This is a genomic window from Legionella sp. km535, from assembly GCF_003990085.1.
Lineage (GTDB): Bacteria > Pseudomonadota > Gammaproteobacteria > Legionellales > Legionellaceae > Legionella > Legionella moravica.
Map to the genome: position 1 here is coordinate 1 of NZ_RZGU01000007.1, position 115343 is coordinate 115343.

A 115343-nucleotide genomic window follows, 5' to 3' on the forward strand; every position below is an offset into this window, starting at 1 on the left:
TATAACAGCCACAGATTACATTCATATTTGGGATATTTAAGCCCAAATCAATTTGAAAAACAGAGCGATTTATTAATGAAAGTTGCTTAACTGGGGTGTAACATTTTGGTTGACCACGTCAGAAGGCGATGGAAGCCTCAAAGTCTACGTGTGGCTAAAAGAATATGACTATATTGCCATAATGAAAAAAACTAAAAATGGGCAACTGATTTTAATCACAGCCTATTGGATAGAATATGAAAATGTAAAAAGAAAGCTCATGAAAAAATACAACACCAGAAATAAAGAAGCCAACGCATAACGTTGGCTCAACTCCTTCTGCCTTGGGCAGATGAGATATTCATATTATGGACGATTTCTCAGAAAAAAACAATGCGTTTAATTTGAACAACTTTAAAAAGTACCGCATGCCCTACCATAATCAGCCTTTAGTCATAGAGTGAATCAAATTAACATTTTCTTTTTTCGAAGTCGGGGATGATTTTTTTACTTCGGGAGTAAACTTTACAAAAACATCATTTCGTTGAATTTTATGATCATATAAACTTGAGCTCGCAACACTTTTTTTATTTATACTTTCATAGACTTGATTAATTTTGTCGTCATTCTTCATGGTTTTCTCCTTGCTCTTGAATATCTTCAACTTGAGTTGAAATAAAGTCAAAGCAATTTTCTCTGTCTTTAAGTATAGCACTTACCAAATACCTGCCATAATCAGAGATAGTACGAAGCTCTCCAGTTAAATTTAATACATTATTAAATAATCCTCGAGTTTCCTCTCTATCGATAACAAAGCCATGAGATGGATAATCTGATATTAAGGCATTAAGTTTATTATCTTTTAAGTTACCATTATCTAGTCTAATACCATATTCTTGAGCTATACGAAGAGATCTATCAACCTCAGCAACTCTTAGTGGGTCTATTTGGCCAAAAATAGGGGAAAATAAACCTGTAGTAATATCAGTCGATATTTGTGCTGCCATTTTTGTGGAAAAATTCATTCCAGACAATTTTAGAGACGTGAAAGTTCGTCTAAACATTCTTTCTGCCTCACCCTCCAAAAATTTTACTGCTTGAATGGGGGTTAACCCAGACGTACGCTCACTAATCTCATCTTCTTTTAAAAGTTGTATATCGAGAGGACCTAGCTCACCATTACCAGACATAACTAACTCATCTGCACCTAAACACAACAAGGTACCCGCACTTTTACACACACCATCAATTACTACAGTAAACTTTCCTCTGTCATTACTCTCATTCTCGAAACCTTTTTTTCGTGTTTTATAAGCCTGTTGAAAGCAACGAGAAATGATATATGCGGCATTTGGATCTCCACCATGCGTATTCAACAATAGGATAATATTCTTTCTTAATTTTCTGGTACGGCATGTGTCTATTATATAATTGGTAAGATCTCTTGAGATATTCCCAAAGTAACATGCTATATCGGCATCTTGCTCTCGGGCATAACTATCAATCGTTTCTTGTATTTCATTAGACATGTTTACAGTTCTCTTGATTTTATTTTTAAGATTATAGCAGTTAGCCACTATCTAGATTTAGAAAGCTGTAATTGTTAATTATTGCATTATTGTTGTAGATTATTGGTGCGTGTTATTTTCAAGTGCCCCACTAGTGCCCCTTGAAATTACCAAATTTTATTAACTGCTCTGTAACCTATTGATTTAATTGGTGCCCGGGGCCGGAATCGAACCGGCATGGTGTTACCACCGAGGGATTTTAAGTCCCTTGCGTCTACCTGTTTCGCCACCTGGGCATTCTATGCATTGTGGAGGCTGAGGCCGGAATCGAACCGGCGTACACGGCTTTGCAGGCCGCTGCATGACCACTCTGCCACACAGCCCCATCAGTATCTCTATTGCTCTAAAAAAAAAGCGACTTTGTCGTCGCTTTAATTTGGAGCGGGAAACGAGACTCGAACTCGCGACCCCAACCTTGGCAAGGTTGTGCTCTACCAACTGAGCTATTCCCGCGTCTCTACGGGGAGTGATTTTACCGAATTTTCACACCCTGTCAACTACAAAATTAATTTTTTTTCATTAAGTCTGGCCATGCAATAACCAAGTAAACAACCATAGACCAAATAGTCAAAATTGCGGACACATACAGCAGAATAAATCCGAGACTTCCCCACCAGGAATTAACAGGATTAAATGCCAGCAGTAAAATCAATGCGATCATTTGAAACATAGTTTTGACTTTACCTATATAACCCACTGTCACGCTTGCACGTCGTCCGATTTCAGCCATCCATTCCCTTAACCCTGAAATAACGATCTCACGACCAACAATGACTATGGCTGGAATAGTGATGTAATTAATGTCTTTCGCACCCACTAACAACAGTAAACTGGTTGATACTAATAACTTATCAGCAACGGGATCCAAAAAAGCACCAAAAGGTGACATCATTTTCAATTTGCGCGCCAGATATCCATCAAGCCAATCGGTGCACGATGCTGCAGCAAAAATTCCCGCGGCAACTGCATTGGCACATTTGAAAGGTAAATAAAATACAATAATAAATACCGGGACAAGTATTATACGCAACAAAGTTAATAAATTAGGCAAACTGGTTAAAGTACTCATTTGGTTCCTACTCCCTATTCCATATTTGGCAACTTTAAATAGTCTGCCAAGAGCTTATAATCATCAAATACTGCCAAGGCGCCGGCCGTTTTAAGGGCGTCCTCCTGTTGATGGTAAAAATCCACCCCAATAGCAGCAACATTGATACTGGTTGCCATTTCCATATCTATAGCGGAGTCGCCTATCATTAACGTTGTAGATGCATCTCTGCCAAACTCGTCCATAATTTCTTCTAACATTTGCGGACAAGGCTTGGCTGGAACCTGTCCTGCGGAACGTGTCACCTTAAAATAATCATCAAGTCCTGATGCTTGCAGTGCTCTGAGCAACGATTGATGACCTTTATTGGTTGCAATAGCGATGTCAACTTGTGCCTGCTTCAATTTCTGAATAAATTCCAGCGCTCCCGGAAGCAAACACACTTCAGTTGGCCGGGTAATCATGGCATGCTGCACCGCTTGAATCAGTTGTTCCTGTTGTTCGCTTGATAAATGTGGAAATAATTTTTTTAAGGCATTTGTTAAACCCAAATCCACATATTTTCTGGCCTGGTAGGGATCAATCTCTCCAAAACCAAGTATGTTGGCTTCATGAGCTACTGTGTGGAGTATCAGCCCCAAGGTATCTGAAACAGTACCTTCCCAGTCAAAAACGACCAATTGATATGGATTACTCATTGCTCACTAAGCTCCTTGCACGCAAATTTTTTAGTGTATTAGCAAACCGATCATCTACATTAGCCTGAAAAAGCTGCTTGGTACCATTCAAATTAAATTGAATGGATCGTGCATGTAAATAAAGACGATTGTGTTGATTATCTATTCCTTCGACCTCGCCTGCAAGTGATCCGTACTTTTCATCGCCTACAATAACATGTCCCAAATAAGCACTATGCACCCGGATCTGATGAGTACGTCCTGTTTTGGGGCTGGCTTCAACCCAACAGGCCTGTTTGTAATTTTCCAGTAATTTAAAATCCGTTTCAGAAGCCTTTCCATCATCTTTAACCAGAACCATCCTCTCACCCGATTTTAAGGTATTTTTTTCAAGTGCTGCATTTACAGTAATTTTCTTGCTCCCTTCCCAGGGGTGGGTTAACAAAGCCCAATAGGTTTTTTGAATTTCACGTGCTTCAAGTAAAGCCTGAATGGATCGCAACGTACTTCTTTTTTTTGCCAGCAAAAGACAGCCTGATGTATCCTTATCCAGTCGATGGACTAACTCCAGATAGGGCAAATCGGGTCTGGTTTTTCGCAATGCTTCGATTACCCCAAGGCTCAACCCGCTTCCCCCATGCACGGCAATACCCGCTGGTTTGTTAAGAACCAGAAGACATGGATCTTCAAAAATAATGCATTCATTGAGTCGTTTTGCCAGAGCATCGCCAACGAACACCTCTTTGGAGTCCGATGTTCGTATTGGAGGAATTCGTATGATATCTCCTGCATGCAATCGAGAACTGGCCTGAGATCTTTTTTTATTGATTCGAACTTCACCACCTCTGATAATTCGATAAATATGACTTTTCGGAACACCTTTTAAAATGCGAATTAAGTAATTATCTAAACGCTGCCCCTCTTCTTCATTGCCTATTTCTTTATAGCTAACTTCACTCATTGTCAATAAACCTGTTTGCTGGGCGTGAATTTTTTGATATGATTATATATCGCATGGGAACATTCCCTAGCGACCGAATTATAACGCATAAACAGAAAAAAAGTTTAATAGTCGATTAATAATCGACAAAGATTTGTAATTAACTCACTAAAATACATGTAATCACCTAAATTTTTTATCATCATAGCATAAAAAATCTACTGATTATTATTGTTTTAGTTAATTTGATAACAAATCCAACACACGAAGTATCGATCCAGATGAACTAAATGGCTTGAATTTTAATTGTAACTTAAACCAAAAGTCTTAAAATCAGGTTAATTTACTCATTGATGATGAGAAGATTGATGCTTAAGGAACAACAAGATGCGCTTCCATTTAAGTCGAAGATATAAGGAAGCGACCCAATACCAGAGCTAAATTGATTAATATTTCGACAGATACCTGCGCATGCCAGACATGCTTTATACCCAATACGAATTATTTCCGGGCTTCCTCACGCCTCATAAAAAGGCTTCTTTTTTCAACCCACTTAATAAGTAAACGGTATATTTCACAGTGTGCACCTTTGATTATCCAGGTAGCATGCGTACGGTCTGTCCACAAGGTCATGGGTCAGCTTAAAGATCATGCCATTGATTGTTCGCAAAGAGTGTTTTTATACGCTCCTATGGACTATTTGGCTAGGAACTGTTGGCAATTCAAAGGGATGAAGCCAGGATATTGATTTTCGAATCCCGCAGCATGACATGCAACAAAGCATGAGGCCTGCGGAACACTGAACATCAACATCATAGCCCATTCTGGAAGAAATGAAACCAGTTCGAAACAGAGCCTTACACTATCTCAACTTAAATGCCTGCGCCCTAAATATGGGGTTACAGATGGAAAAAATGCTAATCAACGCGATGCAAACTGAAGAGGTTCGTGTTGCACTTATAAAAAACAATCATTTATTTGACCTGGATATAGAATGTCCTGGCGAAGTAAAGAAAAAAGGGAATATATACAAAGCAATCGTCACCAGAAGAGAGCCAAGTCTCGATGCGGTGTTTGTCGAATACGGTTCAAAACGCCAGGGCTTTCTTCCTTTAAAAGAAATTGCACCTGAGTATTTGAGCAGAAACCCGGATGATTTTGGTGATGATAAACCACCCATTACCACATTAATTCGCGAAGGCCAGGAACTCCTGATTCAGGTGGATAAAGAAGAGCGAGGAAATAAAGGCGCTGCTCTTACTACATTCATCACTCTTGCCGGCTGTTATCTTGTTCTAATGCCCAACAATCCTCGTTCTGGTGGAATTTCACGACGGATAGAAGGCGATGAACGCGACGAATTGCGTGAAACATTAAACGCTTTAACCCTTCCTGAAGATATGGGATTGATAATCCGTACAGCAGGTGTTGGCAAAAGCCAGGAAGAGCTGCAAGACGATTTGAACATGCTCTGCAATCAATGGCAATCCATAAAGCAAGCCTATAATTCCGAGCTGGCTCCTTGCCTGATTCATCAGGAAGGTGATGTGATTATTCGTTCCATTCGCGATAACTTACGAAAATCAATCAGTGAAATCATCATTGATGATCAAATTTCCTATATCAAAGCAAAACAATACATTGAGCGTGTAAAACCAGAATTCCTGCCCAATTTGAAACTCTATAACAGCAGCATTCCTTTGTTTAATTTTTATCAGATTGAAAGCCAGATTGAAACAGCATATCAACGTCAGGTAATGTTGCCTTCAGGCGGTGCCTTAGTCATTGATAGAACTGAAGCACTGGTTTCTATTGATATTAACTCTGCCAAGGCTACGGGCGGCTCAGATATTGAGGCAACAGCGCTAAACACTAACCTTGAAGCAGCAGATGAAATCGCTCGCCAATTACGCCTGCGCGATTTGGGTGGCCTGGTAGTTATTGATTTCATCGATATGAGTTCAAGCAAAAACCAGCGCGATGTTGAAAACCGTTTGAAAGAAGCGCTACAAGCTGACAGAGCACGCATCCAGGTCGGTAGAATATCACGCTTTGGCCTGCTGGAAATGTCACGTCAACGCTTGAGATTGTCTCTGGGAGAAACCGCTCAGGAAATTTGTCCGCGTTGTGAAGGCCGTGGCACTGTTCGAAATATTCAATCACACGGATTATCGATCACTCGCTTGATTGAAGAAGAAGCCTTAAAAGAAAAGACTGCTGAAATTCAAGTACAGCTCCCTGCTGAAATGGCTACCTTCATTATGAATGAGAAACGTGATTTCATCAGAGATATTGAAAAAAGACACAGCGTCAGCGTCGTGATTATTGCTAATCCCTACTTACACTCCCCACAATATTCTATAACTCGCTTAAAAGAAGATAATGTGGGTAAGTCCAAGAAGCCAAGTTATACTCTAATCCAACAGCCTGAATTGCAAATTTCCAGTAGCGATAAAGAAGCCGCCGTGCATGATGAACCAGCGGTTAAATCCTTTACTGAACATCAAACAAGAAAACACCCACAAAACAGTTTTATCAAACGTTTATGGACCAGCTTGTTTGGTGGACATACTGAGTCAGCTCCAACCACGTCTGATCAATCTAAAAAGACCCCTGGCCGTCACCACAATCAATCCCGACAAGTAGCCAAGGGACAAGGTGGCGAACGTCGTCAACAAAATAATCCGAACCGCAGACGTCGTCCAGGTGGCAATCAGCAACAAAGAACCAACACTGCAAATCCAGGTGGAACGACCAATCCGAATCAGCAACGGAAGCGAACCAACCCGAATCAGCAATCTCAAGGAGGCCAACAAGGTAACCGAGGTGGTGCTGCAAAAAATGATGGAAATAAAAAACGTGAAGCAGTTTTAGCGAAAGAACCATCTGAAAAATAGTTATTTCAATAATGAGCATAAGAGCTGATACGCTCTTATGCCCTTTCCTGACCTGAATAATTTCTTACACCAAAAATTGATGCTTCATTGTATTGAGGTAGGTTCTATTCAATTTTTAGCAGTTTACTAAAGACTCTGTAGCTGGTTTATATTTTTCTAGTAGGCCTATTACTAAGGAATCCCGGGACTAGAGGAGAACCGGGTTTTATAAGATGTTGGGTAGATTTAGAGCCTGAGTGAGGCCACAAGTAGTGAGGGCCATTGTCAATAAGCCCTCACTATAAACTAATGAGTACTTACCGTGGGCGATGTATATTCCACCGTAGCAATACCCTGTTGTTGTTTGTGCGAAAAGATGCCTTGTCCATGAGATCCCCGCCCTTTTGGCTTTTTAGGTTCAACGTTCTCAGCATCCGGTTGAACTCCAATTTGCTCCAGACGGGAAATATGACCTTCTTGCACAGCTAGTAATTGATTGTATTGTTGTTGTGTATCACTTAATTTACCTGTCAGCTCAGCAAGTTTTGTCTCAGCGTCACAGATTCGATTTGCAATATTATGAAAACCTTCCTTCCTGCCCGAAAGGAATTCATCCAATTGTTTCTGAAAATGAGCTCTCTTTTCTTCATCTTGAACCAGAGTACCTGCCATAGTTTCTACTGCTCCCTGAAGAGTTGTAGACACGAGAGTAGCCTGTTGAATTTGTTTGTCCATGGCATTTTTAACTGCCAGTAACTCGGCAATTTTATCGTTCAATTGCTGCTCATTTTTTTTGTAATCTTCTTTCACTTGATCGAGTAATTCCTGATTTTTAGCCAATAATTCCGTTTGCACTTCAACACTGCTTTTTAGTTTTTCAGCAGATTGCTCAAGGTCATTGCGAGTTTCGCGCAACAAACTCTGAGTTTTTACAAATAATTCCACCTGAGTGGTTAAAGAGGTGACTTCAGATTTTAAATCACTCACACTGTCAGCAAGTTTTCCATTCTCAACGATGAATTTTTCAATTTCGACTTTTAAAGAAACAACAATTTGTTCCAGAGCATTAATCGTAATCTGCAACAAATCTGCCAAACTGAAAATTCCTTCTTTTAATTTCCTTGCAATATCTTCTGTGTGGACGTGATGATCATCGAGAATCATACCGCTGGCAGTGTAAGCCAGTCCATTCACTGCACCTATAACCATTAATACACCAACATGAGCGAATAGCCCAGCAGCTAAAACAGGGCCGGAAACAATAACTCCGCCAAGAATTTTTTGCCAAAGAGGTAACTCACCCCAATATTTGGAAGCCTGGTTGATTATACTTGGATTGCTGGCCATGGTATCAATAATAGAACTTAGGGTCTGTTTTACTTTTAACAGGTCATTTTTAGCGGTAGTGATCTTTTGCAAGCTTTCAATTTCAATTTTTGGCGTTTCAAGACTTGTCAGATCGTCGAGGGTTTCAGGAAGATCTGTAGTAGGTTGCAGAGGATGTGATTCAGTAGGTTCCGGTTCAGAATTAATGGGTTTAGTGACTACTTTGCTGTCTTGTGCCTGAAGCTCTTTATCTTGATCACCCATGATTGCGCTCCTTACAATTAAAAACCATCCTTAGATGTCCATTTTTAATCAAAAATTACTAATAAGACAAGAGTTATCTAATATATTTTTAGATTTTAAATAAATAATAAGAGTAAAATGAAACAAATTCAGTGAAGTACCCAACATTTTGGGTACTTCTCTTAATCATTTATTTATTAGTTGACTTGAGTCAGACGCTGCATCATCCGATTGACTTAGAACCTTTGGTTGAGCAAACGAAGAGGCACTCATTCCAGCACTATCTGCTCCTTTCCTTGAATAGGGACATAACGTTTTAAGTACCTCAGGAGCGTACTGGCCTAATACATCCTTATTCATGGCTTGAGGATCTCCTAACATTTTTTGACCTATCATCATATTGATTTGATGTTTTCTTAAAAAATCAATTAAAGATTCTTTGCTGACTGTCGCAATCTGTTCAGGCAACATTTCTACACAAATGATGTGGGAGCTTCCTTTTTCTGCATCCTCCAATCCATGTCGTTGATACAAATCAAGAAAATATTGCTTCTCTATTAAATTTTCTCTAGGTCCATGAGAGCTCACAATAAGCACACGACTTGAATCAAGCTGAATTTTATATCTGGAAATCCATTGATCAATGGTCTGATGCATTCCGCTTAATTGCAATCGTGTGGCACTACCAGCATATGTTTCATTGATTGATTTCATTTCCTTAAGATACTGAACGTGAATCAATTGAATCTCTGTCAAATTTTTAGCATTCATCAGGTGATCACTGTACAGTACTATTCTGTCAATTACCTCAGATTCAGGAGCAATGCGTTCGTGACTCACTTGCTGTAACTCCTTTAGTCTGTTCTTAATATTCTGTATGTCTTCTTCATGATGTATCTGAAATTGCTGATCATTAATAATGGACTGAATTATCAAATGCAACCAGACACTGCAATGAGAGATGGATTTAATTAAGTTATACTGTAATTCAAGAGCAGGAGTTCGTTCAGACTCAATTTCATAAAGTCGATTATTAAACTGCTTACTCCACAGACATAAACGGCCATTAAGATAAATGATCACATGCTCAATGCCAGTTAAAGGCTCCAGCTTGGCATAACGGCTATGACTGTCAAGAAATTGATGTTTAATAAGTTCAGAAAGATCAGTAATGGATTGTTCAGATGATTTGGAATGGAAAAATCTTAAGCTGGGATTATAACTGGTGCGACTGGATTCTAAAAAGATACCCCCGTTCCTGAGTCGATCTGATACTGCTCTTCAAAAGCCTTCGGGCTGCGACGCGTGTCAACATATGCATTCCCCTATATTAATTAACAATTAAAAAAAACTACAATTCATCATACAAGGTTCATGAAACACGTGTCAACAAATTGCCCACGATGATCATTATGTATCTTATTAAACTGATTCAATTCACGCTTAAGCAACAAAAAAGATAAACATGGGAAAATAATGTCTATTGTTATGAAAATTGATACAATCCGCAGATTATATTTTTAAACAAAGAAACAGTAGATGCTCTTGAAGACAGAGCACTGCTGAAACTCATTTCAAGATAGGAAGTTGCTTTTTATGACCTTTACCATTGGCCAACGCTGGATAAGTAATACTGAATCACAACTCGGTTTGGGAATTATCACTGAATTACAAGGCAGGAATGTAAGCATTAGCTTTCCCGCTGCAGAAGAAGACCGAATTTATGCTATAGACAACGCTCCTCTTAGCCGGATCATTTATAAGATTGGTGAGGAAATCAGCACTAATGATGGCAAAACATTACAAGTTACCGAAATTCATGATCTGAAAGGACTTATTATTTATACAGCACAGGACGCAGATGGAAATGAACATCAGATTAATGAACTGGCTCTAAATTGTTTTATCACATTGAGCACGCCCCAACAAAGGCTATTTAGTGGCTTGCTGGATAAACTCAACGCATTCAAATTACGAATAGACACCCTAAATCATACCAGCCGATTGCAACAATCCAGGGTAAGAGGTCTCCTGGGATCCCGAACCAATCATCTGCCCCATCAAGTATTCATAGCCAGTGAAGTCGCGCAACGCTATGCGCCCCGCGTTCTGCTTGCAGACGAAGTGGGTCTTGGTAAAACCATTGAAGCAGGCATGATTTTGCACTATCAACTGCACACTGGACGAGCCAGTCGGGTACTCATCATAGTACCAGACTCCCTTATCCACCAGTGGTTGGTTGAGATGATTCGACGATTTAATCTCTATTTCTCAATCTTTGATAAAAATCGTTTTGAATTAATGAATAAAGATGAAGAAAATGAAGATTTAGACTGTTGTGATCCAAAGTCTGAAAGTAATTTTTTTGAAATGGAACAACTGGTTCTGTGTAGTCTGGATTTCCTCATGAGTAATGAAGAGGCACGAAAACAGGCCCTCGAAGCACAATGGGATCTTTTGATAGTAGATGAAGCGCATCATTTGCTTTGGTCAGAAGAATCGCCAAGTCCAGAATATCAATTCATTGAACAATTATCCGCTAAAAGCAAAGGGTTGCTCTTACTGACTGCAACACCCGAACAAGTTGGTATTCAAAGCCACTTCGCTCGGCTTCGTCTTCTCGATCCATCCCGCTTTTATGATCTCAATCTGTTTAAACAAGAGGAAGAAGGCTACCAGAAAGTCAATTCTTTAGTTCAGAATTTAATCGCTTACAAAGAAAAGGAACAAACTGATGAACTCAATAGCGATTTAAAATCCCAATTAATCGAATATCTTGGTAACGATCTCAGTCCGAGTATTAGCACTAACATCAAGAATTTATTAGACCGACATGGCACTGGGCGAGTCTTGTTTCGCAATACACGCGCAGCGATTAAAGGCTTTCCAGAACGGAATGTAAACAGTTATCCTCTACCCAATCCACCCCTTTATGCCGCATTGAATGCCATTGAGAACACCGTTAATTTGTACCCGGAGACCCAATTGGGTAATGATATCTGGGTCTTGAGTGATCCGCGTGTTCAGTGGCTTGCTTCCAAAATTAATGAACTGCATCCTCAAAAAGTACTGGTTATCTGTGCCAAAGCAAAAACAGCCCTTGCTCTGGAGCAGTATTTAAAAATAAATGCAGGAATACGCACTACAGCATTTCATGAGGGTTTAACCATCATTGAGCGCGATCGCGCAGCAGCTTATTTCGCTGAACAAGAACAAGGTGCTCAAACCTTGATTTGCTCTGAAATTGGCAGCGAAGGCAGAAATTTTCAATTTGCCCATCATCTTGTTCTGTTTGATTTGCCTCTGAATCCTGATTTACTGGAACAACGTATCGGACGATTGGACCGTATCGGGCAAAAAAACACCATTGAAATTCATGTTCCTTATCTGGTTAATACGGCTCAAGAAATACTGTTTCGTTGGTATCATGAAGGGATCAATTTATTGAAACAAAGTTGCTCTGTAGGGTTCTCAATTTATGAGCAATTTCAAGACCAACTGATGCCAATTCTTCAAGCCAATAACATCCAATCAGATTCCGAACCTCTGAATCGACTTATTGATGAAACAAAAAAATACACTGAGCAAATAAATAAAATGGTTCATGAGGGTCGCGACCGCTTGTTGGAATTGAACTCATGCAATCCTGTTGTCGCTCAAGAGATTATTGCTGAGATAGAGGCTGAAGAAAGCAGTATCGAACTGGAAAACTATATGGCCAAGGTTTTTCATGAATTTGGTATCGATCATGAATATCATTCTGAGCTTGCCGAAATCCTGAGACCCACAGATCACATGAAAACAACTCACTTTCCAGGCTTAAAGGAAGATGGAGTTACGGTTACTTATTCCAGAAGCAAAGCCCTGATCAGAGAAGATATGGAGTTTTTGAGTTGGGAACACCCAATGGTTCATGAGTCTATGGAGATGATACTGAACTCAGAAATAGGGAACGCAACCCTGACCACCATATCGGTGAAAAGCATTGCCCCAGGAACCTTATTCCTGGAAACATTCTACACAATTAATTGTGCTGCACCCAAGCATCTTCAACTGGATAGATTCTTACCCTTTATCCCTATTCGAATTCTAATGGATCTGTCAGGAAAAAATCTGAGCAAAATATTAGACTTCAATCAACTTAATGCAATGTGTGAGCCAGTTAAACGCCATTTGGGTTACCCCATCATAAAACAAGTCACTGGAGATATTGAAATCATTTTAAAAAATTGTAATCGAATTGCCGAGCAACACATGTTGGATGTTATTGAACAAGCAAAAATCCGCATGATTCAATCCATAAGTGACGAAGTCAGTCGGCTTGAATCCTTACAAAAAATTAATCCCACAATCAGAAATGAAGAAATTGAATACTTTAAGCAACAAATCGTTGAGTGCGAGCACTATATTAATTCAGCTGCATTAAATCTCCAGGCACTGAGGGTGGTAATTAATAAATAAGCGAATCACTCATATCGTACTAACATTCGTTCCAGCTCCTTTAGTGAAGAAACCTCGAAATGAGGAGTTATTCCTTCTGGAGCTGCTTTGTTCTGAGTATTAAGCCAACAGGTATGAAGTCCGGCATTTAACCCTCCAAGAATATCTGAATCCGGATTATCTCCCACCATCAATACCTGGTCTCGAGAGGGGTTACCCATTCTGTACAGTGTATGCTCAAAAATTTGGGGATGAGGCTTTGCGTGCCCCACTTCTTCTGAAATCACTATCAATTCAAAGTGATCTTTAAAACCGGTTCGGTCTAAACGAGCTTGTTGTAATTCTGTAAATCCATTGGTTATGATGCCTAATTGATACTGGCCTTTAACCGCATTCAACAAACTTACAGCACCGTCAAGAGGGGTACAAATTTCAGCCATTACAGCCATATAAGTACTGTTTAAATGCTGAGCACTAACCTCCAATTTATCCGCCCAGGGTGCAAAACGTCTATGTTGCAGTTGTTGGGCATTAATGGCGCCATTTTGATAATCTACCCATAATGGTTTATTAATCCGCTCATATTCCTCATAATCCTGCCGAGTAAAGGTCATACCAAACCCTGAAAACATGAGTCCTAATCCTTTAAATGCATCAAAATGAAACAAGGTTTCATCTGCATCAAATAATATCCAGGAATAATCGCCCAATATCTTCTCCTCCAGAATGTTTCTATGATCCATTATATGTATTTAACTACTGCTAAATGAATAAAAATAAAACGAATTATAGGGTGAAGTTCATAAAATAGATACAACTTACAACTAACATGAGTGACAACGGTATCGCGTTTAAATAAATTTCTTTTAATTTTTGTGAGTTCAGGGATGTCATATAGCGTTTCAATCTGTAGCTACAGGATTGACACCGATATTAGGATTGACCCCACAATCATCAAGAATCTTTAATAAATTATTGCCCTTACGGGTCAAACGTTTGATGCAATATTCATCCAGATAACTCTTCAGAACATAGTAATAGTCTGGCAAGGTTAATATATTCAGTATTTTCTCAGCCCTGTCTAAATGCTGCTTGTTTTTATGATCGCAGGCCTGAAAAAGAACGCCTCCTAACATGGCAGCAATGCTCGCCTTTCGCTCCGGGCTGGCTATATAAAAGCGTTGGATGCATTCATCCAGGGCTCGGTCTTTATCCCACTCAACCCATTCATCATATAAAAACATCGATATTTCGGGATTAAATGCTTCTGCTGTCCTCAATTCCTGCATTGCATAAGCCACAGGCACTACCGCCTGGACGTTGGCCCAGGAGCAATTACCGCTTATTTGAGCACTGACCGGCATCTGAGCTATAGGCAATAAACCCAGTTGTTGATTAATTACATGATGAAAATAACGTCTGTTTTGTTTTTTATATAAAAAATCCTGAATAAAATGAACGGTAAATGCCTCTGGTCTTGTTATTCTGTAAATATTGACGCTTCCCTCTTTTTGACTGTTTTCGCCTCTGTCTATCTTGGCCCACCATTGGTGAAAACGCACAAAACAAAGCGCATGCCCTCTGCTTGCTGCGGGAAGAATTAAGATGGGTGATTTTAATAATTCATTGATTCGCTTCAAATGCGCATCAGTGAGTCTGGGTTGATGTTGAAACTGCAACAGTTCTCCTGCATCACTAAAAGCATCCATAATCTTGTGAATAGAGGAAAAATGATCGCGCAAGTGCCGCGTAGAATAGCTGCTGATAAATCGACGTAAGGAATCTTTCACCACCGCCACAGTAAATTCAAGAATAAACCCCTCATAATCCAGCTCTATGAATTCACCTTTGGCATTAACAATGTCAACATCGCCCTGTAATTCAAATCGATGCCCCAATAATTTGGCATGAATAAAATCAAGAGCAAAATCCAGTTTGGCACCATGGTGGTATAACAATTGTTTTAAGGGATCCTGCCCCCGAAGCACAGGATAAACCAATACTGAAAGGCCATTTCGGGTATAAGCATTCGGATCGGCACCATAGTGTAATAACAATCGAGCCATTTCCAGATCATTATTATCTATGGCCCAATGCAAAGGGGTACGACCAGTGACATCGGGCTTGTTGACATCCACTTTTCGAGCGATTAACTGCTCAGCAATTTTGGTTTGGCGGGTAATGGCACATTCAATTAATGGAGTAAAACCGTACTCATCAATATCATCCAAAGATTCGCCTTCCCGAAGATACGCTTCAAACTCAGGCATACGATGACTGATTATATCGTTCGCAATAGTCATTTAGGGCCCCCGTGGGGTGGGAGCGGTTGTGAATTTAGGCATATTACCCAAACGCAATTGTTTTTCTTGCTCCTGTTCTCTTTTTTCATTATCAAATTCACGACGAGCCTCGGTATTTAAAGGCGGCTCAGGGTTGAGATTAGGATCAATACCATCAAATCGCTGACTATCCAATACTGGATGCTGCAAAATACTGTTCTGTAATTCACCCTCAGGGCCGGGCTGAGGTTCAACATCAGAATGTTCGCGAGCTTTGACCGGGGCAATTTGCCGCTCACCCTGCTGTTCAGCAAGTCGTCTTTTTCGCTCCATAGCCTTGGTTTCTGCTACCAAAAAAGAGCCATCTCCGCCCGCTTTGGGTAAGCGTCTGGGTAACTCAGCTTTCTTTTTAAGGAGAACATAAACAGCCCCAGAGCCACCATCTTTAGGCTTCGCGCTGTGAAACGCCATCACTTCGTTAATCTGGGGTAACCAACGATTGATCAGATTTTTTAATAACGGAGGAGCCTTTTTAGGACTGTCAGTACCATGTATTATAAGAAGACACTGTTTGCGATTTTGTAGCTGAGTCCGAATAAATTGTGTTAAAGCTTCGCGGGCGGCTTCTGTTTTTAACCCACGCAAATCAAGTTGTGCCTCCCAATGGATTGTTCCATTTTTTAACTCGCGGAAACGTTGCTCAGAAACACCGGATGTTGCATAAGATAAAGTGGTATCTGAAAAAACTGCGTCTTCGATATCATCAGATAAATAATATTCATCAGCCATTTTTTTTCAAAATCTAAATAGTTATGATCAAAGTATAACTTAGGTTAGAAAAAGTAGTGCTTTTTTTCTCTCGTTGTATTCAAGATAATTGCCCTGTTGGTATTTATACCATAATTTTCAATACGCTCTAATGATTTATCGGATTAACCTGCGCTGCTTCAATCAATCCCCAAAAATCATCACCCCGAACTCAATAGAGGGTCTCCAGATTCAGGCAAAGCACTACCCTAAGAAAGAGCCCTTATTACATTCGGGATGAGGTATCCCGGTATTACTGAGCGGTTATACGAACTCAGCCTTAATACCTACACATATTCTCTTTGCAGAATTTCTGCAATTTGCACTGCATTGGTTGCTGCACCTTTTCGAATATTATCCGCAACCACCCATAAATTTAATCCGCAGGGGTGGGATATATCTTGCCGTATACGGCCAACAAAGACCTCATCATGACCCACTGCATTTTTTATCACTGTTGGGTAACTGGCTTTAGCAGGGTTATCAACAACTTTAATTCCGGGGGCTTTGGAAAGAAGGGTACGCGCCTGATCAGCAGTCATTGGTTTTTTTAACTCCACATGAATTGCTTCAGAATGACCGTACAATACGGGAACCCTGACCGCGGTAGGATTGACCATAATACTCTCATCTTCCAATATCTTGCGGGTTTCCCAAACCATTTTCATTTCTTCGCGGGTATACCCATTATCTTCAAACTGATCGATATGAGGAAGAGCATTAAATGCAATCTGCTCAGAATAAACAGCACATTTTGCAGGTCGACCATTTAAAAGATCACCTACCTGCGCAACCAGTTCTGAAATAGCTTTCTTTCCAGTACCCGATACGGATTGATAAGTTGCTACATTAATTCGGGTAATCCCCGCCTCATCATATAAAGGTTTCAGGGCAACAACCATCTGAATGGTAGAACAATTAGGGTTAGCAATAATGCCTCTCTTGGTGTACTCAGCAATACGATGAGCATTCACTTCAGGAACCACCAGAGGAATATCCTCTTCATAACGAAAACAGGATGTATTATCAACAACGATACAACCAGCTGCAACCGCCTTGGGAGCATACTCTTTAGAAACAGAGCCTCCTGCAGAAAAAAGGGCGATATCCGCTTTACTAAAATCAAATTCGGCTAAATCAAGCACGTCCAATTGCTGATTTTTAAAAGTAACCGTTTTACCAACTGAGCGAGAACTGGCCAAAGGATAAAGAGTCTTTATTGGAAATTTTCTTTCTTCCAATACGGTTAAAAAAGTTTCTCCCACAGCACCTGTGGCGCCTACTATGGCGATATTTAATTGTCTGCTCATTATTATTGCCTCTTTATTTCATGTAGCTGTTGTAAAAATAAATTCTGTCTTTCTGATACTCTAACTGAGCACTTTAACTTAGGTACATTGAGCCTTATGCCGTAAATAATGATCCATCAGCACTAATGCCATCATGGCCTCAGCGATCGGTACTGCTCGAATACCGACACACGGATCGTGCCTGCCTTTTGTTACAACACTAACTTCCTCACCCAATAAATTAACCGTCTTGCCAGGGGTAGTAATACTGGAGGTTGGCTTTAACGCCATACTGACCTCAAGGTTCTGACCCGTAGAAATCCCTCCCAAAATCCCACCGGCATGGTTACTCAAAAATCCTTGTTGCGACATTTGATCCCGATGTGCACTCCCCAGCTGTTCTACTGCTGCAAAACCGGCACCGATTTCCACACCTTTGACTGCATTTATCGACATCATGGCATAAGCCAAGGTTGCATCCAACTTGTCAAAAACAGGATCTCCAAGGCCAACTGGAACTCCTCTGGCGATTACATTGACTCGCGCGCCAACAGAATCCCCCTGTCTGCGCAGTTTCGCAATATACTCTGACAGTTCGTGAATTTGCCGATTATTAGGACAGAAAAAAGGATTTTTATTGATTTCAGTTTCATCTTCAAAAGATAAAACCAAATTACCCATTTGTTGCAGATAGCCTACTATCTCCAAATTTAAAGTCCGGTGTAAATACAATCGGGCAATAGCGCCAGCTGCAACCCGAGCCGCAGTTTCCCTGGCAGAAGAACGACCTCCGCCACGATAGTCGCGATGACCGTATTTATGCTGATAGGTATAATCCGCGTGACCTGGACGAAATAAATCTTTTATCTCATCATAATCACTCGAACGCTGATCCGTGTTTTGAATCAGCAGAGCAATGGGAACACCTGTGGTAATCCCTTCAAATACTCCAGAAAGAATCTGTACCTTATCGTCTTCACGTCGTTGTGTCGTGTATTTGGATTGACCCGGTTTGCGCTTATCCAAAAAGGGCTGAATATCCTCTTCAGTAAGTGGCATGCCTGGAGGACAACCATCAACAACACAACCGATAGCAGGTCCATGACTCTCGCCAAAGGTTGTCACTGAAAATAATGTTCCAAAAGTATTACCAGACATGCGGTACTCACTTAGTTAAAAAATTCATCCAACTGCTGTTTTGTTAATAAAAATATTCCCTGACCACCATGACTCATTTCAAGCCAGGTGAATGGGACTTCAGGATAGACTTCACACAGTAACTCTTCGCTATTCCCTACTTCTACGACCAGTATTCCATGATCACTTAAATAAGCATGGGCGCTTTTGAGAATTTTTTCAACAATAGCCAGGCCATTATTGCTTGTTTCCAAAGCCAATACGGGTTCATGTCGGTATTCATCAGGTAAAGTCTGCATTTCTTCCTTACCCACATAAGGAGGATTGCTTACAATCAGATCGTATTTAATTTGAGGAACCCTGGCAAAGCAATCGGACTCAATCAAAGTCAATTGATCTTCCACCTCAAACCGCTCACGATTGATAGTAGCGACAGCAAGCGCCTCCGAGGAAATATCAACTGCATCGACCTGTGCCTCTGGAAAGGCATAACAACAAGCGATTGCAATACAACCACTGCCAGTGCATAAATCCAGAATGTGATGAACCTCATCTGCCTCTATCCAGGGCGAAAACTGGTTATTAATCAATTCAGCTATAGGCGAACGAGGAATAAGAACTCGCTCATCGACATAAAAAGGCATATCACAAAAATAGGCTTCCTTAATCAGGTAAGGCACAGGAACTCGTTGATTAATACGCTTATCCAACTGTTGGCACAAGTGTTTTTTCTCAGTAGTTGTTAATCGTGCATTAAGCAAGACGGGATCACTATCGTAAGGTAGAGACAAACTTCTTAAAATGAGTGAACGCATATCATCCCAGGCATTATCAGTTCCATGGCCATAATACAAGTTCGCGTCAATGGCACATGACAGACTAAAACGTAAAAAATCAAGAATACTGACCAACTCTTGTGTTTCTTTTATGATGTAACTACTCATTAGTGCTTCGTTCCTTAACATTCTATAACGATAGAAAAGGAACAAATTGTACTCTATGTTGGAATATATGTCATAACCTAAGTTATACTTTGTTTATAATCAACAATCTCCTGCAAAAATATGGCTGATGATTTAATGTCCGAAGAGGACAAGGCCCTGTTTCGTGAACACATGCGTTCCGTTAAGCCATTAAATGAAAAAACAAAGAGGGTAAGCAATCCAGCATCCATGCCGGCACCTCGTCTAATTAAGAAAAAAACGGCTACACAACCCGAGAACAGCACTTATCATTTATCGGACTTCATCAGTGAGACTGTTCAATCCAATTCTGTTTTATCCTATGCTCATCCCAGCATCACAGGATCACGATTACGCAGCTTAAAAAATGGTTTAATTCCCTGGGAAGCCCGACTGGATTTACATGGCTTAAAAACTGAAACAGCCCGAGAGGCGCTCTGCAGGTTCATTCAAGCACAAGCACAACAAAACAAACGTTGTCTATTAATTATACATGGCAAGGGAGGTCACCTGGGCGCTCCTCCTGTCATTAAAAATTTAATTAATCGATGGTTGCCCCAGTTTCATGAAGTACTCGCTTTTCATAGTGCATTGGCTAAAGACGGTGGTCATGGAGCCGTTTATGTTTTATTAAAAAAAAATAATCAGGAAGATTACTACTCTAAAAGCCTACATGACTTGCGTTAGACAACTAATCTGAGGATAATTCGCCAATTATAAAAATATTTTGGGTACGTTATGGAACATTTAGGACAGTTTATTGCAAATCACTGGCAACTTTGGTTAGCCCTTATTGCTATATTGTTTTTAATATTAATCAATGAATTTATATCACAAAAAAAGAAAGCAAAAGAACTCACTCCTCAATCTGCAGTAGATCTGATCAACAATGAAAATGCGGTAGTATTTGATTTGCGCGATAAAGAATCGTTTAAAAACGGTCATATTATCGATTCAATCAATTGCACATTGGACGATTTTGAACAACAAAAAATGAATAAATACAAAAACAAGAAAATAATTCTGGTTTGCGCGCGTGGCTTGCAATCTCCGACTGTGGCTGCCAAAATCAGCACCCAGGGTTACCAGCCTATGGTACTCGGCGGTGGTATACTGTCTTGGCAAAACGCTGACCTTCCATTAGTTAAAGGCAAAGGTTAGACCTATGTCCGAAGTAATCATGTACAGTACAGCTTATTGCCCCTACTGTATCAAGGCCAAAGAGTTATTAAACCAAAAAGGCATCAGCTTCACTGAGATTCGAGTGGATACACATCCGGAACTACGGGAAGAAATGATAATTAAAAGCGGCAGACGTACGGTGCCGCAAATTTTCATTAATGGCCAAGCTGTTGGTGGCTGCGATGATTTATATGCCCTGGAAGCCCAGGGAACATTGAACCAACTTTTAAAAGGATAGGAATATCATGACTGAACAACCCAATAATCCACAAAACAATGACGAAGCTCAATTCATGATTCAAAGAATCTATGTTAAAGACTTATCCTATGAAACCCCCAATACGCCAGCTGTATTCCAACAACAATGGGAACCAGAACTCAATTTAGATCTCAACACCTCCAATACTCAATTGGATAATGGCATTTATGAAGTCGTTTTAACCGTAACTGCAACCGTCGTTAACCAAAAAGCCACCGCATTTCTTGTTGAAGTTAAACAAGCCGGCATATTCACTATTCAAGGCGCTGTAGATAATCAGCTGGATCATTTATTAAATAGCTTCTGCCCAAGCATCTTGTTCCCCTATGCCAGAGAAGCCATTACTTCTCAAGTGATTCGTGGAAGTTTCCCTCAACTCGTTTTAGCACCCATTAACTTCGATGCTCTGTACATGCAACAACTTGCAGAAAAACAAAAAGAAGGCGGTGTTAAAGAAGCAATGTCGCACTAAGCAATGAAGACCAAAACCATTGCCATGCTCGGTGCCGGTTCATGGGGCACCGCAGTAGCAATACATTTAGCCAAAACCGGACATCGCGTTCTGCTGTGGGGTCATAACCCACAGCATGTGGCTCTTATGGAATCGCAACGCGCCAATCCTGATTATCTTCCCGGCATCACCTTTCCTGACCTACTGATTCCAACGGTCAATTTACACCAATGCCTTCATGAAGCGGACTACGTTATTATCGCGGTTCCCTCACATGCTTTTGCAGAACTTCTAAACAAAATTGATCATGTGCCACAAGGCTTAACCTGGTTAACCAAAGGAGTTGATCCCTTAAGCCATAGCTTATTAAGTGATTTAGTTGCTCATCGTTTTGGCTCTGATTATCCTGTTGCTGTAGTTTCTGGCCCTTCTTTTGCTAAAGAAGTAGCAAGGTTCTTACCAACAGTACTCACTTTGGCATGTAATAACACAGACTATCAAAAAAAGATTCATAAATTATTCCATCATGACAATATTCGTGTATATTTAAGTGAAGATTTGATAGGTGTACAGTTATGTGGTGCTGTTAAAAATGTTTTAGCTATTGCCTGTGGCATTAGTGATGGCTTGGGTTACGGTTCCAATGCCAAAGCCGCACTAATTACCCGAGGTTTGGCTGAGATGAGTCGTTTAGGCCTTAGTCTGGGAGCAAAACAGGATACTTTTATAGGTTTGGCTGGTGTGGGAGACCTGGTATTAACCTGTACTGACGATCAATCCAGAAATCGACGTTTTGGATTATTATTGGGAAATAATGTTGCCATTGACGAAGCCGAAAAACAAATAGGACAGGTGGTTGAAGGCAAAAATAATGCTGCGCAAATTTGCGCCATAGCTAAAAATCATCAAATTGAAATGCCTATTTGTGAACAAATAAACGACCTGTTACAAAATAAAATAGACGCACAACAAGCTGTAGTTAATTTAATGAGCCGTCCAGCTAAGGAAGAATAATTGATCGGATGATCAATTGGGGCATGATTCAGAGGTGTTTTACATGAAGAATCTAATCACTGAAAATTACGTTATATGGCTCAATAGATACAAAAATGCCAACGAACAAAATCCCAAAGGTAAATTGGCATCAGACTTAATTATCCGTATTAAAAATGCAGATACTCTTGATCATTTAATATCAGTGTTTTCGGATTACCCCATCCCTACTCCCGATGAATCAGGACACGTTCATGGTCCAGTGAATTTTCATGAACAAATTGCTGGCTGGAAAAAACATCTCGAATCCATTCAATCAGCGCTACCAGCATCACGATCTCTTTTAGAAGAAATGCTCACAGAACTTAAGAGACACTCTAACCAAAGCAATGTTGCTGAACTGAATACCGAGAGGGATGCGGGCGAAACAATACAGGCCAGTGACAGCGCAAAAAAAAGCGCCTCTTTAATTCGGTATCTTCTGGAACTAATCAATCTGCCTAAAGCGGCATTGCATATTCGAATGTTCAGCCTGTTAGAAAAAACGAGACACCCTGATTTTTCCCGTTTAATCGCTTTTCTTGCAGATTTAGACGAAGCACCGTACCCCACGAATCCAAGAAAAGGTGAGTTTGCCGCAGTATTACCACGCAGTGGCGATCATAAATGTTGTCTGCATATGCTCAATAATCTTGTGGCATTAAACAACAGCTCGGATCCACTGTGTGATCTGGGAAATGGCTTGTTACAGCAATCACTGATTATTGATGAGGATTTATCTTTCGAAGAAATCAGTCTGGATGATGAAATCCCCTCTCAGCCAAATCAAGGCTGGTGCAGGCTCATGTAATCGAGCATCCTCCTGATTACGCACTCTCAATCATGCCGTTCACTATAATTTCCGAGTGCAATGATTGACTTCAAATAAGAAGGATACTCTGCCCGCGCAGGATATCCTTCATTGCGTTAAGGATGATGACAATCACAAGGAAATCAAGAAGTTACCTCGCGTCAACCAGTTCTATATCCTCGAGCTTTAACTGTTCGCCTAAAAAGATTTCACCCACTTTCTGAAATCGGCTCACTGAGTCCGTCACTAAATAATGTACTCTGGATGATGCCGCCACAGGATCATCATTAAGCAAATTCTGATTGCTCAATAGACTGTGTAGTGAACGTGCTGTTGCCTGAGCTGAATCAACTACAGTTACATTATCAGGCAGCAAGCTGGAGAGTAAGGGCCTAAACACGGGAAAATGCGTACAGCCCAATAGCACAGCATCCTCATCAGTCACTTTATCCAAATAATGTTTTAAGGCTTCCCTGGCCACCGCATTATCAACCATGCCTTCTTCAGCCAATGCAACCAATACACTGCAAGCACGCGTGTTGATGACCGCTTGTGGCAATTTTATTGCTATAAGCTCTTGGTAGGCTTTAGAAGCTATAGTCGTTTCCGTAGCAAGAACCAGGATACGTTGATTTCGGGTGGCTTCCACAGCCGCTGAGGCGCCTGGAGCAACCACACCAAGAACAGGTATATCAGTCAACATGCTTTGCAGATGGGGCAACGCTGCGGTAGTTGCCGTGTTACAGGCAATAACTAATGCCTTAATGCGCCGTTCTACCAATAGTTTTGCCATTTGCATGGCGTATTGCTTTACCGTATCAGGACTTTTTGTCCCATAGGGTAAACGGGCAGTATCCCCCAAATAAACGAATGACTCTTGCGGTAAACTGGCTCGTAACGCTTTTAATACGGTCAATCCCCCCATACCCGAATCAAATACACCAATAGCCAATTGTTTAGAGTTCAATTCAATGCTCCTTTTTTATTATTCTATAAGACACTATGAATTTTTTAGGCCAGTATCTCTTTTCTCCTCAGGGCCCTCTGCATTTCTTGTAGTTCTGGCCTCTCTCAGGAACACACTGAGTCCGTCTTTAAGTGATTTTGCAGCATTAGTAGCCTGTGAGTCGACTTTTGGACGCTCTTTCTCACTGCTCTTTTTATCCGCGCTCATTTGTTTAACTGCGTCTACAGTCTGTTCAACTGAATCCTTGACTAGCGAATTTTTAAAAAGTTGATATAAGGAATTGCTGTGAAAACCCGTGCTAATACCCAGAAAAGAACCTTTTTCCTGAGCAGGATCAAACTGGTTTTCACCGAAACGATCCAGCTTGATTGCGTCAGCAGTAATCTTCATGTGAGGATTTTTTTCGCCCAGAATAATCAGAGCAGTCCATAAATAACGCATTTGCTCTTCATTATCACCATACAATCTTAATGGTTTTTCTTTAGTGGGAGGCGAATCCAGATTGGCAATAGCGTCAGCAGCAAGAGCCAGGGAGAATTCCATTTTAGCTTGGATCAGCCGAAAATCTTCATCTGAACCTTTGGCAGGAACAGGCAAGGTTTGCCTTGGAAATTCCTGTATCTCAAACTTGCCGCCAGAGGCCCTGGTTACTTTATCCCCTTTTAGTGTCATGCTACCAGGTGGAGATAAATCTACGGTATACCGGCCAACGACTTCATAATTTTTATTTACATTATCTTGTTTATATGCAGTTTTAACATAGTCAACAACAGCAATTTTTCCTTCAGGGATAGACTGTCCTAACTCGAGTTTTCGTCCACCAGCAGTATCACTCGGTGTTTCAATCCCATTTTTATGTTTTTGTGACGAATAAGTTAAACCCTCAATGTGATCACGAGACTCTATCCTGCGAGTGATATAGTCCGCATGGAACATATAGCTTTTTTTATGATCAGCGGCTTCATCAAGTACTTGCAGAATCCCAGCATCACAGGATAATTTTTGCTGAATTGTTTCATAAAATTGTAAATTCGATTTAATGGTGTCCAGTTCTTCTCTGAGTTGTTGAAACACTATTAATATACGCTTATCCAGCTCCTCCGACACCATATTTCCAGGATTCTCATTCTGGCTTAAAATCGCTTCAATTGTTTTTTGATCTCGTCTTAATTGCTCCACAATAAGATCACAATCATTTGATAGCTGCTGATATTGGCCTTTCATTTGTTTAGCACTTAATTGTGCTTCACCTCTGAACGATGGATTGTATAAATGATGTGGTTTTATTCCTTCAATAAATTTAAAATGTTCCCTGGATTTGTTTAATGCATCCAGATGCTGGTTTATTGATGTTGCAATCTTTTTCAAATCGGTTACCGCATCGATGACAACTAACGGATTGGCATCAATCAGCTTATTTCTTAGTGCAGCATTTTTTAATTCATAAAAAATACTACTGGATAATTGAGTGTATAACTGGGTTTTCAGATCTGAATTTCCTTGGGGTATAACACGTTCAATAAATTCATTATACGTCCGGGATCTATTAAATTGTTTGACAATATCTACTGGGGCAATCGGTGCATTTTTATTCAGCGTTAAAAAAATGCCAAGCAACTGTTTTTCCAGTGATTTATTACTTTTATCCTCAGGAGAAATTAAAGCATATGCTCTGAGCAATTCTTGATTGTGCTTGTTTTGAGCTTTAATTTGATCTCTTACTTCAGAGGGTTCTTTGAAAGCCAAGCCGTCGTTACTCAAGCCAAAATCCTGATAAAAACGTCCTTCATTAACGTCAGCTCCACAGTGTACTTTAATGTTATCAATTATGCCCTTGTATAGAGCCGGATTATTAAAATCTTGCCCATTATTTCTAGCCGTTGCCGCATCCAAATCCCTATTTAAGGCATCAACTTGCACAGCGCTTAACTTAATGGCAGGTTGAAAAGCAGACAAAATGCGTGCTACAGCTGCATTATGAATGAGCTGAAAAACCGCTAGAGTTTTATTTTCTTCAGCAAGTTCGGCAAGACCTGCAACATCCGCTCCCAAATGAACAGCCAATTGCTCTACATCATTTGCTTTTAGCACCTGATAGAGCGGAGGAGTTTTTTTAAGCAATGCTTGTTGTTTCGCTACAGGCAAATCGCTAAATACCTTAAGTAATTGAGGATGTGGGGCTATTCCCAATTGCGGCACTTTTTTTATTTCATCCTCAAATAACACAGATCGAGCCGATTGTTTTATATCTTTTAAATATGTGTCTATAATCCAGTCGACAGGAGTTACCCCTGCATCAAGGAATACCTTCTGACATTGTTTCAAATCGACAGCTTCATTCAGAGCCTTTAATTTTTGAAGATCCAGCCTGGGAATAAATTTCTTCAACATGGCATTCTTGATAACACCGAGATTATCTTCAACTGCCAAATCAATATAATCATGTTGGCCAAATGTCTCTTTTAATTTTGCCTTGAACTCTTCCTCAGAATTTGTTTTAAGAAGCGGCAATAAATCAATTTCTAACTGGTCTACAGCGACCTTAAGATAGCTTACTCCGAGAACGCTTTTAGCCCAATCCATATCTTCTGCAGTTAATTTATTCTTAATTGGTTGAGGTATGCTTTCTAAAAAATCATCATTGTTTTTTTCCAAATTTTCAACTTGCCTCAAAGTCTCATCCGATGAGAGATCCGCCACATATTGTTGAAATTCAGTCTTTCCAGCTGCCTGATTCAGCACCTGCAAACGATTTTGAAGAGCATTTTGAATTGGCTCGCTCAAAGGATATGATAAAGTAGCATTGGCAGATTGAGGGTAATTCAAGTTTTTTGCAGCATTATCAACAGAACCTTTATCCCGTGCAGTGAGTAACTGTTCTATGTGATTGCGATCTTTGGATTGCGCAATCAAGCGTAATAATAAAAGATCGCGCGCGTGATGGCGTATCTCACGAATGGCATCTGCGGTTAAAATATTATCGGATTTATTTCGTGCTGGTGGAACCGGGGCAGGAGGTTGTGCAGCGACAGCAGGTTCATTTTTTTTCCAGCCATGAACTTGATTTTCGACTCCGAATTTTCCCAAAACGGGTTTTGATGCCAGATATGCCCTGCATTCCTCTTCATTATGGGTGAGAATACCAATCAAAACATCATCATCAACATCCTTTAAGCCTAATGTAACACGTTGCTGGGCGGCCATTTGGCGAATTACCTCTACGCCCGGAGGTCCCACAAGGGTTAATAAATTGTCATTATCCTCGTAAAATTTATGACCATCAGCTTCTTTTAAACCCGGAAAATGCTCCCAAAATCCTTTGTTAATGATAATTGCGAGCCTTAATGACTTCAGATCCGCAGGATCAGCTTTTAAAAGATCATCTAATGCTCTGTTGCGAACAGCAGAATCTATCCCGGCCAGTGCCGCGTTATTGGTAATTGCATTGCTGATCGCACCATTCTTCGCCATAAACTTACTCCGTAGACTGATATGTCTTTATTTTAAGCTTATTTTATTAATTTAACCTTAAATTTATTGTCATTTTGCTCAACGTGCTTGAATAGATCCAAACTTAAGCTAATTTTATAAATAGAAGTATAGCAAGTTTAAGGGCAAATAAATGAGAATAAAAATAATACTGGCTGGAATGATTCTGGTTCATGTTGCTCATGCTCAAGGATGCATTCAAGGTGGGCAGCCCTCTCAACCACGCTATGTTTGTTTTGATGGCAGAACTCTGGAGCCCACGGAAAGCGGGCTTGTCTGGAACGCAAAACGAGGTTGTTTTATCAGTTCAGTGCCCTGTTGCGCGTATAATGCAACTCATTATGCCTTTTATCCGAATCCGGCGAAGATTGGAGCGGCTTACGCCCGATGCCGTCATGATTACCCCTTCCATCTTGGTGAGATGCAGACGCATTAGACCAATAAAAAGCGAAAGTTCTTCTGGATTTCATTTAAATCAAATTGATTTAAATAAAGCGAAAAGCTCATCCAGGCGCTTAACGCGGCTAAATCCTGAAAAGGTGGCGGCAAATAAACAGGAGCCGTTAAAATTCCACGTTCTTTTAACTCACCCAATAAAGGCAAATCATCGAGAATCAATTTACCAGTAAACAACAAGGGAATGGAGTCCACTCTCTTTTGACTGATTGCAAAGCGAATGTAGTTATAAATCAAGACAAAACCCTTGGCATAGGATAAATCTTTAGTAAAGGGACCACCGGTTGGTGTACTGCCTCTAAAAATCCGTACAGTTTGGTTATAACTGTCTTCATCTGTCAATCCACACTCTATAAAGTAACGGTAGATATCCAGAAAATCAGCGCCTTTGGTTACCTTATCTAACGCAATCACCCTGTTGGTAATTTTCAACATACGTCCAGGATAAGAGGAAAAAGTAACAACTTCAGTGATTACGGCCAAGCCTTCCTGAATCACAGAGCTTGAAGGAGAACCTTTGGAAAGGAAAAAGCAATTAGGCTGCATTGCACCATTCAATGTGGTGCCCACATGAACCCAACCTTCATGCACTTCCAAATAACGCAAATCACGATCACTAAACATTGCCTGCTGACTTAGCTTAATGCTATCAGCACCAGCTGAGGCATCAGCAACCATATCATCGCTTACCATGACCGTTACTTTCCCCGGGTGTTTGGAAAAGAAATGTCCTAGTCGTGCCTGCAGCATTTCCTGGGCCTGTTGCGGTGTATGACGTTTTACATCCGCTTCAGATTGCAGTTGAACATCAAGATTGGTTAACACATCAAACAGCAATGTACCCATTTGGGACATGCGGGGACCGCCTGCATAAAAAACGTCATCAGGACTGCCATACAATTCCATGGCCAATTCACTAAACGATGGAGTTCCCCGGGCTGCCAACATTTGTGTGGCTCGGCTGTATTCTTCACACTGGCGCCTGATTAACCGGGTCAAGGTCGAGTACTGACCCAACTGATTCTGAGCATCACGCAGAATCAGTCGAAACTCTTCCTGTTTTTCTCGCACATCAAAAGGCAAGGGTTTATTATCATAATAGGCTTTATCAACACTCGGTAATTTATTTCCCTTGGCTTTAAAAAATTCCTTTTTTACCGAGTCATCCCATTTAATACTATCAAGAATCCTGATTTTGCGTTGCGCTTCCACAATGCGCTTGGATAACTCCTGTACAATATGCAACTCCCCTGATTCTGATGGTGTCATAGTCAACCCTTATGAATTAATAATATCTTCCCCTGGCGGCGCAATACTGACTTGCGCGTCCTGATTTTGAGAGGGTAAATCATAAAAATTACTGATGTTCGCATTGGTCAATGGAGGTGGGACTACTATTTTCGTTCCATTATGACTGTGTAAATAAACATTCTCTCCATTACTGGAATAACGAGAATTACAGGCTGACAGCGCCAATATAGCAAGAACAATAAAACTCAATTTTTTCACAACTATCCCCAATTAAATCAACTCCAGATTTTTTAGTACTTTTTCCAATGCCTGGTGGTGCGTTTCTGATAATTCAGTAAGAGGCAGTCTGATCTCCCCGCCAATTAAGCCCATTTTATTCAACGCCCATTTCACAGGAATTGGATTCGCTTCCACAAACATCAACTCATGCAAAGGCATTAATTGCTCCTGTAGACGAAGACAAGCCGCATGATCACCATCCAGTGCCAAATCACACAGTTTAGCCATCAATTTAGCCGCAGCATTGGCAGTAACCGATATCACTCCTTTTGCTCCAGCCAGCATCCATTGTGCCGCGGTTAAATCATCACCGCTGTAGACATCGATTCGACCTTCAGAAAGACGAAGAATTTGTTGTAACCGGGTCATCTGGCCTGTTGCTTCTTTAATTCCGACGATATTGGATATTTTCGCCAGTCGTGCAACAGTTTCAGGTAATAAATCACAAGCGGTTCGACCAGGAACATTATACAGAATGATAGGCATTGCTACCGCCTCAGCGATGTGTTGGTAATGTAGATACAACCCTTCCTGAGTAGGTTTAATATAGGCTGGAGTCATAATTAACGCTGCGTGAGCACCATACTCCATAGCCTGCTGGGTCAACTCAATGCACTCTTTGGTAGCGTTCATTGCTGTTCCAGCGATTACAGGCACCCTCTCCTTAGCCTGGTCTATAACTGTTTTAATGACCAATAATTTTTCTTCATGCGATAAAGTACCAGCCTCACCAGTAGTACCTGCAGCTACAAGTCCATGAGTTCCCATTTCTATGTGAAATTCAACCAGCTCTCGCAGATGATGCACATCCACTTCATCATTCTGCATGGGTGTAACCAAGGCTACTATACTTCCTCTAAACATGGTGCCCTCTATTTTTATTATGAGTTACCCTTTATATTACTGGAAAACCGGGGTCAGAGTAAATTTATATATAAGCTCCGGGAAAAAACCCAATTACCAGCCCTCCAAATTTCCTTAACTCTGCATCAAAAACACGTCCCTATGAACAGCAAGACCACAAGGAGCAGAAACATCCTGCTCATCTGCTCCCCCCTTATTATTTGAATAATATTTCTACATATTTTATCATTTATGTACTATTATTTTCTATGAAGGACAATTATAAGAGGAAGTCAACTATGAAAAAGATAATTGCAACGTCAATTCTATTAGGCGCATCAAGTTTAATGCTGATCAGTTGCACCAATGAACAAGTTGGTACAGCAGGTGGGGCAGCTTTGGGTGCCGGATTAGGATATGCAGTATCTGGTGGTTCAGGCTTGGGAACGGCTATTGGTGCAGGAGCTGGCGCTCTGGTAGGTAATGCTGTCGGAAGAGAACAGGATAGACGTGAATATTATTATTACGGTCGTCCTTATTATTACTAATTCCGATGCAACACGTTATCATTCCTGTTTCAGATTCAATTGTGCCTGATTACCCTGATTCTTGGTTGATCTAGAGAATCAGGGTAAGGTGTTTTATTAAAATTTCTTGTCAAATCATACGGCATTATAAAATTTCATTGCTATACTTTTGAATAAAATAATAAATTACAAGGATCGTTACCATGAGACTTAAAAATAAGGTCGCCGTAATTACCGGGGCTGCCAGTGGTATAGGCAAAGAAATTGCCTTGGTTTATGCCCAGGAAGGCGCAAAAATAGCGATTGCCGATCTTAATCCAGAGCAGGCAAAGAGCACTGCAGAAGAGATCAAATCGCTTGGCGGTCAAGCCATGGCAGTGGCCATGAACGTTACTGATGAGAATCAAGTTAATCAGGGAATGGATGCTGTTGCCGAGCAATTTGGCGGCATTGATGTTTTAGTCAGTAATGCGGGTATTCAAATCATTGAATCAGTGGATAAATTAGCTTTTGCTGATTGGAAAAAATTACTTGCCATTCATCTTGATGGCGCATTTTTAACAACCCGTGCAGCATTAAAGCATATGTATGCGTCCAAAAAAGGCGGAAGCATCATCTATATGGGTTCAGTTCATTCCAAGGAAGCCTCGTTGCTAAAAGCCCCCTATGTTACTGCTAAACACGGTTTGCTGGGTTTATGCAAAGTGGTTGCCAAAGAAGGAGCGGCCCATAATGTAAGAGCGAATGTCATATGTCCAGGTTTCGTGCGTACCCCCTTAGTGGAAAAACAAATTCCTGAACAAGCGAAAGAGCTAGGCATCAGTGAAGAAGAAGTGATCAAAAAAGTAATGCTGAAAGAAACCGTTGATGGTGAATTCACTACTACAGATGATGTCGCTCAAACAGCATTATTTTTCGCTTCTTTTGAATCGAATGCACTTACAGGTCAATCGCTTGTTGTCAGTCATGGATGGTTTATGGAGTAAACCATGGTTCAAACCAAAGGCAACAAATTCAAGGCACTCTTCAAAAGCATAGCCTGTACTTTTCAGGGAGGCGGCGCTTTAGGTGCGTATCAGGCAGGCGTTCTTCGCGCTTTAGATGAAGAAGGATATTTCCCTGACTGGTATATAGGTACCTCAATAGGAGCAATTAATGCCGCGATAGCAGCAGGCAATCCCGAAAACATACGTATTGAAAAGTTGTATCAATTCTGGGAGTCCATCGCCACGCCCACCAATATAAACGACACTTTATTACCCAATGATCCGGACAGTCGGAAAATCCATCATTTATTAGCCGCTCATTCAGCCTTTCTTTTGGGACAACCTGGTTTTTTTACACCTCGATTTCCGCCACCAAATTGGGGATGGCATAAAAACCCGGATAAAATCAGTTACTACGATACTTCGCCTCTGCGCAGTACCCTTGAACGATATATTGATTTCGATCGAATTAACAATAAAAAAGTCACTCGATTGTGTGTTGGGGCAGTAGAAATCAGTTCGGGTACAATGATCTATTTTGACTCGCTCAATCAAAAAATTGGTCCCGAGCATATTATGGCCAGTGGCGCCCTACCCCCTGGATTCCCTGCTGTTGAAATCGAAGGAAAATTTTATTGGGATGGAGGTATCTCCAATAACACGCCTATAAGTTATTTTTTATCCAGTGAACAGCGTAAAAATGTATTGTGCTTTATGGTGCATTTATTCGATTCCTTTGGGTTAAATCCTACGACGCTTGATGAGGTGTTAAAACGCAAAAAGGATATTGAATATTCCAGTCGGTTTACTAAAACCGTTCAACTTTATAAACAAATTCACACCCTGAAAAACACCATCCATATGTTGTCCCATTTCGTGCCCAAAGAGAAAAAATCAGATCCTAAAATCAAACTCTGTGTTTCCAGAGGACATCAGTCCACAATATCTTTGGTTCGCTTCTTATACAGACATGACGAAACCGAATTGTCTACAAAAGATACTGAATTTTCATATAAATCAGTCCATGAGCGTTTGGCTAATGGATACCATGATGGAACAAAAGCAATACAAAAATCGCCCTGGCTCAAGCCAGTTCCTGCGACTGAAGGAATTGCATTATACGATATGTCGGATTTAAGAACCTTAGAGGAGAAGCATGATGAATGAAGCTGAAGTGGTAAAAAAAGCGTTTGCAATGCCCTTTACCTGTCCATCTTATCCACGAGGTCCTTATCGTTTTATCAACAGAGAATACTTCATTATCACTTATGAAACAGATATGGATTTGCTGCGTGAAATCGTTCCAGCTCCTTTGGAAGTAACCGAACCATTAGTCAAATTCGAGTTCATCAGAATGCCTGACTCTACAGGCTTTGGTAATTACACCGAATCAGGCCAGGTCATTCCGGTAAGGTATCAAGGTAAAACAGGCGCTTACACCCATGCTATGTATCTTGACGATCAACCTCCAATAGCCGGTGGTCGTGAAATTTGGGGGTTCCCTAAAAAACTGGCTCAACCCAAACTGCAAGTTGTCAACGAAACATTGCTGGGGACTTTAGAATATGGACCTTGTCGGATTGCAACGGCAACCATGGGTTATAAATACGAATCCCTTGATGTAAAAAAAGTTGAGGAATCAATGGCGTCTTCAAATTATTTACTAAAAATCATTCCTCATGTAGACGGCACCACCAGAATTTGCGAATTGGTTGAATACCATCTGATTGATATTACTGTTAAGGGCGCCTGGCAAGGACCAGCACAAATTGAACTAGCGCATCATGCTCTGGCCCCGGTAGCCAGCCTTCCAGTGCGTAAAATAATAAACGCCGTTCATATACTATCGGATTTGACGTTACCCTATGGAACAGTTGTTCATGATTATTTAACCAGATAATCCTTTACTAGTCAGGCCAATCGTAGCGAAAAACTTTAAAATAAGTGCTCTGATGGCTTGGAGTAGATTGAACGGCTTATATCAGGATACTATATAACGAAACGTTTCAGGATGATAAAAGATGCTAATAATTTTGGGATATATTGTCATATTGCTTTGTGTGTTTGGTGGATTCGCTCTTGCAGGAGGCCATTTAGCTGCAGTATTTCAACCGCTGGAACTGCTTATCATTGGAGGAGCAGCAGTCGGTGCATTTATAGTTGGCAATAATAGTTCAGTAATTAAAGCCGTTCTTAAATCACTGCCAGGTATTTTTCGGGGCCAGAAAACATCAAAAGCGGTTTTTATCGATTTACTGGCACTCCTGTACAATCTATTAAACAAAGCACGACAACAAGGCTTGATGTCTCTTGAAAACGATATTGATGAGCCAGAAAACAGTCCCATTTTCAGTGGTTACCCCTTATTAATGGCAAATCATCATATTATCGAATTTATTTGCGATTATTTACGATTAATCATCACGTCTAATATGCAACCCTTTCAACTGGAAGCTCTAATGGATATGGAAATTGAATCGCATCATGAAGAAGAAATGATTCCAGCTAACTCCATTACCAAGCTTGCAGATGCTATGCCTGCTTTTGGTATTGTAGCGGCGGTACTGGGTGTAGTTCACACTATGGAATCGATCAGTTTACCGCCTTCAGAACTTGGAGTTTTAATTGCTCATGCCCTGGTCGGTACCTTTTTAGGTATTTTATTAGGTTATGGCTTCATAGGCCCTATTGCCACAGCAATGGAACAACGTGCAAACCAAACTCAACTCATGCTCCAATGCATTAAAGTAACCATTTTAGCAAGTTTACACAATAATCCGCCAATTATTGCGGTGGAATTTGGCCGAAAAGTACTGTTCTCATCACAACGACCTTCCTTTAATCAATTAAACGAAGAAATCAAAAATGGAAAGTCGTCTGCGGCTGCCGCCACTTCTACTGAAACTACTGAACCAACTCCAAGCTAGAGCCTGACTATGACTGACATAAATGATATTAGTGATCCAACCAATGACGATCTTGGCGATAAAAAGGAGAAAAAGGAAAAAAAAGAGAAACATTCTACTCAGCCGATCATCCGAAAAATAAGCAAACACAAACACCAACATCATGGGGGATCCTGGAAAATCGCTTATGCTGACTTTGTTACCGCAATGATGGCGTTTTTCTTGTTAATGTGGTTAGTTTCTTCTTTAAATAAAGCGCAAAAAGCCGGAATTTCAGAATATTTCAAGCAGCCAATGAAAGTCGCCTTATTTGGTGGAGAAAGTTTAGGCAACCGTCAAATTAACGTTAAAGGAGGCGGTCCCAACATCGAACAAAGTGATGGGCAGGTTTCTGCCAATAATAAACCACTTAATAATCAAAAAACGAGTCAAAATAAAGATGTTATTGACTTGAATAAAGCGGAATTGAAAAAACTTGAAGAACTCAAATCAGAAATTAATCTGAGTATTGAACATGATCCTGCTCTTGCTGGATTAAAAAAACAATTGTTAATGGATGTCGTTTCAGATGGCTTGAGGATCCAGCTTATTGATAATCAAAAAAGACCCATGTTTGATGTGGGATCTGATAAAATTAATCCTGAAATTGAACCTATTCTTGCCAACATAGTGAAATTAATCAATTCAGTCCCTAATAAAATAACCATTCAAGGGCATACCGATGCAAGCCCGTACCATAATCCTGATGAGCTGGAATACACCAACTGGGAATTATCCGCTCAAAGAGCAAATGCAGCACGACGAGCACTGATTAAAGCAGGGATGAACGAAGATAAAGTAATGACCGTTTCCGGATTCTCCTCTACGGTTCTTTTAGATAAAACCAATCCATTAAATCCTGAAAATCGACGAATCAGTATTATCGTAATGAAAAAAGGGGCTGAAGATAAAATTAAGACCAATAAATAAAGGCATCATTACGAATGCAATGAGGGATCTCCTGAAACCAGCACTGGGCGAATTTTGAGGATGGATCCCATTTTTTGCAAGGATGTCTTATAAAAATAATCATCGTTCAGAAAAGCAAACATTAACAAACCATCAAAACGCTAAAGCACTCCCAATTCACTATGCGACAAAGCGATGGATGCCAGACTCATCTCTTTTTTATCGAGACTTAATATCTTCAACTGACCAGAAACATTGACCCAGGAAAATATATCATAAGGTGCATCTGCGGCTGCTCGATAAGAAGACATCCCCCCCCTCTCTAACACGCTATTGAGTTCATCTAATAAATAAGAAGCAAAAGAATGATTATTGTATCGCGTGTTAACGTCCATAAAGAAATGGGACAAATTAAGAAGTATTAAATCAATAGAGTCTAAGATCTTTATTTGCCTGCTGAGCTCTTTTGCCTTTTTCAATCCATCACCCCCATGTCGCCAAACAGTCAACCACCCGGATTGATGACGCGGATGTTCACCAGATCTGGTGTGCGACGCATAACGTTTTTTGGCAAGAACCACCGCTTTTTTAATGTGATCAATAACACTCAGATTGGAATCTGAAATACTTTCCTCACTCATATTTTCCTGATGTTCCATAAAAAATTGACGATTAAAACGACTAGGACGTCTATGGTGAAGAATCGGTCTTGATTGAGTGGGATGGGTTAGGCGCGTTGCTGTTTGAATGGTTGTATGTTCCGTTTGATGGGTCATATCCGTTTCTTTTTGTTCTGCGGCTACTAAAGCTGAAATTTTTGCCAACAATAATTCATCTCGTTTCTTGGCAACTAATCCTTTTGGAATATTAAAATTGTTATCAACACAATCAGATGCTGTATTTTTTCCCTCGTGGCCCATAGTAACTCCTTGTCCCTAAGTAACTGACTCACTCATTTAAATTGATATGACTTAACTACGAAATAATCATATAGCCTCTATTTTCACTATGCAACCTCACGGCTCCATCTTGATTGGGTTAATTTTATTTCACTGGAAATTTTATCCAGGCGATTAAAACAGGTGATGATGGAACCTAAAGCAATCACATACAAACCGCAATAAATGATGGGAAAGTGACCATTTATCAAATAAACAACGTATTGCACTACAGCACATAAAGAACACACAAACATCCGATGCTGTTTGGCCATAGGGCCGCTAAAATAAGTTTTGGTTCCGAGAGAACGCCCTAACACTCGTATATAAGCAGTCATCATTGAAAACACCACGCAAAGCCAACCAAGCTGAACAGCAAATGGCATATTTTGAACCGAATAACTAAAACCAAGAAGGATAAATAAATCCGCAAATCGATCCGGCAGATCATTGAATATATCCCCTAACCTGGATTTCTTTTTATATTCTACCGCTACCATTCCATCAAAAAGATTACACAGTAATCTCATTTGAATAAAAAAAACGGCAACCAACAATAAAATGGGATAATTAAATGAATAATAAAAAGCAATGAATGCCAATAAAGACATAACAATACTAAGGATTGAAATTTGGTTCGGTGTTATTTGAGTTTTTGCCAATACGTTTGCAATTGCTTGAGCCCAGGAGGTATTGCGCGAGTTAATTTCTCTTCGTTCATTCATTGTCTTGATATCCCTATGTAGTCTGCTAAAAAACTATTCCCATTCACGTTCCGGAATTTCCAATTTTAATGCATCAAATGAATTTCGTACGGTATCAACCATATGGGAAAATTCGACACGGCTTCCCAAAAAAGGTTCACCAACGATGACATCAATTACAAATGGAACCAGCAATCGCTCGTCTTTGGGTAAGGATTTACCCAGGCCATAAATATAAATAGGGTATACTGGAATATCAGGATTTGCGCTAAGCAAATGAGCGATCCCTTTTTTTATCTCACTCATTTTTTCAGGTTCCCCTCGTGAACCTTCAGGATAAAAAATAATAATCTTTTGTTCATTAATTGCTTCCTGAACTTTAAGAAACGGATCAATTTTATTTTTACCACTGTTGCGGGGTATGGGAATAATGCCAATAATTTTTTGTGAAAACCACGAAAGAATTGGCTTTTTTAAAAAGTAGTCTGCAGCAGCAACAGGTTGCATTATGTTCTGTAATTTCCAGCGGAACAAACTCATTAAAACCATAGTGTCGAGATGAGAATTATGATTCGCAACGATAATAGCAGGTCCCTGAAGCGGCAAGCGCTCCCTGTGTGCGACATTCAATCCAAGAATCACATAGATAAAAGGGCGAATAAACAATTGGTAAAAGATAAATCTCAGTACCGTATTCATCAGTAGTAAAAATACCTCATAAAATGAAAAAATAATGGCGCTGTATAGATTACACTGTCCATACGATCCAGAATTCCTCCGTGTCCGGGAAGTAACTGACCAGTATCCTTGATCCCCAGATCGCGCTTTACAGCAGACATTGTCAAATCACCAATAAAACCCGAAATCGAGATAATTAACCCGGCAATCAAAGCCATATACCAATTAAATGGAGTTAAATATGGTGCCAGTGCCATCGCAAGAATAGTAGTGGTAAAAACACCGCCTAAAAAACCTGCCACTGTTTTATTCGGACTGATTTCCGGAATAATTTTACGCTTCCCCAGAGACTTTCCCCAAACGTATTGACTGATGTCATTTAACTGGGTCAATACGATAAGATATACAATCAGGCTAATACCCTTGTTTTGCCAATCTTCATCATCAGGAAGTACCCCTAGATAGGCGATATGAGACAAACAAAATACGGTCATCATGACGCCCCACTGCATCGTTCCAGATGCTTTTAAAAAACCCTTGGTCTGCTTTAAAGTAACCATGCGCATCGGCATCAGCAAAAACATAAAAATGGGAATAAAAATTATAAACATGCCATACCAGTGAATCGCAATCCAGTAATATTGCAAGGGAATAGAAATATAAGCGATAAATATAATGCGCCGATCAACCTTACGCGTTGGAATAATAGTCATGTATTCTTTTAGCGCGAGATAACTGACAAAACCAAAAAAACACAACATCAAAGAGGTATTAATTGCCAAAGCCATAATGAGCAAAATGATCATTATCCACCAGGACTGCATGCGCTTATCCAGCTCAATCCAACTGGAAGTTGCCAAACGGGGCTTAAGAAGAAAAAGAATCAGAGTGCTTAACGACAACAAAACAAGCAAAGAAACAAACGAATAAATGTTGACACTACTTAAATGCATATTCGATCCATCAAATCCTTATGGTGAGATGTGTCTGCCGACATTGTCGTCTTGTACATCATTCCATTATCACTCATCCATATTAGGGGGAACAAAGTAAATGTCAACAGTTCAAACCAAACTAACCCTGTACAGGACAAAAAAATCTGTATTGCCCCCACAGACGGTCAACCATTCATCAAAATAAACCGATGCCAAAAAGCCTGTCGGGATTATTTTTCTTCAGGTTAAAACTCTATTTCAACTCACTGAAACACTCCATATCACCTCCTTTGTACATGACAAACAAACTGTCTTGCCCACGCAGGCGGGCAACCATTCAGCAAAATAAATCGATGCTATAAAGCCAGCGGGGATTATTTTTCGCCAGGTTTAAACTCTCTGTCAACTCGCGGATAGACTTTATATCACCTTCTTTTGGCGTTTGGGATAATCTGATTTTTAGTGTATGCCAACGCGTTATTTCAGCGTACTCCAGTGCCAAATGATAAATGGTTGCCCGCCTGCGCGGGCAAGACAGTTTTTTTTTCTGTTTGGAACGCAAAGGATCAGAAATCCTAAAGTCATCTAATGTAACCAAAGCAGAATGAAGCGGCTCAATTACCACATTATGGTTCAATCCTTGATTTTTAATTTAATACTCTTCATAGTGCGAAGGGCTAAGGTATAGCCATTATGGCTGAAGACATCCTGAGGCAGTTGACCATTCCGAGTTCGACGTTCCGTGACGTTAAGAATTAATTGATAAGTGGTTAACACACTCTGGCATGGATAATCAAAGTAACACTACATCATTAGATCAAGGAGTACTCTATATGGGCAATACAATCCGTTTAGCCTTTGCACTACTGTTTAGCACCCCGTCTGTTTTATTTGCAGCCAACTCACTTATTTTTGCCATCGATATTATTCGTCATGGTGATAGAACACCGATTACTCTTTTGCCGACTGTTCCGCATCAATGGCAAGAAGGGCCAGGTCAATTAACCGCCAAAGGCATGCAACAAGAATACAACCTGGGTGTAGCGTTCAGAAAAAAATACATCGAACAAACTCATCTGTTGCCTGAACACTATGAATTTGGAACTCTTTACGTTCACTCTACTGATTATGAGCGCACTCTGATGAGCGCCCAATCCTTACTATTAGGTCTCTACCCACAGGGAACCGGGCCAAAGACCACAGAATCGTCATCACCCGCATTGCCTAATGGCTTTCAACCCATTCCTATTTTTAGTGCCCCATCGAAATACGATGAGATCATTTTGCAGCGTTTAAGCCGTGAAGAACACGAAAAACTCATGCAACAATATGTCTATTCCAACAAAAATTGGCAACAAAAAAATGAAGCACTCAAAAATAAATACCCACTCTGGAGCCAATTAACCGGATACGCGATCAAATCATTAAACGATCTACAACCACTTGGAGATACACTGTATATTCACCAGATTCATAATGCACCGATGCCTGCCGGATTAAGTGCTGAGGATCTTGAAACCATAATTAGTGCCAGTAATTGGGCATTTATGGCTCAGGAGCGGCCCAAAGAAGTAGCCAAGGCCTACAGCACCAAAATAATGACCAACATAGCAAAGTTTCTAGAGACAGGCAGTAGGCAGAGCTCAAAACTCAAATACGTCTTACTATCTGCCCATGATACGACTGTTGCAGGAGCATTGAGCTTTTTAGGTGCGCCATTGGACTATCCACCACCCTATGCCTCAAACCTCAATTTTTCGCTCTATGAAAGCGGTAGCAATTATTATACAGTTCAGGTTACCTACAACAATGAGCCCGTTACTATACCAGCGTGTGGCGGTACAGTATGTGAATTACAACAGTTCATCCAGTTAATTAATAACTCAAAAGATGAATAAAAAAAGAGAAGCAAACATTACTGTTTGCTTCTTTGAGAACTTCTGCCCCATCAGGTTATTTAGAATCCTTGACCTACACAACTGGCACAGTAACTGTCAATAAACAAAGCAACCTGATCCAGATGTTTCATGGGTATTACATTATTTTCACCAGGTAAAATCTGAGCAATATAAGTCATAGTCCGCGTTTTAGGGTTATATGAAGGCTCAGACAACTGAACAATGATATTCACTTGATTGCTCTTTAGTAAATGCACATTCAGGGCACTCAAGGCTGCATTAGGCGCTACTTTATTAAAGCCATTAGGATTATTATTACTAATCCACTGATTGACGAATTGTGCTGTAGGGTATACTCCTGTAACTCGATTTGGTCTATCAGAAAAATAGTGAACGTATTCACCTGTATTCTTAAGTTTCAATTGATAAAAACCAGCTTTTCCAGTGATAGGTATTAATGATCCGGATTGGCCTGTTTGCACAAACATGTAGTTCAATGGAGCGTTTTTAGACTGTGTTGTGGGTGATTTGGCCTGAGCAAAGGGTGATACAAGTACGGTGGCCAGCGCAAACAACCCGATTAATAATCTGTTCATCTTGTTCTCCTGTTAATTAATTTTTAATTCTTAGATCTGATTCAACAACGTCTGAGTTCGTCGGATCTTCAGATTTCGTTGCTGGTGGCACTGCCCTTAAAATGGGGCTGGTTCGTCCAATCAAGCGAGCATAACTTATCGCTTCCCCGCTATTCCTGGCTTCTTGCACTGGTTCTGATGGGGTATCAGAATCAGATTGTTCCTCTTCGCTGAGTTCAGACGAAACATCATCTGATGAATATTCATCAGATTCAGAAGATGCATCATCAGCTGAAGAAGTTAAATCACTTGAACTATTCAAATCAAACCCGAGACTGTATGAAGAAGATTGAGAGTCTGAGCTACTGTAATCATGTTCATATGCACCTGTACCATAATTTATAGAGTGTTCTGAATATAACGCAAGTTCTTGGTTCTCATTCTGTTCAGGTTCTGTTAAAACGGGTTCAAGATACTGATTAAAAACGTTCTCAAATTTATTGATTAAAGAGGGACTTACCACCCAAAGATACTGAAACAGGTTAATCATAGTGACCAGTACTGGAATCATTGCAGTCCATAAAAGAGTTTGTTCCTCTACTACGTCTCCATAAGTTTTTTCAGCATCTGGAGATAAATAAAAGGTCCCAGCAAAAGCCAAGCATAAAGTAAAAAGTTGGGCTACTGTTAAAGTACGATTTAAAATAATGGCGTCATAGCGTTCTTCAGGATTAGGTCTGCCCAGTACATATCCACCAATCGCCCCGGCTGCCAAGGTAATGCCCCAGCGCAGGTAATATTCCAAATCTGCCTGAGTATCCACTTGAGCCAAATCCATAAACGCTACAGTGACTCCGTGGATGCTGGCTGCAGTTTTCATTATTGCCGAAGCAGTAAGCATGAATGGATGAGTCACTATTTCATTGATTGTCGATTGTTCACTATCAGGATCAGCTGCATTCGTTTTCAGACAATCCGATTGCATTGACTGGATCACTCCCAGCATGCCACAAAAGGTAATAATTATGACAGCGGACCAATTGGGAATGAATACATCTGAATTTCGAGGTTGTCCCTCTATTAATTGAATAAATCGGGTCAATATCTCCATGGTCATTGGGAGACTGAACGTCGTAGCGCCTAAACCCTCCATAATAGACAAAGCAACACGATTTGTTTCTTTAACTTCACTGACTCCTACCGCATCAAGAGCACCCAGAGTAGCATAAGTAGCCGCTACAGCAGGTATTTGATACTCTGCCAGTATCTTTTTCATTTGAGGAACCAGATTGGGATATCCTTGCAATACAGTGACAAATAACTCAAACATGGCATTGGCAGAAAGAAACCCTGCCCCTACAGGCATAACAAACCGTCGAGTGCCCTCAACCCCAAGCTGCCGGATTCCAGACAACACAGAGCTTTGTTCTGACTCTGGCTGATATTCCGCCAACTCAATATCTTGCGAAAAATCGATTGACGAATAAGAACTGCTGCTAGTGATGCTGTTGTTGTCTGGCATGATGGTATTCCTCTTGCTGCATTGACAACTCATCATATAATTGAATGGATTAACTGATCATTAATTGCGCATTTAAAATATTAATACCTGTTATCAGGATTTTATATAATGCGTATTTCCTGGTTTGAATATAAGATTAGGAACAGTTGATTTTTTAATACACTATGAATGGTGTATCCGTCAGATAACTGGTTCAAGTTATTCTCAGCCGAATACGTCCGCTGTTCAATTCCTGGCTTGGGCATTAATTTCCTCATGCTCATCCGGTGCGGGGTTAACCAGTTCACCGACTATATTCTGCAAGGCTTTTAAATGAATCGGTTTTTTCAAAATTTTATTCATTCCATACTCTAAATACACTTTTTCCTCTGCATTCGATTCATTGGGCATCAAGCCAACAATAGGCACAGGCTTTTTATGCATTGTATTTTCCCACTCACGAATCATCTGAGTAATGTTTTTGCCAGAGAAACCCGATATTCCCAAATCAGTTAAAATTAAATCAAAATCATTCGTTTCAATTAACTCCAGTGCATGTTCACCGTCAACTGCTGAATAAAAATGGTATCCAGCTTGCTCCACAACTGTTTCAAGGAGACGCAGAGAGAGAATATTGTCTTCTACGAGAAGAATAAGCGGAGAATCAGGTAATGCAGGTACATTGGAAGCGTGATTAAGCCATTGTTGTTCGCTGCTGTCGACTTTCATGGTTAGAGTAAAGTAAAAATTGGAACCTTTTCCAGGTTCACTTTCCAGTTTAATTTCTCCACCTAACATGCCAATATATTTCTGTGCAATATGCAGCCCGACGCCAAAACCGCCTTGTCTGCCTTTATGAGAAGGAACAGCTCGGAAAAATCGGTCAAAAATTCGGAGTTGCAGCTCAGGAGGAATACCTATTCCAGTATCAATTACATTAAATCGAAGCTGAACATAATCATTTTCGTTTGCCAAAGTCGTTACTCGAATAGTAACCACACCATGCTCGGTAAATTTAACTGCATTTCCCAATAAATTTAAGAGTACCTTATGTAATTTTGATCCATCCGTAAGCACCCGGCGAGGCACCTGTTTGTCCATCTCAATTCGCAATTGAATTTGCTTCATTTGGACGGTGGGTTTAAGCAGATAAGCGATGTCCTGAATGTTTTTGTACAGATCAAACAACTCCACCTGGACATCATTTCCCGTGACATTATCTGCAGCGACAATATCCAATACACTCTGAAGCAATCCCAATAATTGTTCACCGCTTTCATTAATCCAGCGCGCATACTGTCTTTGCTCGGGTACTTTTGCCTGCTCTTCCAATAACTTGGACATACCGACAATACCACTTAACGGGGTATGAATGTCGTGACTCATGTTGGTAATAAATTCAGTCTTAGCCTGATTTGCTACTTCAGCGGACTCTTTTGCGCGTCGAAGAGCAACCTCCATTTTTTTTCGATCCGTAATATCCAGGGAAATACCCAGCACGCCAATAATTTCATTGTTTTTATTGCGTAAGGGAACTTTCTGAGAAATGTATATAGCCATACCCTGAGCCATAATGGCATATTCCTCAGCTGTATGAGGTATTCCTGTTTCCATGACCAAATTGTTAATTCTGTTGAGCTCTTCTGCCTGATCTTTCCAGGGCATATCAAAATTTGTTTTTCCAACAATGTCTTTTCTTGAGTTCAAACAGGCATTTTTAGCCTGTAAATCATTACACCCCAAAAAGACATTATTTCTATCCAGCCAGTACACATGTCCAGGCATAAAAGCGAGAATACTCTCATAATAGTCCTGAACCGCCTGTAATTCATTCTTAAAATTTAAACGTTCTTCTTCCAGGCATTGAGTAAGCCGTTGTATCTCTTCATCTTTTTTTTTGATTATACTGTGCATGTCGTTCATTGTATTAAAACCAGTTCCTGCCTGTATTAACATTATAGCTTAGAGAGCACACCCTTGTCGTATATTCTCAATAACAACAATGGATGTACCCTGCAAATCTCATAAAGTAGATAAATACTCCTGGCAATTAATTTTTTAAAAGCAAAATCAGTATATTAATGGAACAGTCCATTAGAAAACTGTATTTTATCAGATTAATTAGTTCGATTTAAAATAAAATGATTATTTTTTCTTCAAAATGCTTTATACTATGCAATATGTTCAGTACACAACTACACGTTATTCTTTACCCAGTACGCGCACCCAGTTCAAATAAGACTCCAATTGTTCGATTTAACTAATTGAATGCATTGACAATGAGTGTCTTGATGTACACGGTACGAATAACACAGAGGAATATAAAATGTCTAAAGTTAAAGGCCCAAAAGACAGTGTATTTTCATCTGTCATTTTCGATGGTAAAGCGAACGGAAAAGCTAAATGTCGTTTTCCATCTCTAGCCGACACCAAAGATCTGGTGCTCTTAAGCATTAGAGGAAATGAGCTATGTGAAGGAAAATATCTAGGTGCAATGGTTCAGTATGCTGTCGATATGCACCAGAATAAACCGAACGGAACACTCTCAAAAGGTAAAGCAACCTTTTTAATAGCCGATGAAATATACTGGCACAATCTGCGCTCGCTTCCTCCCGAAACTGCAAGCGAAGAAGAACTGAAAAATCAGGCTTTGATCATGGGAGAAGAATACATAAAAGCGAATCTGGATCAATTCCTTACCCCCCTGGAGATAAACAGTACTGAGTTTAATGCAACTCATGGAAATAAAACTGTTGATGAACAAATTTCTGTAATTAATCAATTAGCCTTGGATATGGGCAAAAACATTGAAATCGTGCGCTGGCATACCTGGATTAGCAGGGACAATGCCGAAGATCAAATAAAACAGATGGTGCCACTTTATAAGACAACCGATGGACTCAAGGCAGCTATTGATACTGACGCAGACGGCTTTGTCATGAGACATAGAGATGATACAGCGGTATCTCAGGACGTTTGGAGGCATCGCTCCGAAAACTATTTGACGGAGGAAAACCCTGCTGTGATGTGGTTAGCAGGAAAATTAGGTTACAACTTTATCATTTATCCAGGTAAAATTCTTTCATCTTTTGAAGAAACCAAAAAGTTCTTTTTAGTAAAAGACCATAAGCCATTTATACGTGATGGCCAGAGCATATCCGATGATTGCGCCCATAACCCACTTAGTACTCATGTACCCGACCCGGATCGACTGGTTAACTGGTTAGAACCCACTTTTATCAATAGCAATACCCCCAAGAGTTTTAAAGTCCCCAGTAATGATCTGGCTCCCGCTTTTTTCTCTGCTCCAGTAGCAGGAAGATCCAGAAAACACAAACTCACCGAGGAAGCAGACAATGTGCCTGTTAAAGCAATGGCCATTTCGGGTGGTATGAATTCTAATACTGGTGTTAGTTCGAGTACTGACGATGTAATTCTTTCCTCATCAAGTCGCAAGTTAATTATCTCATCCATGATTGAAGGCATGAACCTGGCTTTAAAACACCCGTGGACTTCAAAGTTTATGCAAGAGGAACCTCATACTACTTATTCCAGCATGGTAGAAAAATTTCAACAAATGACCAAGCAAATACTTAATTCAGATTTAGATCCTGTAGAAAAAGTGGATTTTGTAAAGGCATTATTAGAAGCCTGTCTTCAAAATGATGACTTTTCTACTTCATTGAAAATGAAGAGATAAATCACGTGCCTTAATTAAAATTGAAAATTTAAAAATACAGCAGCGTATTGAAATCGCTTGCTTTCAGATTTTATCAGAGCCTAAACGACTTGACTGCCTGCAAGGATGCGCTAGTCTTAAAATAAAGCATAACGCTCAAAACAGAACCATCATTAAGAGTTTACACTATGAAATCATTTTTTGATAAAACAACCAGGCGTCTCTTTTCACATCAAGTATTAAACGACATCAAGGATAAACGATTCAAAAAACTGGATACTACGTACCCATCCCTTAGGTCGGACCAAAAAGAGCAACGAATACAAAAACTGACAGAAACGCTCCCCTCAGGGCCAGATATACTTTATCGTGGAACTGAAGGTGTAAGCGAAATTCAAGCAATAATGAAAACAGAACGCCTGGGTAGAAAATTAGAGACGAGCAAAAAATCACGTTCATTGGATATCGTCGGGTATATTCGTGACAATGACAGTAAATATTTTCTGTCTTTTTCACCTTGCAAAGAAACAGTGAAGCCTTATGCCGCTGGCTTATCAATCGTGCCTTGCCGAGGATATATTATGGTCACGGGACTTCCCAAGGTATATACCATCCCTCAGAAATTATTGTATCTGAATGAAGCAATGTTTAAACGATACGATGAGTTCATGATCGGCCAAGCCGATCAGGATAACCCTCAAGCCTATCAAAGCATCGTCACGATGACCAGAAACAATAACGAAGTGACCGCCATCATAGGAGCAACAGAGAATGATGATTGGAGGCCTGTCGTTCAGGATGATGTCATAAGCATTATTGAAGTCTGTGGGCCAGGACGCATCTTGTCGACGTTCATGGCTGCAAGTGAACCTGCTTTTGTCAGACATTGGGAAAATATTGATTACAAAAAAAGAATTTATGCTATTGAAACAGTCTTTCATGGAGGTCCAGCATATCCCCATGAATTGGAACAGATGAACGAAAAGGCTCAAGCTATGGGTTTGATAGCCCCGGAACATCGATTAATCACATTGGCAGATGCTGAAGTAGTAATCAATTCAGGTGAGCTGGACAAATTAAATGATCGATATGATGCTACAGAAACACAAAGATTGATTACTGTACCCAAAGAAATACCAATGGGTCACAAAGACGGTCTTATTGAATACATGGTTTCAACGCTGGTGTCCAGTAACTCATTAACTGAGAAAGAAACACCCAAAGGCTCTGTTTTGGAATAAAGAGTTCTTCAGACCCGATTGATTTCGTGTATTAATCTGGTCTGATTGTTTTTTGTATTTAATGTGAACTCATAGGTCAAATGAGCTTGTTTAAGACAGTTGAATTATTTATAATCCACTAAGGATGTCAAAATGACATCTTTAAGCACAAGGGATAAAGGATTCATATTATGTTCACCAGACTATGGCGACTAGCAAGTCGTCCGCATAAGCATACCAACGTGATCCTAAACGTTCACGCAGAACACAAGCCCTTTTTTTTAAAAGGCGCTATCACCGGTGAAGACTGGCGGCATGAAAACATGGGTAAGACCTTACAAATAATCACCGACCCCCAAAAATTAAATGCATTACAGACACAGGCTGAATTAAACTTAAAACTATGGGCTCAAAAAAGAGCAGATTTTCCCAGGTCAGTTGAAGTAATCTATCAAGATTGGGGACGTGCTACTCTTGATGCAACAAAAAAATACGGCACCCCTTATTCAGTTCTTAACATGGCTAATTCACGTTTTCCTGGAGGCGCGGCTTTAGAAGGAGGAAGTGCTCAGGAAGAAAACATGTGGTTGAGAAGCTCCTGCGCCCTTAGTTTATTAGACAAAATAGTCCAACTGGATTTAAATTCGAGAACGTTTCGTTATACAGACGAAGCGGCAGAACTCCTCCAGGGCCAAGTACCTATGAGCCAGGATGAGCTTATAAGGTTACAAGTAGCACGAGGCTTACCGATTACTGAAGCCTTTAAAGTATACTTTTCCCCTGATCAAAGGATTTGCTTTAGAGGAGCAGAAGTTCTGGTTCCATCCAATTGTGAAGATCTGGGCACATCAAGATTTGCTCTTGTACCAGACAGTTTTTTAAGTTTTGGCCTTTTGCCTCAATCGGATGTCTTTTCATTCTACGAGTTACGCTCTGCAGCCCCGGAGCGAGTAGCCATGAATATAGACATGGACGATAAAGAAGCATTAGAGCACTACAAAAATGATTTAAGACGCCGTATTGGCGCTCAATTAGATACCTTGATTATTGAGGGAAAAACCAATGTTATTCTTGGTGCCTGGGGATGTGGCGCCTTTAAAAACACGCCAGAAGTGGTTGCAGAACTCTATCGAGAAGAAATTGAAAAAAGATCAGATTGCTTTGATCACATCGTATTCCCGATACTTAAAACCGACAATCAAATAGATAATTACGCTATTTTTGATAAGTACCTTTCCGGTATGAAATTGGGCAATCCAATGTCTGCTGACAGTACATTCAGAATGTAACGGGAATATCGGAGCACTCTTTGATGACCTCTATGCCCAAACGATAATCTAATTTGAGGTCATTCTTATCATATAACCGTTATCATCCAGAGTGTATTCGAATCACTCCGAATTCTTCTACTTAAATAAACCTCAAATGAGGTATAATCAATGTATCAATCTTAATTGATGGTATGAATTTGAAGAAACTTTATCATAGATTTCAATTATCCAGTCAACAAATACCGGAAGAATTTCAGAGTATTCGCTATAAATATGATTTTTTAAACCGTATTTATTTTATAGTGTGTTGCGCCAGTTTGATTATGGGATTGGTGCGTTTTTACGAAAGTACTCTCCTTGGCCTGATTACCCTGAGTTACTCAGTTACAGGATTTTACTTCCTTTTTTATTTAAATCGTCATTTAGAACACATTGAACGGGTATGTACTTTTGTTTTAGTACAATCCTATATTATGGCAATAACACTTTATTTATTAAATTTTCCCTATACTCTTCGTTTGTCGTTCTTTTTTTTATTAATGTCCACAGCACTGTTCCTGAAAGGAAGAAAGCAGGGTTTGCTTTGGATGATGGCTATTATGAGCGCGATTTTCATAGGTGATGTCTTTTTTATTGACCTAATCGGCTATTCTCATCTTGATGTATTGGTGAGTAGCTTTGCAATTATTTGCCTGTACTTTATTGTTAACAGCTACGAACAAGTTAAAGAACAACAAACCGAGGACTTGAGGACTTTGAATTTGGAGTTGGAACGAAAGGTGCAGGAACGAACCGATGAGCTCAGGCGGGCGAACCAATTATTGGAACAGGAAAAATTAACTTTAAAAAAATTATCTTTTACAGACCAACTGACCGGTTTATATAATCGATATAAAGTGAAGGAACTTTTTGAATACGAAAAGAAACAAATCAACCGTTATAACAACGAACTTTCGGTGATCATAATTGATATCGATTTTTTTAAATCCATCAATGACTCTTTGGGGCATACTGTAGGGGATTTAATATTACTTGAGTTAGCCAATCTATTAAAAAAATCATCAAGAAGCAGCGATATTGTATCACGATGGGGAGGTGAAGAATTTTTAATTGTCACTCCAAAAACAAGTTTGGAGCAAGCGGCTATTTTAGCTGAACACATCCGCCAGGTCATTAAACTTCATCAATTTTCTCATGGCATCCATATTACAGTAAGTTTCGGCGTAACGTCATTTCAAAAAAATGACACCTTGGAATCGATTATCTTAAGAGCAGATAATGCATTATATAAAGCAAAAAATTCAGGCAGGAATATTGTCAAAATATATTCAGAATCCAAGTGCGGGGACTCATAACAAAGCCCCCCTGGTGTTCGTTCAAATTACATACCAGCCTTTACAACTGCATCATCCTCAAAGACGCTTGAGGTAACGGTATCCATGACAGGAGCATTCGAAGCACTTTGGCTGGATGCTGGAGCAAAAAATGGCTTTGATGAACCAGTAATATCAGCCTGATTCATTAATTGAGGTCTATTTTCCTGAATCTGATGTTGGGAAAAATGTTCCGATACATGCTTGATATCAGTGTTTGTAAGGTAATTCGGTTGGTGATCCTCTGATTCAAAGGCATGAACGAATTTGTGCCCGGTTTTATAACCAAAATACACTGTTCCTGCAACACATCCCCCAGTAGCAGCTAAACAAAGAATGGCCACTGGAACACCTATAATGGTGACGGAAAAACCAACAGTAGCCGTGGCAAAAACAACGACGCCGACGGCACTGACTCCTGTTAAAACCCCATAACCTAATCCTTGCACAAATTTAAGACTACGATTTTTCTTATGAGACATAATATCCATCCTTAGATTATTTATGATTTGAAAAAGCGGCCTTCATTTTTAAATTGACACATAAATGTTCAGCCGTCAATCCAGGAATAAAAATGATCTAAGGTAGTGAAGCAATTCAATCAAGAATATTATTGTATACACAGAACCTAAGCGGTGAACATAAATCACGCCTTTTTCATAGTATAAATGGCGCCCCCCTCGCCACCCCCTGCTCACTAACAAATTTATCCAAATTTTTTCTACTATAATGATGAGATGAGCCTCTGGATGTTCTTGGATAAATCATGGAACGTGTTGAACAACATGTGATTCGTACTCTCTTTTCAAGAGCAATGTCTGACATGTATCGAAAGGAGGTTCCTCAATATGGAACCCTGTTGCAAATTGTTGATGAGGTCAACACGGCAACACTCGCAGCACATCCTGAGTTACTTGCTGCATTAAAAAAGAATGACGATCTCGCAAGAATCAACGAAGAACGACATGGTGCTATTCGACTGGGAACAGCAGCAGAATTGCAAACCATGCGGGAATTATTTGCAGTTATGGGCATGTATCCGGTCGGCTATTACGATCTTTCCATCGCAGGCATACCCGTTCACGCAACAGCGTTCAGACCGGTAACGGACATTGATTTAAAAAAAAATCCATTTCGAGTATTTACTTCGCTGTTACGCATCGAACTCATAGACGATCCGAAAATTCGCCTCATGGCAGAACACATATTGGCTTCTCGCTCTATTTTCACCCCCAGAGTCAGAGAACTGATAGCGATCAATGCTGATAATGGTGGATTATCAAGGATTCAGGCTCAAGAATTTGTTCATGAAGCCTTAGAGACCTTTCGTTGGCATGATCAAGCGACTACCTCATTGGAACAGCATCATATTCTGGAAACAATACATCCCTTAATAGCTGACATCGTTTGTTTTAAAGGCCCCCATATCAACCATCTCACACCACGTACTCTGGACATCACTGCCGTCCAAAAAAAAATGCATGAGCTAGGACTTAACCCAAAAGCGATAATTGAAGGGCCTCCCGAACGAAATGTCCCTATATTATTACGTCAAACGTCATTCAAAGCATTGGAAGAAGCGATTTACTTTCCCACGAAGCAGGGAGGTGAGGTCAAAGGAACTCATAAGGCACGTTTTGGCGAAATTGAACAAAGAGGAATTGCTTTGACGCCTAAAGGAAGAGCATTGTACGAGCACCTCCTCAATCAGGTTCGCTGCACCATTATTCCCGCTCTTGATGGAAGCAATGCAGCAGAATATTATCAGGTTCTGCACAATCAATTTTTAGCCTTCCCCGACTCACTGCATGAACTGATGAACCAAGGGTTGGTTTATCTGGAATATCATGCTACTGAAAAAGGCATTCCGCATGCCGGAACACTAGCCAATAAAACGGTGAATGAGTTGATCTCCGATGGATATTTAGAATTTACCCCCATTATTTATGAAGATTTTCTCCCCATTAGTGCTGCAGGAATATTTACTTCCAATCTGGGGGATAATACTCCTCATCTTGTTCTGACTCCTGGTAATCAACGAGCATTTGAAGAAGCCCTGGGTATTCCCGTTCAAGAACCTTTTGATTTATATGCAATGAGAGAACACAACTCCTTAACCTCTGCCTTAAATAAAATAGGATTACCCCCAACCACGTTGAAAACCGGATAATGTGCTGAGGTCAAGTCTCAAATTTGCAGGTGGTTGCAATCCAATAGATCATGGTGAGATGGACAGGCTTTGGTATACCGGCTCCTCGTTAAACCTCGGTAAAAATTGCTGGACCTCTTTCCAGATCCTGTCTATGGTTTCCGAAGCAATGATGTGCAGATCCTTTTGACTGTCACAGTAAAATAATCGTTCAGGATCTACCTCGTCGAGCAAGGTGCGCAATATGTCCTGTTCTTCCGGTGACGCTTGTAAAAAAACAGTTGATTCCGCGGTATCGGGATCAGTAATTTTTATTTTGAGCTCCAGCAAATCATCAAGATGCTTGTAATGCTGACACAGCGCTATCAATTCCGGCACAATGGCCAGCTCGTTCTCCGAAGCACCGGCTTTATACGTTTCGACCAACACCTCACGCTGATTCTGATTACAACGCAACAAGATCAATTGTACCAAATCCATTTTCGATCTGGCGCAAGCAAAATTAAACAATGTTTTTTTGTCAGCACTTTGCGAATTAGCCATTTCAAAACAGCACCTGTAATCCGGATACTGAAATTTCAACCACTCATCTATCAGAATTTTAATGCCATTGAGCTCTCTCATGTGTTCAATCCTGGAATTTCTCGTGTTGTCTATAGCCGACAAAAGCTTGAAAAATACGTTTTGGAATATACTGCAGATAAGTGCGCGCAGACTCTCCGCGTCAGCCCCTTTTCTGACACAGGCATTCCAAAGGGCGGCGACAACGATTACTTCGCAATAATCGGCATTATAACACCCTTCAAACAACGACCTGCGCACCTCCACACCGATAAACTCCTGTAGTATTTCGAAAGAGACTGCCTCCTGTTCAATGAGCCAAAGAGTTGTGTTGAGAACACGGTGCTGCTGAAAAGTACCCATCAACAGCTTTAGAAGCAGATTTTTTATCCATTGCTGGTTAGAACAAAACAGCGGATACAAATGTTGCAGCAGTTTTAAATTGTCATGATGAACAACACAATGAAATGAATTTTCAAACTTGGATTGAAGCATCGCATGGACAGATGCCTGGCCATGCCAGAATATATAACATTCAATCAGGCGATCCGTGAGAACAAAAGAATCCCTGGCATTTATGAAAATGCCCTCACGGAGTTTACGATTCTTAAGGCTTGCCCATTCGTTCCAATACCTTCCCTCGTCTATTAAGGCCGCGAGTGTCATCAGATACTCAAAACTTGTAGGCGAGACCAGACTGTAATCGCATTCACGCAGCACGTGTTTTATTTGAGGTTCCGTACAATGCATCAATAAACAATCGAGAAACTGCTGTTCTTTCTGTTCAGAAAGAGGAACGTTTGCAAATTGGTGCATTCTAAGCACCTCGATCATCAAACCATCATGGATCTTCTCATCAATTAATGCATCAAATAATGCTTGATCCCGGTGGATAAATGCCAGATATTCGGCGAAAAAATCCAGATCATGATAGCTGATCACCGTACGGATTATGGATGGCTCGGTAAGTGCACCCCATTTGTCTCTGTGTGGTTCATACCGTGCCATAACCTTCCTAAGTAACCGCTTGGATTCTTCACTCCCTGGATGTTCAGATAATCCAAGCAGAGGGTCGCTCCAAGTATAAGGCTTAAAAGAGAGCAATTGATGCAAATTGTCAAAAGAGACCATATGATCAATAAGATACATGGCACCAGATAATGACTTGGCCCCGGAAGACATCGCAGCACAGATTGCATTAACAGAGGTTTGGTGGCTTTGCTTCAGCAAGATTTGCAACCATTGCACTTCCTCCGGATAATAACTGTGCAAAAACGCCAGCAACTCACGATCGCCTTCCATGAGAGCATAGTTAAGTAAATTAATACGACTGCACATGGAGGGGTGGAATATAAACGAGCTTATTACGTCGCTGGAATAAAAACGCTGAAAGAGTAAGCGCAAAAAGGACCAGGCACGACAAATGATAGCAACAAATATCGGCTTGGCAACCCAATTAAAACCATGCAGGTACATTACTACATTTTGATTAAGCAATTCACAAAGCGCTGTGCCCTCTATTTTGGAACAGAGATACTCCAGACTTTGAATATCGTTGTATTTCGCCAGAAAATGCAAAATACCCGGGCCGGATTCACCCAGAGTTCTAGTCCACTCCCTTAGAAAAGGCTGTTTCACCAGACGGTGTAAGATATCACGTTCAGTAATGCGCAAAAGGATAGCTCGCACTAACTCCGGGTGCTCGTTTTTTGCCGCGCAGGCAAGGACTGACAGACCATCTTCATCGGTTAAAGCAATAAATGCTCCCCAGGATAGATCGGGATAATAACGGGTATGTATCCAGGTGAGGGTGCTGAACGCATTTTGTCGGGCAGCAATGTGCGCCATGCGACTTATTTTTCCCTCACCTGTCCAAAAAAGCGCCCTATCCGGATTCCTGGACAAGGACTCCAGACACAAAATATGCAAATCCAGGCTCCCATTGCGAAGTACCAAATCCAGAACGGTATTGTTGTCCTTGTCTTTAATCATTAAAAATGATTCCCCCCGGGTACTGAACTGATTTAGCAGAACGGTCAACAAGGTTTCAATCTGCGAGCTTTTCCGGTGTAAAAAGGCATAATTTGTCCGATAACAAAAACAAATTATCTGGAGTAACTTGGTGTAATCGATTTGTCCAGTCTGGATCAAGTCGGCAAGCCCGGCCTCAAACAATCCACTGTCAGTCTCCGCTGCGAATAAATGTTGATATTGAAGCAAGGAGGCATCGGTTTGCATTGCATAGACCTGATATTTTTCTAACAGAGTACGCGACAGCGAAGCTTCCTTAACCAGCTTTTGCTCGCTGGCATCACCATAACTGGCTGGTTCGTATTGTTTTGCAGGATTTTGACTGGAAGCCCAACGTGCGCTCGGAGTATTTCCCCTTCCAATTAAAACCCGATCAAAGCCCTGCTGCAACAAGAGCTCAGCGGCTCGGTTAACAAATGGTTCACACAGAAAATTGAACTTGGTATGGCGGCGTTCAAAGGAATCAAACACCAACTCCGACTCTGTACCAATCCAGGCCCAAAGTTGTGCCACAATCTGGCCTGTTTTATCATAAATGACATAAAAACCGCTCATAAGTGAACGCATGCCATGCAGGGCGCAAGGTTCGCCTGTCTGGCCAATCGATTGGCAACATGCCGTTTCCATGCCTAAAAACAAACCTTCATAATCCCCGACGGGCAGTTTTTTGAAAAGAAACTGGCTCAAACTGCTATTGATTTCTTCACCACGGATGGTTATTTCCGGCAAAAAATCAAAAGATTTCAAGTTCTTGACGATTTCAAGGGTACGATTGAATGTTTCATCAGCTATCAGATGTCTGTGACACAGTTTAGCCAGTTGTGGATTTTCATCAGCGCGCGGATAACGATACTGAAGAACCAGATCACGGCACAGCTCCAGCTCGTTCGAACTGGAACCTGTGCTATTTGTGGCTGCTCCAGATTGGGTTATCAGCGCATTGCGTAACGCTTCAATGCGTGGTGCCAGAGGAAGGTATTTGAGGGCTTCCAAGCCATGTTCCATAACTAATGTGGCCCAATATTCACGGGTCCAAATACCTGATCCAGACACAGGCAATCTAAATAAACAGGCATCATGGACGGGTTGTTTTGATTCCTGTTGCGCGTATTTTTGCAAATAAGCAATGGCTTTATCAGAAGTTTCGAACAACCTGAGCAACTTGTTCGCGTAGTTCAAATACAAGGCAATGTGATCCACCGTATTCGCTTCCATACCGCCTGCAATATAGAGAAGCTTTTTGAGTTTTCCCGATGTTGAAAGCTCAACCTCATGAAATTGCCTCTGATAATCGCACAGAAAGTTCGGGAATTTTTTTGTGATCCTCCGTACCCGAGATAAACATATCCTATTGTCTGCGTCCTCCGACGAGCTGGATTGATTATCACAAAAAGCCATAATATCAAGATATCGAGTTATGATGTTGTTGTTTGCCTGAGTAAAAAGCGTTGTGTGTCTTGGCATGCGAGAATAACGTGCGTGCTGTCTGGAAAGCGACGAAGGCAGCTTGCACTCTGGATTGGGATTGACAGGCTCCCTGCGTGACGTATCCAAAATCAGCTCATTGATCAACGCCAGATACTTGTATTTTTTTTCCAGGGCTGAAAAATTGTAGCTTTTGTCATGAAAGCTCACAGAATACCTTGAAAAATAATCACGCAAAGTTATTTTTTTCTTATAACTGACATAGGAATCCAATAGCTCGTCAGACAGTTCCAGCCTGCTTTGGCTCATTTTTAATAAGGCTGGCATCAACATTCCTGGCGACAATGTGATAATTATTTTTCTCACCTCAGGAGCAATTCCTATATTAAGCTCCAGCCAGGGAAACACCTCTCTCCCATGTTTGACAAAATACAACAGGCATTTGAAGGCAAAGGTAGCGCAACTGTAATAATCTTTCTGTAACAGCGTGTTATTGAGATAAATAGTTGCTTCAGGAAAGATGCGGTAAATGCTGTTAATAATTTCTGCTGTCGGGTCATCTCTAGCAGTTTCAGAATCCACAATGAAGCATTTAATCACGCCCTCCTCATTGCGCAAATAAAACGCAACTACTTGGATGCCGTGAATGTAAATGAACTTTGCATCGTCATGATTCTGTAACGACAACACCGAGAACATTTCCAACAACAAGCCTGGATTGTTTTTAATGACGTAAATGTTTCGGTAATTGTAGGCAAGCCCCGAGGCAGATGCTCTTTGCCAGCGCAGCTTTCTTTGAATTAAAAGCGTCAGGGCTTCATAGGTAAGATAATACTCTCCTTCGCGATCACGACTGTAATGGCTGTATGCCCCTTCTTCCAGAAGCGGATTTTGTTCCTCCCGTAATAGCAAAGAACGTACCTGAGAAAGCTGTTCGAAAAATGTCTTGCGTTTTTCTGGATTTAAAACCAGGGTACCGGTTTCCTGACCTTTATAAACATAGGTGTCAACCGCAATCCGATAGTGCAAATCGCTTTTATCAATCATTTTTGAGGGCATCTGATTTTGTTCAGACGATGATGCACCCCTACCCTTAACGATTTCTAGTTTTTTGTGCATCACTCGCCCCTGTTTTTAATTCAAACAGGATATTTTGCGCCAAAATCAAAACATCTATAACCGTATAATGTACGGTGCTTTGACAATTATTTACCCACAGAAGATAAAGGCTAATCTTCGTAAATCGAATTGTTCCGGCTGGGGCTATAACATGTATCTCGTTACATACTGATGACACTAAAATAATTTTCTATCTTGATAGCGTTGATCAATTTCTTTTTGAACACTATGATTTCCAAAAGAAATAATAATGGATTTTTTATGAATCAATATAATGTAAATGAACTACATTTTCTCGAATGAGCCAAGCGATATCACTCTATCAAAGAACAGGTTTTAAATTATTGCCAGAACCATTATGAAACACCGGCCACTATAGCTGTGATATCTGGATGATTAAAGAATTATAGTAGGCAACCTCCCCATTAAAAAGATCTCAAAAAGTGATAAACACTCTATGGGTTTAAGACGTTAAGGAAGCGCTTGGGCTATTGTAAAGCGGAGCTAAGGGCTCATCATCAGGTGCTGATAGTTCCTGATCGGGATGATCCGCAGCAGATCGGGATAAAGACGATAACATACGCCCAAAAAAACCGTATCCTTTTGTGGGGGCTGAGTGTAATGATAGGGTTTCTTCAATCACTTTGTCGCAGCCAGGTTTAGAAGCCCAATTAAGTACCTGCTCCTTTTTATAACCCAAATTGATGAGTTTTGTATAATTTTGCGCGACCGCCTTTAAGCTTTTGGAACCACCTGAGCGATCGACGATACCAATTATTTCTTCTTTGTTTAATCCAACACTAATCAACTTATGGTGGTATTTACTTAAGGCGTCTAAATTCTTTGCCCCGCCATTACGAGATACAATTTTGACAATCTGATCTACAGTATACTTACATTCCAAAGTTAGTTTATTATGATGTGCTATTACGCTAGCCAGATTTTTGGAGCCTCCATGATGAGCTGCTATATTAACAATTTGTTGTTTTGAATAGCTCAATGATCTTAATGATCCATAGAACAATTTAAACGCATCGAGATTATTACATCCACCATTACAAGCGCCAATTTTAGCCAAATCTTTATGATTCAATTTATCTTCACGACAAAGTTCCATCAAGTTATCATGTTCTTCAACCAATTTTTCAAGAGTCAATTTTCTACTGCGGTTCAATATTAACTTGTTAATATCTTCTGGCTCATAGCCCAAATCTTTTAATTGATTATAAAATTTTGAGTAGTCCTTTGGGTCTATTTTGAATTGTATTAATTTTAACTCTATGGGTATTGGTTGTTTTCCCCAAAGAGTACGTTGAATTTTACTGATAGTGGTCAATTCAACCATTAAGGCAGGAGGTATACTTCGTTCTGTTCTTTTAGTACCTCTGCTCTGAAATGTTGACGAAAGAAAAAGCAGATCACTAGCTTGTAGCTCTGCACGGGGTTCCAATGGTGGAAGAATAATGGAACTTAGAGGAGGGAGAATCATAAAAGGAATCACCTGTTCCTGATCTAGAGAGGAACTTGCCGAGCTGTTATCATCATTAAACATAATACATCCAAAAAAATAGTCGACCAATAGTTGCGCTATAGGGTACATATTTAATATTAAGAAATTATTAAGAAGCCTTGATAAATGGGGGCTTGAATTAAAAAAATGGGTAAATCTCCATATAGGGAACTCAATTTCTCCGCACGATAGCCCTGACTCTTGGTCACAAATATTGAATCTTGGAGAAAAGTCATATTTGCGGGCAGGTTGAGGGAAACCATTCTGAAAAAGCGCAGCATAGATGGCTATGTGAGCATTTTTCAGAATGGTTTCCCTCAACCTGCCCGCAATTATGGCTTTTCAGTGAGTTGTGCACAAGAGATAGGACCATACCTGCAGCCAACCTCGCTGCATGGCTTCATCAAATGGCGCAGCGATGCACCTGGCCTGGTGAGGCAGCCAGTGGTTCGGGCGTCTCTGGTCTGAAGAAGGTGCCTGAGGAAGCCGCAAACCGAATGACGCCTTGGTCAGAGGATGTGCCCGTTCTGGTCTCAGAGTGCAAGGCGCTAAAAGCCTCTGTTTCAGGCGCCGTTCCCAAATAGGCCGAGTCGTGCAGGGGCGCGTTACGAGCCTCTGCTCCAAAAATCTCATCATAAATCCTTTTCACCTCGGGTCGAGAGAGAATATCGTCATCAAGTTTCAGTTCACTAAGCGCTCTTCCCCGGAAGAATTTAAGTATAGCGATGAGCTCCTCATCGGTTTTTTGGTCAAGGTCATTATCCCTCAAATCAAGCGACTGCAACCCCTGGGGCAATACCCGCATTATCTCCAGCAGCTCTGCGCCGGTTTTATTGTCGAGAGCAATCCTCATCAAGCCCAGAGATAGCAATCCCTCTGGCAAGGCCTGAATCATGGCCAAAAATTCTTCATGGGATTTATTGCCAATGTTATTACGACTTAAATCCAGTGATTGCAGCCCTCGGGGCAAAGCTTGAAATATAGCCAGTAGCTCTGTACCCGATTTCCTGCTGAGGCTACTATTTGACCAGACAAATGATTGCAGCCCCTGGGGCAATATCTTAATCATTTCCAGAAGCTCTGCGCCGGTTTTAAAACCGAGATAATTATTTTTCAAAATTAACGCCTTCAGGCATTGCGGCAATGCCTGAAACAGGGCCAAAAGTTCTGCAACGGTTTTCTTTCGTAGATCGATGTCACTTAACTTCATTTTCAGTAAATTGGATGGAAGAATTCCTGTTGCTAAAATCTTAGCTATTGGCGCTTCTTTTTTAAAAGAAACTGAGGTGATGGAGCCAGCAAAAGATGCAGAAAGCTCAGGATCTTCCAATGAGTCCAGCTGGAAAGGATGAAGACCGTTAAGGGTCAAATGATTTTTATCCACGTAGGGACATTGCAACAATATGTCGAAACAATCACGATGCCCGAGTTTTATGGCGAGATGCAGGGGCGCGTACCCGTTGCTGTCATATCCGTTGTATAAATCTTTATTGTTTTCTACTTTTGGATGATTCAGAAGAAAGGTCAACATGGCTGGATTATTTGCATAAACAGCCAAGTGCAACACATTGAATTCCCCCCCTCTACGAAGCAGATTCTCTTTGGGGTCAATTTTGAGCAGCTCATCAATAAGCTTTATTTGGCCACATAGAACAGCCAGGTGAAACGATTTAACCGACAACGCCTCATCACCGACTTTTATATCGACAGGCTGCTCTCGTGCAAATTGGCCATGATGCGCCAACACTTTGATGCAATCTATATGGCCCTGCAAGACAGCAATATGCACCGGCTGTAGTCCACTGGCCGTTTTCTCAGACAATGAGGCTCCCGCTCGAACCAATAATTTTGTGGTTTCACAATGACCCTTATATACAGCATAATGGAGCAAACTCTGTCCATAATTATCTTTAGTTGTAGCCGGAAACATATCCTTATCTTTATCTAAGAAACGCGCCATAAAAGTCGCATCATCTCCTTTAGCCAAAATCTCAAACCCTTCTTGTAATAATGTAAGCTCGACCTCATCATCCGCTTCTATTTCTTCTGCTGATTGAGGAATGGTATTTATCATTTTCCAGGGAGAGTTCTCTTCAGAAGAATCGGGGCGGGAGGAGGAACTGGCTGCCGATGAAGCAGCAACTGACCGTTCAGCCATTGGCATTATAGCACTTGCAGCTGCCTGACTGGCTTCCAATGCTGATTTTTCACGGGCAATAGCACTTTTAATGCTTTTTACCGTTACCTGCATACGCAAGATTTGAGCATCAGCGGTATTATATTGATCCGCTGTAATAGTCGGGTCTTGCGCTAACCTGGTTTTTAATTGAACAGGATTAAATTCTTTCTCAAACACGTTAAGGTTAGATTGATAACTTTCGAGATCGGAAGGAGACAGCCTCTTTTCCCTGTTCATTAGCTCATGTATTTGTTTGATTGCCACACTTAAACGTTCGATATCAGATAAAACATTTATTGAATGTAGAGGAAATTGTTCGGCTGAATCTGGAAGTCGAACATTTTCTTCTCGGGCAGGATCAAGAACAAGTGGTGTTCCTGGTTCAGCAGGGACTGCATAGGAAGGCTGGGAAACAGAATGGTCATTGCTTGCATTAATTAATGCGTACTCAAATCCTGTTAAGTGTTCAATGGTTGTGATAGGTTCAGACGATAGTTCTATACTGGTTTCATTATTATCCATGCTGCTCGAATGTAGAGGAAATTGTTCGGCTAAATTTTGAAATGGGGCATTTTCTTCTCGGGCAGCGTCAAGAGCCAGTGGCGTTGCCGGTTCGGCAAGGACTGCATAGGAAGGCGGGGAAGCAGAATGGTCATTGATTACATTATTCAATGCGTACTGAATTCCCGTTAAGTGTTCAATGGTTGTTATAATTTTAGACGATATTTCCTTACTGGTTTCATTATTGTCTATGCTGCTCGTTAGTTTATCCAAAGCAGACATTATGTTATTAATCAGGAGTTGGTTTCCCAAGTAATCAGATTTAATTCTGATATAACAATGTTCAAAATCAGGTTTAAAGAAATCAAGGCCTTCAATTTTTTCTAATTGCTCTATTAAATTTAAAAAAATCTCATTGTCAGTCATGGTAAAAAATATAGCCCCAGGTCGTAAAAGGCCAACTTTTAAATGTCCCGCTGAACTATAATTTTTTTCACTTTTTGGTAAAAAACACACACTCATAGTAGTACTCCCCTCATTAATCTTATCAAACCTGCTTTTTGGCCAATTTTATTACAGATATGAGATTGACATTACCGTAGAAAATACGGGGGAGGAAATCGATACGCTTGCCAGTATGGGAGAGGCACCAACTGGAATAAAATAAGCTTTTGTGCAAGTCTAACTCTAAAATGGGTATTCGGAGTTATCTAAAATGAGTTTATAATTCTCTTGCAACTTCTCAATGATTTCATTTATAAAATCTCTTTTCGATGTTAAATTATCGCCTCTTCATACGTTTTATCCCCTTCCTTGGCTATACGCTCTAAATCATCTAATTGAGCTTTTAATCCAAAACTAAAAGTACGCATTGAAATTGAACCATTTTGTATTCCTTCATATATGAATGAAAGCTTATCGTCATCATCTGTTGCACCAATTATTAACTCAATCAGGAAATAAAACTGGGGGTAAGTTTACTTTACCCTTTTAGTGGTAGGCTGAGAACTATAGGGCAAGTCCATTTGAGTCTAATTGCGATTGGGCTACTAAATCATCAATATTCCCATTTTCTATAATTTCTTTAATTTCCATTGTCTTTTTATAAGATAATTCGTTTAATATATGCTGAAAGAAGTCAGGTGATAACTTTCCCATTAATTCCAGTTTTTCAATGACTGGAATCATTAGATATAAATACCCTGAGAATTCTAAAATAGACAAGCAATTTTCACTGGATAATAATTGATAGTTATTCATTAATAGTGACATGGTTAAGACAACATCATTTGAAAATTCAGCGAGGCTATGATTCATTCGCCCTCTGTCCCATATTTTACAAAATAGTTCTTCTGAAAGTATCCCGGCATCACTATAAAACTTTATTAATTTATATGTGTGTTCTCCAATGTATCCCCCCAGATTAATCTCAGTATTTTTTTCTATTAATTTTGAAGTAATCTTATAAAAAACAGAAATGTTTTCTTTATACGATACTGATTTCGAGAAAGTAGAAACACGTAATGCTATTTTTTCAATATGTCTTGGTTCTTTCAAGTCTTTTTTAGAATTGCAATTTGGTTCCTTGAATAAATTAGTTTGCTCTGCTGTTGCGGTTGAGTGCATAGGTTTGGGTACGATGCTATCAAGAATTATTTTCTCAATTGCTTCATCAGTGAATGAACGCGCATCAATAATAATGATATCATCTGAAATTTTCTCATCTATAGATTTCTCAAAAGATTCGATAGAGCCTGAGGAGTAAATAAAGAAAAGCTTGCATGTATGGCTCATATTTCTTTCAGAAAAAACGCTCCTTAAGCCGCTCGCATGAGCCAGACCCATCCTACCAATAACTGGAGCGTCAGCAGAAATATATGCTTCGGCCATTAAAGTATCTCGATAACGCATTCCATCCTTCGATTTCGCCCAGATTGTATCTCTCTTAACATCACCTGTTGATTCAAAGTCAATAGCTTTAAATATAAGTGAGCTTTTCATTAATTCCTTTGCCAAGGCAAGATACTCCATACGACTTGGGTAACTGATTAGAAAATTCAATACAACTGGATTTTGAAGATATGCCAGTATCAAAGAATCAAAATCAGGGTTGATCCCCGGATGTGTGGATGTGAAAGATTTAACGAAAATTTCGTATATACCTTGTTGTTGTTCTAAGCCTTGAATAATGGAGTCAAGTTGCGTATCTTTATACAGTTCATCAAAAAATGCCGCATAGCCAATCTCTTGAAATTTGGCTAATAATCTTATTAATATTCTCTTGGTAACTGGCTGATTATGTTCCTCTAAAAAAATTAAATGTGGTAATTTTAAATCGCTATTTTTTAATTGTTCACTACTATTCGTTAAGCCTGTTTCAAATTTTGATGCAGCCATGATTAGTGCCCTAACATAAAGAATTGAATCTATTGTAGCCCTATACGCGCAAATAAAATACATTAAGTGATTACTTTTCAGTCAAACTAATAGGCGGTTAAATCACGGGTTGTTTTAGCATCACATTTATTAAAGTACCATGGCCAGTAGTTATACGTCGATGTTGGATGCTTTGGCTGCCGATATAAGTGAGGCATTGCGTGGACAAAGAAGAGGCATGCCTGATTCATCGACAAGTACAGTACACATTGATAATGATAAAGTTCTTGGATTTCAGGCTACTATGACACTGGATTCCACGATGCTGGGTAAGATATCGACATTTTCGCAGATGCAGTCAATGCAAGCGAAGAAGAAAAAAGAGACTGAAGATACCATGGCAATTAGTATTTCATTTTTATCCCCAGACGCATTGAAATTACTGGGTTTCTGTTATTTTACAGGTAGAGAGGCAATACCGGAAATGATGTTAAAAAGAATGGCATCACACGAGTCCATAGCAATCAGCGATGTGGATGCTGCCTGCAAAGAGCTTGTCAGTAATGGGTTTCTGGTAGAAGATTCGACTACCAACTCGTTTACGGTTCGCAGATATGGCCAAATGTGTGCGAAATACCATATATCAACCATGAGGAACTCAGGCGAGTATGTCATACCATTTGTTATGGCTTTAGATGAAATACTTGAGAATAAAGCAAAACGTGAGTTGTCGTTAATTCATGTGTCTAACTTTATAAATAAATGTTCCAAACCCAGCATGTCGCACCTTCCGGCTAACACTTTAATATTGACTCATTATTTGTGCAAATGGGCAGAGGCTGCTTTGGAAAGTGAAGAGTACCCCGCTGCAAAAACACTATACCAGTTCGCTTCTCAACAAGCATCCAGACCTGAAGTGTTAAATGTGGTGGATAGTGAGACTCGTAAAAAAATCCAGGATGGGTTGAGTCAGGTAGAAAGTGCGTTGGAAAAAAATTCTTTAAATTATAGAGTTTATTAATTATTCGTTTTAATTACAGATATGGGGCAAAAGCGAATTACAGTAATCATATAGCGCTACATAAATTAATATTAACCACAAATGATACTCTATGTGCTTACATTGGCATTAAAACGATGCTCAAAGCAAGTCACAAATGCTTATCAACTAAACAAAAATATTAAATATATAGCTGTTTTGCTGCTTAATTCGCTTTTGCCCATTATGATTTAAATTCATATCCTGTAACACAGGTCATCGAGCTAATCTGGCTAAAACACAGCCCAAGAGAAAATATATGATATTCCAAATGTTGAGAGCGGCATTTTTAGTCTTACTAAATAAAAACGAGAGCGATGAATTCACTAGAACTAATGCATTACAGATGCTATCAAAACTCAGCCTTGAATTTCAAAATTATTCTCTAATAAATCAAGTGCGGATGAATACTCAAAGTAGCTGATAACTATCGCCTAGTGCCTACGCCATCAATCATTTTCATTTAAAACAACTTGTTACAAATTCCTATTTTAGAAAAAAATCAGCACTAATATTAAATTGTCTTTTTAATTCAATTATTTGTTTTTTCCCTAAGCGTCTTTCACCTTTAAGAAACTTAGATACATTTGCTTGGCCACCAAATATAGATGCAAGATCCTTTTGATGAAGCTGATTAATTTCCATTAGATATTTTACCATATCAACATCTGTAATTTTTTCACCAATAGCCGGGAAATGCTCATTATCGTATTGCTCTAAATTCTCTCCAATAATTTGCATTGCCAAAGCTAAAGGATGACTCTCATCATCACGTACTTCATCAATTAAACGATCCAGGATAGTTTCAAGATGTTGATACTCTGCATCATCGATTGGTTTTTTAAATACGGCTAATGGTAAATGAAATTTATGTTTCGTTTTATGATTAACATAGTCAATAGCAAGTGCCTTCATAAATCACCTCGCTTTAATTTTTCTTTATTAATTGGTTTGTCGTATTCAGCATGTGTCCCAATGGTTCTTACATAGCACGTTTGGGTGTTGTAATGAATTGCTGTTATTAAGTGATAATTATTTCCACCAACATTAAATATAGTGTAGCCAAAAACAGGATCTACACTATTAAAATAGTGCGTCAACTCAAAAATATTAGAAGCATTTATCTCTAACATTTTGTAATACCACTCTGTCAGTGGAATTTCAGATTGAACATTACTTGTATAATAATCTCGAAGTTTTTTCTTAGAAATGATACGCAAAATTAATTTTCGCATAAAAGTATTTAATGTAATTATATGTCAATTTGACATATATTACTGAGATATCAATAATGCCCAGTAGTAAATAAAACGATCGTTTAAGGGAATGCCTGCCCTATTTTCCGCGCACACTCTTTAGATGGATTGTGATACCATCACTTACCATTTATTAGCCCAAATAAAAAACACATGATGCTCACTAAACTTCTAAAAGGGTGTTTCTTAATTTTAATACTCATTTCAACCACACTTTGTGCTCGTGGCGATAATGTCCAAAAACAAATAAAAACGCTTTGCGTTGATAGATATCGAGCGCCGGGAGACTTTATTCAATTTACAGATAAATTAATGAAATTAGGTGTTGTTAGACAAACTTATGATGTCACTAATGATGAACTTGCTTTTTATACTAAAAACTCTATGCTGTACCATTTTCCCGCAGCAGAAATCGATAAGTCCATAGATAAAAATTCGTTTACCTTTGGTGAGTATTTAGACTTAGACATACTCAAAAATGCTTTGGATAAATTCGATCACAACAAAATATCGGTTGTAACATTTCATAAGGAAATTGCTCGAGCTGGAGTTGTATACGTGAGTGTCTATTTAAAACAAAGACAGATCTATTATTTAGGTCAAGATGGAAAATATTTTCTTGAGCGATATTAGGCAACGTCCCTAAAGTTTTTTAGCTTTCCCAGACCGAATCTGAGCACGAATTTTTCAGATTATTTCGATCTGTCCCCTCTCTCGCGCAAGGAATTTGAGTATGATGATGCTTTTGACCTTTTCAATATGTGTTGCCTATCTACCCGGGTCGGACCTATGAAGATGCTTTTTCGCGGGATGAGGGTTGGGGAGAGGGAATGGAACTATCCGTGCTCAGATTCGGTCAGGGAAAGCTAAATAAACTTTAAGGACGTTGCCTAATTACATGTTTATTAATGGTAAGCAAAACTTCAGTGGCTCATGAAATCAGGGAGCACTATCAAGGTAGGGTGATTTTTTTATGTTCATAGCGCAACTGCGCTGCATTTAGCCTGTTTCAGCCATTAATGAGTTGCTCAACTGGGGCATATGAAATGCAATCTGTACTACTATCTGGAGGTGGCATAAAAAAACACTGGGAAGAGGGTGACGAAAGAACTGCGGTTGAATCAGGAGCCGGATCGAGCAGATCAGAAAAAAAAGATTGATACGATTTGAATTCAGCTGTCCAAATCAATACGTCCCTTTCTGTGGGATTTAACAGCTCTGGGTAGCAATCCAGTATTTTTTTTGCATACCATGCATCCATGTTTCCAAAATGACACAATTCCTTATTATTGCACAAACTGATAATCCAGCAAGGATGCTGAAGTAGCAAATGCACAAACCGGAAATCTTTATGCGATTGTTTTACTGCTTTTTCTACAAGACGGGAAAAAAAATGGATTGCATTTCGAAGCATCGGTGATTGTCTGGTGAGCAAATAGTCCATTGCGGCCAAACCCATAGGATGCACAATCAATTGATCTTCAAACTTCCATGCTTGCTCCATATTTAAAATGGATCGCTTGATGTCTTTACCAAACAACGACTGAACAGAAAGAATAAGCTCTTTGAGGTAACATACCCATTCAGCATGTTCCAGATTGTATTTTTTGGACAGATGCACAAGCAATACATCTTCTGCCATGGAACACAGGTAATTGGCTGCTTTAGCGATCTCAATGAATGCAGCGGATTCCAAAACCATTTCGGGAGTTGCAATTGGCATGCTCATACTTACGGATGGCGACACAGTTTGGGCAAAGGCTGTTGCAGCGTCAAACAGAATGGCATCCCTGTCCTCTGCATTTTGCTGCAGTATGGTTTTGGCTTTGAGAATAAACTCCCTTTTTTGTGCACTGGTCAACGGCTGTTGTATGATCCATTCTATTTCATTAAGATAATACTGTATTTGCATAATCCGTTCGTATTTTTTACCTTTTGCAAACAGGTATCCATGAATGGCGCTTATAGTTGTACCCTTTGTGCTGTTTATATCTTCTTGAATGCGATAGCGTGCTAGAAACTCTGCAAGACTTAGACCTTTAGAAATTATTTTTGATAAATCCCCCTGGTTATCAGCAATAAAAGAGGATTTTTGTGCCGATTTTAATAATGTTTCAGGTAAGTGGACGCGGTAAACCCCTGTTTGTATGACCGCCTGTTTTCTGCTTTCCAGAACCTCGGCCAGGTTTGGGATGATATACTCACCGGTTTCAGGGCGTTTGCCTGTGATATCCCGGGAAAACACGAGTGCATCTGTCACACAGGAATAATCATCAGTCTGTCTTTGAGAACTCGTCACATAAACAGGAATGCCTGTTTTTTCATGCAATACTTCCAGATTGCCAGGATATCCCCCCAAAGAGTCACTATACAAAAAGCACTCTTTACCACTGTCACGAATATATGCCATAAATCGGGCATGCCGAGAGCCTAACCAAATCAAAAAAGCTTGCCGCCAGGGGCCGGGCTGCCGGGGCGCTTTGGCAAGGTAAGGTTTGATCCAGCAAAAATCGTCCTCTCCTGCCGTTTCAAGAAATTGGACTTGCGGATACTGGTCATCGCGAAAAACAGAGTAATGTTTAATAACGTGACTGATATTGGTCTGATATTTTTTATGCAAATATTGAATCAGAACAGCAACACCATCAACAGTGGGGATGGTGATTCTGCCGTACCAGTATGCATCAGTCTCTTTAAAATAAAAGGATTTGTTAAAAAAATTCATGCCTAACTCTATCCTGAATATTGAGAGATATGCAACTTGGAATAATGTGGCCAAAACCCCATTGCCATTTGTCCAAGTCACGACAGACAATGCCATTAGAGATTAACATTCATAAATCTTAAAAGGGAAAGTCTGCTCTGGTTCATCACGCCAGCCCTACCATACATTATTATCAGCAATATATCAGTCTATAACGTCAGTATGATTTCAATGCGGACTCAATTTCCTAATTTATCTAAATGATGCGCCAATACATCTATGGATTTTTATATATTTAACTTAACCTATAAAAAACTGATAGTTTTTGTTTGCATTTAATGAATTATCATTAACCACATTGATTTGTTGTTTATCTTTATTTGAAAATTATTTAGTAATTAAACAACCACAACAATTTTTTTAATTTTCATACAATTTTATTATGGAGTAATTAATGAGTAGTAGCGAACAGTATATAAAAACACTTATAAAAGGTACATCAACTTATACTGATGGTATCATCGCCAGTCAACGAGGGAGAGATTGGGTGGGTGGAGACGTTAATATTGCCGATCGAATATTTACTAAAAATATGACTGTAACGATACTCGGAGTTGGGGTATTCAAAATTACCGCTGATATCCCTGGGTCTCTTTCTCCAAACCAGGCTGCTCTTTGGCAAATGTTTAAACCAGCAAGTACAACTGAAGGCGTAAAAGCAATTATTGACGGGATCGAGTATGTAGGAAAAAAAGAAATTTTGTTTGATAAAGGAAGTATTACGGTTGATGGTGAATTGATCCAGTCCAAACTGACCCCCTAATATTATTCATCAGTAATTCATAATCGAGCAAATCGTCTGAAATATGGCCATCGTCATAATTCAGACGATTTGCTATTACTTAATAATTCAGTTCATTGACCAGTTATTTATCAACTAAAATAGAAACCTCTTTCAGATTAGATTCCTTCAGGGCGTATCTCGGGGCAATTTGCCCGACATATTTCAAAAAAATTTAAAGGAATAAATGCAGTTAAATTATATTTTGTGTATAATCTGTACAGAAATAACTTGAGATTTAAATGTTTTTACTTCAAGATTTTAATATTTTAAAAAATAATTTTGATGGCTATCCGGATAGTGTTTTTATTAAAGATAGTAATTTCCGCTATCAATATCTCAATAAGCAAATCATTAAAGATATGGCTCTGGAAGAGAAAAATACTTTGGATAAAGGTGATACAGAAATGTATCATGCTCAATATGCCTCAATATATAATGCGCATGACGAAGCGTGTCTTAAGGGACAGATTTACTATCAATTGGAAAAAGTTCCTGTACCTTATCAATCAGAACTCTTTTCTTTAACGCTCAAAAATCCTTTAAAAGATCATAATGGAGTGGTTTCAGGTATATTAGGATTTTGCACCTTTATGGATTATGAGGCATTGGTATTTTGCTTAAAGCTGAAAAAAAACAATTTAACTCGATTAAAAATTGCTGACAATTGTTATGAGCTCATTGAAAAAAATATAAATCTTAGCTCACGAGAATTACAAGTGTTATTTTATTTTCTGCAAGGTAAATCAGCGAAGCATATTGCATATCAATTAAATATTGCTGAAGTAACTGTAAATTTCCATTTAAACAATATTAAAGATAAGTGGCAGTGTTTTTCAAAAGAAGGGATTTTTAACAAAGCCCTTCAAAAAGGGCTGTTCGGATTTTCTGGGATATGGAATTTATTACAGCAGTCAACCTTAAAATTAAAATAGAGTCTCGCAAAAGAAGCAAGTCCATAAAAACACAAGCAATTTTTTGATAAATATTAAGCCGATTCTCTTTTGCTCCAGAGCGGTATGAGATTAACGCAACTATTGATGTCCATTGTAACCCAAACAGGCATTACTATGTCAGCTACAAAGGCTCGAATGGCACCAGACATACCGCTAAGACTTTGAAACGACTCACATCAATTGGAATTAATAAGGATTGCTGATGACAACATATAATTACAAATCAAAAAAAATTGGTGATGTATCAATTAAATCAGATACATGTATTACCTCAATACATACAAATCGACTCACATTAAAATCATTGAATCAAGATTCGCGAGCAACCTTGGTATACAATTATGCAAAGTTGCTAGGTGATTCAGAAATCGTTAAATTGCTTAATGATGGAAAAACCTGGTCTCTTGAGTTGGTTCAAACTGTGATTGATCTGAAAACTTCTGCCTGGCATAACAGCGATCCATTCAGTCTGTTTTCAATTTATGAAAACGACACGAATCAGTTTATCGGTTCGGTTTCAATCAAAAAAGAGTTGGAAACCTATCATACAACTGGCACCGGTCATGCGAATGTTATAGAAATTGGATTTTTCATAGATAAAGCTGTTTGGGGCAAAGGTTATGGTACTGAAATCGCGATTGCTGCAAAAAAATACATTAAACATGCTGTTGGAGTTATTGCTGCTGAGCATGGAAGTCCTTTACCAAAGGAAATTGTAGCTACCGCCCATCCTGAAAATATAGCCTCGTGTGCTATTTTAAAAAAAACATTGAAACACGTAGAGTCTGAGCCAATCAAAAAATATGATGGCAACCCACGCCTATTCTTTTTTAAACCATTAAAGCCAGCAATAATGTCTACCATGGAAACAGTTAGTTTGGAATCTGTAAGTCTGTAGCGGTAACTAAAACTTAAGGTGAAGCTAATAATACTGTCGGTTTAATTCCCATTTGATTTCATCCAGAGGACGATACCTTAATACGTTGGAAATTTATTAAGAGGCATGTTTAAGTTCAACAATATAATCTAAATGCTGCTTTCTTAATTGATCTCTTATTAAAAGTTCAATTAAAGGCTCAATAGAATAACCCAAAGTATCAGAAATTTTCTTAGCAAAAGCAATTCCAACATCTTTTCTATTATGCTCTACATCACTAAGAAATTGCTTAGAAACCCCTACCCTTTTTGCTAATTCCACTTGTGTAATTTCATCACTTAGACGTAAAGAATGAACTAATCCACCAAAAGTCATTTCATTCCAAACATCTTTTGTCGCATCCAAGGCATTTACTGTGTCGTTTGATTTAGTATTCATGGGGCATTACCTCCGTAACCTCAACAAATTCAATTGTTCCATTACTCTTGATTATATATATAGCACGCCATTGCTTATTTAATCGAATAGAGCGTTGCCCCTTCGATCACCAACAAGAGGCTCATCATGCCATCCTGGCCGTTTCCGGGTTTCTTCTAGGCCAGATTTACTAACTGCAACTAGCCAAAATCGAAATTTTTCCTGTAGATATTGTGGGTTAATTAATTTGTTTAATTATTCAAAATAAGAGTGTTAATTTATTTTACTTGCAATCAAAAGACTTGCCCCCCCTATCCTCTGGCCTTTCGTTAAGGTTGTATGACTTATGACAAGACTGTTAATTAGTCTGTAGCCTTATCCAAGAATATTTTTATCAATAATATCATCAACATATTTTTATTATTTATTCTAGATGATAGAGTTTGAGCACATTGCTTATGTGAGTTTCCTAAAAATAAGGAACCAAAATGAAATTACTGGAACTTCGACAGTTAGTAAATGAATATGATCAAACATGGTATTTTCGCAAATATGTGTATGGAGATCATGAAAGAGCCAAAAAATTTAAACAATACTTACAAAAATATGAACATGTTCAAGATGATTATGAGTTAACTGTTACAGACATTTTTAGGCTGCTCAAAAAAGTACCCGAACTGAACGACGCTAATAGCAATTTGCAATTTATCCGATCAATAAGAGCGAGGCTAAACAGTAGTTACTTGTTTGATATTTTTAACGTTTTGAAAAGTGCCCAGGTAATTTCCCAAGCTAATTTTACAATTATTTATGGTCTTTCAGATGAGTGGCGTTACCTTTTAAATACCTTATTTTGTGGATTAACATTTGAACGCATTAGTCTAAACTCAGATATTCTTGCAGCAGTTTTAGCAATAGCTTCCCGATCAGCTTTTTATTATCCAGCAATTGAGCAATCTTTAAGATTTTTACATAAAAAAAATCATCTTACATCAACCTCACTTAACTTACTTACTACCAAAACTGATGGACTAAACACTGTCTTTCAAATAGTACAAGAGCTTGATAAAGCCAATTGTTTAAATGATGCATGCCTAGTACATTTTGCACATCGGGAATCTCTTTATTCACTTGACGCCCTAATTGCGCTGCTAAATCGTGCAAAAGTTACCCTTAATGAAGAACTAATTCAATCCATATGCATAAACAGCAATATTCATTACCTTGTTGAACTCATAACAACATTAGTTGAATCTAAAGAATTTCATTTGAAGAGTGAAACGTTGATAATGCTTTTAAAGCAAGACTTCAAATTTTTCCTAAATAAAAACGATGCTATGAAATTATTACAGGAAAATGACTTATTAGATGATAAAACCTTTGATTTTGTTTGTAATAATGATGATTTTTCAATAAAACAAATATTAAAAATTTTATCGGAGGAGTCTTTGTTAACGGAAAATAAAGAAATAGTTAATAAACTAATCAATAAAGAATTTAGTGGAATTCGATTCTATCGAACAATTGATTATTTAAAAAAAGCCGATTTACTGGATCAAAAATCATTAACTAATTGCTTTGAATTAATTTTAATAAAATCAAATGCTGATTTATTTAAAACAGGTGTTTTAAATGTATTGGAGTTATTTCATGAGAGTAGCTTCAATATTAGCAAGGAACAGCTAGAAACACTCTTTTCTTTATCTGATGCTAATCTTAGACGACTTCATGGAATAGTATCGAGGCTTATAACAAGTAAACTATTAGATCAACCTTCTTTGGAAAAAACATTCAATCGAATAATGGAGAAATTACCCCCTGTTCTAGACTCAACTGTGAATAAAAATAGCAAGAAAAATACAAGTGCTCCTCGCTCTGAATATATATTAGACAATAAAAATTGTTTCTTTATAGAACACAGTACACAATATGAAAGTGGGGGTTTTGGTAAAGTCAAAAAAGGGTACAATTTACCTGATTCCAATGAGCCTATTTATGGCATTAAAAAATTAGTGGAATCAGATCCGTCTAAAGCTCAAAAAGAAGCGAGCCGTGAGGTAAAATATCATCGATTACTTGGACGACAAGCATTTTATTTTTTGAGAAACGGGACAACAAGCATAGTTTCAGATTGGCAACGTGAAAAGGGATTGCATCTTTATAATGCAAGTGAACTATTACAAATGCCAATAGAAAAAAGACTTGGATGCCTCAAATCCGGCTTAGCTGATCTTAATATGTTACACCAACACTACCGAGTACATGGAGATGTAAAATGTCAAAATTTTATTCTCAACCCAAATAATGGATCCCTGAATCTAATTGATTTTGGTACTTCACATAAAAAAGGCTCATCTAAATCTTTTGCATGGACTCCTGCATATAGTGACCCTCATACTTTTGGAGACGGCTTCTACAAAGATATCTATGCCATGGGTATTGTAACAATGTATTTATTCCCAGAAATATATGCAGTTTCTTTCAATGAAGGCAAGGCAAATGTATCTATTAATAAATCGGACTATACAGTTACTGAACAAGCTATTGTAAATCTCGTTAATTCAATGATGAATTCCGATATTAGTTTAAGATGTACAAGTGGGGATGCATTGACCTACTGCAATGAGGTACTCGAACATTTTAATCAAATTGATGAGAGATTTATAGAGACAATAGCAAACGCTACTATCAACCGTGCTAAATCAACCGTTGAGGATGTATTTCATATGTAAGTAACAAATGCGATATAAATATGAAGGTAAATAACATGATCACAACCATGAAAACAGGACATTTCCACCAAACTCTTTGTCTGCTGTCAAACCGCAAGCTTTTGGATTGCTCTCAGCAATATATCAGTTTAGTATATTGAACCGTGTGCCAGTTTCGATAACAACCTATATTTATATTACTAGAAAGCTTGGGTTGTTTATAAGTCACTACTTCAATTTTTTTGGTAGTAGTAACATTTAAAATAAGGTTTGAATTATGTCAGCAAGTAGCGAGTCTGTTAAAAAGCAGTTGGATGAAGAATCAACAGCAAAAGCACCTGAAGTTTTTTTTGAAGATCGGAGTCTTCAAAAATATGTAGGTAATAATCTTGTCAAAATATTAAAAATTATTTTTGCAATGGATAATCCTGATTCATTGATTGAGTTAGTGCCCGGATTGTTTGGGATCGTCACTATAGAAAATTTTAAAGGCATAGATCGTGACTGCTTTAAAGATTATATTATTAATAACGACATTGATCCCATGAATATTAGTACAAGCAGGCAAACACAATACCGAATAAAAGATATTCTTCTTCCGCGATCAGGAACTTGGGCCTCTTTTTTTAAATTTAGAGAATCCTGTGAACAAATGAAGATTACTTTAAAATTTCAGGTAGATGTGCCAAACGGAACAGACAGCGCCTCCAAATTTACTCATTGCTTTTTTGACATGCATTTTGATGCGTTGCGTTTAACTCAGGAACGCGTTGCAAATTTATTAAAGGATAACCCTCACATACTTATGTTTGACCAAGAGGTCGAACAAAATACTTGCTCCTTACAATAAGAGTTTTTGCGATTAGTCGTCGTTTCGTCACATGATACCCCCGCGACTGGGTTTGACGAAACGATAACGACAGAAAAAATCTATAGAGTGGGTAACGTGCATTAGCTATCGATACTTTGATGATGAAGTGATAATAAATCATACACCACCTCAACCGGATGTCGCGTTTGATATCCCGTCCGATAGTTCACTTGAGTGCGACAAGAATACCCATCCACAAGATTTGATTGTGCTGCTTGCTCATCGGCAAAAAATGGCTTCCAGGAGAGTTCAAACAACCCTTTTGACTCATTTTGATGAATAACTTCATGGCCATAAGAACCTGCCATGCCACAACATCCAGTTTTTATCAGGTTTAGGTGAAGTCCCAGGAATGCAAATACCCTCTGCCACTGCTCCTGTGCTTCATTGCAATTAGATTGTTCTGTGCAATGACTCAGTAAATTATAGTGTGTACTGATTTCTGAGTTGTTTATTTTGAATTGATTTGAATCCTGACTTCCCATGTGCTCTGATAACCACTCCTGAATTAATAAAACCCGGTACTCAACAGTCTTTTTTAAAAGCTCCGGATATTCATTTCTATAGGTTAATACCATCGCAGGATCAAGACCTATCATTGTGACATGATGACGTGCCAATTGTTCCAAAATCAATGCATTTTTATGAACTAGTCGAGCAAATTGTTTCAATTTTCCCTGAACATGAAGGGATTTTCCATTCTCAAACCAGGGCATCACATAGATTTCATAGCCTAATTGCCGCACCAGTAAACAGGTTTTTATGACTAAATCTGCTTCATAAAAACTGGTCACCCAATCCTGGATCAACACAACTGATGTTCCGGGTGGAGGGAGTTGATTTAGATTCAATAAAGGGATCTGTTCTTTTTTCAATAATACGGAAAGCTGGGGACTACTAAATAATGGGGGATTAACGAAACCAGCTGTTTTTTCCAAAATACGGAGAATAACTCGATTGGAGAGAAAAAAATTGCTCAATCTGGGAAATTTACTTTGGTAATATCCCATACGTTCACTGTAGGCAATCAAATAATTGTTCAGAGACCGAAAATAGCGCGAATGATAGGCCTCTAAAAATCGAGATCTGAATGAAGGCACATTAATATTAACAGGGCATTGTGATTTACAGGCCTGACAGGAAAGACATCCTTCCATGGCCGAATAGACTTCATGAGAAAAATCGTATTGCCCCCTCTTTTTATGGTAGCTGTTAATCAATCGCCTTAAGGGATTTGCGGGTGAGGTATCGTTATTGGATTTCCCAAGTTGCCTCAACCACTCCCTGACAAGACTAGCCCGTCCTTTAGGTGAATGAACTCTATCACGAGTGATTTTATAAGAAGGGCACATAACGTCGTCGATTTTGTAATCAAAACACACCCCATTACCATTACAATTTATAGCCAATTGGTAAGTCTCTCTCAGTGTTTCGGAGATTTGTAAATCTGAACTGGCTCGAGTCTCTTCTGATGCTACACGCATTAAAGGTGTATTAATCCCGATAGGCACTGCAATTTTTCCGGGATTTAATTGATTATAGGGATCACAACTTGTTTTAATTTTTCTAAGCTCTTCATATAAAATCTCGCCAAAAAACAAAGGCACGTATTCACTTCGAAACCCCTTACCGTGTTCCCCCCACAATACACCGCCATATTTTTGGGTCAGATGCGCTACCTGCTCGGTAATTTCATAATATTTTTGCCTGTCTTGGGCATCCATTAAATTCAATGCAGGACGTACGTGCAAACACCCCACATCAATATGACCAAACATGCCATACTGCAAGCCATAGGAATCCAGTATTTCACGAAATTCACGCACATAGTCGGGAAGATGTTCAGGAGGAACTACCGTATCTTCAACTCCTGAAACCGGCTTTCTTATTCCTTCTGTTTTACCCAACAAACCCACACTGCGCTTACGCAGCTCCCAGAGATTAGCAATGTCTTTTTTCTTATCGACGTAATGATAATCAAAATTCTGCAAATGTACTTTTAAGGAATCCACCTTCTGTTTCAATTGCTCCTCATCATCAGCAACGAACTCTATAAGATTCAGCGCTGCTGGATCAATCGCTCCTTTTGAGGTAACAAAAGCACGAATACTGCGATAAATAATGTCTGTTTTAGCTAAATTCAAAACCGTTTCATCAATCGTTTCAATTGCTTCTGGCTCGAATAGAACCAAATCTTTCGCCTGTGCAAGCGCTTCTTTAAAAGAGGAATACAAAACTACAAAAAGAACTTTGAATTTAGGAATGTTGGTTAGTTTAAGTTTGATCCCAGTCACATAAGCCAAGGTGCCTTCTGAACCGGTTAATACCGCATTAAGATTAAAGCGCTTGCCATCAGATGAGTAAATTCGAGTCAGATTATAACCAGTCATAAAACGATCTAATTTAGGAAATTGACTGCAAATCAAAGAGCGATGATCTCGTACTGTTTGTTCCACTTGCCGATACAGTTGCCCCACCCGGCCCGGCAGGTTTTTCATCTCATCCAGACGAGAAACATCAATTTCTTCACTGGTGTGAGTCTGACCATCGGGATACACGGCAGTTATTGCCAAAACATGCTGGCTGGTTTTACCGTACAAACGAGACCCTTTGCCGCTGGCATCCGTACTGACCATACCGCCCAATGTCGCCCTGTTACTTGTAGATAAAGTGGGCGCGAAGAATTTATTGTATTTTTTCAAAAAATCATTTAACTGATCCAGTACAACCCCTGGCTCAACAATAACCCACCCTTCCTCTGGATTTACCTCAATAATGGAATTCATATACCGTGAGCAATCAATGATGATTCCTGTATTCAAAGATTGGCCATTTGTGCCTGTACCACCTCCGCGGGGAGCAAAAGAAAGATGCTGATATTCTTTACGTTGTGCCAAGGTAAAAATGGCTGCAATATCGTGTTCACTTTTAGGATAAATTACCGCTTGAGGCAAAACTTGATAAACGCTGTTATCAGTCGAAACAATTAACCGACTACTCAAAGACTCATCAATCTCACCATGAAAGCCGGCGTCTTCGTTCAGGGCTTGTAAAAATAAACGAACTGATGGAGGAACAGCTGAAGAAGCGGTCAGTCGGGGAATCATCCTTTCGTACCCGGAAGGGGTTTGTGATTGTAACAGTATAGCATAGGCTCATAAAACCGAGCCATGGCTATAACGTTTTACATCAACAGAACCACTTGTCTTGTAGTTAATGAGTCCTACGATACCTTAAATGTTCATTTCAGGTGTTTCAATATAAAATCGCTCACTCTCATTAATCACATCCAGTGATTCCTTAAGATTATCTACAAAATCTGCTGATCGTGTTTTTCCACTACTCCATATAGAGTAACGATGTTTCGCCAGAAGAGTCACATTGTCTTGTGTTAACACTTCTTTTAGTACTTCCCGGCAATCATGATAACAGGATTGTGCTTCCAGCTTTTTAACCAGTAAATCAAGAATGGTTAATTTATTTTGCCTCAACCCCTGGAACAGAGTTCTTATGATGCTGAATGAAGACAGCCCTTCACGTAAATAATCACGATGAGAGCGAATATTGTGTAACATGCGCTCCATATTGATGGCCTCTGTACCCACTTCCTCTATTAAAATATCGGCTGGTGAATGCAATACGCGATCCAATCGGCAATATTCGGCCATTTTTTTATCAACAAAATGAGCAATATGCTGCATTTCACCTAAAAAATGTGCCTGGTATTGGCGTTGGTTATCGGGATTATTTTGCGCTAATTTAAAGTATTGATTGAAGGCATTCACTTCGGCATGGGCGCTTGATAGGCCAGATCCACTATAAAAATGAGGTGCTCGAAATAAATCCCCACCCGCCAGAACCATTAACTCCTGTTCCTGGTGCTTTAAGATTCGTGCGGCAATTGCAGTACCCTGAGGATTGACAACAAAACTCTGCGAATTTTTAGTATCTAATCGGACTCGCGGATCATTTAAAAACGGGAATTTATGGGACAATAGCCTAGACCATTCCAATTGCATATTGATATGGATAAGTCGCGCAAAGTGTTTACTTTGATCCTTAGATGCAGAATCATTGGCTATTTGATTGAGCAATTGCATCAAAGTTTGCAATTCAGGAGGCACCTTGGTGGCAATATAAAATTGTCCCTTGGTTTCAAACGTTCTCAAATTATCTTCTTTTTCATCAATTTTTATTTTGAAAGTATCCGAATGGATCAATTCATCAAACGCCTGACTTAATTGTTGAGCTAATTCATCATTATTGATATGACGTTTCAATTCAATAAAATGATCATGAGATGAATTTAAAAAACCTGAAATAAACCCTTCAATTTGAATCCTAGATGGCTGAAATTCATCGCGAATTTTCTTGATATGAGTTAATTGTCCATTAATCTGAAAAGGATTCTGAGGGTTATTTTCCAAAATATCATAAATCATCGTGATGTATGCGTTGGGTGTCTCATTGCGATTAACTTCAGCTTTATTAGGTGATTTCAGTAAATAAAGCGGATTAGAAAACGCATTTCTCCCCCCTTCAGCGCAATAGACATAATCGCATTCAAAGCGCGTTTTATGATTCAAAACACCGACACGAAATTTTTTATGAGTATCATCCGGTGGTATGATTTCATGAGCTTTCACTCCGGTTACAATCTTAAGATCTGATGAATTAACTCTTGATAACTCAACTAACCGGCTCATTAACGCCCGCTCCAGATCCTTAATCACGATGTGACCTCGGCCATCAGGATAGATATGCCCGCGATAAAATAATCTATTGTATTCAACAGATCCCAAATAATGACGTAAATCAGCCATAATTGAAGGATCTAATACAACGGCCTGTTTCCGAGTATGTAACTGTTCCCCCTGGCGTGCCTCAAGAAGAGTCACATTGGCTCCGGATTCATAAAGTTTTAATGCAGCCATTAAACCCGTTGGGCCTGCACCGATGACAACGAGATCCCTGGGGGTTGCCATTTGATTTTGAAAATGATTTGCAGTAATGCGATTAATGTTTGCCTGAGGTTTTAACAAATTGGATTTAATAAGATTCAACACGTCCAATTGTTTCTCTTCAAAACAATTCAATTGAAACCAGGTTAAATATTCATTAAAAAAATCGCGATGAAGTTCATTCACTAAAATATCGTTATTTTGTTCATAAGCATGTTTTATCTGCGCTAAAAGATACTTTGCTGACTCCAGTTTTTCTACAAGTTTTTGTTGTACCAACAAAATCTGGCTCAATCGCTTTTTGCCTTCTTTGTTCAATTGATAACCTTCGGTGTATTCACCATGCTCCAGCAAAGATTGGGTTACACTGTCTCTATTAATACTTAAGAGCAAATCAACCTGATCTCTATTTAAGCTATTCGCCCCCTCTAAATTAATATTGGGTAATTTTGAGTTAATATGAAGAAACAAGGCATCCAATTGTACTAATTCAATCATAGTGGTACACCATTTGCAGTTACTGATTAGACATGGTGCAGTATTGTAAAGAATAAAACTTAAGCAACTATTAAGAAACACTCTGCTGATTGCAATAATTCGTTAAACGATAAGTTTATCTTCGCCCCTAACTACTGGCTTATTTTGAACCATAGCCCAGGTTACGCCTCCAATAACCATTCCTGCACCTAATACTTGCAGCAAAGTAGGTGACGCACCGCGGAAGGCTGATAACATCATGGTCACTAGCGGCATAAAGTTATAAATTAAATTAGGTTCAGTGACACCTATTCGCTCAATCGCCTGTGTCCAGCATATATAAGCAATTACCGTGGCACCAATAACGAGGCCAACCAGGGACCAAACCGGTACCATGGATACGGGGAGCTTAGGCATGGGACTTAAAACCAAAGCTAAAACAAGTAAGAGTATAGCCCCGATAGTCACTACGATGGTTATGTTAATTAAGGGAGTCACATGACCCGGCAACCAACGACGCGACGCCACGGTATAAAAGGAAAAACACAGAGCGGAAAGAAGCGCAATAAAATCTCCCCAATTGAGACTTAAATTCGAGATTCCTGTATCGCTGGAACCCAGAACAGCCAATGTTGCACCGCTTACTGAAACAATTATTGCAATGACGGTATGGATGCTTGGAATTTCTTTACTCACTATTCCTTCTGCAATCGCAGTAAATACAGGAGATAGGGCCATAATTACAGCAACAGTTATAGGAGAAGTAACACTTAATGCAAAAAATAAACCGACTTGAAAGCAGGTTATTCCTATAAAACCAAGTAAAAAATAATGCCACCAATATCCTTTTAAGCTGGATAGTTTTGGTTTTTCTACAAAAAGGATTAGTGCCAGGAGTATAATCGCTCCAAAACCAAATCGTGCTGTTGCAGTATCCAGAGGGGTTAACCAGGTCATGGTTGTTTTACCCCAAATATAAGCAGCTCCCCAAAAAAATACAGCTATACAGGCTAATATACGCCCCATTCCCATAATCGTGTATCCCTTTATGTTTACTGCCATTAAGCCCGATATAATACGATTTAAATCGCCAATTAATATACATTTCCCACAATTCAACTTGGGGCTGTTGACAATTCAAGTTTCGACGTCCCGCGACTTGTTCGCGGGATCCAATTCAATCTTTATAGGCGTAATATATTCTTGTTTTACGCAAGATCTATCGATTCCGCGAACAAGTCGCGGAAAGTAGGCTTGAATATAATGAAATGTCAACAGCCCCTTGTGATGTTTTTTTGTTTATATGGATTGCTTTAGCAAGTAAATAACCTCTTCATCCGATGTCTGGGGAAAATTCTCATACCAAAGACCCACCGCATAAAAGTTAATGGGTTTCAGTGGACAGACTAATTGATCCACCATTGCAGCCAGTTCCTCGCAAGTTGAATATTCAGCAACCGGAACAGCAACAACAAGAGATGCGGGTTTCTGTTTACGAATTGCTGCAATGGCTGCACGCATGGTAAAGCCGGTTGCAATGCCGTCATCTACTAAAATAATGGTTTTTCCATTCAAGGACGGATAAGCGCGATTCCCATGATATAAAAGTTCTCTACGTTCTAATTCTTTCTGCTCTCGTTCAACAACCGCTTTAACGGACGATGAATCCAGATTTAATTGCTTCATCAAAGGCTCATTAAACAGTAGGGTTCCCCCCGATGCAGTTGCCCCCATGGCAAGCTCTTCATGCCCAGGAACTCCTAATTTTCGAACGACAAACACTTCAAAGGGCAAAGACAGTTCCCTTGCCAACTCATACGCTACAGGAACTCCCCCACGAGGTAATGCCAAAATAATCACATCTGCCTGGTGAGCATATGATTTGAGATGTTTAGCCAGAATGATTCCTGCTTCTCTGCGATCGATGTACTTGTCCATTTTTGTTCACCACAACACAACCAGGATTCAGTCATGAACCCTGACTATCAATAGCCTCGCACAATCAAGGTTTAATTATAAAAATAAAATGGCTTATATTAAATAATGATCAATTAGGGTCTATTAACATTTTATCTGTTTACCCCTGCTTCCCGCGCCTTACCTGGTTTATCGGTTAAATAACTACACAGTTATTATAGACCATGCAGCCATCCATGTTTCAGATGAGCACTGATGGTTGCAAAATGGGGCAATATATTCCTTAAAAAACAGATACTAATCAGGAATATACCTACTCTGGTGAGTTGATGATTACGATTTTGGTGATTCCGAAATATTTCTGATCAGTGCTTAAATAGAAAAGGGTGGCTCACTGAGCATGTCTTCAGCCTGCTCTCCTAAATCACGCAAATCATACAATTCATTTAATAATAAATCACAGGATGACTCTGATAATTCAGAAAAGAAACTCATGCTCCGACTGATACATGGGCTTGATATCATCGAGGGTGGGGCATAATCGTCAGAAACTGAAGAGGCAGCAGAGCTCACGTCAGAAAAAAAACGTAACTGCTGGCTTCCACACGGGCTCGAAGACAGATTGAGGGGGTCGCAATCATCAGAAACTGAAATTACCGAACTGCTCATTTGGATATTGGGCTCGGCAGGTTGAACATCAAAATCACTGGATACAGTGTGAATAGTACCCTTTTTATGTCTTTGAATACAATAATATGAATTTTTAACCTGATTCGCTGAATGATTTAATTCTCGACCAATTAAAGCAAAACCAGCCCCTTCTTCTTTTCGTTTAAAAATATAATTCAATTGATCTAGAGTGAAAGGATCGCGAGAAAGGCTGGGATTCAAATGATCATACCATCGTTCACGACACTGCTTTCCATTTGGAAAAAACGAAAAACTTCCAGGAGGGAGCTTTATAAGAAGCTCAAACTCCAGGTGTTTTGCAATCACAGGCCAGGTTGACCTGGTCGGCTGTTCCACTAATTCAATCAATAAACGATCAGCGATTGAATTCCATTTAAAACGGCGAATTTGCTTTTTTGAAGGCATAAACATCTCATAAAGTATGTGTTTATTTTTTGCTCACATAGTATAAGGTAATATTACATGTATTTCAATTGGATCATTAAGAGCAAATTTTGAGATTTTCTGATTGAAGCACACAGAGGCAGGTTTTTCATGAGACCCGCTTAAAAATATTGATAAGCATCCGCTTATCTTGTAACTTAACCTCCACTGAATGAACGCTTGCTTCATTTCTTAAGGATTTAACTACAACAAAAGAAGGATGTTATATGAGAAAACTCGTTGCTTTAGCCATGCTATTCACAGCATTAGATGGTTTTGCGAATGAATTACATTCGTATGTGAAAATCAAAGAGACTGTTGCAAAGGGGCAGTTAGTTCGCGTTTTTGTTGATTACGCTAAATGCTCAGGGCCAAGCAGCGGTTATAAAATGGCTAATTATAATTCAGCGTACACCCCTAATGAAATTGCAATTAACAATGATGCCGGTTATATGGCTGCTTCCATGATGCATTTTACCGTAAATCATCCCCAATATCCCAACCAGCCACTCTATGAATTTATTCGCTACACTATTGCGAGTAACGGTGACGTTTCAATCAGTTTAATTCCCTTAAACGCGACAGATTACACACCACTATCCGACAAAATTACTTTTAAATGTACAATTAATGAATCAGCGCATTTCTTTATAGAAAAAAAGTAAGCCTTATTCTATTTGAAATGTCATTTTTTTAAGACCCTTTATTGATTTTTATCCATATAAAGCCTTTCTTTTCGACAATTCCTTCGAGGAGATAAAATGATAGGCGGGGTCTTGAACTTTTTTAATTTGCATGGGGATGATGCATGTATGTAATTAACGAATATCAATTGGTTAATGTCGCTTCTGATGTTTACCTGACTAACGCAAACCTGGGCGCTAAAATACCCCACCCAAAATTCGCAGAACTTTTGGCTGAATTGAAAGAATGCCATCATCTGGAGTGTTCTGAAGATTTTTTAATACAGCTTTCACAACGCTATGGATTCGATATTAATGCGTTAAAGAAAGTACTGGTTGAACAATTAAATGTTTTAAAGCCAATGTTGCAGCAAAAAATACCTCTGATCTATATTAATTGCGATGTCGCTTTAATCAGAACTGTATTACAGGAAACACTCAGTAAACATCATCATGTTCAATTAGTGAATGAAGAACTGTTCCCCTACGAAAAAAATTCAATGGTGATCTACTTTCGTAATAACTACTCAAATCAATCCTTTAATTCACTATACCAAAATCTGGATGAAGATGTTTATCTTGTTACAGCAGGAGTTCTTCATCAATTATTAATTATTGATAATCTGTATGTCGCAGGAAGTGGATTGCCCACCCATTATTCTAATTTGCATCAAATAATGAATTATCTAAACAGCTCTATTCCAGCCACTAAAAACAATTGGCTATTGCTTTATCGTGACATGATAAAAAATTCAATGGCGCAATTCCCCGATCCAGAAATTAATAGCTGTCAGCAAGCGTACATTGCTTATTGTCTGAATCAATTTATCGCTCAATTTACAAATCTCTGGCAAGCTCCCACACCTTTCGATCAAGTCAATTGCTTTTGGCAGGCAGATCTCAACAGTTTCACCATAGTCAGTGAAGCAGCGCTTCATTCTCCTTTTGCAGAACAAGACATGAAACTCAATTTAAATCAGATAAAAGTGCGGGAGACTGCTTAAATAATGGAAAACAAATCTATATTTATTAATGGACTCATTGAAGGCAGCCTGGATTCTCAAGTGTACCAGGATGTACGCCGAACCTTTGCCAGAGAAACTATATCGTTTTTAAAACACGGTAATCTATCCATTACCAATATCAATCCTAAACTGATTAATCGGGTGCAATTTACTGAATGTGAAATCTCACCTTTTCATAGCCATGATATTGATTGCAGTTCCATGGAAAATACCTCGTTCCAAAGAAAAGCATCAACCCCCCGATTCAGTAACCAAAAAATTGATTTTGCTCTTTTGCAACAATTATTAGTCAATTGCTTTTCCCCCAATGAATTCAATAAAAGGCCTTATCCCTCAGCGGGAGGACTTTATCCAGTAGAGCCATTGGTATTTTTGTTTCAGGAGCGAATTGATGGATTTAAGGGGCCTTCAGGGTGCTATCATTTTCGCCCAATCAGTAAAAAATTGCAGCTTATAAAAAAAATGGAACTGCAGACCTTGTATAATAAAGTTCTTCATGGCTCGGTTGGCAACAATCAGGAATGTTGGCCTAATTTCACTGTGCTTTACTTGGCACATCTTGGCAAAGCCATCTTTAAATACCGCTATCGCGGCTATCGGCATGCACTCATGGAAGCAGGATCGATGTTTCAGCATGCTACTGTGATATCACAACAAAATGATCTGCGCACCAATGTCTGGTCAACCTTCAGTGAACAAGAAATGCTCTATGAATTGGGACTTGATCATGGAGTTTATTTGCCCTTAACAACGCAGTTATTTGGTTATGGAGAGTAACATGGATCTGGCTCGCTTCAGAGATTACCCGCATCTGCCACAATGTACCGTTAAACACGCCTCTATTCATTATCCAGTAAAAATTAAATTAAGTAATGAAAGCCTTTTATGCGCTCCCAAATCAATGATTATTGATGGAATTATCAGTTATGGGGGAAGTACCGGAATTGGCCTGACTCTTCCTTGTAAAGCCTATGGTGAATATTATGAACGCAATCATTTATTTACCGGTGTTCAGGTAAGCAGTTACAAAAAATTAAATCAGATACAGCCTCTGTCCTATCAAGAACAATTGAGTTCTTTATGTCAATTAAAAGTGACTGATAAAGAAAGCTGTCTGGACCATGTATTCGCCTTTACCCAAGTCTTCAATTTGTTTGACGATCAACCTCAAGAGTTTTTTTATAACGGGATATCGCTGACCTGCAATAAAGAAGACAGTCCATTCATTAATTACAGTGACAGCTGTGCTTGCGCATCCCATCCCCAAAAAGAAAAGGCTCTTTATAATTCGTTGATGGAGTTTATCGAGCGCCAAGCCCTGTTAGGCAGTTGGCTGTCTCAAAGTTATCAATACTGCATCAATCCACAACTGCTAAAAGAAGTCACTCCTTATGAGGAATTAGCCGAATTATTTTTAGATAACGGGGAGCTTTATATTTTTCACAATGGAAACAAATTACCTGGTCATACAGTCATTATGTTTTATTTTGCATCTTCTGATGCCGATATGGTTCAATACTCGATAGGCTCAAGCAGTGGTTTAACCCTTGAAGAAGCATTACTGTCTTCCTTTGAGGAACTGTACCAATGCTATTCATTTTTGTACAACATGGAAAGTTCGGTGGGTCTGGAAAACAAAGCCGGGTCCGGATACCATCTTGAATTTCAAAAATGCAACACGCGAACCATTCGAGAAACCATACCCTTCATGAATCAGGTAAAGCCCTGTACCATCAATTCACTCCAGGATTTAAATCAGGTTCGCCGATACACTACTGAGGAGCTATTGGCAGAACTACAGGATATTTCCCGAGATATTTATTATTACCATGCTCATGACAAGGCTTTAGGACTTCATTTTACCAAAATACTGAGCCCTGACTTTTTTACACATATGTCATTAAATAATAATCTTAATATCCAAAACAAATATGCTCGTCTATTAAATATTACGCAACAAAATGCCTTTATGGGAAAAATTCCGTTTCCCTAGGGGCTGTTGACATTTCATTATGTTCAAGCCTACTTTCCGCGACTTGTTCGCGGAATCGATAGATCGTGCGCAAAACAAGAATATATTGCGCCTATAAAAATTGAATTGGATCCCGCGAACAAGTCGCGGAACGTCGAAACTTGAATTGTCAACAGACCCTAATCAATCACTATATTGTTCTCAGGTAACTCCAGCTTGAGAATAGATAGGATTGTTTTGATAGTTGGTTCGCAACTCAGATTTTAAAGTTATAGGAAATCAGACAACAATTGATACATGAACAATGAATAAAAAATGCAGAATAATTTACAAAATCATTAAGATAATGGTAAAGTTAAAGTCGATTTTAATATCAATGAACGATGAAAAATATAACAAGATTTGATTTACTCCACTTTCAAATTTTGCAGTTTATTTTTCAGGATGATAACTTTTTTATGAGAAGGAATTTATATGCATCACAATAAATTAAGCGCTCTGTTTCTTGCATTAGTGTCCTCTACAACTATAGCGGGTACAATGGGTCCAGTAATGACCTCTGACCGCTATCTACTTTTAGAAGCAGGAGCTAGTTTTACCCATGGTTTTTATAGCAGCTCCGCTGTTTTTCCTGAAACAATAACCCCTCTCTTTCCAAATGGAATTGCAATTAATTTAAATGATTTTTACCCCAATAATTTCTGGGGAGGATACATTGGAGCATCCTATTATGTTCCTGCAAACTGGTTGTTTAATGCCCGTTATGAAATGTATGGCAAAAAAGACAAAGTGAATCCCTTAAATACTGGAAGCATCAGTCTCGCTCCTGTAAAACTAGCCTTTACAGTGGATAAAGTCTTTGGCGATTTTCATTCATTCAGCTATGGAGTAGGTGCCGGAGCGGTAATTGAAAATACAAATGATGGTGATGTATTCGTCACTACCAGTGTTAACGGAGCGTCTTCTGAGTCAATACAAGGCCGTTCAAGAATTGATCCTCAAGTAGAAGCATTTGGAATGTATCGCTTTGCAAATAATCTGGGGATTAAATTAAATGCCGGATACCAAATTCCTGTTAATAGCAAATTTGGTAATGGTGATTTGAATGTGTCTCTAGGAATAAACTACGGGTTCCCAGTCTAATCAATTATAAACAGGAGAGTAAGCTAATGGATAATTCAAATAACGAATTCAATTTGGATGTAGATGTTTTGTTTGATGACAGTGTTAATTTTGATCCTTCACTAAGCAGTTGTTGCTGCTGCTGTACTGCCGCATCATCAGAAACTGAAGAATAATTGATTGTTATAGAATAGATGTATCATCCCGAATTAGTTATTGAAACAACTGACTCGGGATTTTTTTTGGATGAAAAAATCAATTAGAGTCTGTTGACAATTCACTTTTTCAATTACCCGAAAATATATACGCCCTTGGTCAAACCGAACTCGGGAGGATGTTAAAGCAATGGAAAGCGGACTTTTTTATTGGGTAGTGGATGTATTCATTGCCATTCATTTTTTATTTTAACCAGAAGTTGAGAATCAAACATGAAGTTTATTTCCAATTTGAATGAAACCTTGGTTTGCCCCTACCAAATTCTAATTGACGTTGCAGAGCAAATCACCGATTGCCCCCCACGTTTTCAGCACATGGCCTTCATGCCAATTTGTGAACTCGAAACAACAAACGACTGGATTAATCTGGAATCCTTAGGCATACCTGCTGCGATCAGGGCAAAAGCAATGGTTGATGTTCTGGTTAGTTTAATACAACGTACCCAGTTTGATGTTTTGTCTCTGGATATTTATTTATCGGCACAGACTCTAGGCTCAGATAATTTATTCAGCCTTATTTACTTTGCAGAATCCGTACCCTCTCTCAGACTCACTTTTTATACACCACATCAATCGCCTTCTGACCTGGAAGAACAGGTTGCCGTATTAAAAAACATGGGCAATGTAGTCCTTGAATTCAATCATTTAAGCCATTCTGCAACAACGGAATCTTTATCAGGTCTGAGCCACTTGAAGAACAAACGCAATCAATTAATTCATTCTTTAGGATTTACTTTAAAAGAGACTGATTTACAAAGCAATGCATCCAATCCAGCCATACTGAATCAATTAATCGGTTATTGCTGGATGAATTTGAAAGCTGGAGCATACGATATCTCCTGCTCTTTATTGGAACAAGCACAAAAAGACCCCTCTTTAGACCTCGCTGCTCAGGAACAAATCTTCATGCATTTATTGATGATGCGCTTTTTTTCTCATCAGTATGGTTTGGTGACTGAGTCCGATTTCCCTGAATCTTTTAGTACTCTTAATGACTCTGATATCAAAACCTTGGTATTTTTTAAAGCATACGCTGCAACATTAAGCAGAAATCTATCAACTGCAGACCTTTTTTTCAAAAGATTTGGTATTGATGAGCACATGCCTTTAAGCGATGAGAACTCTTTATATCGCCTCAATCTGTTCGCATTATTTCAAGTGCTGCAAGGCAGAATCGACGTTGCATTTGATTTGGAGTTTCGCATTAAACAACACATAGAAGAACATTGCATTGAAACTGTCGGTTTAAAATATGTTAACTTCATAAATATTGCGCGTCTTTATAAAAAAAACAAGCAATTTGAGCAATCATTAAATTATTATCAACATGCCTATCGAGAAATCAACGAAGGTGGATATTCAACTTCAGATCACATTTATTACAACATGAATCTGGGAAGTCTTTTTGAAGCAGCAGGTAATCCAGAGCTGGCCTTACATTATTGGGTAAAAGCTTCTTTACATTGGCTAGCCTGTAAAAATAAATACGAGTTGTCCTGGAGACCACGCATCCTGTTATGTCAGGAGCATATTTCCGAGATCATCAATCCCTTACCTATAGAAAAGGCCAATATATTTCTGCTCAACAAACTGAATGATCTGTTTAAAAAATGTCACATTGATCTGACGGAATGCCCTTCTTTTTCTTATCGCTTTGCTGAAGCCAGCTTAAGTCAGGAAAAAGAGTGTTGTTTCATTAAAGACAATATTGTTGTTTACACCTCCAAAAAACAACCCCCACATGATTCAAAAAAACAGCTCGTATCAGAGGAACAGCTCGCACAAAAGTTATCTCAATATTTGAATTCTCTCTTCGATATAAGCACAGAATACCAATTAGTATTCGTAGACATTCAATTGGATACTAACCGGATCAACACAGCCAAAGAAGCCATGTCTTATGCCTTGTTAGCCAATTGTTCTTCCTGTTCTTACAATGGAGAATGGTTGCAGCTCAAAAGCCCTGACTCGTTAAAATCAGTTCGCGCTTCTTTATCAAGATCCATCTGCTCTATAACAGAAATGGAACGGGGATTATGCATAAATTATAAAAGAAGCTTTCTTAATAAAACATTGAATAATCAAAATGAAATTGATTTAGTAAACCAACTCAAACAGCAGCAGACTCTTGATGTAGAACAATTAAGTCAAAATGAACAGAAAATACTTCCTATTCTCGCCCAAAAACGCATCTTGCATCTGTTCTATTCGAAATAAACAGTGACTTTATTTCTTTAGTACTCATTCCAACATTTTTTTAGTGGAGTGAGTATTAAAGTATTGAACAATTTGAACTCGACGCCCTTCGTATGAGTCGAATTGAAGATCGTACCAGACCCTTCTCCACTCAAAACCCATAATATTCATTATATCCCTCGTCTGAATCCTCGCTTTGATCCATTGAATAATGAACATTATTCAAAATCAGAACTGCAGGAGCTGTGTCACGAGATGAGGGTTTGCCTGAGCTGACTAATAGATCGGAACGTTTATCCCAAGTGGGATTGGGAACAGGTTGCATTCGCTCACTTAGGGAATTTAATACGACCATGATGTGCTCTAAAGAAGGTCTATGGTAAGGCTCCTCATGCAACATCGAGTAAAGAAGGAGACGGAGTTCCATATGACACTCTGGAATTTCAGCCATACGATTAAACAATCGGGCAAAAGAAACATTTTTTGCTGAATATGCACAATCTATCGGGGTAAAATCTGGATTGTTGCGATAATCATCTCCCCACAACATCATGAGCACTCTTCCTAAAGCATATACATCACTCTTAATGGTGGTGCAATCATAAGGAGAAAATCCCTCTGGAGCAGCAAAGGGTATTGATCCACGCAATCTATCGTAACGATCATCATAATGCGTACTTATTGCCAGAGCGTAATCAACAAAATAAATAATATCGTGGTCATAAACCAATATATTCTGAGGCTTGATGTCTCTGTGAATAAAATCAAGGTCATGAACTTGTTTCTTTAGAGCCACAACCAATGCTTTGGTTATTTGAAATCGCTCTAAAAGAGTTAATTGATTGGTTTCAATTATTTTTTGTAATGGCTGTCCAGGTAATTGACGCATGGTTATAAACGTTTCAGTTGCAGTATAACTTAATGGTTTGCAATGAAAAAAACCTATTTTACGTAAATTATCAACCTCACGCTCTGCGCGCTCTTTGGAAAAGTACTTAAGATTCTGAATTTTTATAACTCTTTTTTGTAACTCCGATTTAGTTTTGACTGTCAATTCATCGCTCTGCTTATCGGGAACTAAAGTGAGTATGCTTAAATATAAGGTTCCAAAACAGCCTTGACCAATTGGGTTATCATCCAGGACTTCGTAAACGTGATGTTCACCAACAGAATTTGAATGCCTGATTATCCTGTGACTTATAGAAACTTCTTGAGAGTCAATTAAATAAACTCCTACAGCCCAATCCACTTTTTCAGGATAAGTTAGAAATAATTGAGCTAATAATCGGTTACTCAGCTTATCTAACTCAAGTAAATTGATTTGATGTACCATAAAATTGCACTCAATTCGGGAAATTGGGCCAAAAATTTCCTCCAATGAAAAAAATAAGTCCATCTAATGAACTGCTGACTATTGCTCTATAACCCCTAATCATTTTGTAAAGATGCAACTAAAAAATAAGGAGGCGATCCGTTCCGATTGTCCTGTCATTCTACTGATCGATTGGTATTCTTTCCAGTACTCTTAATCTATAGAGCAAAAACATGAGCTCTTGAAGCATCTTATTAAGTAAAAGCACTATTACACCCAGAAATGAACAAATAAACATTAAAGTGTTTATTTATGTATCACAATAGATTATAATTACCCTAATACTTCTTTTCTTTAAACATGATTAAAGTTTTAAGTGAGCCTTATGCCGAACCCATTCAACTATGCAAAAGAACTGAAACGTTTAACTTTAATATTGAATAATAACGAAAAAAAACTAAAAGAGCTGAACCATGACAGACTCTTGTCCATGCTACAATTACGCTCCCTGTTAGAACTATATATGAAAAGAGATTCTTTAACCGCCAACCAGCTTGAACGGTTTTTAAAACAGGAAGGCATGACACTTCATTGTGATGACCGAAGCAAAATAAATTTGGAGCAAGCGCTGGAAGACCGCCTCAACCTAATGCTCAAATCATTTTATGATGTCCTTGATGATAACGACTTGGTAAACTATTTATCGAAGCAAATAGAATTTTCTGATATCAGTCAGGAACAGCGACCATTGATTGATAAGCTGCGTGAGAAAATCAAGCGACTCTCGGAAACGCACGACAAAGAGCAATTATCAACCCAATTAAACCGATTGAGTGAGCGTTTGGTTTTATTAATCCAGTCCGACCTGTTTACCTATGATCAAAACCACGTTTTACTCAACCTGGCACAACTCTGCAAAAATCGCGATTTTTATCACAAAAGACTCTATAAAAGCACCCGGGATGAACTAATCACCCCTAATGTTGAAGTAAGTATCTTTAATTGGAACTACAGTCCTCCGCCTCTGCACAAATTATTACAAGCAGTAGATTTTTCAATTGTTTATGTTTCCGGAGGCCGAGGCGTCGAGCCGGGTATGGGACATACCTTATTACACCTTGGAGAGGATAAAGGTTATGTACATATTGATGGATTATATAACTATCCAGTCTATATAAGTGATGAAGAGTTCAGAGATTTCTACCTGGACAAATGGAATAAACGGGTTGTAGCGGTACAAAAAGTCCCTTTAAAAAATCCTGATAAAGCGAGTAATGAACTGATTAAATTATGTCAGGAACGTTGGTTCTGGGGCGGACTATGGCATAACTGCTTCGATTTTTGCAAACAGGTTCTTGTCGCCGGTGGCGCATCACTCAAAGAGCTTGGTGGCTTTTCTATTCCTAATTACCGATTAATGAATCAAGCCATTATGAATTTTAGACCACTGGACCTAAGCAAGGATGATCAAGCCGAACATCAAGAGCCCACGTCGCAGTATACTAAATTTTTAAGAGAGACCCCCATTCAAGAGTGTTTTTCATTCTTTAAAGGACAAGAGCTCAGCAACTTCATCGAATATGCCGTCATGAATATAGGTGCTATTTTTATATGGCAAAAACCCATACAAAAAAGACTTCTGGAACAGGAGCTTCATGCAATTGAAAACAAAATAAACGATAAAGAACATCCATTAAAACCGAAAAAATATGCTGAATTATCAAACCAACGCGCCATGCTCAATAGCAAACTCGATAATATTGAAGAAAGCACGGCTCAAATTATTGTAAGTACTCTGGTGAATAAAATTCTTACCACTGAATGGCATAGCGGAAGATCTATCCAGGTGACCCAGCCCGATGGTAAGCAAATTTCAAAATCAATTCCAGAAAACATGATTTCAATGCTGAATATACACCAACACGGCTGTGCTCAGTCGAAAATTGATTATTTAGCCATGTTAAATAAAATGTGTATTGTTGCATATCGTGCAGGATTAAATAACAACAGTATTATGAGCTGGATTAGAGGCCGAAAAGAACAAACAAAAGAGTTTTATGGACTATTTGTCAATATGACGCATGTAAATTGTTTATTTAAACAACCCAGGCAAGAACAAGAAGATCCCGATACGTCGAAAGAATCAAATTGTTCCTTGGATACAGATTCACCTAAGTCTTTGTAAGCAAAGACTAACTTATAATGCAAACAGGAGGAAATTCTGAACGCTATCCCCAATATTAACAGCTCTCCCACCTATAGTTTTAGTGTCTGAGTGTCACGCTGGATAGTGCCCCCCTACCCAAAAGCAGTTCACTTATTTTATCATTACCAGCCCTTTCACTAATTGAAAGGGCTGTTTGTCGATGATTATCACTGGCATTTACATCAATTTTTGTATGTGCCAAAAGCCAACGTACCCCACTCATCTCCATTTGCTCTGCTGCTAAATGTAATGCTGTTTTTCCCTGATTATCGGTTAATTGAGCATTTGCTCCGCGATCCAGAAGTGCTTGCATTGCATCCAGGTTCCCCACCTCAGCAGCTAACATAAATGGAGTTTTGCCTTCAACATCAACAGGATCGCTATCAGGAGATGCTGCCAGGCAAAGAGCAATCATGTCAACACCGTTATAGCGTGCAGCATAATGCAACGGAACGCGTCCTTTGGTATCCGCAACTTGAACCATTTCTTTGTCTCTTAAAAGAATGCCTGCACAATGTATTGAATTGTTTAATAGCGCCGTATGAATTGGATAATGTGAATGATTGTTCATCGTATAGGCAAGATTAGGATGAGTGCTTAATAAATCATTTATCAATGTAGAAAAATCATGAACAGCCATCTTTTGTAGTACCGTATCCCCACTGCTATCCTGATTATTCAGAGTGTCAGGGTCTGCTTTTTTTAATAATTGGTAGATTTTAATCTTGCTTTCTCGCAATTCATTTTCATAAAGTACAGGTAGTTGCAAGGCATTAAATATTGGCATTTGTAGCTGATTATTTTTTTGAGCAGGATCCGCCCCCAAATCCAAAAGAATCTGAACTGTATGAACATTCCCCTCAATCGCAGCGACATGCAAAGGAGTTAATCCGAATGAATTGGGCGTATTAATTAGTTCTTGTGAAGGAGCGAGAGCAACAAGCACTCGATCCAGGCCATAATAAGCTGCCGCTTCAATAGTGGTTTTATCATCAAATTCAGGTACCGGTTTAACCAGATCAGGCGGTATATTCGGCGCAAATTGCTCCAGATAATACTGCGCCAATTCCAAATATTGGGTATATCGTTCATTAATTGATCCTGTTTTTATTTGGATATCAGTAGAAACATGCTCCAGACACCAACGCTCCAATAATTGCAGATTATGCTCTTCTGAATGTGTTGAACTAACTCCCAACTGTTCGCATAAAGTATCTAAGTTCATTATTAATGTTCCTGTATTTATTCGGCAGATTATCTCATTTTAGGACCAAGGTGTTCTTCAACCTTTTGTACAGGCTCTTCTTTACTTGATCGCATTTCTTTCATTTGCTCATTAAACCGGCTCTTAAAATTTTTATAGGTAGTGGCAGCCTTTTCCGTATTAATTTCATCAGTCCCGGGTTTAAAATAAACGTTTCCGCGTTTACCTAAATAACGATGAGTAGCAAGGGCTTGCAACACTTCTTTGGATTCAGGTGATGCAATAAAATTCTTTCTTGCCTCGATAGGTACTTTTGACATAGCCGATTCTATCTTATCAGCTTTTTCATTCATTCCAACAGTAAACAGTCCGGCTTTATCTCTGTAATTAGTGACAATATTTCTTACTTCATTTGCAGCTTCATCTGCTTTTAAAGCACTAACAGTTGATTTTAATTCCTTAATAATTCTGGATTGCTCGGCAGGATTGTTCTCCACTGCTTTGAGCTGTTCTTTTTTATCACGAATATACTGACTCATCGTTTCGTCTTTGGAACCAAATTTTAGAGACTCCAAAGCATTGAAAATTTCATTTTTAGTGATATCAAATAATCGAGAATGAGCCTCTGCAACCGATATTCGGTCCTCTGGATTCGGTTTTACTAGATCGTGAATTAACGCTTTAAGCTCAACGCCTGTTCCAGTTTTAAATGCCTCAGAACTAAAATCCAATTGATGACCACTGTTTTTTTCATCAAATTTGCCAGAGACAAAAGTATACAAATTCTTGCCCAGAATAAAGGCATGAGTACTCTCTGAAGTAATCTTCCCAGCATATGGGCCATTACGCTTAAACTCTGGTGGCTCAAATGCATCAGTTAATAAAAGTCCGTCTGCATATTCGTTTCCAGGTACTTTGCTTGAATAAGTACCATCCTTATCAGTAAATACAAAGCTTTTGGTATCAGCAATAATGAGTGTTCCGTCTTTATCTACCAGCCAATTCGTTAATTTTGCATCGGGAAACATGCATCCTTGTTTTTGAATTTGCAGCATTACACCAGACATTTGGCTAAAGACATCACAAGCACTGCCAGCCAATTCAGGTGCAGTCTTTGCTTGCTTCCTGTAATCGTACACATCACTACCGCTATAATATTCGGTAACCAGCAAGGTACGCGATTGAGGTCCTTCGCCAGGAGCATCATAGGTGAGTTGCCGTTCTGCGTGATTTGGAGCAAAACCATTTCCCAATTTCCCCCTAAGATGTATCTCAGCATTTCTGGGCATATCCAACCGACAATCTACTTTTAAGACTAAAATACTTTGATCGTTTGTATTCACTACCTTAAAATTCTTTGAATTTCCTCCGCCAAGATAACTTATTTCATGATTGCCAAGGAACTCGCGAAATGACTTTGCTTCCGCGCTCATATCGCTTTTTTCGTATAAAGACAGAAGCTTTTGAGTCAGATTACTTTGTTTTCCTTTAGCTAAAATTGCGAGAAATTCTTCTCCCTTCTCTGGAGACATATTGGCGACGACATGAGCCAGTGGCGAATTCCTGGATTGTGGTGAAAGCAATGAGTTTATTCCCAGAAGACTCATTTGCTTTTTAATTTCGTTAAACAAAACAGCATGTGCCGTTCTATACCCTTCAGATTCAGCAAGCATACTGGGGGGATATTTACAATCCACTGCTTTTATTGTCGCTTGCAGGTGATCCAAAATCTGTTTTTTTTGAACCGGCTCAGTACTCTTGTTAAATTCATCAATTAATTTGTTTACATCCGATCTGAATTGCTTCATGTCCTTTTTAGGCAATATTCCTGCATCAAAGGATTTAAGTTCTGGCATGGCATTGACATCAACTTTCCTGGGGGCTTGTGCGATGTTTGTAGCCTTGTTGCGAGTACTACTGGCATGTTGCCCTGAATCGGGGATAGACTCAGATTTAGTGGGGCTTTTCTTGAATTTATTAATAAACTTATCTAATTTTCGTCTCATGCCCATACCTGCTATTAGAACAATCCAACCAGCATGTCTTATCAAACCAAGTGATAATATTTAAAACACTCATTCTAAAATATAGACCAAATAGGCAATAACTGCTGTAATTGATCAACTAACGGAGCTGAAATTCTATTTATTATGATTTTTAAGGCTATGTCTGATTTTCTGGAGACGCATTGATTTGGCGAATTTCATGCAGTTCTTGTGAAACAAACCTGAAGTGTAACAGCAGGCCTAATTTATGACTAAAATAGACTTATTGATTTAAGTCTTGCCTATCGTGTATTAAAACAAATTATTTCAAGACAGACCCGCAATGCAGCTCGTCATGCACGGCCCAGGGTTGGGTTTCAGTGCACATAGGTAGTCTCGTCATCTCGAACGAAATGACGCTATGTCCACCTGAACAAATAATACAGCCGGCGTAGCCTGGGAGTAGGCCCCAAGGGCCGTATCCCAGGTTTTATTGTTATGCCAGCTTAAGTTCACCACTCATTTACTCTCCAAACTCACTTAGACCAATCTCTTTCACTAATTTTATGGTAATAATCCATTTTCAACTGAAAAGAAACCCTGGGATACGGCCCTTGGGGCCTGCTCCCAGGCTACACCAGCTAATTTATGACTAAAATAGACTTATTGATTTAAGCCTTGCCTATCGTCGTGTATTAAAACAAATTATTTCAAGACAGACCCGCTATGCAGCTCGTCATGCACGGCCCAGGGTTGGGTTTCAGTGCACATAGGTAGTCTCGTCATCTCGAACGAAATGACGCTATGTCCACCTGAACAAATAATACAGTTATGAATTAGGGGCTGTTGACAATTCAAGTTTCGACGTCCCGCGACTTGTTCGCGGGATCCAATTCACTCTTTATAGGTGCAATATATTCTTGTTTTGCGCACGATCTATCGATTCCGCGAACAAGTCGCGGAAAGTAGGCTTGAATATAATGAAATGTCAACAGCCCCTAGTACAGCCAATCATCGCTTTTGAAGATTTACTTCCGTTCCGTCTGCATCACGTAAAAAGATTGAATCCCCGAATATGGTTCCAAGCACATTCGTTTCGATTTTAAGATAGGCTCTTTTACAGGTTCCACTGTAAATGATATCCATCTCATCGCCACATTTTGATCTGGGTTTCAAATGATAGTCCATTCGTATCGTACTTTTATATTTTTGGAATTCAGCGGTTGCATCCCAGGTGCATTTATAGCTGTTTGTTACGCCAACCCATTTTCCAGTGATGTTGTCACAAGGATCGAGTTCCGGTGCGGCACTGCTTGGGAATACTGTAAACATGGAAATTGCACAGGCTAAGGATAAAACAGATAATTTCGATTTATTTAAAAGCATAACGAATCCTTTTGATAAGCTTCATAAAACACTCTATCCGATATGAAATGATCTGGCAATAAATTAATTAACTTAGCTTTTTATTATTGCCGCACTGTCGTATGGGGATAACGACCACACTACGATCGAAATAAAATAGATGATTGCTACTGAATTAATTCAAAGAGAGCAGTAAAGTCAGCTCTCTTTGAATCAAAAAATTTAACTTGCTGGTATGCCGTTTTTTCCGCCGGGACAAAAGGTTATTTGATAGCTGGTCTTTTGACCGCTTACATTGCATTGATATTGCGTTGACTTATCATCAAATGGAAAGGAATATGCGGTAGGACATGCTTGCTTCAACCATAATATCCGCGGAAACACTGTACTATTCCATTGAGTATTAAAACCCGTGCAATCGGTTATCTGAGGAGTGTAAGCCTGACTTCCGCTTTGATTCCAGTTATAGCAACCGCACACTTTATCATTATTATTCGGCTGTAGTGCATAACCCGTGTTTAAAGCATTGGTTGTTGTGGTTTGACACCCATACAAAGCGGCAACCGTTGCAGCAGAACCTCCAAAATTACCGTACTGATCTGATTGAGTACCTTGAGGCTGCAACACAGTGCCCATTCCATAAAGTGCATAAAGATCGTAAGCCGGATCCCATTGAGTCGGTGATGTCACGCCAATATAATCATTCAGGGTCCAATAACCTAAAAAGCCACCGCAGCGACGATAAATTTTACCATCAATTGGATCAGCAGAAGTCATACCACAATATTTGCCTAAAGGAGACAGGGCGCAATCAGAATTTTGAGTACAATTCACACCGGCACTTCCCCCTGTAACCCAAATATAATTAGCCGGTGTGTCAGGCGCGGTTGTTGGTGGTGAAAAAGTCCAGGGACATGCACCAAGCGAGGTATTGGTCGGTTGAATCAGTGCCCCGGTAGATTGACCGCAATTAAATGGAAATGGGGCGTTATTGACCGGCGGTGGTCCAGAATTAACAGGAGCCAAAGAACGAACTTGCCCAGGAACATTAAAACCATTAATCAGCGATACATCATAAACTCCATCCGTGCCCGCTGTTCCCATATTTAATTCAAACTTGGTTTGAGGGGGAACTGGTTGTACTCCAACCTGACATGTTGCAGTCCCTGGAATAACGGGGCAATTTGCAGTTTGGCAAACACCCGTCGTTGCGTCACAACCAGTTCGTACATAAATGGCACCGTTCAAATATTGATCTACCATCAGAGTTTTTGTAAAGGGTGAATTCCCAGGAACTTGCTGATTAATCTGATAATCAGCAAAGGTACGGGCATTTGCAGGGGTTGGATCTGCACTGGTTCCGCTACCATTTGAAAACTCATACCATACTGGAAAATCACATTGATTAACAAACAGTACCGTATGCTTGGTATCTGTTTGGGTAAGAGCCTGTACTTCTTCACTCGTATGAGCCGAAGCACTTAAAGTTCCTCCTTGATAGGATACTGATGCACTAACCGTAAGATCAGCTGTAGTAACGGTTGGTACTACAGAAACATAAACAGAACAGCTTGTGTTCTGAGTCAATGTAGCACCAGAACAGGTATCCGTACCTTTGGTTAAAGTGGCAGTTCCATCAGATACGAGAGCTACGGTACCTAAAGTTTCTGTTGAAGGGCAAAAGTTAGTAAATTCGTATTTAACCACATTATCTGCGTAGACATAGGTTTTATCAGGCAGAGGTAAAGCGGCTGCGCCATTAATTTGATGACAACCCGCTCCATTCTTTACAACAGTTTGGGTTACAAGAGGAACCGAGCGACTGATGCTTCCGTCATTATAGTAATAAGTAACGCCTAATGCGGTTTGACCCAGACTGGCCGGAGTAAAAGTTCCCGTTACGGTACATAGTCCGCCTACAGGAATGGGGCCGGTGCACCCATTTGCCGGGTTAGGATTGAATCCACTGGGAACAACCGCTGTAGCAGTAACAGGGGCAGTACCATGATTGACATAGGTAAACTGTACCGGATAAGTTACACCAGTATAAGTTACACTTGGAAGTGGCGTACTCACATAACCTTTAATTGCCCCTACCGTTTCTGATGATGTTGAAGATAAGGTAGGAAGTGGAACCACATTGTTATGATAAAGCATCGCTAATTTGGCAGTATTCAGTCCTGGTGAGCTGGGTTGAAACTGCAAATGCAATACACAGCTGCTGTTAGGCTGATTTTTTCCAGCTAATGTGGTTTTACACCCATGGGTTACAGAAAACGAGCCGCCATCAAATGCTGAACTCACATCGAAAGGAACCGGGCGAGGCAAATTATTTGTAAATGTATACGTTACCGAATAACTATTCCCAATAATCGTGCTCGGGGGAAAGCCTGCAGGACTAACAGACCAGCTAACCGGATCAATTGCAGCGTAAGCATTGTTCAATAATAGCGATAAAAGGAAAGCCTGAGAGGCTTTTACACAATCCATAAAAATCTCCGTTTTTCAAAATACATGCATGTAATCAGGATTAGGAAAATGAATCACCTAATACATAAGTTAATCCAATCAGGCCAGTATTGGTTTTAAATGTTCCTAAACTTAAGTGCTCACCATTCCAGGTTGACACACCATTATCTGATACCATCTTGCCAAAGGATTGAAAATCATAGCCAATATACATCAGAAGTTGTTGAGTCAAAGCGACATCCAGTCCCACGCCAAGATTATAAGAGAGCTGTCGCGTTGTATTAGCTCGGTAAGTTGGGCTAACGCGTGCCGTGATGTCGGGATAAGCTGTTTCGCTGTAGTTCAATCCCTGGTTAAAGGCGACACCGATTCCAGCATCAACATAAGGCATAATCCGTCCCCAGGACACTAGATTCATTTTAGAGTACAAGGACAGCACATTGGAACGAATTCCCCAGCGATAAGAATAGTTATTAAAATCGGGTAATGAATATTGAGTAATACTGCCATCTACATTTTTTCGAAACAGATGTTGGTATCTCAATGCTAAAGCATAGGCCGGAATCCATTGTTCATTTCGTTCCCAACGGGAGCCGATTTGCAATCCCATTTGAGTCATATTATTTAATTTTACAGAATATTGATCCACATTTTCTGGTGGGGGATAATTTGAACCATTATCTACAGTCATAAAATCAGGTGAGTTAGGTGACGATAGCCCTAGGTCAACTCCAATGTAGATGGCTCGATTTTGATGGCCGATATTTGGAATTGCCTTAGGTGCTGACGATGCTCTCTCTTTATTGTCGATCAAAGGATGTGCTGGTCTGTTTAAAACAGGATTTTGAACCTGGGTTGATGCGAGGATTTTTTTGTTTTGAGCTTTATTTTTTGTCTGCAAATGTCCTGCACTACGAACAGCATCAGCGGTTTTTAAAGGACCAATGATCACTGTATGCAATGCGCTTGCTGATTGAACCGAGACTGGATAGCTGGTTTGGGAAGCTATTTGATTTTTGAGCTGGTTGGCATTTTGCGCGGATTTAAAAGAACCTACCTGAATAGTAAAGGGGCCATGGGTTCTTGATTGAAAGCTCTTGGCACGATCTAATCCATAAATTACCAATGCTTGAGCATTTTGCGCTATACATATCGACGATGCCACGAGCAAATGTGTCCATTTTAAAGCCATAAATCTCATTTATTTTCCTTAATAAATTCAAGAAGATCGGTTCATGTTTAAAAAAGGAAAAAACTATAACAGGAATCCTGTTCAATTGAAAAGGTTTGACGTTAACCGCCACGGCTGTCCCATTAAAAATGTGACGTCTTTCCGAGCGTAGCGAGGAATCTCCTGCAAGGTTGCACGATCCCATTAAAATGCGGCCATTAAAATCATATCAAGAGTTGAGTCTCCCCAGCCAGCCTTTTTCTGCAGGCGCCGAATGCTCATATCCTTAAATTTCTTTAGCGTGTCGAAATGATATAAAAATCCAGGTACATCTTCTGATGACATCATTAAATTCCTTGTAAAAAAAGTTTAAAAGGTAATGATAATTAATGCATTAATTCAGATTGTGCCAATTTGCAGGAGATTCCTCGCTACGCTCGGAAAGACGTCACATTTTTAATGGGACAGCCGTGCGTTAACCGCTGATCGCCATAATTCAAGATTCTATTGTTTCAACAAAATTGTGTTTTATAGAAAACGGGCAAAAAATTGCAATACACCTGGTGATGTGACTTTTATAGTGAAAAAATGCTAACTCAAAATAGTGTTATCTTGGAGAAATCGGCGCTATAGACTGCTCATCGGCGTGTTCTTCCTGATTAAGAGCATGATGAACCAGATTTAATGCCTCACTGAAAGAATATAATGAAATACGCTCCAAAGGATTTGGCATGGTTGCGGCTCGAATTAAATCAACTATTGTATCTGCACCGCGAACGGTGAACACAGGAAGATTGAAATCTAAAGGCTGATGTTCTGTAAGGCGGTTAAGTATGTCTCGTTTTGTTTTAGCATCCGGACCAACCATCAGCAAATATTGATCACTTAAATCACGATTCATTCTGAAAAATTCGTTCATGGTACGATTGACTACCAATAGCAATCGTTCTAATAAAATCCTGTCGGACCTTTCATTCAAGTCGATATCATCAATTAAAATTTCCACTATTTTTTGTTGTAATAGTTCGAGCTGGCCAATAGCCTTACCCCAATTAAAATCCAGTTTATTAGGATCAAGCTCATGAAATTGTTGCAGCAACATTCTGAGGTCTGAAAAATACTTAGGTTCAGTAGAAAAAAAGAACAGTTTTTTCACTCTTTTTTTCAACTCTTTGGGTGTAGGAATTCTGTTAAAATCTTTTCTGTGATAGGGCACGATCACACTGATATCAGCTATTCGTTGTTTTTTGGAGCTTTTTGCAGGAGAACTGGCCGATAAACTCTTTAATTCACGGTTAATCTCTTTTTTATTATACCACTTCATAAAATCTGAGCCGTAATCCTTGGGGGGATCAGCTCGAACCATATAATAGAGCTTTTCTGCCAAGCCATTGATTTGCTGAAGGCTTATTAGATCGACTATTCCCTCAGCCTGATTGGCATTGTATTTATTAATCAGGATGTCCAGTTTATCCAAATAAGGCTCATTGCTTGAGTACCTTGAAGTAACCTTAATTCTACTGAACATATACATTCTTAATTTGCAGCATATAACTAAAAAATAGCGCTGTTTAATAATTAAACAAATTGAAATTAATAATTTCGCTAATTCACCGACTTGATCTGCCTATTATAGAACTGGACTAACTAAAGAAACAGAACGACCAAATAAGCGACGTTATTTAGAAGTCCTGTAGATGTGGTGGAATCAATTACACTCTTGGCTGATTATTGATGACTGATTCAATATCGGCATTGGATTCTTGATATATTGACCGATTTGAGAGTTGAGGTGATGTATCTGCTTGTTCACTAGCCATAGTCTGTTGTGTATTGACTGAAGAAGCCATACCTTCATCGCATAAACGTCCAAGCATTTTGGAATGAGAATCTGATTCAGGAATAATCATTGCGGGAATTTCATCGCACTCTCTTGGAAACCCTAGTTTTATCTTAACGGACTCACTCAGGTCATACAGCTTTTCTCTCATAAAAAAATAAGGTCCAAGTAAGCCGAAATGGCCATTTTCTTGCGCTATTTTGACTGCGTTAGCTGCAGCCAAACTTCCTATTGTAGCACCTGCGAATACTCCAAAATCTGCTGCCCCAACTATTGTTCCAAGTACTGGAACAACACCGCCAACAGATGCACCCACTACGACACCAATGGCTCCTCCAGCCAAAGCTCCCACACTGGTTACAATGGCCACTTCCGGGGTTGAAATGACTGAATCTGATTCATATTTGCTTCCAGTCAACAGACTTCGCCATTTATCTGTCAGGGTATTCGATTCCGCTAATTCATTATTTTTATCTTCCATCAAACGAGACACTGAAAAAAAAGTATATGCAACACCAGGTATTTGTTGATTGTGGTATTGGTACATCAGTTTATAGGCAGAGAGAAACTGTTCTTTAGTATCAAACAAAAATACACCATGATTTGAATCAGTATATCTGATTTTCTGATCGTCCTGGATGCTTAAATAGGTTGCATGCCTACCGAGTTTACATTGCAGACTGACGGACAAATCCTCTCCTATATGCCCGGATGCAATGCGATACAACTCCTCAGCTTGTTCCGTTAAAGTAGGGCAGAAGGTCTTGATGGTTAATCGAGTTGTTTTAATATATTTTTGATCTTTTTCTCGATTATTTTGATTTCTTTGATATTTATGAATTGCTTTATTAAATTCAATATGTTTTTTATCTTTGTTTTTATAAGGGCTTAAACCAGAGTCCGCCATACTCATGGTAAAACCATAGCATTGCCCACCGGAATCCCCCAGTTCTTTCATTGTTCCTTGAACGAGTTCATTAACCAACAAGCGACTCTTTAGTAATGCCTCGTACTGATCATTCAATTCTGAAGACGAAGATAATTTGGGGTTATGAGTTTCGGAATTTGAATCAGGTTCATCAGATGAATTGATCGGTGTTCGACAGTCTTTAACGATTATCAAATCTACAATAATCATTTCAAGTAATTCATTTAAGCCAGGGTCACTATGACTCTCTGTATAAGCTCCTAAGCATTCAATTAAATCAACAAGATCCTTTTTTTTGCTGTCATTATAAGCCTCTTTACCCATCGATTTTAACCTGGCATGAACGTCCTCCAGAAACACTCTCTCTTCGTCGTTCAGTGGCCTGTAAGTAATCCACGGAAACAGATAATTCATTAATCCTGTATGGTTTTGTAACATTCCTTTTTTAAGTGTCTGTTTTACTCGATCTGCACAACTATAAATACTCATAATCAGGACCCAACAAGAAGATTCAAAATAATTCATTTTGGCCGATTATAACACATCTATTATCTGGTGAGAACGATGTATGTAAAGTTCTGTTCAAGAAGATCCTCAAGTTACTACATATTATCCAGGCTGTTTTTACTTATCAGGTGAAACAAGAAGGCAGGCATCATTCCCTATTACTCTTTGGTATTCAATTCACGTTCACTCTCGACTATCAGATACGATTATGGTTCCTATTATCAACTATAATGATTGATTAAATACCTTGATTTCATCCATATGAATAAAAAACTCATTGCTGCGTCATCAATAGGTACTCTGCTTGAAATGTATGACTACGCAATTTATGGATTTATGGCGCCACTTATAGCACCAGTATTTTTTCCTAATGCCGATAAGTACATCGCTCTAATGGCGACATTTGCCATTTTTGCGTCAGGTTTTCTGATTCGACCAGTAGCAGCCTACTGGCTGGGTAATCTGGGCGACACGATTGGTCGAAAAAATACGTTAACGATTACCCTTATCATCATGACGTGTTCTTCAAGCTTTATAGGCCTATTGCCTTCTTACGCAACCGCTGGCATCGTCGCGCCAATTTTGCTTACGCTTTGTCGATTAACCCAAGGAGTTTCGGTGGCAGGGGAAATGACATTAGCCAGTATTTACATCTACGAAAATGTGACCATGCGTCATAAAGGCTTTGCTGTTAGCTTTGTTACTTTAGGCTCTATTTGCGGCCTGCTGCTGGCCATTATAATAAGCAAAATAACCTGGTTGTTTTTTTCTGAACAGGATCTAGTCTACGTTTGGCGTTTTCCCTTTTTAATGGGAATACTGGTTGGTCTTGTGGGGGTTTATTTGCGAAATAAAACCATAGAATTAACCGATTTTTCAAAAATAAATGCAAAAATGCAACGAACTCCTTTGAAAAATAGCTGGTTTCGTCAAAAAAAATCAATAGCCGCAATTTTTCTTTTAGCCATTTACTGCAATGGCAGTTTTTATACCCTCTTTGTTTATATGCCTTCATATCTACAACAACATGGATTAACCTTTAACGTAGCAACGAATGTGATTGTAATCGCCATGATGTGTTATAGCATAGGCTTATTGTTCTCAGGCTTTATCTCTGACGTGCTGGGAAGAACATTTCCATTGGTGCTCAGCTTGATAGCGACTGTGATTGGGGGGTTAATGATTAATTACCTGGTGAATGTAGGATCGTTACTGCAGATTACTTTGGCTTGCAGTGTTTTAGCGTTCATTATCTCTATTTTTATTGGGAGCGTATTTACCGCCAGCCTTGAATTGTTGCCACAAAAAGAACGTGCGAGCGGTTTTACTTTATTCTTTAACCTGAGCAATGCTTTATTTGGCGGCACCGCGCCTCTGATGATCTTATACTTAAGTAATGTATTTGTAGATAACGCATTCTCAATTTATTTAATCGGATTAGCTCTATTAACCCTGCCCGCTTTATGGTTAATGCAAAACCCACCCAGTGCCAAATGATAAAAAATACGGTCCTTTTATGGCGCCAGTGAATCAGATTAACTATATTATTGATACACAATATCAAACAGATAGAGGCTCAGAACATGAAGATTATTTATACAGTATCTTCAATAGTGTTAGCACTGATAATCCTCTATAGCCTGTTAATGCACAATATCTCTTCTCATATTTTAAAGCAAAACACAGTTTATCCAGTAGAAACAGCAGCGCAAACTTCTCCGAGTGAGGAACGTATTTGCCCCAAAAACTATTACACCATTTTGACCATTGACGGTGGGGGAACACGTGGATTGATACCATTAACCTATTTAAAATATTTAGAACAATATAACCCTAACGGTACAGCAAATATTTTTAATTTAATGGGTGGCATATCAACAGGCGCGATTATTGTTGCGGCTCTTTCAAAAGTACAACCCGACATGCCCGACACCTATCATTTCACTGCAAAACAGATTAGCAATTTATATAAGAAAAAATCCCCCGATTTTTTTTCCCAAAGCATTATTTACAGGATAATCTCGTTAAATGGGTTAATAATGCCTTTATTCAATTCATACAATAAAAATAATTTTTTTAAAAAAAACTTTAAAAATACGACCTTAAAAAATTTAACAAATCATGTTGCTCTTTTTGCTTACGACATTAAACACAAAAATATACTCATCTTCTGTAATTGGATAAAATGTGATAATTCTTTAAATCAATATTCAATTGCAGATATCGTATCTGGAGCAACTTCAGTTATGGGAGTATACGCTCCTGTAATGTTCTCAACTCATGCTCATCAAATAAAATACAACATCGCTGACCTTGGTCTCATTATCAATAATCCTGCATATATGACGGTCCGATTGGCTGCAAAAATTTGTCCAGATGTACAACACTATGTTGTGCTTTCCCTGGGGACAGGAAATTATCCTGAAATGAGCAGCAATCAGGAAAGTTACCATTGGGGATTAACACAATGGATGCCTAACTTGATTGCCGCAACTACTGAAACAAACAGTGAGGCAGCAAGCGAATATCTCAGTTTTTTTATGAGACATGAACTGTCCACCATACCGGATAGTCAATTACCCAAACTCATTTATATACGTTTAAATCCAGTTCTTGATTGGAACGATTCCAAATCATTCGCAACGTCTCCGGAAAATCTTGATTACTTTGAAAAGAAATCGTACGAGGATATCAATAAAAACAAACAATTACTGCAATGCATTGCAACAATTCGTATAAAGGATGAATTAACTTCAGAGTGCAAAGAACAACTGTTGAATTACATTCACCTCCAGCGTTCCCCTTATTTTGCTATATCCTTACCCGGAATTTTTAAAAACTGAAAAAAATACTCGCAGTACATTCGGTTCAATTTTCCAGTGACTGTTGACCATTGCTCTAAAACCCAACTCGGTTCTATTCATTTTTTTATCCAAAGCTAATCTGGACTTTATAGATAATTTCCAGTAAATTGCCCGCCCAAATTGATACGAATAAAACACCGTTGTTGGAGAATGTTTTTGAAAAAAGGATTTTTTCTGTTATTGCTCTGTGCTGCCAGTCAGGTTTTTGGTGTTCCCAATACCAGCAACCCGACAAATAACACCACCTTTGTATTTTTAGACCTGCTCATGTGGCAAGTACGAGAAGTGAGTGATGATAATTGGGCTCAGATTCTTCAACCTTCTGAAGTCAATGAACACATTCAATTTCTGGATGTACCTTTCAAATGGGACCCCGGTTTTAGACTGGGCATTGGTTATAACAACAAAACCGAGAACCCCTGGAACATACAGCTTTATTTCACAGGATATAAAACTAAAGGAACAAATCAGGCACGCATCAATTCTGGTGAAATTCACTCAGCCTTCGCCGGTAACTTTTATGCGAACAATCTTGCAGGCGATGGTATTTCCGGACCTTATTATCATCAAGCAGGCATACAATGGAATCTATTATATAATACCCTTGATCTGGAAGTTGGCCGAACGGTTACAATAAATTCTCTTCTTAATCTGCGTCCATTTGCAGGACTTAAAGCAGCCATTATTAATCAGAACATCAATACATCCTGGCAAGAACCATACAAACCAACCACTAATGCAAACCCCACTCCTACACGAATCACAACCTTTTCATCAGCTACAGAACAAATGACCAATAATTTTAAAGGATTAGGACCATCATTCGGTTTGGATTCTACCTGGCATTTATTTGAGCCGGCACATCATCAATTAAACCTTGTCGGTACTGTCTCAGGCGCATTTTTATGGGGGCACTGGGCATTAGCGGACGTTTATTATGATAATACCCCGGTATCGATTAGCATCATTAATGACAGCTTGTCAACAGCCGCCCCCATGGCAAAAGGATATCTAGGCATGGAATGGGTAGGAGCTATCAATAAAACACAATGGAACATTCGCCTGGGCTATGAAGGCCAAGTTTGGTTCAATCAGTTGAGGTATTACACTTTTGATATGGGGAAGACAAATGATTCTCTCTATCTGCAAGGCGGTGTATTCGATTTTTTATTCACTTTTGATTAAGATTAATAATGAAACAACGACACATTAGTGCATGCGCTCTCTTGAGCTTCTTAAGCTTTTCCAGCGCGGCTTCAGGTGAATTCACGGTTTTTGAAGATCTTATTTATTGGCATGCGTCACAGGAATCAACCTCAACCTGGGCCTACGTTCAAACCATTCAAATCCCTGAACCTCCGCCTCCTCGCCCATCAAATACCTACACTGAGCCTAATGTGTATTTTGGTTGGAGTCCTGGAGTCCGAGTGGGACTGCAATACGAACAACCTGCCTTATTTGATACCAAATTGTATTGGACATATTTTTCGAACAAAGCACATGAATCAATAACAGCCAATGCGAATGAGATTATTCTGCCTGAATTTTTTAATGGATTTACAGTACAAAACGTATTTAATGCGGCGCAGTTAAACTGGAGATTAATCCTGAATATGGTCGATGCTGAAGTAGGCCATCAATTTAAACCGCTTGATACATTAGCAGTCCGCCCATTTATAGGTATTAAAGGGGGAACAATCAACCAATCAATAAATTCCTCATGGCAGGAATACTTATTCAATACCCCTTTATACACTGCTACTGAATACTTAAAAAATAATTTTTGGGGAATAGGCCCCAACTTTGGCATAGACAGTGTATGGCACCTGTATAAAAACATTAATATTCGTAGTGATTTTGCAACCGCCTTTTTATGGGGACATTGGAATATAAAAGACGTTTATCATCAACCACAAGCGCTATTGGGCTTTATTCCTGAAAAAACAGTCACATCCAATACGAAAAACTCCATGCTTGGAGCCTTTATGACTAGAGGCTTTTTGGGACTAGAGTGGTCCTTTCAAGCAAAAGCCCAAGTGACCGTTAAAGCGGGATATGAAATGCAATTTTGGAGTAACCAATTAAGGATACCCATTTTTCAGGCAGTTCCTATACATGGTGATTTAACATTACAAGGTGCCACATGCGGTATTTTAATCAAATTATAATTGGTGCAGGATTCTTTTGCTCCTCATTTGCCTATGCAATTGATTTTTATGCAGATGCTTTGTATTGGCAAGCATCTGAAACAGTAGATTGGGCGTTAACCAATAATTTAAGGTTACCAAATCAAATTATCGCCTACAAAACGATTGATTTTGATTTTGCACCAGGATTTCGAATAGGAGCCGGCCTGCAAAAAGCAGATTGGAATATCAAAGCCTTTTATACAAGATACTCCGTGCAAGCAAATGCTACAACCCACGATAATGTTATCTCGGCCTTTATGCCGAGCAAATTTGTCGAGACCTTTTATCAATCAGCAACAGTCAAGTTTACTATTGACTACTCTATATTCGATCTCGATCTCAATAAGAGCATTCAAGTCGGTGAGTCCTTAAACATTAGCCCTCTCATTGGATTGAAAGGAGGCGCTATCAATCAACGCATCAATACTGGCTATTACGGCTTAGTTTCTGTTCTGGAACAGGTCACCAATAATTTCACCGGATTCGGACCCAAAATAGGACTGGAAAGCCAATGGTTATTTTATAGTAAGGATGCTCTTCGATACAGTCTAATGGCTGATTTTGCCACTTCCTACATGTGGGGCAAGTGGTCTATCTACGACACTCTCATTCGAAATGATTCAGCGCAAATTGGTTCTGTTATTGTTGGAAAACGAGATCTGGGAGCCTTGTCATTACAGGGTCTTGTTGGTATCAAGATGGATTATAAAAAGTACTCGGTAAAAATAGGTTATGAAATTTCCGATTGGTTTAATCAGTTTCAGGTGTTTGATAACGCCACAGGCACTCATACGAATGACTTGGTTCTACAGGGCGCAACTTTAGCATTTAAATATCGTTGTTAGAAAATATTCCCAAAAGTTCGACCTATTAAAGAAATACAATCAGCCAGAAAACCTGCTGGCTGATTGTAACGTACTCGAAAATCAGAACGCTTAATAGCTACACGATGCATGTGATTGGGGTGCGCTCAGCAGTTTTTCTGTATTAATAGCGGTGCACAACACAATTATTTTACCATCTCCTTTTGTTGTACGCACATTAGCCTCACAGAAATTCAACTGCTTGAGACCTGCAACAATTTGATTGGCCTCAGCTTCAGAATCAAAATAACGCCATATACTCAAAGAGCTTTTGTTGGTTACCTTCCAACCCTGAACTCCAGTTAATTCCGTCATCCCTTTGTTCAAAAGAACTGGATCGTGAGCAGGCTTTAGAAATGAAAGAGAGGATACAGAACTGCTCGCTGATTGTCTCATAGCAGCTTCTTTCTTTAACCCGGTTAAAACATCCTGGGCAGTGACCATCAAGAGCTGGCACGCCAGCAGAGAGTGTTTGTTATCATTTCCATCTAAAAATTGAACAATAGGATTTCTGGCCGCAAACAAACTGTCAATTAGATTCAAATCATAGCTTGGTTTGGTTGCTTTTATTTCCATTAAAATTCGACTCAAGGCCATTCGTATTTCAATGAGTTGTTCTAAAGAAGAATCAGCATATGGCTTGGTTTGAGCTTCCGTGATGCATTGAAATATATGTGCCGCTAAAGGTCTTCTGTCTTTTTCAATATTTGCTATGGCGTCCGCATAACTGCCCTCAGTGGAACTACGATCACCAGGTTTCCGCATAATAATATCGGGCAAACCAATACTTCTTAAAATAATATTATTCAATGCTGTTGCAGTTCGGCCATTAGCATTGGGAAATGGGTGGATATGAGTAAAGCGATAAAATAGATCAGCACAGAATTCGCTCACAGCAGTGAGATCCTGATTGTCGAGTTGTTTCCATCGCGCAACCATCTCTTCAGCAAAATGACGAACTTGATTGGGTAAACGTTCTGGATAATCGACAAACAGAGCTATTTTCTCCACAATCGGACGTTCGTGTTCCGATAACAGATTTTCATGCCAGGCGGTAGCCATTCGGTTCATCGCTGTACCGAATCCAAGAAAAGGCCCCTTCAATTTCGTTGTCTTTTCGAAAGAAGGATGGATAGGAGCGCCAGAATCACGAGCCAGTCGTTGCACAATATGCAAAAACTTTTTTGCATATTCCATAGGAAGACCCTCATTTTCTTTAACAAGCATCTTCAAAAATTGAGCCTCAGATAACTTTGGTTGATATAAATTTGCCATATACAGAGCCAATTGATTCATCATGTTGCTGCCGTAATGCCAACGAACAATCAACGTTTTGGAATATTCCCCGCTTTTCATGTCTTCGCCGTTCGAGAGCAAGCTTTTACCCATGTGCTCATGAATCTTGATTATCCAATTTTCGAAAATTTCAGGAGTTAATGCAGCCAGGCCATTGGTATGAATCCAGGGTAAAATAACATCCTCAGCGTATAAATAAGCATGATACATATCCTCGTGTTGCCCTATTTTAAAAGGCACTTCACTCATCGTTTCACCGTACATAAGGGCAGTGGGTGAAGACTCCGGTTCAAAACTATAAATCAAGGCGGGGTTAAATATTTTGAGATTCAATAAACTTGGCATGTGTACATTCCCAATAAAAAATGAATGTATTTTACACACTGAACTCTATGAGATCAACAGGTGTTTTTTTGAGTCTTTTTGAATCTATAATGACATTAGTGATTACTGTTATATCAATTTATTTTTATCAACCAGGTCAATATATTCGCCTGGCCCATGCTAAAAATCAGCATAATAGATCCTTAATATTTTATGTGTATAATACAAACAATATGAATTCATCAGGATCACTCCCATGACCGTCTATCAAGCACCAAAACCACAATACACTAATTGGCAATGGTTTAAATTTATTGGTCTTCGTACTGTTTTTCCTCCTGTTCTATTTTGGGATCTATTAAAAATCGGTGTAAATAAGTTAGCTGGAAAAGCTATTGGCAGCCTCGTTTTACCCGCTCAAGACATGAATAGTTCATATTTTAAGATCGAAGATGCTTCTCGCTTCAATACCAATCAAATCTCATGTGAACAACATAAAGTAATAACTCATGATGGCGCAGAATTAGACACCTTTGAGATAACCCCTGAATCACAAAAGCAAATTGAGCCACAATTCCAAAAATACATCATCAATTTAGTTGGAAACGGCATGTGCTACGAAGATATTCTGGATGAAATGCGTGAGGATGCCCTGGCACTGGATGCGAAGATTGTTGGTTTTAATCTTCGAGGCGTTGGCCAAAGTTCGAAGCGCGCCCTGTCAAAAGATGATTTAGTAACCGATGGCATTGCTCAGGTACAACGATTACTGGATCAAGGAGTACCTGCACAAAACATAACATTGAAGGCCCACTCTCTGGGTGCAGGTGTTGGATCTCTGGTTGCACAGCATTTTCATCAGCAAGGTCAACCTATTAATATT

The 115343-nt window shown here is 39.3% G+C and carries 93 protein-coding genes and 3 tRNA genes (1 of these 96 running past the window's edge); 44 read left to right on the plus strand and 52 right to left on the minus strand.

The genetic code is table 11. The features are described 5' to 3' along the window. Both ELY21_RS16020 and ELY21_RS05535 read left to right on the plus strand, forming a co-directional pair. A partial coding sequence (locus ELY21_RS16020; protein WP_370272522.1) for an IS3 family transposase occupies nucleotides 1–90 on the plus strand: 90 nt, incomplete at its 5' end. 19 nt (nucleotides 91–109) lie between these two features. Continuing rightward, entirely contained in the window at nucleotides 110–301 is a 192-nt protein-coding gene (locus ELY21_RS05535; protein WP_127107631.1) for a hypothetical protein, read from the plus strand. Nucleotides 302–421: 120 nt separating this feature from the next. Here the strand turns inward: ELY21_RS05535 and ELY21_RS05540 are convergent, their stop codons facing one another. From ELY21_RS05540 to ELY21_RS05575, 8 genes are all read right to left on the minus strand, one after another. Further along, nucleotides 422–613 carry a hypothetical protein gene (locus tag ELY21_RS05540; RefSeq protein ID WP_127107633.1) on the minus strand — a complete coding sequence of 64 codons (192 nt, stop codon included), beginning with the start codon at nucleotides 611–613 and terminating at the stop codon, nucleotides 422–424. Further along, nucleotides 603–1508, minus strand: coding sequence for a SppA protein (locus tag ELY21_RS05545; protein ID WP_127107635.1), 906 nt, complete (start codon nucleotides 1506–1508; stop codon nucleotides 603–605). Before ELY21_RS05545 ends, ELY21_RS05540 begins: the two co-directional genes overlap by 11 nt. Nucleotides 1509–1696: 188 nt before the next feature. Further along, nucleotides 1697–1783 (minus strand) — tRNA-Leu (locus ELY21_RS05550). Between the two features lie 13 nt (nucleotides 1784–1796). Next, nucleotides 1797–1870 (minus strand) — tRNA-Cys (locus tag ELY21_RS05555). A 54-nt stretch (nucleotides 1871–1924) separates the two neighbouring features. Next, nucleotides 1925–2000: transfer RNA gene (locus ELY21_RS05560), tRNA-Gly, on the minus strand. A 52-nt stretch (nucleotides 2001–2052) separates the two neighbouring features. Beyond that, nucleotides 2053–2616, minus strand: a complete 564-nt coding sequence (gene pgsA / locus ELY21_RS05565; RefSeq protein ID WP_127107637.1) for a CDP-diacylglycerol--glycerol-3-phosphate 3-phosphatidyltransferase — start codon at nucleotides 2614–2616, stop codon at nucleotides 2053–2055. Nucleotides 2617–2630: 14 nt separating this feature from the next. Then, complete coding sequence (locus tag ELY21_RS05570) at nucleotides 2631–3293, minus strand: HAD family hydrolase (protein ID WP_028384814.1); 663 nt, start codon at nucleotides 3291–3293, stop codon at nucleotides 2631–2633. Further along, nucleotides 3286–4233, minus strand: a complete 948-nt coding sequence (locus tag ELY21_RS05575; protein ID WP_199741645.1) for an RluA family pseudouridine synthase — start codon at nucleotides 4231–4233, stop codon at nucleotides 3286–3288. Before ELY21_RS05575 ends, ELY21_RS05570 begins: the two co-directional genes overlap by 8 nt. Before the next feature lie 884 nt (nucleotides 4234–5117). Here ELY21_RS05575 and ELY21_RS05580 point away from each other — a divergent pair. Next, nucleotides 5118–7109, plus strand: a complete 1992-nt coding sequence (locus ELY21_RS05580) for an Rne/Rng family ribonuclease (RefSeq protein WP_081675676.1) — start codon at nucleotides 5118–5120, stop codon at nucleotides 7107–7109. Between the two features lie 285 nt (nucleotides 7110–7394). On the opposite strand, the gene ELY21_RS05585 is transcribed toward ELY21_RS05580, so the two are convergent. Together ELY21_RS05585 and ELY21_RS05590 are read right to left on the minus strand one after the other, a co-directional pair. Continuing rightward, nucleotides 7395–8678 (minus strand): LegC2/C7 family Dot/Icm T4SS effector, encoded by a 1284-nt coding sequence (locus ELY21_RS05585; protein WP_127107641.1) that lies wholly within the window; start codon nucleotides 8676–8678, stop codon nucleotides 7395–7397. 165 nt (nucleotides 8679–8843) lie between these two features. Then, nucleotides 8844–9740: a hypothetical protein gene (locus ELY21_RS05590; protein ID WP_127107643.1), complete on the minus strand. Its 897-nt coding sequence runs from the start codon at nucleotides 9738–9740 to the stop codon at nucleotides 8844–8846. A gap of 513 nt (nucleotides 9741–10253) precedes the next feature. Here ELY21_RS05590 and rapA point away from each other — a divergent pair. Beyond that, nucleotides 10254–13118, plus strand: coding sequence for an RNA polymerase-associated protein RapA (rapA, locus tag ELY21_RS05595; protein ID WP_127107645.1), 2865 nt, complete (start codon nucleotides 10254–10256; stop codon nucleotides 13116–13118). A gap of 5 nt (nucleotides 13119–13123) precedes the next feature. On the opposite strand, the gene yjjG is transcribed toward rapA, so the two are convergent. From yjjG to prmB, 6 genes are all read right to left on the minus strand, one after another. Continuing rightward, a complete protein-coding gene (gene yjjG, locus ELY21_RS05600) occupies nucleotides 13124–13840 on the minus strand; it encodes a pyrimidine 5'-nucleotidase (RefSeq protein WP_127107647.1) in 717 nt (238 codons plus the stop codon). Between the two features lie 159 nt (nucleotides 13841–13999). After that, nucleotides 14000–15400, minus strand: a complete 1401-nt coding sequence (ankH, locus tag ELY21_RS05605) for a Dot/Icm T4SS effector AnkH/LegA3 (protein WP_127107649.1) — start codon at nucleotides 15398–15400, stop codon at nucleotides 14000–14002. Then, nucleotides 15401–16168 (minus strand): Smr/MutS family protein, encoded by a 768-nt coding sequence (locus ELY21_RS05610; RefSeq protein ID WP_127107651.1) that lies wholly within the window; start codon nucleotides 16166–16168, stop codon nucleotides 15401–15403. A gap of 305 nt (nucleotides 16169–16473) precedes the next feature. Next, nucleotides 16474–17496 (minus strand): aspartate-semialdehyde dehydrogenase, encoded by a 1023-nt coding sequence (locus tag ELY21_RS05615; RefSeq protein WP_127107653.1) that lies wholly within the window; start codon nucleotides 17494–17496, stop codon nucleotides 16474–16476. A gap of 78 nt (nucleotides 17497–17574) precedes the next feature. After that, on the minus strand, nucleotides 17575–18633 hold the full coding sequence (gene aroC, locus ELY21_RS05620) for a chorismate synthase (RefSeq protein ID WP_127107655.1): 1059 nt from the start codon (nucleotides 18631–18633) through the stop codon (nucleotides 17575–17577). An 11-nt stretch (nucleotides 18634–18644) separates the two neighbouring features. Beyond that, entirely contained in the window at nucleotides 18645–19556 is a 912-nt protein-coding gene (prmB, locus tag ELY21_RS05625; protein ID WP_370272511.1) for a 50S ribosomal protein L3 N(5)-glutamine methyltransferase, read from the minus strand. Nucleotides 19557–19676: 120 nt separating this feature from the next. Between prmB and ELY21_RS05630 the strand changes: the two genes are divergently transcribed. From ELY21_RS05630 to ELY21_RS05655, 6 genes are read left to right on the plus strand one after another with little or no spacing between them, the layout of a single operon-like run. Continuing rightward, entirely contained in the window at nucleotides 19677–20261 is a 585-nt protein-coding gene (locus tag ELY21_RS05630) for a Smr/MutS family protein (protein ID WP_127107659.1), read from the plus strand. Nucleotides 20262–20312: 51 nt separating this feature from the next. Next, entirely contained in the window at nucleotides 20313–20735 is a 423-nt protein-coding gene (locus tag ELY21_RS05635; protein WP_127107661.1) for a rhodanese-like domain-containing protein, read from the plus strand. 4 nt (nucleotides 20736–20739) lie between these two features. Continuing rightward, on the plus strand, nucleotides 20740–20994 hold the full coding sequence (grxC, locus tag ELY21_RS05640) for a glutaredoxin 3 (protein WP_127107663.1): 255 nt from the start codon (nucleotides 20740–20742) through the stop codon (nucleotides 20992–20994). A gap of 7 nt (nucleotides 20995–21001) precedes the next feature. Next, nucleotides 21002–21487 carry a protein-export chaperone SecB gene (gene secB / locus ELY21_RS05645; RefSeq protein WP_127107665.1) on the plus strand — a complete coding sequence of 162 codons (486 nt, stop codon included), beginning with the start codon at nucleotides 21002–21004 and terminating at the stop codon, nucleotides 21485–21487. Nucleotides 21488–21490: 3 nt separating this feature from the next. Beyond that, on the plus strand, nucleotides 21491–22480 hold the full coding sequence (locus ELY21_RS05650; RefSeq protein WP_127107667.1) for an NAD(P)H-dependent glycerol-3-phosphate dehydrogenase: 990 nt from the start codon (nucleotides 21491–21493) through the stop codon (nucleotides 22478–22480). 43 nt (nucleotides 22481–22523) lie between these two features. Beyond that, nucleotides 22524–23309: a hypothetical protein gene (locus tag ELY21_RS05655; protein WP_127107669.1), complete on the plus strand. Its 786-nt coding sequence runs from the start codon at nucleotides 22524–22526 to the stop codon at nucleotides 23307–23309. A gap of 151 nt (nucleotides 23310–23460) precedes the next feature. Here ELY21_RS05655 and murI read toward each other — a convergent pair whose 3' ends face one another. Continuing rightward, the gene (murI, locus tag ELY21_RS05660; protein ID WP_127107671.1) at nucleotides 23461–24276 is read right to left on the minus strand and encodes a glutamate racemase; all 816 of its coding nucleotides are present in this window, start codon (nucleotides 24274–24276) and stop codon (nucleotides 23461–23463) included. A gap of 33 nt (nucleotides 24277–24309) precedes the next feature. After that, on the minus strand, nucleotides 24310–27747 hold the full coding sequence (locus tag ELY21_RS05665; protein ID WP_127107673.1) for a hypothetical protein: 3438 nt from the start codon (nucleotides 27745–27747) through the stop codon (nucleotides 24310–24312). A gap of 151 nt (nucleotides 27748–27898) precedes the next feature. On the opposite strand from ELY21_RS05665, the gene ELY21_RS05670 reads away from it, so the two are divergent. Beyond that, nucleotides 27899–28201 carry a hypothetical protein gene (locus tag ELY21_RS05670; protein ID WP_127107675.1) on the plus strand — a complete coding sequence of 101 codons (303 nt, stop codon included), beginning with the start codon at nucleotides 27899–27901 and terminating at the stop codon, nucleotides 28199–28201. Here ELY21_RS05670 and ELY21_RS05675 read toward each other — a convergent pair. The 3 genes from ELY21_RS05675 to dapA are packed head-to-tail and all read right to left on the minus strand — an operon-like array spanning nucleotide 28198 to nucleotide 30615. Continuing rightward, the gene (locus ELY21_RS05675; RefSeq protein WP_127107677.1) at nucleotides 28198–29490 is read right to left on the minus strand and encodes a flavohemoglobin expression-modulating QEGLA motif protein; all 1293 of its coding nucleotides are present in this window, start codon (nucleotides 29488–29490) and stop codon (nucleotides 28198–28200) included. The two genes, ELY21_RS05670 and ELY21_RS05675, sit on opposite strands and share 4 nt — an antisense overlap. A gap of 9 nt (nucleotides 29491–29499) precedes the next feature. After that, nucleotides 29500–29730, minus strand: a complete 231-nt coding sequence (locus tag ELY21_RS05680; RefSeq protein ID WP_127107679.1) for a hypothetical protein — start codon at nucleotides 29728–29730, stop codon at nucleotides 29500–29502. 12 nt (nucleotides 29731–29742) lie between these two features. Next, on the minus strand, nucleotides 29743–30615 hold the full coding sequence (dapA, locus tag ELY21_RS05685) for a 4-hydroxy-tetrahydrodipicolinate synthase (RefSeq protein ID WP_127107681.1): 873 nt from the start codon (nucleotides 30613–30615) through the stop codon (nucleotides 29743–29745). Nucleotides 30616–30893: 278 nt separating this feature from the next. On the opposite strand from dapA, the gene ELY21_RS05690 reads away from it, so the two are divergent. From ELY21_RS05690 to motB, 6 genes are all read left to right on the plus strand, one after another. Then, nucleotides 30894–31142 carry a glycine zipper domain-containing protein gene (locus ELY21_RS05690; RefSeq protein ID WP_028384839.1) on the plus strand — a complete coding sequence of 83 codons (249 nt, stop codon included), beginning with the start codon at nucleotides 30894–30896 and terminating at the stop codon, nucleotides 31140–31142. A 182-nt stretch (nucleotides 31143–31324) separates the two neighbouring features. Continuing rightward, the gene (locus ELY21_RS05695) at nucleotides 31325–32107 is read left to right on the plus strand and encodes a 3-hydroxybutyrate dehydrogenase (protein ID WP_127107683.1); all 783 of its coding nucleotides are present in this window, start codon (nucleotides 31325–31327) and stop codon (nucleotides 32105–32107) included. 3 nt (nucleotides 32108–32110) lie between these two features. Continuing rightward, nucleotides 32111–33274 (plus strand): patatin-like phospholipase family protein, encoded by a 1164-nt coding sequence (locus ELY21_RS05700; protein ID WP_127107685.1) that lies wholly within the window; start codon nucleotides 32111–32113, stop codon nucleotides 33272–33274. Further along, on the plus strand, nucleotides 33267–34007 hold the full coding sequence (locus ELY21_RS05705) for an acetoacetate decarboxylase (RefSeq protein WP_127107858.1): 741 nt from the start codon (nucleotides 33267–33269) through the stop codon (nucleotides 34005–34007). The genes ELY21_RS05700 and ELY21_RS05705 overlap by 8 nt, the downstream gene beginning before the upstream one ends. A 121-nt stretch (nucleotides 34008–34128) precedes the next feature. After that, entirely contained in the window at nucleotides 34129–35034 is a 906-nt protein-coding gene (gene motA / locus ELY21_RS05710; RefSeq protein WP_127107687.1) for a flagellar motor stator protein MotA, read from the plus strand. A 9-nt stretch (nucleotides 35035–35043) separates the two neighbouring features. Then, nucleotides 35044–35982 carry a flagellar motor protein MotB gene (motB, locus tag ELY21_RS05715; protein WP_127107689.1) on the plus strand — a complete coding sequence of 313 codons (939 nt, stop codon included), beginning with the start codon at nucleotides 35044–35046 and terminating at the stop codon, nucleotides 35980–35982. Between the two features lie 140 nt (nucleotides 35983–36122). Here motB and ELY21_RS05720 read toward each other — a convergent pair whose 3' ends face one another. The 4 genes from ELY21_RS05720 to ELY21_RS05735 form a co-directional block, all read right to left on the minus strand. After that, entirely contained in the window at nucleotides 36123–36881 is a 759-nt protein-coding gene (locus ELY21_RS05720; protein WP_127107691.1) for a hypothetical protein, read from the minus strand. 86 nt (nucleotides 36882–36967) lie between these two features. Beyond that, nucleotides 36968–37624, minus strand: a complete 657-nt coding sequence (locus tag ELY21_RS05725; protein WP_127107693.1) for a CDP-alcohol phosphatidyltransferase family protein — start codon at nucleotides 37622–37624, stop codon at nucleotides 36968–36970. 33 nt (nucleotides 37625–37657) lie between these two features. Further along, a complete protein-coding gene (locus ELY21_RS05730) occupies nucleotides 37658–38302 on the minus strand; it encodes a lysophospholipid acyltransferase family protein (RefSeq protein ID WP_127107695.1) in 645 nt (214 codons plus the stop codon). Beyond that, nucleotides 38302–39234, minus strand: a complete 933-nt coding sequence (locus tag ELY21_RS05735) for a phosphatidate cytidylyltransferase (RefSeq protein ID WP_127107697.1) — start codon at nucleotides 39232–39234, stop codon at nucleotides 38302–38304. Before ELY21_RS05735 ends, ELY21_RS05730 begins: the two co-directional genes overlap by 1 nt. Before the next feature lie 815 nt (nucleotides 39235–40049). Here ELY21_RS05735 and ELY21_RS05740 point away from each other — a divergent pair. Continuing rightward, nucleotides 40050–41114 carry a histidine phosphatase family protein gene (locus tag ELY21_RS05740; protein ID WP_127107699.1) on the plus strand — a complete coding sequence of 355 codons (1065 nt, stop codon included), beginning with the start codon at nucleotides 40050–40052 and terminating at the stop codon, nucleotides 41112–41114. A 59-nt stretch (nucleotides 41115–41173) separates the two neighbouring features. Here the strand turns inward: ELY21_RS05740 and ELY21_RS05745 are convergent, their stop codons facing one another. The 3 genes from ELY21_RS05745 to ELY21_RS05755 all read right to left on the minus strand — a co-directional run bounded on the left by ELY21_RS05745 (nucleotide 41174) and on the right by ELY21_RS05755 (nucleotide 45104). Then, nucleotides 41174–41710 (minus strand): hypothetical protein, encoded by a 537-nt coding sequence (locus ELY21_RS05745; protein ID WP_127107701.1) that lies wholly within the window; start codon nucleotides 41708–41710, stop codon nucleotides 41174–41176. A gap of 16 nt (nucleotides 41711–41726) precedes the next feature. Further along, nucleotides 41727–43211, minus strand: a complete 1485-nt coding sequence (locus tag ELY21_RS05750; RefSeq protein ID WP_127107703.1) for a hypothetical protein — start codon at nucleotides 43209–43211, stop codon at nucleotides 41727–41729. A gap of 225 nt (nucleotides 43212–43436) precedes the next feature. After that, complete coding sequence (locus ELY21_RS05755) at nucleotides 43437–45104, minus strand: ATP-binding protein (RefSeq protein WP_233588671.1); 1668 nt, start codon at nucleotides 45102–45104, stop codon at nucleotides 43437–43439. A 412-nt stretch (nucleotides 45105–45516) separates the two neighbouring features. Between ELY21_RS05755 and ELY21_RS05760 the strand changes: the two genes are divergently transcribed. From ELY21_RS05760 to ELY21_RS05775, 4 genes are all read left to right on the plus strand, one after another. Then, nucleotides 45517–46890, plus strand: a complete 1374-nt coding sequence (locus tag ELY21_RS05760; protein ID WP_127107707.1) for a hypothetical protein — start codon at nucleotides 45517–45519, stop codon at nucleotides 46888–46890. 167 nt (nucleotides 46891–47057) lie between these two features. Next, nucleotides 47058–48110, plus strand: coding sequence for a hypothetical protein (locus ELY21_RS05765; protein WP_127107709.1), 1053 nt, complete (start codon nucleotides 47058–47060; stop codon nucleotides 48108–48110). Nucleotides 48111–48280: 170 nt separating this feature from the next. Continuing rightward, nucleotides 48281–49378: a poly(ADP-ribose) glycohydrolase domain-containing protein gene (locus tag ELY21_RS05770; protein WP_127107711.1), complete on the plus strand. Its 1098-nt coding sequence runs from the start codon at nucleotides 48281–48283 to the stop codon at nucleotides 49376–49378. Between the two features lie 179 nt (nucleotides 49379–49557). After that, nucleotides 49558–50715: a GGDEF domain-containing protein gene (locus tag ELY21_RS05775; protein WP_158618518.1), complete on the plus strand. Its 1158-nt coding sequence runs from the start codon at nucleotides 49558–49560 to the stop codon at nucleotides 50713–50715. A gap of 26 nt (nucleotides 50716–50741) precedes the next feature. On the opposite strand, the gene ELY21_RS05780 is transcribed toward ELY21_RS05775, so the two are convergent. Continuing rightward, nucleotides 50742–51215 carry a hypothetical protein gene (locus tag ELY21_RS05780; protein WP_127107715.1) on the minus strand — a complete coding sequence of 158 codons (474 nt, stop codon included), beginning with the start codon at nucleotides 51213–51215 and terminating at the stop codon, nucleotides 50742–50744. A 284-nt stretch (nucleotides 51216–51499) separates the two neighbouring features. On the opposite strand from ELY21_RS05780, the gene ELY21_RS05785 reads away from it, so the two are divergent. Beyond that, on the plus strand, nucleotides 51500–52903 hold the full coding sequence (locus ELY21_RS05785; RefSeq protein WP_127107717.1) for a VOC family protein: 1404 nt from the start codon (nucleotides 51500–51502) through the stop codon (nucleotides 52901–52903). Nucleotides 52904–52951: 48 nt separating this feature from the next. On the opposite strand, the gene ELY21_RS05790 is transcribed toward ELY21_RS05785, so the two are convergent. From ELY21_RS05790 to ELY21_RS05805, 4 genes are all read right to left on the minus strand, one after another. After that, nucleotides 52952–58018 (minus strand): ankyrin repeat domain-containing protein, encoded by a 5067-nt coding sequence (locus tag ELY21_RS05790; RefSeq protein WP_127107719.1) that lies wholly within the window; start codon nucleotides 58016–58018, stop codon nucleotides 52952–52954. 463 nt (nucleotides 58019–58481) lie between these two features. Beyond that, nucleotides 58482–59570, minus strand: coding sequence for a hypothetical protein (locus ELY21_RS05795; RefSeq protein ID WP_127107721.1), 1089 nt, complete (start codon nucleotides 59568–59570; stop codon nucleotides 58482–58484). A 361-nt stretch (nucleotides 59571–59931) separates the two neighbouring features. Continuing rightward, nucleotides 59932–62730, minus strand: coding sequence for an ankyrin repeat domain-containing protein (locus ELY21_RS05800; protein WP_127107723.1), 2799 nt, complete (start codon nucleotides 62728–62730; stop codon nucleotides 59932–59934). A gap of 486 nt (nucleotides 62731–63216) precedes the next feature. Further along, nucleotides 63217–64605, minus strand: coding sequence for a hypothetical protein (locus ELY21_RS05805; RefSeq protein ID WP_127107725.1), 1389 nt, complete (start codon nucleotides 64603–64605; stop codon nucleotides 63217–63219). Between the two features lie 139 nt (nucleotides 64606–64744). Here ELY21_RS05805 and ELY21_RS05810 point away from each other — a divergent pair, with 139 nt between their 5' ends. Beyond that, nucleotides 64745–65605 (plus strand): hypothetical protein, encoded by an 861-nt coding sequence (locus ELY21_RS05810; RefSeq protein WP_127107726.1) that lies wholly within the window; start codon nucleotides 64745–64747, stop codon nucleotides 65603–65605. A 504-nt stretch (nucleotides 65606–66109) separates the two neighbouring features. Here the strand turns inward: ELY21_RS05810 and ELY21_RS05815 are convergent. Then, nucleotides 66110–66538 (minus strand): type II toxin-antitoxin system HigA family antitoxin, encoded by a 429-nt coding sequence (locus tag ELY21_RS05815; protein ID WP_127107728.1) that lies wholly within the window; start codon nucleotides 66536–66538, stop codon nucleotides 66110–66112. After that, entirely contained in the window at nucleotides 66535–66858 is a 324-nt protein-coding gene (locus ELY21_RS05820) for a type II toxin-antitoxin system HigB family toxin (protein WP_127107730.1), read from the minus strand. Before ELY21_RS05820 ends, ELY21_RS05815 begins: the two co-directional genes overlap by 4 nt. Nucleotides 66859–67032: 174 nt before the next feature. Between ELY21_RS05820 and ELY21_RS05825 the strand changes: the two genes are divergently transcribed. Beyond that, a complete protein-coding gene (locus ELY21_RS05825) occupies nucleotides 67033–67512 on the plus strand; it encodes a DUF1398 family protein (protein WP_127107732.1) in 480 nt (159 codons plus the stop codon). Between the two features lie 376 nt (nucleotides 67513–67888). On the opposite strand, the gene ELY21_RS05830 is transcribed toward ELY21_RS05825, so the two are convergent. After that, complete coding sequence (locus tag ELY21_RS05830; protein WP_127107734.1) at nucleotides 67889–69604, minus strand: hypothetical protein; 1716 nt, start codon at nucleotides 69602–69604, stop codon at nucleotides 67889–67891. A 433-nt stretch (nucleotides 69605–70037) separates the two neighbouring features. Between ELY21_RS05830 and ELY21_RS05835 the strand changes: the two genes are divergently transcribed. From ELY21_RS05835 to ELY21_RS05845, 3 genes are all read left to right on the plus strand, one after another. Next, nucleotides 70038–70406: a hypothetical protein gene (locus tag ELY21_RS05835; RefSeq protein WP_127107736.1), complete on the plus strand. Its 369-nt coding sequence runs from the start codon at nucleotides 70038–70040 to the stop codon at nucleotides 70404–70406. Nucleotides 70407–70666: 260 nt separating this feature from the next. After that, the gene (locus tag ELY21_RS05840) at nucleotides 70667–71359 is read left to right on the plus strand and encodes a PAS and helix-turn-helix domain-containing protein (protein WP_127107738.1); all 693 of its coding nucleotides are present in this window, start codon (nucleotides 70667–70669) and stop codon (nucleotides 71357–71359) included. A gap of 223 nt (nucleotides 71360–71582) precedes the next feature. After that, nucleotides 71583–72278 carry a GNAT family N-acetyltransferase gene (locus tag ELY21_RS05845; protein ID WP_127107740.1) on the plus strand — a complete coding sequence of 232 codons (696 nt, stop codon included), beginning with the start codon at nucleotides 71583–71585 and terminating at the stop codon, nucleotides 72276–72278. Between the two features lie 96 nt (nucleotides 72279–72374). Here ELY21_RS05845 and ELY21_RS05850 read toward each other — a convergent pair whose 3' ends face one another. After that, the gene (locus ELY21_RS05850) at nucleotides 72375–72695 is read right to left on the minus strand and encodes a helix-turn-helix transcriptional regulator (RefSeq protein WP_127107742.1); all 321 of its coding nucleotides are present in this window, start codon (nucleotides 72693–72695) and stop codon (nucleotides 72375–72377) included. Nucleotides 72696–73162: 467 nt separating this feature from the next. Between ELY21_RS05850 and ELY21_RS05860 the strand changes: the two genes are divergently transcribed. Both ELY21_RS05860 and ELY21_RS05865 read left to right on the plus strand, forming a co-directional pair. After that, nucleotides 73163–75406 (plus strand): protein kinase family protein, encoded by a 2244-nt coding sequence (locus ELY21_RS05860; protein WP_127107744.1) that lies wholly within the window; start codon nucleotides 73163–73165, stop codon nucleotides 75404–75406. A gap of 256 nt (nucleotides 75407–75662) precedes the next feature. Continuing rightward, on the plus strand, nucleotides 75663–76235 hold the full coding sequence (locus ELY21_RS05865; protein ID WP_127107746.1) for a hypothetical protein: 573 nt from the start codon (nucleotides 75663–75665) through the stop codon (nucleotides 76233–76235). Nucleotides 76236–76336: 101 nt separating this feature from the next. Here the strand turns inward: ELY21_RS05865 and ELY21_RS05870 are convergent, their stop codons facing one another. From ELY21_RS05870 to ELY21_RS05890, 5 genes are all read right to left on the minus strand, one after another. Next, on the minus strand, nucleotides 76337–79363 hold the full coding sequence (locus ELY21_RS05870) for an FAD-binding and (Fe-S)-binding domain-containing protein (protein ID WP_127107748.1): 3027 nt from the start codon (nucleotides 79361–79363) through the stop codon (nucleotides 76337–76339). A 126-nt stretch (nucleotides 79364–79489) separates the two neighbouring features. Then, on the minus strand, nucleotides 79490–81715 hold the full coding sequence (locus ELY21_RS05875; RefSeq protein WP_199741646.1) for an NAD(P)/FAD-dependent oxidoreductase: 2226 nt from the start codon (nucleotides 81713–81715) through the stop codon (nucleotides 79490–79492). Between the two features lie 102 nt (nucleotides 81716–81817). Further along, nucleotides 81818–82756 (minus strand): DMT family transporter, encoded by a 939-nt coding sequence (locus ELY21_RS05880; RefSeq protein ID WP_127107750.1) that lies wholly within the window; start codon nucleotides 82754–82756, stop codon nucleotides 81818–81820. A 237-nt stretch (nucleotides 82757–82993) separates the two neighbouring features. Continuing rightward, nucleotides 82994–83632 (minus strand): phosphoribosyltransferase, encoded by a 639-nt coding sequence (locus tag ELY21_RS05885; RefSeq protein WP_127107752.1) that lies wholly within the window; start codon nucleotides 83630–83632, stop codon nucleotides 82994–82996. A gap of 351 nt (nucleotides 83633–83983) precedes the next feature. Beyond that, nucleotides 83984–84706, minus strand: coding sequence for a hypothetical protein (locus ELY21_RS05890; protein ID WP_158618519.1), 723 nt, complete (start codon nucleotides 84704–84706; stop codon nucleotides 83984–83986). Between the two features lie 245 nt (nucleotides 84707–84951). On the opposite strand from ELY21_RS05890, the gene ELY21_RS05895 reads away from it, so the two are divergent. The 7 genes from ELY21_RS05895 to ELY21_RS05920 all read left to right on the plus strand — a co-directional run bounded on the left by ELY21_RS05895 (nucleotide 84952) and on the right by ELY21_RS05920 (nucleotide 91958). Continuing rightward, nucleotides 84952–85389 (plus strand): VirK family protein, encoded by a 438-nt coding sequence (locus tag ELY21_RS05895; protein ID WP_127107757.1) that lies wholly within the window; start codon nucleotides 84952–84954, stop codon nucleotides 85387–85389. Between the two features lie 143 nt (nucleotides 85390–85532). After that, nucleotides 85533–86411, plus strand: a complete 879-nt coding sequence (locus tag ELY21_RS05900) for a hypothetical protein (protein WP_127107759.1) — start codon at nucleotides 85533–85535, stop codon at nucleotides 86409–86411. A gap of 3 nt (nucleotides 86412–86414) precedes the next feature. Further along, on the plus strand, nucleotides 86415–87209 hold the full coding sequence (locus ELY21_RS05905) for a nitroreductase family protein (RefSeq protein WP_127107761.1): 795 nt from the start codon (nucleotides 86415–86417) through the stop codon (nucleotides 87207–87209). Nucleotide 87210: 1 nt separating this feature from the next. Then, a complete protein-coding gene (locus ELY21_RS05910) occupies nucleotides 87211–88425 on the plus strand; it encodes a YcaO-like family protein (RefSeq protein WP_158618520.1) in 1215 nt (404 codons plus the stop codon). A gap of 453 nt (nucleotides 88426–88878) precedes the next feature. Beyond that, entirely contained in the window at nucleotides 88879–89547 is a 669-nt protein-coding gene (locus ELY21_RS05915) for a hypothetical protein (protein ID WP_127107765.1), read from the plus strand. Between the two features lie 26 nt (nucleotides 89548–89573). Beyond that, entirely contained in the window at nucleotides 89574–89702 is a 129-nt protein-coding gene (locus ELY21_RS15920) for a hypothetical protein (protein ID WP_255411172.1), read from the plus strand. Between the two features lie 252 nt (nucleotides 89703–89954). Then, entirely contained in the window at nucleotides 89955–91958 is a 2004-nt protein-coding gene (locus ELY21_RS05920) for a M48 family metallopeptidase (RefSeq protein WP_127107767.1), read from the plus strand. A gap of 130 nt (nucleotides 91959–92088) precedes the next feature. On the opposite strand, the gene ELY21_RS05925 is transcribed toward ELY21_RS05920, so the two are convergent. Beyond that, entirely contained in the window at nucleotides 92089–93333 is a 1245-nt protein-coding gene (locus ELY21_RS05925) for a protein kinase family protein (RefSeq protein ID WP_127107769.1), read from the minus strand. Between the two features lie 301 nt (nucleotides 93334–93634). Between ELY21_RS05925 and ELY21_RS05930 the strand changes: the two genes are divergently transcribed. Further along, nucleotides 93635–95434 (plus strand): hypothetical protein, encoded by a 1800-nt coding sequence (locus ELY21_RS05930; RefSeq protein WP_127107771.1) that lies wholly within the window; start codon nucleotides 93635–93637, stop codon nucleotides 95432–95434. A gap of 79 nt (nucleotides 95435–95513) precedes the next feature. On the opposite strand, the gene ELY21_RS05935 is transcribed toward ELY21_RS05930, so the two are convergent. The 8 genes from ELY21_RS05935 to ELY21_RS05965 all read right to left on the minus strand — a co-directional run bounded on the left by ELY21_RS05935 (nucleotide 95514) and on the right by ELY21_RS05965 (nucleotide 106906). Beyond that, entirely contained in the window at nucleotides 95514–96680 is a 1167-nt protein-coding gene (locus ELY21_RS05935; RefSeq protein WP_127107773.1) for an ankyrin repeat domain-containing protein, read from the minus strand. Between the two features lie 29 nt (nucleotides 96681–96709). Beyond that, on the minus strand, nucleotides 96710–98665 hold the full coding sequence (locus ELY21_RS05940) for a hypothetical protein (RefSeq protein ID WP_127107775.1): 1956 nt from the start codon (nucleotides 98663–98665) through the stop codon (nucleotides 96710–96712). A gap of 990 nt (nucleotides 98666–99655) precedes the next feature. Further along, entirely contained in the window at nucleotides 99656–100030 is a 375-nt protein-coding gene (locus ELY21_RS05945; protein ID WP_127107777.1) for a hypothetical protein, read from the minus strand. A gap of 201 nt (nucleotides 100031–100231) precedes the next feature. Beyond that, entirely contained in the window at nucleotides 100232–102499 is a 2268-nt protein-coding gene (locus tag ELY21_RS05950; RefSeq protein ID WP_127107779.1) for a thaumatin family protein, read from the minus strand. A gap of 40 nt (nucleotides 102500–102539) precedes the next feature. Then, the gene (locus tag ELY21_RS05955) at nucleotides 102540–103679 is read right to left on the minus strand and encodes an SPOR domain-containing protein (protein WP_127107781.1); all 1140 of its coding nucleotides are present in this window, start codon (nucleotides 103677–103679) and stop codon (nucleotides 102540–102542) included. A gap of 174 nt (nucleotides 103680–103853) precedes the next feature. Next, complete coding sequence (locus tag ELY21_RS15570) at nucleotides 103854–103997, minus strand: hypothetical protein (RefSeq protein WP_155824935.1); 144 nt, start codon at nucleotides 103995–103997, stop codon at nucleotides 103854–103856. Nucleotides 103998–104256: 259 nt separating this feature from the next. Further along, nucleotides 104257–105177 carry a hypothetical protein gene (locus ELY21_RS05960; protein WP_127107783.1) on the minus strand — a complete coding sequence of 307 codons (921 nt, stop codon included), beginning with the start codon at nucleotides 105175–105177 and terminating at the stop codon, nucleotides 104257–104259. Nucleotides 105178–105361: 184 nt separating this feature from the next. After that, entirely contained in the window at nucleotides 105362–106906 is a 1545-nt protein-coding gene (locus ELY21_RS05965; protein ID WP_127107785.1) for a hypothetical protein, read from the minus strand. Between the two features lie 279 nt (nucleotides 106907–107185). Between ELY21_RS05965 and ELY21_RS05970 the strand changes: the two genes are divergently transcribed. The 5 genes from ELY21_RS05970 (at nucleotide 107186) to ELY21_RS05990 (ending at nucleotide 112822) form a co-directional block, all read left to right on the plus strand. Next, nucleotides 107186–108421, plus strand: coding sequence for an MFS transporter (locus tag ELY21_RS05970; RefSeq protein WP_127107787.1), 1236 nt, complete (start codon nucleotides 107186–107188; stop codon nucleotides 108419–108421). A gap of 86 nt (nucleotides 108422–108507) precedes the next feature. Then, on the plus strand, nucleotides 108508–109767 hold the full coding sequence (locus tag ELY21_RS05975) for a patatin-like phospholipase family protein (protein ID WP_127107789.1): 1260 nt from the start codon (nucleotides 108508–108510) through the stop codon (nucleotides 109765–109767). Between the two features lie 177 nt (nucleotides 109768–109944). Beyond that, nucleotides 109945–110973 (plus strand): Lpg1974 family pore-forming outer membrane protein, encoded by a 1029-nt coding sequence (locus tag ELY21_RS05980; RefSeq protein ID WP_127107791.1) that lies wholly within the window; start codon nucleotides 109945–109947, stop codon nucleotides 110971–110973. Nucleotides 110974–110981: 8 nt separating this feature from the next. Then, nucleotides 110982–111956: an Lpg1974 family pore-forming outer membrane protein gene (locus tag ELY21_RS05985; protein ID WP_127107793.1), complete on the plus strand. Its 975-nt coding sequence runs from the start codon at nucleotides 110982–110984 to the stop codon at nucleotides 111954–111956. Next, nucleotides 111932–112822 carry an Lpg1974 family pore-forming outer membrane protein gene (locus ELY21_RS05990; protein ID WP_127107795.1) on the plus strand — a complete coding sequence of 297 codons (891 nt, stop codon included), beginning with the start codon at nucleotides 111932–111934 and terminating at the stop codon, nucleotides 112820–112822. The genes ELY21_RS05985 and ELY21_RS05990 overlap by 25 nt, the downstream gene beginning before the upstream one ends. A 90-nt stretch (nucleotides 112823–112912) precedes the next feature. Here ELY21_RS05990 and ELY21_RS05995 read toward each other — a convergent pair whose 3' ends face one another. Further along, a complete protein-coding gene (locus ELY21_RS05995; protein WP_127107797.1) occupies nucleotides 112913–114481 on the minus strand; it encodes a Fic family protein in 1569 nt (522 codons plus the stop codon). A 235-nt stretch (nucleotides 114482–114716) separates the two neighbouring features. Here ELY21_RS05995 and ELY21_RS06000 point away from each other — a divergent pair, with 235 nt between their 5' ends. Then, nucleotides 114717–115343, plus strand: partial view of a protein SidB gene (locus ELY21_RS06000; RefSeq protein ID WP_127107799.1) — the 5' portion only. Its footprint extends 588 nt past the window's final position; the window shows 627 of its 1215 coding nt (coding positions 1–627); it begins with the start codon at nucleotides 114717–114719; its stop codon lies off the right edge, out of view.

Coding starts and splice junctions, on each gene's coding strand:
- ELY21_RS05540 (WP_127107633.1), bottom strand. CDS start 613: ATGAAGAATGACGACAAAATTAATCAAGTCTATGAAAGTATAAATAAA.
- ELY21_RS05545 (WP_127107635.1), bottom strand. CDS start 1,508: ATGTCTAATGAAATACAAGAAACGATTGATAGTTATGCCCGAGAGCAA.
- pgsA (WP_127107637.1), bottom strand. CDS start 2,616: ATGAGTACTTTAACCAGTTTGCCTAATTTATTAACTTTGTTGCGTATA.
- ELY21_RS05570 (WP_028384814.1), bottom strand. CDS start 3,293: ATGAGTAATCCATATCAATTGGTCGTTTTTGACTGGGAAGGTACTGTT.
- ELY21_RS05575 (WP_199741645.1), bottom strand. CDS start 4,233: ATGAGTGAAGTTAGCTATAAAGAAATAGGCAATGAAGAAGAGGGGCAG.
- ELY21_RS05580 (WP_081675676.1), top strand. CDS start 5,118: ATGGAAAAAATGCTAATCAACGCGATGCAAACTGAAGAGGTTCGTGTT.
- ELY21_RS05585 (WP_127107641.1), bottom strand. CDS start 8,678: ATGGGTGATCAAGATAAAGAGCTTCAGGCACAAGACAGCAAAGTAGTC.
- rapA (WP_127107645.1), top strand. CDS start 10,254: ATGACCTTTACCATTGGCCAACGCTGGATAAGTAATACTGAATCACAA.
- yjjG (WP_127107647.1), bottom strand. CDS start 13,840: ATGGATCATAGAAACATTCTGGAGGAGAAGATATTGGGCGATTATTCC.
- ankH (WP_127107649.1), bottom strand. CDS start 15,400: ATGACTATTGCGAACGATATAATCAGTCATCGTATGCCTGAGTTTGAA.
- ELY21_RS05610 (WP_127107651.1), bottom strand. CDS start 16,168: ATGGCTGATGAATATTATTTATCTGATGATATCGAAGACGCAGTTTTT.
- ELY21_RS05615 (WP_127107653.1), bottom strand. CDS start 17,496: ATGAGCAGACAATTAAATATCGCCATAGTAGGCGCCACAGGTGCTGTG.
- aroC (WP_127107655.1), bottom strand. CDS start 18,633: ATGTCTGGTAATACTTTTGGAACATTATTTTCAGTGACAACCTTTGGC.
- prmB (WP_370272511.1), bottom strand. CDS start 19,556: ATGAGTAGTTACATCATAAAAGAAACACAAGAGTTGGTCAGTATTCTT.
- ELY21_RS05630 (WP_127107659.1), top strand. CDS start 19,677: ATGGCTGATGATTTAATGTCCGAAGAGGACAAGGCCCTGTTTCGTGAA.
- ELY21_RS05635 (WP_127107661.1), top strand. CDS start 20,313: ATGGAACATTTAGGACAGTTTATTGCAAATCACTGGCAACTTTGGTTA.
- grxC (WP_127107663.1), top strand. CDS start 20,740: ATGTCCGAAGTAATCATGTACAGTACAGCTTATTGCCCCTACTGTATC.
- secB (WP_127107665.1), top strand. CDS start 21,002: ATGACTGAACAACCCAATAATCCACAAAACAATGACGAAGCTCAATTC.
- ELY21_RS05650 (WP_127107667.1), top strand. CDS start 21,491: ATGAAGACCAAAACCATTGCCATGCTCGGTGCCGGTTCATGGGGCACC.
- ELY21_RS05655 (WP_127107669.1), top strand. CDS start 22,524: ATGAAGAATCTAATCACTGAAAATTACGTTATATGGCTCAATAGATAC.
- ELY21_RS05665 (WP_127107673.1), bottom strand. CDS start 27,747: ATGGCGAAGAATGGTGCGATCAGCAATGCAATTACCAATAACGCGGCA.
- ELY21_RS05670 (WP_127107675.1), top strand. CDS start 27,899: ATGAGAATAAAAATAATACTGGCTGGAATGATTCTGGTTCATGTTGCT.
- ELY21_RS05675 (WP_127107677.1), bottom strand. CDS start 29,490: ATGACACCATCAGAATCAGGGGAGTTGCATATTGTACAGGAGTTATCC.
- dapA (WP_127107681.1), bottom strand. CDS start 30,615: ATGTTTAGAGGAAGTATAGTAGCCTTGGTTACACCCATGCAGAATGAT.
- ELY21_RS05690 (WP_028384839.1), top strand. CDS start 30,894: ATGAAAAAGATAATTGCAACGTCAATTCTATTAGGCGCATCAAGTTTA.
- ELY21_RS05695 (WP_127107683.1), top strand. CDS start 31,325: ATGAGACTTAAAAATAAGGTCGCCGTAATTACCGGGGCTGCCAGTGGT.
- ELY21_RS05700 (WP_127107685.1), top strand. CDS start 32,111: ATGGTTCAAACCAAAGGCAACAAATTCAAGGCACTCTTCAAAAGCATA.
- ELY21_RS05705 (WP_127107858.1), top strand. CDS start 33,267: ATGAATGAAGCTGAAGTGGTAAAAAAAGCGTTTGCAATGCCCTTTACC.
- motA (WP_127107687.1), top strand. CDS start 34,129: ATGCTAATAATTTTGGGATATATTGTCATATTGCTTTGTGTGTTTGGT.
- motB (WP_127107689.1), top strand. CDS start 35,044: ATGACTGACATAAATGATATTAGTGATCCAACCAATGACGATCTTGGC.
- ELY21_RS05720 (WP_127107691.1), bottom strand. CDS start 36,881: ATGGGCCACGAGGGAAAAAATACAGCATCTGATTGTGTTGATAACAAT.
- ELY21_RS05725 (WP_127107693.1), bottom strand. CDS start 37,624: ATGAATGAACGAAGAGAAATTAACTCGCGCAATACCTCCTGGGCTCAA.
- ELY21_RS05730 (WP_127107695.1), bottom strand. CDS start 38,302: ATGAATACGGTACTGAGATTTATCTTTTACCAATTGTTTATTCGCCCT.
- ELY21_RS05735 (WP_127107697.1), bottom strand. CDS start 39,234: ATGCATTTAAGTAGTGTCAACATTTATTCGTTTGTTTCTTTGCTTGTT.
- ELY21_RS05740 (WP_127107699.1), top strand. CDS start 40,050: ATGGGCAATACAATCCGTTTAGCCTTTGCACTACTGTTTAGCACCCCG.
- ELY21_RS05745 (WP_127107701.1), bottom strand. CDS start 41,710: ATGAACAGATTATTAATCGGGTTGTTTGCGCTGGCCACCGTACTTGTA.
- ELY21_RS05750 (WP_127107703.1), bottom strand. CDS start 43,211: ATGCCAGACAACAACAGCATCACTAGCAGCAGTTCTTATTCGTCAATC.
- ELY21_RS05755 (WP_233588671.1), bottom strand. CDS start 45,104: ATGCACAGTATAATCAAAAAAAAAGATGAAGAGATACAACGGCTTACT.
- ELY21_RS05760 (WP_127107707.1), top strand. CDS start 45,517: ATGTCTAAAGTTAAAGGCCCAAAAGACAGTGTATTTTCATCTGTCATT.
- ELY21_RS05765 (WP_127107709.1), top strand. CDS start 47,058: ATGAAATCATTTTTTGATAAAACAACCAGGCGTCTCTTTTCACATCAA.
- ELY21_RS05770 (WP_127107711.1), top strand. CDS start 48,281: ATGTTCACCAGACTATGGCGACTAGCAAGTCGTCCGCATAAGCATACC.
- ELY21_RS05780 (WP_127107715.1), bottom strand. CDS start 51,215: ATGTCTCATAAGAAAAATCGTAGTCTTAAATTTGTGCAAGGATTAGGT.
- ELY21_RS05785 (WP_127107717.1), top strand. CDS start 51,500: ATGGAACGTGTTGAACAACATGTGATTCGTACTCTCTTTTCAAGAGCA.
- ELY21_RS05790 (WP_127107719.1), bottom strand. CDS start 58,018: ATGCACAAAAAACTAGAAATCGTTAAGGGTAGGGGTGCATCATCGTCT.
- ELY21_RS05795 (WP_127107721.1), bottom strand. CDS start 59,570: ATGTTTAATGATGATAACAGCTCGGCAAGTTCCTCTCTAGATCAGGAA.
- ELY21_RS05800 (WP_127107723.1), bottom strand. CDS start 62,730: ATGAGTGTGTGTTTTTTACCAAAAAGTGAAAAAAATTATAGTTCAGCG.
- ELY21_RS05805 (WP_127107725.1), bottom strand. CDS start 64,605: ATGGCTGCATCAAAATTTGAAACAGGCTTAACGAATAGTAGTGAACAA.
- ELY21_RS05810 (WP_127107726.1), top strand. CDS start 64,745: ATGGCCAGTAGTTATACGTCGATGTTGGATGCTTTGGCTGCCGATATA.
- ELY21_RS05815 (WP_127107728.1), bottom strand. CDS start 66,538: ATGAAGGCACTTGCTATTGACTATGTTAATCATAAAACGAAACATAAA.
- ELY21_RS05820 (WP_127107730.1), bottom strand. CDS start 66,858: ATGCGAAAATTAATTTTGCGTATCATTTCTAAGAAAAAACTTCGAGAT.
- ELY21_RS05825 (WP_127107732.1), top strand. CDS start 67,033: ATGATGCTCACTAAACTTCTAAAAGGGTGTTTCTTAATTTTAATACTC.
- ELY21_RS05830 (WP_127107734.1), bottom strand. CDS start 69,604: ATGAATTTTTTTAACAAATCCTTTTATTTTAAAGAGACTGATGCATAC.
- ELY21_RS05835 (WP_127107736.1), top strand. CDS start 70,038: ATGAGTAGTAGCGAACAGTATATAAAAACACTTATAAAAGGTACATCA.
- ELY21_RS05840 (WP_127107738.1), top strand. CDS start 70,667: ATGTTTTTACTTCAAGATTTTAATATTTTAAAAAATAATTTTGATGGC.
- ELY21_RS05845 (WP_127107740.1), top strand. CDS start 71,583: ATGACAACATATAATTACAAATCAAAAAAAATTGGTGATGTATCAATT.
- ELY21_RS05850 (WP_127107742.1), bottom strand. CDS start 72,695: ATGAATACTAAATCAAACGACACAGTAAATGCCTTGGATGCGACAAAA.
- ELY21_RS05860 (WP_127107744.1), top strand. CDS start 73,163: ATGAAATTACTGGAACTTCGACAGTTAGTAAATGAATATGATCAAACA.
- ELY21_RS05865 (WP_127107746.1), top strand. CDS start 75,663: ATGTCAGCAAGTAGCGAGTCTGTTAAAAAGCAGTTGGATGAAGAATCA.
- ELY21_RS05870 (WP_127107748.1), bottom strand. CDS start 79,363: ATGATTCCCCGACTGACCGCTTCTTCAGCTGTTCCTCCATCAGTTCGT.
- ELY21_RS05875 (WP_199741646.1), bottom strand. CDS start 81,715: ATGATTGAATTAGTACAATTGGATGCCTTGTTTCTTCATATTAACTCA.
- ELY21_RS05880 (WP_127107750.1), bottom strand. CDS start 82,756: ATGGCAGTAAACATAAAGGGATACACGATTATGGGAATGGGGCGTATA.
- ELY21_RS05885 (WP_127107752.1), bottom strand. CDS start 83,632: ATGGACAAGTACATCGATCGCAGAGAAGCAGGAATCATTCTGGCTAAA.
- ELY21_RS05890 (WP_158618519.1), bottom strand. CDS start 84,706: ATGCCTTCAAAAAAGCAAATTCGCCGTTTTAAATGGAATTCAATCGCT.
- ELY21_RS05895 (WP_127107757.1), top strand. CDS start 84,952: ATGAGAAAACTCGTTGCTTTAGCCATGCTATTCACAGCATTAGATGGT.
- ELY21_RS05900 (WP_127107759.1), top strand. CDS start 85,533: ATGTATGTAATTAACGAATATCAATTGGTTAATGTCGCTTCTGATGTT.
- ELY21_RS05905 (WP_127107761.1), top strand. CDS start 86,415: ATGGAAAACAAATCTATATTTATTAATGGACTCATTGAAGGCAGCCTG.
- ELY21_RS05910 (WP_158618520.1), top strand. CDS start 87,211: ATGGATCTGGCTCGCTTCAGAGATTACCCGCATCTGCCACAATGTACC.
- ELY21_RS05915 (WP_127107765.1), top strand. CDS start 88,879: ATGCATCACAATAAATTAAGCGCTCTGTTTCTTGCATTAGTGTCCTCT.
- ELY21_RS15920 (WP_255411172.1), top strand. CDS start 89,574: ATGGATAATTCAAATAACGAATTCAATTTGGATGTAGATGTTTTGTTT.
- ELY21_RS05920 (WP_127107767.1), top strand. CDS start 89,955: ATGAAGTTTATTTCCAATTTGAATGAAACCTTGGTTTGCCCCTACCAA.
- ELY21_RS05925 (WP_127107769.1), bottom strand. CDS start 93,333: ATGGACTTATTTTTTTCATTGGAGGAAATTTTTGGCCCAATTTCCCGA.
- ELY21_RS05930 (WP_127107771.1), top strand. CDS start 93,635: ATGCCGAACCCATTCAACTATGCAAAAGAACTGAAACGTTTAACTTTA.
- ELY21_RS05935 (WP_127107773.1), bottom strand. CDS start 96,680: ATGAACTTAGATACTTTATGCGAACAGTTGGGAGTTAGTTCAACACAT.
- ELY21_RS05940 (WP_127107775.1), bottom strand. CDS start 98,665: ATGAGACGAAAATTAGATAAGTTTATTAATAAATTCAAGAAAAGCCCC.
- ELY21_RS05945 (WP_127107777.1), bottom strand. CDS start 100,030: ATGCTTTTAAATAAATCGAAATTATCTGTTTTATCCTTAGCCTGTGCA.
- ELY21_RS05950 (WP_127107779.1), bottom strand. CDS start 102,499: ATGGATTGTGTAAAAGCCTCTCAGGCTTTCCTTTTATCGCTATTATTG.
- ELY21_RS05955 (WP_127107781.1), bottom strand. CDS start 103,679: ATGAGATTTATGGCTTTAAAATGGACACATTTGCTCGTGGCATCGTCG.
- ELY21_RS15570 (WP_155824935.1), bottom strand. CDS start 103,997: ATGATGTCATCAGAAGATGTACCTGGATTTTTATATCATTTCGACACG.
- ELY21_RS05960 (WP_127107783.1), bottom strand. CDS start 105,177: ATGTTCAGTAGAATTAAGGTTACTTCAAGGTACTCAAGCAATGAGCCT.
- ELY21_RS05965 (WP_127107785.1), bottom strand. CDS start 106,906: ATGAGTATTTATAGTTGTGCAGATCGAGTAAAACAGACACTTAAAAAA.
- ELY21_RS05970 (WP_127107787.1), top strand. CDS start 107,186: ATGAATAAAAAACTCATTGCTGCGTCATCAATAGGTACTCTGCTTGAA.
- ELY21_RS05975 (WP_127107789.1), top strand. CDS start 108,508: ATGAAGATTATTTATACAGTATCTTCAATAGTGTTAGCACTGATAATC.
- ELY21_RS05985 (WP_127107793.1), top strand. CDS start 110,982: ATGAAACAACGACACATTAGTGCATGCGCTCTCTTGAGCTTCTTAAGC.
- ELY21_RS05990 (WP_127107795.1), top strand. CDS start 111,932: ATGCGGTATTTTAATCAAATTATAATTGGTGCAGGATTCTTTTGCTCC.
- ELY21_RS05995 (WP_127107797.1), bottom strand. CDS start 114,481: ATGCCAAGTTTATTGAATCTCAAAATATTTAACCCCGCCTTGATTTAT.